Here is a 115,343-nt window from a genome sequence, read left to right as displayed (position 1 = left end):
GTGAACGACGCAGTTCGTAAGGTTGAAGAAAACAGCAAGGACAAGATGGGCGACCTGACTTCCGGTATGCCACTGCCTCCTGGTTTTAAAATGCCATTCTGAGCCATTTGCTATCTGCTGGACACGAATTTACAGTTATTAGCTCACTCAGGTTGGGCTAATAGCTGATTAAGTATTCGACTGAACGTGTCCGGAAACCTACTGGAGACTTATGTTCAGTCCTTTAATCACGGAATTGATGGATGCGTTGCGATGTTTGCCCGGCGTTGGGCCGAGATCATCGCAGCGTATGGCTTTGCACTTGCTGGAGCATGACCGGGAAGGAGCCAGTCGAATGGCTAAAGCCCTGTCTGCTGCTGTTGAAGGTGTTGGCCGTTGCAAACAGTGCCGAACCCTGTGTGAAACCGAGTTGTGTCAGATCTGTAGTCATGCCGGGCGAGATAAAACCACTCTCTGTGTGGTTGAAACACCTTCTGATGTCGTAGCTTTGGAGCAGGCTGGAGGGTTTTCTGGTCGTTACTTTGTATTGATGGGACATTTGTCGCCTATTGATGGCATAGGTCCGGATGATATCGGTATCAATGAGCTGATGGCTCGAGTATCAGAGTATCAGGTCAAGGAAGTGATTCTGGCGACCAACCCGACAGTGGAAGGCGAAGCGACGGCTCATTATATTGCCGAAGAGCTGAAAGAGCTGGGCGTTGATGCCAGTCGAATTGCTCACGGTGTACCTTTGGGTGGTGAACTGGAATACGTCGATGGTGGTACGCTGGCGCATGCTTTGGCAGGTAGAAGAAAGCTCGAACTCTAGCTGACCCTGTAAAAGTGAATGTTTCAGTGAATTAGAAAGGGCGCTCAATTGGCGCCCTTTTTTTTGGTTGTTTTTTATCAGATATCAGCCGTAAATCTGGTGAGCCAGAAGCAGCGTGATAGCGTAACCAAAAGCGTAACTGATGGTCAGCATGGGCACATACTTCAGATAGCTCACAAAGGTCAGTTCCTTAACTTTACTCATGGCTATAATGCCAGCCGCAGATCCAACCACCAGTAATGAACCACCAACGCCTACGGCATAGGTCAGACCCAGCCACTCTGGTGTGGTCAGTGCCGGGTTCGCTTTCAGTAGAGCAGCGGTTAATGGCACATTATCCAGCAATGCAGAGCCAGCGCCGGCAAAGAAGTTGGATACATTCGGGTTGTAACTGGTGTAAACACTGGTCAGCAGGTCCAGAGTGCCAATCTCTTTCAGCATGCCAACCAACAGCAGAATTCCCAGGAAGAACAGTAAGGTATCAAATTCTACCTGGCGAATGTATTCCAGGGTTCTCAGTTCTTCCTTGTTACTGCGGAACCAGTGACCGACAAGGAACATAACCGACAAGCCCGTCAGGAAGGTCAGTACCGGTGGAATGCTGAAGAAGATATTCATGACCATGGTCATGATAATGGTGGTGAAAAATATGCCGGCGATAATCAGGTCGACAGTCTGAACCTGTCGTTGCACCGGTGTTGTACTGACTTCACCTTTGGCTCCCCTTGAGAAGAGTACTGCCAGCAGCATGACACTGATGGCCGCAGGCAAAAACAGAATCAGCAGTTCGGATATCTTCAGGTGACCACTGAGGAATATCATCAGTGTGGTGACATCACCGGTAATCAGGGCGACACCGCCAGAGTTTACGGCAAAGATAATCAGTACCGCCATACGTCGGCGCATTCGCTTATTCAGCTCAAAGGTTGTCAGCAGCCCTAACGAAACAAGTGTTGCGGTGACGTTATCGCAGATCGCAGAAAGAATCAGTGAGAAAAGAGCCACCTGAATCATCAGCATCCTTACGGACACTCTTTGCGGAAACAGTTTCTGTACCAGAATCTGGATCATGCCTTTGGCATTCAGGTAGGCCACAAAGGTCATAGTCGACATCAGAAACAACCAGAGTGTGGCAATTTCCAGCAGGTTTTCATTCAGGTTGTGCTCAACGAGCTTCTCTGCTGAAGGTGTATCCGCGGCAATAAACAGGGTGATCCAGGCGATACAGCCAAAAAACAGAGTGGTTTTGGCCTTGTTGAGGTGAGTCACTTCCTCAAAGACAATGCTCAGCAAAGCCAGAATGGCCAGTGAGATTAGAAAGGCATGTAGCATCGTTCAGGTGTCCATGTGCCGGATATTATTATGAAATAGTGTTCCGGAATATTGTTGTTGATGTTCAGTATATTTAAATCAGAAAAAAGCCGACGGATTATGTCGGCTTTTTATTCAGGGCCATTAACTGGGATTAACGTTCCCAGTAGCTCTCTTCCAGAGAGTCTTCCTGCTCAGGCAGAGCTCTGGACAAGCGAGGCGAGCTTTGCGCCAGAACTTCATAACTGACACGGTTTGCGTATTTGCAGACCTGTGAAAAGGAAGAGTACGTCAGCCATGGTTTCTTGTGCTTGCTGGACGTCGGCAACACCTGGCGGTGGAAACGGTTGGCTGCCAGATCGTGCAATACGGCTGCCAGAGCACCATCACCGGCACCATTAGTGTTCTTGATCTTATCAGGTCCACCCATGTAAGGGCTGATATGAGAATACACCTTTAATGGCTCAACGCAGTCTTTTTTCAACAAGGGTCTGCTGAATTCGTAACGGTTGTAATCGGTGATGCCAGCGGAAACCAGTGGGTTATCGGTTTCTCGTGCCAGTGTTTTCTCGGTGTAACCGGAAATATAGAGACCTTCAGGGCCTGCGGTCAGTAGCACCATATCAGTCAGGTTAAGTGCAGCTTCACTGGCCAGTAGTGGGTCGCTTTGCTCAGTCAAAGCCAGAGCTTCTTCTTCATTCATTGCCACAAGGGTGACATAGTCACTGATGAACTGGCTCAGTCGCTCCCTGATGGCTGTCACCAGAGAGTAGGTACCCAGAGTCAGAAGTACGGGCACATCATGCTTTTTCGCCAGACTGGCTGCCTTGATGGTGGCTTGGTAAATAGGCAGGCTCTCATCGCCCAGCGTATAGGCGCAGAGTACCAGTGCCGAACTGCCCTTGATGATATCTTCAGAAATATATTCCGGTGACAGATTGTTCATCAGGCCTGGGCTGATACCAAAAGTACGCTCTCCATCCGGGGTGATCAGTGTGTAACAGCGACCGATTGGCCCATCTACAGGTTGAAGTTGCGTTAGGTCAACCTTGGAGCTGGTATTGCACAGGTAGCCATAAGAGTAATCACCAACACGGATGTTCTGGCTCATGACACCGAACTGAACAGATCGGTCATCCGCCAGAATGGAATAGTTGTGCAGAGTATTGCCGATGGTACCGCCGGCATACTGGTTATCGATCAGTTTCTGGAAAGAGAGGTAATGATAAAGCTGGTTGGCTGTTTCATTGTCCATCAACTGGGAAGCCGCTTTGGCCAGTCCAAAATCTGCCAGAATCGAGTCGTCTACGTGAGCGTAGATATCAACTATGTTCTGATCAATGCCGCATACATAGGTATTGGTATGCCCAAAGGTCATACTCTCGCGGTCAAAACGATTATCGGCATTAACAGGGAAGTAGTGTTTGATTTTTCTTCGGCCGGGGAACTTCATGGCGCCATCACAGAATGGTTGATTCAGATGGCCGCGGATTATTGTTCAAAACCTTTACAATTGCTATGCGTAGATATCCATTCATCTGTTAAACGTTTTTTGGTTAATACTGTCTGTAGTTTGTAGGGAGTGGTCTGTAGAAATAGCTTTGTAGAAAACTAGCTGTATAAAACGCTTGCAGTGATTTATTGCAGTGATGTTATTTAACAATCAAAGAATGTCTGTGAGACGTCGAAAAATGTAAAGGCCGGTAAAAGAAGTACCGGATTTTTATCTACTATGGTTCTGTGCCTATTACAGGCATAATGATTTAAGCCTTTATCAAGGTGTGGAATATATATGGTAATAAAGCACGTCTCATGGTTTGCCGGAATTCTGGCAACAGTGCTGTTAGGTGGGTGTACATTGACTGCAGAACGGGATCCAATGGATAAAACCAGCCAGGTGATAATTAAAAGCCCGGCGGATGACAGGGACTATCGTTATCTTACTCTTGATAATGGCTTGAAGGCTCTGTTGATCTCTGATCCGGATACCGACAAGGCGGCAGCTGCCGTAGATGTTAATGTCGGCAGTTGGCAGGATCCTGATAACCGTCTGGGATTGGCTCATTTTCTTGAACATATGCTGTTTCTGGGCAATGCCAAATACCCGGAAGTAGACAGCTACTTCAAATTCATTCGGGCCAATGGCGGCAATGCTAATGCTTATACGGCCAATACCCGGACCAATTATTTCTTTGATATTAACAGTGACCAGCTGCAACCAGCGCTGGATCAGCTGGCCCAGTTTTTTGTGTCACCCAGTCTTGATCCTGAATACGTCGAGCGTGAACGCAATGCTGTGGATTCCGAGTATAAACTCCATGCCAAGGAAGACAGTTGGCGTCTGCTGATTGCCCAGAACGCGACTTCTAATCCAGAACACCCAAAGAGCCGCTTCAATATCGGCAGCCTTGAGACGCTGGAAAATGCCGATGGTGTTTCTCTCTGGAAGGATCTGAAAACCTTTTATGACCGTTATTACGTTGCCAGTAATATTGGTGTGGTTGTTTACGGCAAAGAGTCGGTTGATACCCTTGAGCAATGGCTGAAGACCTCGTTTAAAGATGTGCCGGTTGGTGAAAAGATAGACACGGTTACTGGCAAGGCTCCTTACTCTGAAAATCAGTTAGGTGTCAGGATTAATCTGGAGCCTTTGAAAGATACTCGCATTTTGTCATTGAGCTTTCCTATGGCGAGTCAGTACCATCTCTATCGCAAAAAGCCGCTGGGCTATCTTGCCCGTATTCTCGGTTACGAAGGTGCTGGCAGCTTGCATAGCTACCTGAAACAGCGTGGACTGATTGAATCTTTAGCCGCCTATTCCAGTGATGTGCCCGATGAGTACAGTGAGTTCAATGTTCGAATGGAGCTGACTGAGTCTGGTCTGGAACAGGTGGATGATATAACCGCGATAGTGTTTGATTATCTGAACTTGATTCGTCAACAGGGTATTCAGCAGTGGATGTATGAAGAGAGCGGCAAGATTGCTGATCTGGGTTTCCGTTATCAGGAAGACTACAACCCACAGTCAACGGCTTCCGGTCTGGCCAGTCGAATTCATGATGTCCCTGCCGGTGATATTCTCAATGCCAATTACCTCTACGAAGAATTTGATCCCGAGTTGATCAATAGTTTGTTGCTGGAAATGACGCCAGGGCATCTGCGACAGACTGTCATTGCTCAGGGTTTAAGAACCAATAAAGTAGAACCTTATTTTGGTACTCACTACCGCATCAGCGGCCTGTCGTCGCAGCTGAAGAAAAGGTTGTCAGAACCACAAATGCATACGGAACTGACGATTCCCAAGCCCAATAACTTTGTTGCAACTGATCTTGAACTGCGCAAGGCTGATGTTCAGCAGGAGCCCGTTAGGCTCGTAGAAAAACCGGGCTTTACCCTCTGGAATATGACAGATAATAGTTTCCAGGTACCGAGAGCCAATATTCGAATCAAGATTTCTACTGATAAAGCCTCTGACACGGCTGAAGATATTGTTCTGTTACAGCTTTATCGTGCGCTGTTGTCACGCAGTCTCAATGAGTTTGGTTATCCTGCCCGGGAAGCGGGTCTGCATTATGGTTTGTCCAGTGGCCGTGAGGGGCTGGTGATCGCTTTATCCGGCTATCAGGATAAACAGAGCCTGTTGTTGAAGAAGATTCTTGATGCTGTCAGTAAGTTCAAACCCCGGGAAGTGGACTTTGAACAGGAACGTGACCTGCTGGCACGAAGAATTCGCAATCGTCAGTTTCAGCCCCCTTATCGTCTGGCCATGGATCTTCTGAGCCAGGAGCTGTTCCCCAGAAATCTTAATGATGATGAGATTCTGGCAGCGGCCGGTCGAGTTGATCTGCAAAAGCTGCAGGCATTTGCTGCAGATTTTTATGATGCGATTCATGTCTCCATGCTGGTTCATGGCAACTTCAGCCAGACCGAAGCAGAACAGTTGGCGGCTCTGGTTGATAGCCGTTTGCTTAACGATGGCAACAGAACGGAGGCTTTTAAGCAGTCGTTCAATGTTCTGGACGATGTTAACGAGACTATCGAGAACCAGTTTCAGCATAACGATTCTGTCTATGTCAGCTATTTCCAGCGTCCGGAAACCAGCAATAAAAGCCGAGCTATCTATTCCCTGTTAGGTCGACTGTTAGCAACGCCGTTTGCTAACCAGTTGCGGACAGAACAGCAGCTTGGCTACGTTGTTTTTGCCAGTGCCCGTCCTATTGAGCGTCATCCCGGGCTTATTTTTGTGGTTCAGTCCCCAGTCCTGGGGCCAGAGGGAATTGCAGACCGAGTCGATGATTTTCTTGAAGGGCAAGTTCAAAAGTTGAAAAAACTATCGGATAAAGAACTGGAACAGTATCGACAGGGACTGATTGGCGATCTTTTGAAAAAAGACGCCAATTTGGATGAACGGAGTGGCCGTTTCTGGCAGATATTGGATGGACGTGAGTCTGGGTTTGATTTCCAGAAGCAGATTGCTGAAGAAGTCAGAAAGGTAAAAGTGAAGGATATTCAGACCGCTCTGGATGTGATTCGGAAGGACAAAGGCCGTTTGACCATTTCCGGCCAAGGTAAGACAAAAGAGCCTGAACCTGTCTGATGCTACTTGATTGGCTGAGTTGAATCAGCAAAGCCCCTTTCTGGTGATCCAGAGAGGGGCTTTTTATTATGCGGAACACCTGTTTTGCATTCTCTTTGCTTATTTATGCGATAAAAAATAAATAAAAATCATCAAAAAACTGAGCTTTTCACTCCACGTTTGCTATTAGTTAGTGACATTTCAAAATAACAAAGTCTCACAGGAGCTCATATCTTTGTCCGTCCCTGACGCACCGTCTTCACAGCGAGCTGTTTTTTTCTGTCTCAGCCTGTTCTGCCTGATCATCATTGTTGCAGGGTTTACAGGTATGCTGCCAGAAGGTTTCAGCGGTATCTTTGCCTTCATTATGGCGTTGGGTGGGGTTCTCAACGCGCTGGGTGAAAGGCTTGGCTGGATCAGGGATTATCTTGGTGGTGGACCTATCGTTGTTATATTTGGATCCAGCCTGATGGTCGCAGGAGGCCTGATACCAGAGACCCTTTCCCACAGTGTTACTTTATTTGTTCGTGACCAAGGCTTTCTCACGCTGTTTATTTCAGCGTTGATTTCAGGAAGCCTACTGGGTATGGACAGAGATTTATTGTTGAAGTCGGCAGTCTGGTTTTTCCCGGTAATTCTTGGTGGTGTTGTCTGTGCGCTGGTCTTTGCCGGTGTAGCTGGTTTTCTGATTGGTAGCGGCTTCACAGAAGCCATCTTTTTTGTTGGTCTGCCAATTATGGGTGGCGGTATGGGAGCAGGAGCCGTTCCCCTGGCGGAGATCTTTGCCCGAGTCATTGACTCTGATGCTACTTCGGTGCTTTCCAAGATGGTGCCAGCTGTTGTGCTGGGTAACTTGTTTGCCATTATTGCTGCAGGGCTACTAGAAAAGCTGGGGAAACATAAGCCCGGACTCAGCGGTGACGGTCGGCTTATGAAAGGACAGGCCATGATTAATGGCCATTCCGATGACAATGACACGGTAGTTTGTCTGGCTCGAATGGGATCAGGCCTTTTTGTATCCACCAGTTTCTATGTTATTGGCTATTTATTGAGCCAGATTCTGCCTTTGCACCCTTATGCCTTGATGATTGCTGCTGTTGGTCTGGTCAAAGGGCTCGGCATAATGCCTGCCTACTTTGAAGAGAGTGCAGCACTCTGGGGTAACTTTATGGTGCTGGCTCTGACGCCTGCTTTGCTGGCCTGTATCGGTGTTGGTTTTACTGACCTGCAGCAGGTCGCTATGGTTATTTCCCTGCCTTATGTGTTTTTGGTCATGGCGACGGTCACAGGCGCGATTATTGGTGCTGGCACAGTAGGGCGGTTGCTTGGTTTCTACCCGATTGAAGCTTCCATTACGGCTGGTCTCTGTATGGCTAATATGGGAGGAACTGGAGATATTGCTGTTTTATCAGCAAGTCGTCGTATGAATCTTATGCCTTTTGCCCAGATTTCCTCTCGCATGGGTGGCGCCATGATTCTGCTGTTGGCGACTGCCCTGTTAGGCTTCGTCTAAAGGTCGTATTTGAACCTGCATAGACCTCACTTTATAGTGATTCAAATTAAAATAATTTTTGTGATTGTCAGCGTACATTTTTCTGGTGTACGTGGCAGATGTTGAATTCGCCGTTTGAGTGCCATGAAAAAGGGTAAGGGGTATAGGATGACTGATAAAGTCCTGTGTGAAGAGCTGAAAACTGTATCGAACCATTCTATCGGTGTACTGACGTTGAATGCCGAAAAGAGTCTGAACTCGCTTGATCAGGAGATGATTGACTGTCTGCTCGATCAACTTACCGAGTGGCAGACTGACAGTCGTATCAGCTGTATTTTTATTCAGGGTGCTGGTGACAAAGCCTTTTGCGCCGGTGGTGACGTTCGAAGCCTGAGGCAGGCTGCACTGAGTCAGGATGAAGCAACAGTAAAATGTTTTTTTGAAGCTGAGTATCAACTGGATTATCTGCTGCATACTTACCAGAAACCGGTTGTTTGCTGGGGTAATGGCATTGTCATGGGGGGGGGGCTTGGTTTGATGTTTGGGGCTGATTTCCGTATTGCTACCAATACCACCATGATGGCCATGCCTGAAATCACCATAGGCCTTTATCCGGATGTGGGCGCTTCCTGGGTGTTGAACAAAATGCCAGCCAGAATTGGTCTGTTTATGGGGCTGACCGGTTGTCGCCTTAACCCGGCCGATGCTAAATACCTTGGTTTGGCTAACCGTTTTATCGATCATGCGTTTCGGGAAAATGTCTTACAATCACTCCAGCAGGCAGACTGGCAGGGCAATGCTTACCAGATCACTCATAATGTCATTCAGCATCATGCTGATAACAGTGCAGGCTGGTTACCTTACTCAAAAATCAGGGAGCATCGGGACATTATCAGTCAGCTGATGGATCACCCTTTCCTTAAAGATGTTCTGGCTGATCTGGAGCAAGTCAGCACTGACGATGAGTGGTTGCAGAAAGCCTCAGCGACAGCACTGAAAGGGTCGCCTTTGTCCGCCGCGATCACATTTGAACAGTTACGTCGCAGTCGTCATTATTCTCTGAAAGAGGCTTTTGACAGTGAGCTTATTCTGTCCATTAACTGCACAATAAAGGGCGATGTTGCTGAAGGTGTGCGAGCACTCCTGGTCGATAAAGACCAGAAGCCTGAATGGAAATTTTCCAGTCTGGCTGAAATATCCAGCGAAACACTTGAAAGCTTTTTTGTGCTCGAAAGTTGATTCACCCTTTTCTGAAAGAGCTTTATGTGCTCAGCTTGTCAGGGCTCTTTCAGAATTGACTTTGATTTTCCGCTTCGTTTTCTGAGAGGATAAGAAATATAAGTAGCCAGGCATACGAATTCATAAACTGTTTGCCCGTCTTTGGCGGGCAAACAGTAATTTTATATTCGATTGTGTGTCTACACACTTAGCTGTTGCATAATTCATTAAACAAGGATTGTTTTTATGAGTGCCCGGCCAATATTTCTTACTGCTCTTCTTATTCTTCCCTTCAGTTTATCCGTACTGGCGTCTGACTCAATTGCGAACGACAAAAGTTGTTCTTCCGGGTTGAATCATTATGTGTCAGGAAATTACCTGGAAGCATTTTCCATTCTGAAAAAACAGGCCGACTCCGGTCTGGACTGTGCTCAACACTGGGTCGCAAGGATGTACCAGATGGGGTATGGCACGCCCATGAACCGTGAAAAATCTCTTGCTTACTATCAGCTGGCTGCTGACAAGGGTTTCCCGCAAGCAATTCTGCAATTGGAAATTCTTAAATGATTGCTGGTTAGTGAAGATATATATCTGAACATAGATTCGTGAAGTGCTGTGATTTGGCAGTACATCTGAATTCAAGACAGTTTTAAATCTACTGCCTGAGCAGTAGCTATACTTCCGTTCTCCAAGATGGCGGTAATAAAAATGTTGATATGTCAGATATGGAGTTCATGACAGCATGCTGCTGCACGACAGTCCTGATATAAAAAAGGCAGGAGTGGTCATTGGCTTGGCAACACTATTGCTGTTGCCTATGGCTCTGTTGCTCCTTCAGCCGGGAATGAACCAACAGGTTTTTACGCAGATCAATAGTGTCGATTATGGCTGGCTTACTCCTGTCTGGATATTGTTGACCAATTTTGGTGACGGCTTCTTTCTATACCCGTTGGCGATGCTGCTTTTCATTAATTCGCCCGGTAAATACTGGGTGCTGATACTGACAATGATTATCGGCGCTCTGCTATTGAATGGTGGCAAGGAACTCATTGCCAGCGCCAGACCTCTCGCTGAGCTGAATGAAGCGGTCAGGGTTCTTGGTCCCGAATTAAGAGCAAACTCCATGCCTTCCGGTCATACAGGCACCGTTTTTCTATTGGCTGGTCTGGTGTTTCTCTATGGCAGTAAGGCTTTTTCACTGCTGGTATTGATTTTTGCAGTGCTGGTAGCGATTTCAAGAGTTGTCGTGGGAGCTCACTGGCCATTGGATCTGTTACCAGGCGCCTGGCTTGGTGTTGTTTCAGCGGTTTTGGGGTCTCTGCTTGGCTCAAAAGTACAGTTATCAGGTTTAGGGCGGGGCTTGTTTTTAGTTCTGGGCTTGCTCTGCGTGCTGATGCTGCCTGTCTACGACAACGGTTATCGTGATCAACTGTATATATTACTGACTCAGTATGCGCTTGCCTGCCTGACGCTGACTCTGATTATCTGGAATCTCATTAAGTCCTGCCTGGAAGGTGACAGATTTCAAACAATGGCCTCCTGGTGCAGAGCCACATTCCAGCGTTTCATGAAGTTTGGTCTGGTGGGCGGAAGTGGTTTTGTGGTGGATCTTGGTTCCTACACATTGATCACGCTGTCAGGAGTGCCTCACCTCCAGGCCAGGGCTGCTTCGTACTGGGTTGCAGCCAGCTGGAACTGGTTCTGGAATCGCAACTACACCTTTGCTCATGTTCCCAGACAGAGCAAGTTAAGGCAGTGGCTGAAGTACCTGCTGATGTGTCTCTTCAGTTTTGTTCTGAACTGGGGCAGCTATTATCTTCTGACAACTTATATTGAATTCTTTGCGGACTACAAACGGTTAGGACTGGTTGCCGGTGTGGCTGTGGGCATGTTCTTTAATTTTACCGTGGCATCCAGTGTCATATTCACAGCCGATAATTCTAATAATGGAAGAACCCATGGCAGTCGAGAAAACAGTTTAAACCCCGACGGTTTTAAAAAAGGCGGAGAAATTTGATTTGAAAGTCGACACCATGCGCTTTATTGACCGCTATTTTGGTCAGCCAATTTGTCTGTTGTTGCAAGTTCTCTATTGGCCGGTTGACTATTTCCAGCGCCGTGCAAAACCTGTTGCCAGAAAAGTCATGTTTGTTGAACTGTCTGAAATGGGCAGTGCTGTACTAGTGGACCCTGCCATGCGCTGGCTGGAGCAACAGGATAAAGAACTTTACTTTGTCATCTTTGAGAAAAACGCCTGCAGTCTTGGTTTGTTGGGTACGGTTCCAAAGGAAAATATTTTTATTCTTAAACCAGACAGTATCTGGACATTACTGAGCAGTACGGTTCGCTTTTTACTGTGGGTTCGAAAACAAAAGATTAACACCGTAGTCGACCTTGAACTCTTTTCACGCTTTACCGCGATTCTAACCCGACTTTCCGGTGCTGAAATCAGGGCGGGGTTTCACCGGGTTCATGAAGAAGGGCTTTATCGTGGCAATTTTCTGACTCATCCGGTGATGTACAACGCTCATAAACACATTTCCAGAAACTTTATGACACTGGTGCAGGCGACTCTGTCGGCTGATCACCAGCCTTATCAGAAAGTACTGTCAGAGCAGGAGCCTGTTCTTGCCAGAGCAGCAGTCAACAAAGAGTTAAGAGAAGAGGTGATTCAGCGGCTTAAGCAATTAACGCCAGTCTATCAACCAGGTCACAGCCGTCTGGTTCTGATCAATCCTAATGCCAGTGACCTTGTCCCCCAAAGGCGCTGGCTTAGAACCAGTTATGCCGAAGTGATTAATGGCATGCTGAACCAATTTGATGATGTACTGGTTCTGATTACCGGCTCCAGGTCGGAACAGCAGGGGGCGGAAGCTCTGCGTGCCATGGTGAAGGATCAGGAACGATGCGTTAACAGCGCTGGTGCTTTCAGTTTCGAACAGCTGGTTCCGCTTTATTCAATATCAGAGATGATGCTCAGTAACGACTCTGGGCCACCGCACTTTGCTTCTGTGACTGACCTGCGAACCTATGTACTGTTCGGCCCGGAAACACCGGCCTTATATAGCTCTCTGGGGAATTCAGTGCCTATTTACGCCGGTTTGCCTTGCTCGCCCTGTGTCAGTGCGGCTAATCACAGGAAGACCAGCTGTCAGGATAATCAGTGTCTCAAACAGATTACAGCCGACCAGGTGTTGGATCTGGTGATTCCTTTTTTAGGCAGGCACTCATTGATAAAGGGCTCGGCATAAGCGTGCTCGTTATCGCTCACGGTCATTACTGAGGCTTGTGATACACTAAATTTTAATAAGATTTATTTTTTCCGACGATGAGAGTTCATGGATGAACCTGACAACACGGATTCTGCGATCACGCAAGGAGAAGCGTCTCTCTCAACAGGCTCTGGCTGACTTGATTGGTGTCTCACGAAGTGCTTTGGCGCAATGGGAAACAGAGATGAGCAGTCCCAGCCTTGAAAATCTCCGAAAAATGTCTGAATTACTGGAAGTATCATTTGAGTGGATGGCGACTGGCAGGGGTAATCAATACCTTTCCGAGCCTTCTGATACTATCTGCGATACCAAGGTTGATGACGAGATCATGCGTACCCTGAATCGTATGAACAACAAGAAGAAGCGCGCGATCCTCAATGTTATGAAGGCGATGAATTAGTCCCGAAGCCCTGGATATCTCCTCAGCTTCGGGAGCCGTTAACGACTACTTAACGCTTTCTCTCAGTTTATTCCCCGGTTTGAATTGTGGCATCTTACAGGCAGGTATATGTATTTCCTGGCCGGTCTGAGGGTTTCTGCCTTTTCTGGCGGCCCTGTCAGCAACGGAGAAGGTGCCAAATCCGATCAGTTGCACAACATCGCCTTTGGCCAGACTTTCCTGAGTGTGGTGAATAAAGGCATTGATCGCCATTTCAGCCTTGTTTTTGGAAAGGCTGGATTGCTCGGCAATCTGCTCAACAAGCTCTTTCTTGTTCATCGCCTGTCTCTGTTTCAGTCTTTTTGAATGGAAAATCCCGACGTCAGTGTCGCCGGGCACTGGTCTGAGCAGTGTCAATTGCTCAGTCGCTCACAACCCATGGATGAATCGGATTGTGATAACAGTTATCAGACCTTCTCACTCCCTGTAAGAAAGAAAAGACCACCCGAGCTGACAGGCAGAGACTCTGCAACTCATTCTGTTCATGCTTCCCTGAGAGCATTCTGTCTGGCGCGAATAATCGGCTTGAGCAGGTAACTCAGAACAGTTTTTCTGCCAGTCAGAATGTCGACACTGGTCTGCATTCCGGGAATGATTGGCAGAGACTGGGCATTGGCATCAAGGTGGCTCTTTTCGGTTCTGACTCGAACAATATAGAAGCTCTGACCGTTTTCGTCCTGAATTGAGTCCGCACTGATGTGTTCAACCTGTCCTTTCAGACTGCCATAGATGGCAAAGTCATAAGCGGTTACCTTGACGATGGCGGCAAGACCGGTCTTTAAAAAGGCAATATCTTTTGGACGAACTCTGACTTCTATCAGTAGCTGATCCTGCACCGGAACAATTTCCATCAGGTCCATTCCTGGTTGTACGACACCACCCAGAGTGTTGTGATGAATCTTCTTTACCCGGCCAATCATAGGAGATCTGACAAGGGTTCTATCCACCCTGTCTGAATGGGAAGTGATCGCTTCTTCCAGTTGCGATATACGTAGTTGGTTCTGCTTGAACTCTTCCATGGCCTGGCTGCGAAAATTAAGAGTTACTTCGCTAGCAGCCTGTTGAGCGGCCTCGAGAGCAGATCTCAGTCGTGGAATAGCGAGCTTTGCGGCTTGCACGTCGCCAGCCAGATCATTTTCCCGATGCTGCTGTCTGATCAGTTCAACTTCTGAAACAGCGCCCTGTTTATTCAATGCAGTAGTGAGCTTCAGTTCCTTGCGGGCCAGGGCAACACTTTTACCAAGAAACTCAATACGTGAACTCATCTCGTTGAGTTCCTGCTGGCTCTGTCTGATTTTTTCCTTGGCAATCTTCAATTCAGAGTTCAGAACTTCGTCCCTGTTGTTGTAGAGGTCTATCTCCCTTTCAATCTGGCTTCTAAATTGTCGTATATCTTCATTAAACTCCAGAGGCTGTCCGGAGATCTCTGCCTTTAAGCGACAGCTTGTCACCATAAGCGCCTGCAGTTCCAATTCAGCTTCCCTTTTAACCGACAGGAAACGGGTATTATCAAGGCGCAGCAAAGGCTGGTTTTGTTCAACCAGTTGACCTTCTTCCACCAGAATATCTGTGACAATACCGCCTTCCAGATTCTGAATGATCTGCACACGGCTGGATGGAATAACCTTGCCATCGCCCCGGGCAATTTCGTCGATAGCGGCGAACCCCGCCCAGACGAAAAAGACCAGTACGGTCAGACTGATCAGGTAGATCAATAGACGGCCACCACCGGTTGGCTGCATTAACAGTGCGGCGCTGGTGTCAGGCATGAAATCAAGCGACAAATGATGCTGTTGATAGGCTTTCCAGCGTTTTCTAAATTGTTTCAGTTGTTCTGAAAGTGCTTTCATTGCGTTAGCCTGCCTTTAGCCAGAGCGGCTAATACTTCGTCTTTTGGACCGTCAGCAACCAGTTTGCCCTGTTCAATCACAATGATTCGGTCGACGAGCTCCAGCATGCTGCTTTTGTAAGTCGACATAATCAGGGTTTTATTTTCCAGCAGCCCTTTGAGCTTCTCTTTGAACAGGTACTCGGAGAGACTGTCCATGGCGCTGCAGGGTTCATCAAACAGCAGTATGTCCGGGTTATTGATCAGGGCTCTGGCCAAAGCAATGGCCTGACGCTGTCCACCAGACAGGTTGCTGCCCTGTTCGGCAACGGGCATATGAAGACCTTTCGGGTGTTCGTCGGTGATAGCCGTCACGCCACTTAGTTGTGCAGCAGCCAGTACGGCTGCTTCGTCGATATGGCCAGCACCCAGAACAATGTTGTCCCAAACCGTACCGAAATAGAGCTGGGTATCCTGATGGATATAGCCAATCCGTTGTCTTAACTCCTGACTGGAAACCTGACGGGTATCGATGCCGTTGATGCGAATGGAGCCTGAATCGGGTTCGTAGAAGCGCATTAACAGTCGCTGAAGGGTGCTTTTCCCCGAGCCAATGCGTCCGATAATGCCGACTTTTTCACCGGCTTTGATGTGTAGGTTTAAGCCTGTCAGTGCAGTGGTGTGTTGTTTGGCATAAGTAAAATCAACCTGCTTGAATTCAATGGCTTTAAACTCTGCAGGTACAGGTATGGGCTTCTGACTGCTCTCCTGTTCGGTCTGCTGGTTCATTAGCTGGTCGAGGGCAAGCAGTGCCGATTTTGCCTGATAGAAGCGTGTGGATAACCCGGTTAACTGAGCTGCGGGTGAAAGGCAGCGACTGGAGAGCATAACGGCAGCGATCAGTCCTCCCAGTGACAATTGTTGAGCCGCAATCAGATATACACCGGCAACGACGGTGGCAATAGTCACCATCTGAATCACAAAGGCGGCAATACTGGCGGTTGAACTGGTCAGTAAACGACTTTTTATTTCCCATCTGGATATATGACCAATCAGGGCTTCCCAGTTCCCCTGCAGCTCTCCTTCAGCGGACTTGGCCTTGATGCTCTCTATGCCGGAAAGGGCTTCAATCAGCACCGCATTTTTACGGGCGCTGGCCTGCTGATTATTGGTAATGCAGGTTCGCAACAGTGGCTGAATGGTCAGAGAGTGAACGATCAGAATGACTATGCCCACCAATGGGATAATCGCCAAAGGGCCAGCCAGCAGAGCAATCACCAGAAGAATCAGCAGAGAGAAGGGCAGGTCTACCAGCGTGGCGATGGTTGAAGAGGTGATGAATTCCCGAATGTAGTCAAACTCCTGAATATGACGGGCAAAGGCGCCGACAGAGGCAGGTCTTTGATTCATTTTCTGCCCCAGAGCCTGTTCGAACATTTTTGCTGACAAGAGTATGTCTGAGCGTTTTCCGGCAATATCAATAAAGCGCGTTCGGGCCAGTTTTAACAGCAGGTCAAACAGGTAGGCGATCGCTGCACCTATGGCCAGAACCCACAGTGTTTCTATGGCATTGTTAGGAACTACCCGGTCATAGACGTTCATTACGAAGAGTGGACTGATTATGGCGAACAGATTAATCACCAGTGAAGCCAGTAATACGTCTCGGTAAATAGCTTTGGAGCGGAGCAGGGTGCTCCAGAACCAGTGTTTTTCCGGAAGCTTGAGAAACTGAGGTGTTCGCTGGTCAAATGTCGCCTGCTTCTTAATCAATAGGCAGTTGCCAGAGTAATCCGCTGCTAACTGTTCCAGGCTGACGACGAGCGTTGAGTCATGCTCAGGGTAATACACACTGGCACTCTTCTGCTGATGATCGAGCTTCTGAATTAAACAGGCATGATTGTTTCTGGTAATCATCACGACAGGTAGAACGTCAGGATTAAGGTGCTCCAGCTCGATGCTGTGCAGTTGTGTGCTCAGACCGGCTCTTTCACTCGCCCTGATAAACAGCGGCGGATTGAGATCGCAGTTCACCAGCGGCAGCCCTGCGGTCAGAAATTCAACCGATGTGGGGATTTCGTAATGGCGACACAGTTTTATCAGGCTGGCAATAAAGGAAGGTAAGCTGCTTTTTGCTGTCTGTTCTGTATCTGTTGAATGAGGTTGAGAGTCCATAGCCAGTAAGACCTGCCATTAATTTATTATTTTTGTTTGCAATGGCTGCCTGGAATAGTCGTATCAGTTACGTTAGTACCAAGAGCTTTAAGCAACAGGTGTGAAGAAATGTAAATATAGATATGAATTGATATAAAGCAATTTGAGTAATGATATTGAGGAAGGAGCTGGATTGAGAAAGGCGCTGGGTGTCAGGAATTAAGAAAGAAGCTAAGCACTAAAACGGTATTCTGGTGCAGGAAGGACAGGGTAAAGGTGGCTGCAGCCACTCATCGGAGAGCTGCAGCAAGAGGACTATTGTTCCAGTTCTCTTTCCAGCGGCATCATATGATGTCTGGACTGAACGGCCAGCAGATCGCATTCAATATGCCGGGTCAACTGTTCAGCGGTATTGCCCAAAGTAACCGCAGAAATGCCGGTTCTGGCATGAGTACCCATAATCAGCAGTTCAATGCCCAGCTCTTTCGCCAGAGAGGGAATCATGGTCTCAGCCGGGCTGGGACGAACATGGATATTTTCAACGCCTACGCCATAGTCATTGGCGAAAAACGCACAGTTGTCCTGATAGTGTTCCCGATCACTCTTGCCGTCCAGGTGGTTCTGGGTGGCCAGCATAACGGTAGGGTAAGCGGTTGCCATATTCAGTTTGCCGGCAAAAGGCTGGCAGGCCGCCTGGGCATTCTTCATGATCGCCATGTTAAGCAGCTGATGTTCGGCATCGTCCGGATCAGCATTGATGGTCGCCAGTATGTTTTGCTCGTTATAGGGACGGTCATGTTTGACCAGTAGCACAGGAACCCGGCTCTTTCGCATCAGAGTCCAGTCGACAGGTGTCTTCAGGGTTTTTTCCAGAAAGCTTTCTGGCTGGTGATCTTTCACGACCAGATGGCAACGCTCAGCCTGACGAACATGAATAATGGTTTCAATCACGTTACTGCGCCAGGTTTCATGACTGCTGGTTTCGATGCCATCAGCTTCGGCCAGACGACCCAGCTCAACCAGACGTTCCATGGATTCGGGCGTTGGTTTAGGGTTGGCTGCCAGAATATGCAGGCTGGAATCGGTTGCTTTGGCAATCTGAATGGCCCGGTTCAGTGCGAGATGCTGCTCTTTACGGGTGTCTACCACAGCAAGAATCCGTCTTACTCCATACATGGTCAGCTCCTTCTTTATAATTTCAGTCAGTTTGTTTTGTTGTTGAATGTTATTACTGCTTTAACTTCATCCTACTGAAAGCCGGTTGGGTTAAAGTTGATCTGGGTCAAGCCCTTTACAGGCTATGGGGGAATGACAGTTATTTTCAGAGCAGGTAAGGTAAGCGCCATAAGAAGCCTTGAGCTCTGAGAATTAACCTATTCACGTTGAGATTTTTGAATGACCGATAAAAGCCTGGCAGAGATGTTTCCCGAGCTGGTGGCCTTTTTGCCCTGCGAAACTCCGGATCAATGGATTGAAGAAGCAGCAAAGCCGGAAAATCTGGATATTATTCTGATAGACCATGCCAACAATGAACTGAAAGCCGCCAGTGCAGCTCAGTCATTGATTCTCCGTTATAAGGACGGGGTTAAGGTGACAGGCCAGAAACGTATTCCCTGTAATGTGGATCTGCTCAACAAAATGTCCCGGCTGGCTCGTGAAGAGCTGCGTCACTTCGAGCAGGTGCTGGCGATCATGACCCGTCGTAATATCGAGTACACCACGGTGAAAGCTTCCCGTTATGCCAGCAGAATGTTGAAGCATGCCAGAACCTGGGAGCCAGCCAAGCTGGTGGACACACTGATCATTGGTGCCTATATCGAAGCCCGTTCCTGTGAACGTTTTCATAAACTGGCTCCTCACCTTGATGCAGAGCTCGGCAGGTTTTACCTGTCGCTGTTGAAGTCGGAAGGAAGACACTTTAGTGACTACCTGACACTGGCGCAGGAGATCAGTGATGAACCTATTGAAGATCGAATTGCTCTCTTTGCCGAGGTTGAAAAAGAGGCTATGGAATCACCGGATGAAGAATTCCGTTTTCACAGTGGTGTTCCGGTAAAAACCTCTGAAGCAGCATAAAGAGTCAGGGATATTCTCTTAACTGATTGTGGCAACTCTCTGATAATTAAGTAGTATTACAATTGCGTACTGGTCGACCGATATGTGATAAATAGCTTATCGCTGAACGGGTTTGATCAAGGTCCTGTTCCGACTTAACCGGTCGGAACAAGTCTGTGAAGTTGTACTACTTTTTACCTTCACTAGCGTTAGCTCCTTTATCCGGGAGATAACACCTTCCTTCTTCAGAGCCCTCCCGTGACATGTCTGGTAACAGGCCATTTTTTTAAAGAGCGTTTTCAAAGCGCACTTTTAAAGAGCCGCCGTTGCCATGTTGTAATGCCACCTGAGGTAGTGTCTTTGTCTGCTAAACCGTTTTCTTTGAAGTCTTCTGACGTTGTTGCTGTTGGCTTGATGACCTTCGCCCTGTTTCTTGGCGCGGGCAATATGATTTTCCCACCGATTCTTGGCCAGCAGGCTGGCAGTGAACTGTTTCCTGCACTGGCCGGTTTTCTATTGACTGGCGTTGGTCTGCCGCTACTGGGTGTGATTGCTGCTGCCCGACTGGGTGGTGGTCTGGATCGTTTTACTCAGGATTTGCCTAAAGGCGTGGCGCTGGTAACCGGTATTATTCTTTATCTGGCCATTGGTCCTCTGTTTGCCGCACCAAGAACCGGTATCGTTGCTTACGAAATGGGTGTTGCTCCTTTTCTGAGTGAAGGTTCTAATGCGCTGAGCTATTTCAGTGTGGCTTTCTTTGCTGTAGCACTGGTTCTGGCTTTGAACCCGGGCAAGCTGATTGATTTTGTCGGAAAACTGATTACGCCGATGCTGGTTCTGGTTTTGCTGGCCATTGCTTTAGGTGTGTTCCTTTTCCCTCAGGGCGAGATTCGTGCGACGACTGATATGGCTTCGCCACTGATCAAGGGCTTTAAGGAAGGCTACCAGACCATGGACACCCTCGGTGCCCTGGTGTTTGGTATCGTGATTATCTCCAGCCTGCGCCAGCGTGGTGTCACTGATAACAAGCAGATCACTCGCTACACTATTCAGGCAGGTCTGATTGCTGCGGTTGGCCTGTGTCTGGTGTATATGACGCTGGGTTATCTGGGTGCCACCAGTATTGAGGTCGCTCCTGAGGCCACTAACGGTGCAGAAATTCTGACCGCTTATGTTTACGCCAGCTTTGGTCAGGCCGGTTTGATAGCTCTGGCACTTTGTATTGTTCTGGCTTGTCTGACTACTGCAGTTGGCCTGATGACAGCCTGTGGTGAATACTTCTCAAAGGTGATGCCTTTTGCCAGCTACCGTGTCTGGGTGATTGGCTGTACGCTGGTTAGCGCTCTGATCGCCAACGTTGGTCTGAATGAATTGCTATCTTTGACCATTCCAGCTTTGTACGCCATCTATCCGGTAGCGATTACCCTGATTCTTCTTTGTCTGGTTCGTGAACGTTTGGCTAACCCTGGCCGCACCTTTCTGATTACGCTGCTGCCGGTAGCAATCATCGGCTTGACTGATGGTCTGGTAGCAGGGCAGATAGAAGCAATTGCTCCGTTTGCATCACTGCTGGCTAAGCTGCCACTGGCTGAACATGATCTTGGCTGGATGCTGCCTGGTCTTCTGGCTTTCACTGCTGGTGTACTGACTACCGGTAAGAGCAACGAAGAGTGCTCTATAGAGACTGCAGCTGTGTGATTAAGTGAAATTGAAATAAAGTGCTGTTGAAGTAAGGTGTGTTGAAAAAAGTGCCCTGAACGTCCTCTAGCGGACCGGGGCATTTTTTTGCCTGAATACCTCTCCAGCAAAAAGCAGACCTACCGGTTAACAGTCATCTAGGCAGAGCAGGGTTAGGCCACTAAAGAAAATGCCCAGCCAGTAACACAATCAGTAAACAGGTCAGCCCCTGCCACAGGGTAGCCATAGTAAAACTGCGATAGCCTGTGGCTACATCCATTCCACCAAATTGTGTTACTACCCAGAAATAGCTGTCGTTCGCATGGGCAACCACCAGGGAGCCAGCTGCTGCGGAAAACAGTGCCAGAATTCGCCCGGTTTCTGAATCAAGCCCCAGGGCTGGCAGCATGACTTCAACCAGTGAGACCGCACTGATTAAGGCAACAGTTGTTGCTCCTTGCGCCACTTTGAATATCATGGCAATAGTGAAAGGCAGCAAGAGTCCCATATAAACAGGTAAATAACTGGCCAGCAGCTGAACATGCCCCGTTTCACTGAGTACTTCTGCGAGAGCGCCTCCGGCAGTAATAATCAGAATAATAACTGCACTGCTACTAATACTCTCTGCCAGTAACTCACTGAATGACTTGGAGCAATGACGAATCATGGGGATGGCTGCAACAACACCGATGAGTAGTGCATTGACGGGTTGCCCAATAGTTTCAAACCATTGTCCCTGGTTGTGTTGACTGGCAGTCGTAGTCATCAGTAGTAGAGGCAGAGTAATAGGAAGAAGAGCCCAGCAGTTTGAATCGAAAATATTTGTGGTGGACTCTTTCTGTTTACTGGAAGTCGGTTTCACTGAATTCGCATCGGGCAAACCACCGGCAACCAGCGACCCCCAGCCTACTGCTACCAGAGTTGCCACCAGTGCCAGAAGCATGCCTGGGATGATAATGACTCCAGGGGAGAGCCCCAGAATTACTGCGGCTGCTGCAGGGCCGGGTGTTGGGGGAACAAGAGCAGAAGTGGCATAAAGTCCGCCTGCAAGGCCGGTATTCAGGGCGATCGGATGACCTTTGCCCCGGTCAGCCAGCGACTGCCGAAGGCTACTTAATAGGATAAAGCCGGAATCACAGTAAACGGGAATAGAAACAAAATAACCCATTATTGCCAATGGCAGAACAGGGTAGCGATTACCTGCCAGAGCAATCAGTCTATCGGCCAGTGGAACTGTACCTCCGGATTGCTCAAGAATCTTGCCTAGAAGCGTTCCTGTAATAATAACCAGTGCGACATGACCAAACATTTTTCCCATGCCGGCAGCAATCATCGGGGTGATGGTTTTTACTTCAATACCGGATAAGAAAGCCAGAAGCCAGGCAGAGGTTAAAAGAACAATAAATGGAGGGAAGCGCCAGCGGCTGATTAACAACAGCATGGCTGTAAGCAGTCCGGCCATAAGGCTGCAACTGAAAATCAGGGTGCTTCCCATCATGGTTCCTCGAACAGAGAAAGGATGGGAAGTATAGAGAATTACTTGCTTGCCAAATGAGCTGCTTCGGTTTTATGCGTCTGTGATCGGAAAAGACAGTAGTTTCAAGCCGCCTTCAGCTTCGATTAATTCCCAGCCCAACTTATCCCAGTCACCCAGAACAATACGCTGACCTTTATCATCAGGAAGGTCTACATCATGTATATTTGGCCTGTGGGTATGGCCATGAACCAGTGTCTTAACACCATAGCGAATCATAAAATCACTTACAGATTCAGAGGTTACGTCCATAATCTCAAGTGATTTACCAGTCTTGGCTTTACGGCTATTTTCTCTGATTTTACGACCGAGATTTTTACGGTAACTCAACGGTGTCATTCGCAGCAAAAACATCACCAGCGGGCTGCGAATGATCTTTCGGTACTTCAGGTACTGCTTATCTTCGGTGCAGAGCAGGTCGCCATGCATCAGTAAAACCTTCTCACCATTGAGCTTAATAGTGCAGGGATCTTTCAGCCAGATGGCGCCAGTCTGTTTCAGAAACTGTTTACCAATAGCGAAGTCACGATTGCCTGGCATCAGATAGATGTTTCTACCGGAATCTGTGTACTGCTTGAGCAGGCTGGCAACATTGTGATGAAACGCTTCCATAGCGTCATCGCCGAGCCAGTACTCAAAGAAGTCACCGAGGATATAGAGATCATTAACCTTTAGAGCCTGATGCTCCATATAAGACACAAACGCCCGGAAAATATCCGGGCGCTCAGGTGTCAGATGCAGGTCAGAAATAAACGCTGCCGTCATTCAGTCACACCAGCTCAACAGACTCAATAACAACATCTTCAACCGGTACATCCTGATGGCCAGCGCGGAAAGTGGTCTTGGCGCCTTTCATCTTGTTAACCACGTCCATGCCTTCAGATACCTTACCGAATACGCAGTAGCCCCAGCCATCCGGAGTTTTGGAACTGTGGTTCAGGAAGGAGTTGTTGGAGACGTTGATGAAGAACTGGCTGGATGCAGAATGTGGATCCATAGTACGAGCCATGGCAACAGTGCCGACTTCGTTCTTCAGGCCATTGTCTGCTTCATTATCAACAGGCGCATTGCTGCTTTTCTGAACCATACCTGGCTCGAAACCGCCGCCCTGAATCATGAAACCGTCGATAATGCGGTGGAAAATAGTGCCGTCGAAATGACCGCTTTTTACATATTCGATAAAGTTGGCAACCGTTTTCGGCGCTTTCTCAGCATCCAGTTCCAGCTTGATGTCGCCAAAGTTGGTGTGCAGTACAACCATGAGGGTTCAGTCCTGTGCTTGATGAATTGCTCTGATGATAATCCAAAGCAATTTTAGGCCTATCTGCAGGCCGTGTAAAAACGATCTTATTGTATGAGGAACTAGAGACAAGTTCTACGTTCTAAGCTCAGATATCTCCCCCCTCAAAGAAAGAAGTGGTATGACACTGCCCTCAAGATTGTTTTTTTACAGTGTTTTGCTGTTATTGCCTTATGTTGCGGATGTGCAGGCGCAGAAAACGCCATCTGTTTGGTCAAAGAGTCCCGTAATCAGATATCAGTCATTTTTTCATGGGCTTGCTTTTGATTACTACCTCTCATTGGTGGTGGCAGGGGAGCATCGGGAGTTACACGAAACACTCTGTATTTCTTCATTGCCTGAAGGCACCAACTACTCTGAAGAAGCTTATGGCTGCAGTGACTTGACGGCTGAGAAGGTAAAACAGGTCTTATCAGGGACGCTTAGAGATACTGCCTCAGGAGAGAGTTCGATTCTGGCAGCGTTTGACTATGTTGGGTTTGATATGCCTGGCTATAAATTGATCATCCCTGCCCCTGACTACATCTATCAAATGCTGACGCTTATTGCCCAGTCAGGGATCACCGTAAATGAACAAAACCTTCAGATAGTTTTAAAAAGTTCGTCACATTTCCCTGAGTGCCACACTGCCTGGAATACAGAGGTGTATGACAAAGCATGGGGGGTGAAGAATCTGACGATCGGTTACAATAATCAGGGCAGCTGTTCCCGGTATTCCGTGAGTGACGACGGGAAAAATTCAATCAATGACAGCTTTCCGGTTTTGACCTGGAAGTTCTATGGACAACTTCTTATTGGTTCTATAACGGCCATCATAATGTCTCTGACGATGAAATGATTGTACGGTAACTCTTTGAATCATCGGCTTCTGTTTTACCTGATTTCCAGTAAGTGGTACTCTTCACCGTTTGAACCTATTTCTGATTTTGCCGCCTGTTTCCAAAGGCATTCAGAATCACTTCCTCTCCAAGATGCCGGTTGCAATGAGCACAACAGACACATCTACACAGACTGAATCCAGCAAACCTCTTAACTTTCTGGAACAGATCATCGAAAAGGATCTGGCTGAGGGCGTTGTCCCGTCTGTCCAGACCCGTTTCCCGCCGGAGCCTAACGGTTTCCTGCATATCGGTCACGCTACCTCTATCTGTCTGAACTTCGGTCTGGCAGAAAGGTTTAATGGCCAGTGTAACCTTCGTTTTGATGACACCAATCCGGAGAAGGAAGAGCAAGTTTATGTCGATGCCATTCAGGAAGATGTGAAATGGCTGGGCTTTAACTGGAATGGTGAAGTGCGTTACGCCTCCAGCTATTTTGACCAGTTCTACAACTGGGCGATTCATCTGATCAAGGAAGGCAAAGCCTACGTTGATCACCAGAACGCCGGGTCCATGGCGAAGAACCGTGGTGACTTCAATACCCCAGGTGTTGAGACCGAGTGCCGCAAGCGCTCTGTGGAAGAAAATCTGGCCGAGTTCGAAAAGATGCGTGCCGGTGAGTACGAAGAAGGGCAGGTAAGCCTGCGCGCCAAGATCGATCTGCAGAATTCCAATATGAATATGCGTGATCCGATTCTCTACCGTATTCGTAAGGTGCCTCATCACCAGACCGGTGATAAGTGGTGCATCTACCCAAGTTATGACTTTGCTCATGGTCAGGAAGACGCCATTGAAGGGGTGACCCACTCCATCTGTACGCTGGAATTCCAGGATCACCGTCCGCTGTACGAATGGTTTATCGAGAATCTGCCGGTACCGTCCAGGCCTCGTCAGTATGAGTTTGCCCGCACCAACATCAACTACACAGTGACCAGCAAGCGTAAGCTGAAGAAGCTGGTGGATGAGAATCTGGTTGTAGCTTGGGATGATCCACGGATGCCGACCGTTTCCGGTATGCGTCGTCGTGGTTACACGCCTTACTCCATTCGCAAGTTCTCTGATATGGTCGGTGTCAGCCGTTCCGACGGTATTGCCGATGTCTCCATGCTGGAACACGCTATTCGTGACGACCTGAACCAGAACGCAGGCCGTGCCATGGCCGTGCTGAACCCTCTCAAGGTGGTGATTACCAACCTGCCCGAAGGTGAAGTACAGGAAATGACGGCGCCAGCGCATCCGAACAAGCCGGAACTGGGCGAGCGTGTACTGCCATTCACCCGTGAACTCTACATCGACCGTGCTGACTTCAGCGAAGACAACACTATGTCTCGTAAGAAGTTCAAGCGTCTGGTGACCGACGAATACATTCGTCTGCGCAGCACTTATGTGATCAAACACGAAGAAACCATTAAAGATGACAGTGGTGAAATCGTTGAACTGCGTTGCAGCTACATTCCGGGTACAGTGGGAGAGAACCCGCCGGAAGGTGTGCGCCCTCGTGGTGTGATTCACTGGGTATCCGCCTCTGAAGGTCAGGAAGCGGAACTACGCATGTACGACCGTCTGTTTACTCATGCGGCTCCGGACAAGGGCGATGAGGACTTTATGGATCATATCAATCCTGAGTCCCTGAAAGTGCAGACCGCATGGGTTGAGCCTTCTCTGGTGAAGGCTGCTCCGGAAAGCAGTTTCCAGTTTGAACGTGAAGGTTATTTTGTTGCTGATCGTTACGATCACTCTGCTGAAAAGCCGGTCTTTAACCTGACCATTGGCCTGAAAGATACCTGGGCCAAGAAAGCATAAGACAGTAGATTAAAAATTCGATATGCAGGGTAATGAATGCTTATTCATAAAGTGTTCAGAACCCTGTCTGGAGAAAATCTCTCTATTCATTAAATTAATGGCTAAAGAGAAAAGGCCTTAATAAAAGGCTACAGGATATTGAAAGTGTTAAAGATTTATAACTCGCTGACGCGACAGAAAGAAGTCTTCAAGCCGCTGGATGAGAATCATGTGCGCATGTACGTATGCGGCATGACCGTGTACGACTTCTGTCATATTGGCCACGCCCGTACCGTGACCGCGTTCGACGTGGTGTCCCGTTATCTGCGTGCCAGGGGTTATAACCTGACCTACGTTCGTAACGTCACTGACATTGATGACAAGATCATTCGTCGTGCTGTTGAAAGCGGTGAAACCATTGATGTGCTGACGGATCGCATGATCGCAGCCATGCGTGAAGACTTCCAGCGTCTGGGTAATATCGATCCCGATCAGGAGCCTCGTGCGACTGCGCACGTTGGCGGCATGATCGAGATGATCGCCGATCTGATCGACAAAGGTTTTGCCTACGCACCGGGTAACGGTGATGTTTACTATCGCGTTCGCAAGTTCGACGGCTACGGCAAGCTGTCCGGCAAGGTTCTGGAAGAGCTGGAGTCCGGTGCCCGTATCGAAGTGGAAGAACAGAAAGAAGATCCTTTGGACTTTGTACTCTGGAAAGGCGCCAAACCAGGCGAACCAAGCTGGACGTCTCCATGGGGTGAAGGCCGCCCTGGCTGGCACATTGAATGCTCGGTGATGGGCAAATGCTGCCTGGGCGATACCTTCGATATTCACGGTGGTGGTTCTGACCTTAAGTTTCCGCACCATGAAAACGAGATTGCCCAGAGTGAAGCGGCTAACGGCGCAACCTTTGTAAATACCTGGATGCATTCCGGTGCGATTCGCATTGATAACGTCAAGATGTCCAAGAGCCTGGGTAACTTCTTCACTATCCGTGAAGTGCTGAACAGTTACGATGATGAAGTGGTTCGCTACTTCCTGATTTCCAGTCAGTACCGCAGCCCGGTGAACTATTCCGAAGAGAGCCTGAAAGAAGCCGGTGTGCGTCTGGAACGTCTTTATACCGCTCTGAAAGAGTTGTCTCTGGACGGTGTTGAGACTGCTGCAGGCACAGCCTTTGAAGATAAGTTCATGGCGGCCATGGACGATGACTTCAATACGCCGGAAGCTCTGGCATCTCTGTTCGAACTGGTTCGTGAACTGAACAAGGTTCGCAGCGAAGACGAACAGAAGGCTCTGCCTCTGGCGGCTTTGCTGGTAAAACTGGGCGGCATTCTGGGTATTCTCCAGCGCAGCCCAGAAGAGTTTCTGAAGAGTGGCTCTGATGTTGACGACACCTGGATCGAAGAGATGATTCAGAAACGTAAAGACGCCAAGAAGGCGAAAGACTTTGCCGAGTCTGACCGTATTCGTGATGAATTGGCGGCGCAGGGTATTATTCTTCAGGATTCCCGTGAAGGGACTACCTGGCGCATTGAGCGCTGAGTAATCCCTCTGATTCTGCAGGCGAAAGCCTGCAGAACTCTTCTATTATTTAAACCTTCCCATGCCCAAAGTATTTGGAAATGTGAGCAGCCAATGGTCTCGCTATTTTCAATGGGCATACCTTCTGTCTTTTCTGATTTCACCTGATATTTCTAAATACAATCAGATAGTTACAGTGAATAGTTGCAGTGAATAGATACTGTAATAAGTTGTCGGCGTTTCTCCAGGTGTGAACGACGTAGCTTGATCTCTCTATGAGAGAGCACTAAATGAGTGAACACTATGAGTTTTTCTGATCTCGGCCTTTCTGAAGCCATTCTCAAAGCGGTCGAGCAAAAAGGGTACACCACGCCTTCACCTATTCAGCAGCAGGCTATTCCTGCTGTGCTGTCTGGTAAAGATGTTATGGCTGCAGCCCAGACCGGTACCGGTAAAACAGCAGGTTTTACCCTGCCGTTGCTGGAAAGGTTGAGCACTGGCCCGAAAGTAGGTACCAATGAAGTGAGGGCGTTGGTGTTGACGCCAACCCGCGAGCTGGCTGCACAGGTGCAGGAGAGTGTTGAAACCTACGGCCGTCATTTGCCACTGCGCTCCAATGTGGTGTTCGGTGGTGTAAAAATTAATCCGCAGATGCAGAAGCTGCGTCGCGGTACTGACATTCTGGTGGCAACACCGGGTCGTCTGCTGGATCTGTATCAACAGAATGCTGTTCGTTTCCGTCAGCTGGAAGTGCTGGTGCTGGATGAAGCGGATCGTATGCTGGATATGGGCTTTATCCACGATATCCGCCGAATTTTGAAGTTGATTCCAACCAATCGTCAGAATCTGATGTTTTCCGCTACCTTCTCCGATGATATTCGTGCGCTGGCCAAAACCATTGTTCACGATCCGGTGGAAGTGTCTGTAACGCCACCTAACTCAACGGTAAAAGCCGTTAGGCAGTGGCTGCACATTGTTGATAAATCCAGCAAAACCAAAGTCTTGATCAAACTGATCAAAGACAACAAGTGGCATCAGGTGTTGGTGTTCAGTCGTACCAAACATGGCGCCAATCGTATTACCAAGATGCTGGAAAGTGCTGGTATTAAAGCCGCTGCTATTCATGGCAATAAAAGTCAGGGTGCCAGAACCCGGGCTCTGGCCGAGTTCAAGAGTGGTGAGATTCAGGCGCTGATTGCGACGGATATTGCTGCCCGTGGTCTTGATATTGATCAGCTGCCGCAGGTGGTTAACTTTGATCTGCCGAATGTGCCGGAAGATTACGTTCACCGTATTGGTCGTACTGGCCGTGCAGGCGCTACCGGTCAGGCTGTATCTCTGGTGTCAGCCGATGAAGCTAAGCAGCTGAAAGATATTGAAAACCTGATTCAGAAGCAAATCGATCGCGAGCCTATTGAGGGTTATGAGGCTATTCACGGTGTTGAAGACACTGTGTTGAGAAAGCCAAAAGCCAAAAAACCGAAGAAGCCTAGAAAACCGCAGGAGCGTAGAGAGGGTGGCGAGCGTCCTGCCAGAAGTCCTCGCAGAAGCAATAAGCCGACCTATAAAGGCTCTGGTGAGAAAGGAGTAGAGCGTTCGCCTGCGTCCAGAAAACCGGCGAGCAGTAAACCGAGAAGAAAGCCTGCACAGGGCAATAAAACTTCCTGATATTATTCGTTCTATAGGCGATCTTGTTTTAGAAGGTCGCTTATTTCCTGCCTGTAAATGGAAAAGCCATCTGGAGAATGTTTGGTATTCTACCTGTATTTGCCTAATTTCCTGTTTGAACCGTCCTTGTTACAGAGTGGATTACTGTCTAGCCTGTGCTCAGGATATTTCTCTGGTTAAAATCAGTACTGCCTATGAAGGCTTCTATAAAAAGAATTGCTTGCATGGTTTTCGCTTTTTCAGCGGCTCTCTGGCAGCCACAGGTATGGGCTGGCTGTCTGGACTCTGTATTTGAGTTGCCATCGGGTTCTTATCAGCAGGCTCTGGAAAGCAAATGCTTTGGAAATCGGGAGTCGGCTGAAGGATTGACCGATGGATTGACTGAAAGGGTGATAGAATGTATCAGCAGCCTTGCCAGCTATGATGTCGATAATGATGTTCTGAGACTATCGAATGATTTTGCACAGATCCCGTTAGGTGATCAAAGCATAGGGAATCTGCCCGTCGTTTTGAATCGGGCATGTTACTGGGTTCAAAAGGGTTTTGATATTGTTTTCGCTGATGGGGAAGACTCTCCGGAATCCAGGAAAATATCAACAACAGTCATTCATTCCGGTTTATTACTGAAGCCTGCGGAAGAGTCGTACTGGCCGTTGCTATCAGAGTTAGTGAATGGGGCGAATTACCCTCAAAGAGCTGGATGGATGAAAAGGGATAGCTCTGAACTGGACTCGCTACGTAAAAATTGTAAAAACATCAGTCCGCATTACCTCGATCATAGCCTTTCTGCAACCTGCCCGGATGGAGAGGAGGGGCTGCCTCTGGTGCTGAGAAACGCAGCAGCGTGTATGCGCTCTGGTTTGGATATAGTATTAGCAAGTAATGGTTTGTACTGTCTGGATGTGGAAGGGAATCTTGGTACGGCGCTGGCGATCAATATTAATGAAATACGATCGAGTGATGATCGATTGTTCAATATCGATATTGAGTTAGGTGAGCTGATTTCTGATCATAGTATTTCAGATGCAGAACTGACTAAAGTGTTGTCAGCTATCAGGCGTTACATGGCCAATCAGGGATATGAAAAATATATAAAATTGCTGGAAAGGGTGGGCGGAGGCAGAGTTTATTTTGTCGAGCAGTTCTTCAATCGATTGATAACGAGTCGACTTTTACCATTGACCTCTGTGGAGCATCTCCTGATAGGGGGAGTGGTTAGAGAAATCAGAGCGGCGGGTGGATTTTTACCAGTCTATGGCAATACGGGTGCCAATTTATGTGCGCTTGCCATGCTTGATGGCATTTTGTTCAGAAATGAAATATTGCAATGCAGAAGGTCTGAGAATAAGCAGTTACAGACTTTGATGCAGTGAGATGGAATGAGTATTTATCAGGTCGGCATGATGGAAAGGTGAGGCAGTATGTAAAAAAAGCACACTGCCCGTTTCGTTATGATTAATGCAGGTGCTCAGCCGCGTAAAGCGTATTCTCAAGCAGGGTTGCTACTGTCATCGGCCCAACACCACCTGGAACAGGAGTGATCCAGCCGGCTTTTTCAGTGGCTTTATCAAACTCGATATCACCACACAGACGACCATCGTCCATACGGTTGATGCCAACATCAATAACGATGGCGCCTTCTTTCACCCAGTCGCCCTTAACAATGCCAGGCTTGCCGACAGCAACCACCAGAATTTCGGCCTGAGACACAACCTTGTCCAGATCATGGGTAAAGCGGTGGCAGGTCGTTGTAGTGCAGCCGGCAAGCAGGAGTTCCATGGTCATCGGGCGGCCGACAATATTTGAAGCGCCAACAATAACGGCATTTTTGCCACGAACTGGCTGGCCGGTGCTTTCCAGTAATGTCATGACACCCTTTGGTGTGCAGGGACGAAGAACCGGAACTCGCTGAACCAGACGGCCAATGTTGTAAGGGTGGAAACCGTCCACATCCTTATCCGGGCGAATACGTTCAATCACCAGATCAGTATTAATGTGGTCGGGCAGGGGCAGCTGAACCAGGATGCCGTCGATGGCCGGATCGTCGTTAAGCTGGTCAATCAGTTCCAGCAGATCCTGTTCGCTGGTGGCGGCAGGCAGGTCGTGGGAAACTGAATGAAAGCCAACACGCTCACAGTCTCTTCTTTTATTACCTACGTAAACCTGTGAGGCGGGATCATCACCAATCAGAATGACGGCCAGGCCGGGCACTCTTAATCCCTGCTGCACTCTTTCCTTAACGCGTTCAGCAATAGTGTCTTTTAATTCTGCGGCGATCGCTTTGCCGTCGATGATGCTTGCGGTCATGTTCGTGGTGGATGCCTGTTGGTATGACAAGCCCTGTATTCTACCAGTGAAATGTCCTGAATATGACGCTGCATCGTTAATTTCCTGCAAAACTTTTTATTGGATTGATCGTATTGGATTGATCAGGGTGTAGTCAGAGTGGAACGTGTGTGTTAGATTTAGCTCCGTTCTGAAACGCCGCCGGTGATTTCATCCGAACCTTGCTAGTTAAATAGCATTAATTCATACCGCTAAGGTGCTGAATTAAAACGACTGTTGACGGTCGCTAAGGTTCTGGGTAATATTCGCCGCGCTGCTCGACAGGGCAGTACGCAAGTAACGGGGTATAGCGCAGTCTGGTAGCGCGCCTGCTTTGGGAGCAGGATGTCGGGAGTTCGAATCTCTCTACCCCGACCACTTTTAGGCATTGCTTTTCAGGTTGAAATCGTTAAGCATTGTTTTAGCTCGGTAAGATAGCTGAGTTCTCGCTGAGAGTTTGGTTCTTATAGAGTTATGCGCTCGTAGCTCAGTTGGATAGAGCAACGGCCTTCTAAGCCGTGGGTCGCAGGTTCGAATCCTGCCGGGCGTGCCATAAGCTTTTTGATGGCTTGTGATGATTTAAAAATTTGCTGGTGGGCGTAGCTCAGTTGGTAGAGCCCCGGATTGTGATTCCGGTGGTCGTGGGTTCGAACCCCATCGTCCACCCCAGTTTAAAAACAGACTAAGGTCTGGAAAAGATTTGATTTGAAAAAATCGAATCGCAAAGTGTTAGAGCAGCATCAGTAAAGTGCTGTAAGCGGATGTGGTGGAATTGGTAGACACGCTGGTTTTAGGTACCAGTGTCGCAAGACGTGAGAGTTCGAGTCTCTCCATCCGCACCAGAACTGAACGGGGATAAGCTTGCTTATCCCCGTTTTTGTATGTGAAAAAAGTATGTGAAAAAAGTGTTGGAAAAAAATTGTCCGGAGAAAGCAGAGGTACCTTGGTAACCTTTCACCGGTGCAGTTTTGAATTCCCTGACAAAGTAACCTGGCTGAAAGTGTCGGTCTGAAAGAGTCACTAGTCCGTTGCAGCATTGCTACTGCTTGAAGCGTTCAATTAAGGCGGTAGTAATAAAGTGCGTGAGAGGGGCGTCTTCCAGTGCCACTGATTAAAGTGCATCCCATAGGTACATTTGCTAATCTATGCGCTTTTATTCAATACGTTCAGCTACTCGGTTTTATTGAGGAACGCAAATGCAAGTTTCTGTTGAAACGACTTCCAGTCTGGAACGTCGCCTGACAATTTCTATCCCTGCTGACCAGATCGAAGGCGAGATCGCCAAGCGTCTGCAGAACATGTCTCGTAACGTACGTCTGGACGGTTTCCGCCCAGGTAAAGTACCTATGAAAGTGGTTAAGCGCCGCTACGGTGCTGGTGCACGCCAGGAAGTTCTGGGCGAGCAAATGCAGCAGGCTTTCATTGAAGCTGTAACCCAGGAAAAACTGAACCCGGCGGGTGCTCCACGCGTTGAGCCTAAGACCGACGAAGATGGCAAGGATTTCGAATTCATCGCTATCATCGAAATCTACCCGGAAATCGAACTGAACGATTTCTCTGGCGTAGAAGTTGAGCGTCCGGTTGCTGAAGTTAAAGACGAAGACATCAACGAAATGATCGACACTCTGCGTCAGCAGAGCAAGACGTTCGAAGACGTTGAGCGCGCTGCTGAAAACGGTGACCAGATCGTATTCGATTACGTTGGTTCCTTTGCTTCAGGAGAGAAGGCTGGCGAAGAGTTTGAAGGCGGCAAGGCTGAGAACTCTACTCTGGAACTGGGTTCCGGTCGTATGATTCCAGGCTTCGAAGACGGTCTGGTTGGCGTTTCCGCTGGCGAAGAAAAGACTCTGGAACTGACTTTCCCGGAAGACTATCAAGCTGAAGAGCTGAAAGGTCAGGCGGTTGAGTTTGCCTGCAAGGTACATAAAGTACAGGCAGCGTCTCTGGCTGAACTGAACGACGAATTCTTCGAGCGCTTCGGTGTCACTGAAGGTGGTGAAGACGCGTTCCGCGTTGAAGTTCGCAAGAACATGGAACGTGAGCTGCGTCAGGCTGTTAAAACCAAGGTTAAGAACCAGGTAATGGACGGCATTCTGACCGGCCATGAATTTGCTGTACCTTCTCCGCTGGTTGCTCAGGAAATCGATCGCATGCGTGAGCAGGCTGTTCAGCAGTTCGGTGGTGCTCAGGGTGGTTTCGATCCTAAGCAGCTGCCAGCTGAACTGTTCCAGAAAGATGCTGAAAAGCGTGTAGCTCTGGGTCTGCTGGTTGGCGAGATCGTTAAGCAGAAAGAAGTGAAAGTTGACGACGATCGTGTACGTGCGATGGTTGAAGAAATGGCTTCCGCTTACCAGGAACCACAACAGGTTATTGACTGGTACTACAGCAACGACGAACAGCTGTCCCAGATCAAGTATGTTGTTCTGGAAGAGCAGGTAGTGGATACTATTCTTGACGCGGCCAAGGTTTCTGAAACCGAGTGCAGCTATCAGGACGCTATCAAGCCAGCTGCTCCAGCTGAAGAAGCGGCTGCTGAAGAAGCCGCTGCTGAGTAAGCAGAGCAGACCTGAGGCAACAGCGTCGTCTAAGGTTTTGGTCGGCACGGCCGTTTAAAAAGCCCTGAATGCCGCTAAAACTGCGACACGTTATGCGACCCGCTTTATGCGGGTCGTTCCTCTTCGACTTGGCAAGGAGTTTAGACAGGACATGTCCAGACTGATTGAAACGCAATCCGTAGCCATCACCAATTCCGGCCTGGTGCCTATTGTTGTTGAGCAGTCCGCCCGCGGCGAGCGTTCTTACGACATTTACTCTCGTCTGCTCAAGGAACGGGTAATCTTCCTGGTAGGTCAGGTTGAAGACCATATGGCCAATCTGGTCGTAGCCCAGCTGCTGTTCCTCGAGTCCGAGAATCCGGATAAAGACATTCATCTTTATATCAATTCTCCAGGTGGTTCAGTAACCGCAGGTATGTCGATTTACGACACCATGCAGTTTATCAAGCCTGACGTTTCCACTATGTGTATTGGCCAGGCGTGCAGCATGGGTTCTTTGCTGCTGGCTGCTGGCGCTAACGGTAAACGTTACGCACTGCCACACTCACGGGTAATGATTCACCAGCCTCTTGGTGGTTTCCAGGGACAGGCGTCTGATATCGCCATTCATGCCCAGGAAATCCTGACCATTAAGGAACGTCTGAACAATATTCTGGCGCACCATACGGGTCAGCCAATGGAGATTGTTGAGAAAGACACCGACCGTGATAATTTCATGAGTGCGGAACAGGCTATGGAGTATGGTCTGATCGACAAGGTACTGAGCAGTCGCGTACCGACTGACAAGTAACCTGTCAGGCTATTCCGAAAACAGGTATCTGGGTTGCATCATCGAATATGCCATTGTTTTTAACCCGCTGCAGGCGGACAAAAACACAGTATTTCGAAAGTTCGGGTGCTTTAACAGGCGAATCTGATTCGGTAGATTTGCCTGTTTTTCGTAAAAATCTCCAGCTAACCACTTGAAAATACGCCCCAATGCCTGCATCTTGTTTTTTATGACAGGTGTTGTTCCTACAACAGGGTAATCGAATGACCGACGAAACAAGCGGCAAGGGTGAAGAAAACGGCAAGCTGCTGTATTGCTCTTTCTGCGGCAAGAGTCAGCATGAGGTTCGCAAGCTCATCGCCGGCCCTTCCGTTTTCATCTGTGATGAGTGCGTTGATCTTTGCAACGACATCATCCGTGAAGAAATTCAGGACAGCGAAACCGAGACTTCCTCCGACAAGTTGCCGACGCCACGGGAAATAAAGGATATTCTCGACGAATACGTAATCGGTCAACCGCGCGCTAAAAAAGTGTTGTCGGTGGCTGTTTACAACCACTACAAGCGTCTTCGTTTCGGTGACAAGAAAAAAGACGAAGTCGAGCTGGGCAAGAGCAACATCATGTTGTTGGGTCCAACCGGTAGCGGTAAGACATTGCTGGCTGAAACACTGGCCAGACTGCTGAATGTACCTTTCACTATTGCTGACGCCACAACACTGACCGAAGCCGGTTATGTGGGTGAAGACGTAGAAAACATCATTCAGAAACTGTTGCAGAAATGCGACTACGACGTAGAAAAGGCCCAGATGGGTATTGTCTACATCGATGAGATCGACAAGATTTCCAGAAAGTCCGACAATCCATCCATCACCCGCGATGTTTCCGGTGAAGGTGTTCAGCAGGCACTGCTGAAACTGATTGAAGGTACTGTTGCTTCTGTTCCTCCTCAGGGTGGCCGTAAGCATCCGCAGCAGGAATTCCTGCAGGTAGACACCTCCAACATTCTGTTTATCTGTGGTGGTGCGTTTGCCGGTCTTGATAAGGTGATTCACGATCGTACCGACAAGTCCGGTATTGGTTTCTCTGCGGTAGTGAAGAGCAGCGACGACAAGAAAGATCTGGGTGAAACCCTTAAAGTGGTTGAGCCGGAAGATCTGGTGAAATTCGGTCTGATTCCGGAATTCATTGGTCGTCTGCCTGTGATCGCGACTCTGGAAGAGCTGGACGAAGAAGCTCTGGTGCAGATTCTGACCGAGCCAAAGAACGCCCTGACCAAACAGTACAGCAAGCTGTTTGAGATGGAAGAAGTGGAAGTTGATTTCCGCGATGAGGCTCTGCGTGCTGTGGCCAAGAAAGCTATGGAACGTAAAACCGGTGCCCGTGGTCTGCGCTCCATTCTCGAAGGTGTACTGCTGGACAGCATGTACGACATTCCTTCCGAGAAGACCGTCTCCAAGGTGGTTATCGATGCGTCTGTAATCGAAGGTAAATCAGAACCTCTGATGATCTACGAAAACACAGAAACGCAGAAAGCGGCTTCTGACGACGGTTGATAAGACTTTTGTGAAAGCGCTTTATGAAAAACCCGATCCAATTGTGATCGGGTTTTTTTATGAGAATTTTTTGTCGCTGTCCGATACCTTTGTCTCAGATAAAAAGTAAATATGAAATGCAGTTCGTCTATTGGAACAAGTGTTTTATGCGGAAGTGGCCTATAAATGGAGCCAGTTATAATTCAGGAGTTCTGAATGAAACGCTGGTTTTTAATACTATCCCTGATACTGCTTTCGGGAAATTTGCAGGCCATCACCCAAAAAGACCTTAAGAATCTCAAAGGGTATGGATTTTCTGTGTTAGGTAGTGCCTATGTACCGCTATATCAGGCCTCATTTCGGCAGAAGTTTGGTCAACTGCGATTCAGTTATACGGAAGCAGGCACTAAAACAAATTGCTTGTCTTCAGGCGCTTCGGGCTTGAGTCGGATAGCTCATCTGTTGGGAAACGTTGATCTTTTAGAGACCGTATTTACGGCTGAAGAAATTGCTGCTGCGGTATTGTTGCTGCAACTGCCGGATGTGACGGAAAGTGTCACTATAGGCAATTCACTGGTTGCTCCATTAGCTGTAAATATTACAGATGGAGTCCTTACGTTAACAGGTTCAGGCCAACTACAAGCAGAGGGGCACGCTCAAGTAGCAGTAACATTAACATTAAGCCGTAGTGAAGACTCTTCATTCGAAAATAGTGTCCAGTTTGTTCAGGTTAATATCAATATGTCTTCTAATGGCATACAGTTATTTAGCATAACGTTTAATATCCAATCAAATGGATCTGAACAGTTAGAAATTGACACTGAACATGAAGAAAGATACGGCAGGGACGGCTCTGATAAAGACGGGGCTGGTAGTGGATGTTCTGGCTGTCTGCCATTTGCCTGTATAGCGGCTCTTATGTTCAGGTCGGCCAGGTCACATTAAAAACTTGTCGTATCACGTTTTAAATCAGGCTAATCTGCAGGTATTTGTTTTATTCAGTAACCTGCTGCCTTGCAGGTTCAGTCGATAAATGCTGAGATGACAACTATTTGATTAATGAGTAGTTGTCGCTTATGAATGAGCCACAAACAGTCAGACAGGCGCTGGAGCATTTCAATCATGAATTTGTATCAGCATGGCAAATGAAGCATGGCAGTTTGCCTTCTGTGGAACATGATTCAGACTGGCCTTCACCCTGTGAACAGAAAGAAGTGTCAGATAGTGAGTTTGTCAGCTGGAAGCCTGTAGAGTCTCTAAAAGCCTTGGACTTCAGTAATATCGAGTCAGCCCTGAGCGTTAACATTCATCCTGATATCCAATCATATTACACCAGTTTTTTCTCAGCTAATCTTCCTGCTCAAACCAGTGATGGTCAATTGGAATTGCTGTTCGCCTGGAGTCCTGAAGATTTTGAGCGATTGCAGGAAAATATTCTGGGTCATATCTGGATGAAGCGAAAGCTGAAACAGCCCGAAACCGTCTTCTTCGCTGTAACTGATAATGACGATGTCAACCTGGTCATTATCAATGAGACCGGTGAGGTCTGGGCAGAGAAAGTCGGTAAGAAACCACATCGGAAAATTGCAGACAGTCTGGTCGTTTTTTTGCAGTCTATTGAACCAGTCGTATAACATTGAAAAATGTTAAACTATTAACTTTGTTGTCTTGCCTTGTCTCCTTGAGTGATAGGTGGAAATGCCGTGATATAAGTCAACCGCATTACGCATTTTCATTCTTCTTTATAGGTAAAATTGTATAGAGCGCTGGTGATTAAGTATTGATACATGCATTTATGTTGCGCTTTTACTCGTAAATATAAAACATGTATCAATATTGACCTGACCGAATAAATAATAAGCTCCACAGCAAATAACCAAATTATTCGGATAACTGCTGTATGCAAAAGCAACGCATAGTTGTCATCGGAAACGGTATGGTGGGGCACCGTTTTCTGGAAGAGCTGGTCGCAAAGGCTGGCTCTGACCAATATGAAATCACAGTCTTCTGTGAGGAATCCAAAGTCGCCTATGACCGGGTTCATCTAAGCTCCTACTTCTCCCATCATACGGTTGAAGAGCTGTCTCTGGTAAAGCCGGGTTTCTACGAAAAGAACAATATTCAATTACTGCTAGGCGAAGCCGCCAGCATTATCAATCCTGAAGAAAAGATTGTTTCCTCCAAAACCGGTCGTATGGTTGCCTACGACAAGCTGGTTTTTGCTACCGGTTCTTTTTCGTTTGTCCCTCCTATTAAAGGTTACGAAGGCACTGACACCTTTGTTTATCGGACTATTGATGATCTTGACGCTATTGAAAAATGCGCCCGTAACAGCAAAAGCGGTGTCGTAATCGGTGGTGGTCTACTGGGTCTGGAAGCAGCTGGTGCACTAAAAGCACTGGGTGTTGAAACCCACGTTATTGAACGTGCACCAATGCTGATGGCAGAACAGCTGGATCAGCAGGGCGGCAATATGCTGACCCGTAAGATTGAAAGTCTCGGTGTTAAGGTTCACAGCGGCAAAAACACGCTGGAAATCACTGACGGTGAGCAGGCCCGCAAACGTCTGGTGTTTGATAATGATGAAACGCTGGAAGTGGACTTCATCGTCTTCTCTACCGGTATTCGTCCGAGAGATCGTCTGGCTCGTCTGAGTGGCCTGGAGATCGGTGAACGTGGCGGTATCGTGATCAACGACCAGTGTCTGACTTCCAACCCGGATGTCTTTGCCATTGGTGAGTGTGCGCTCTGGAATAACCAGGTGTTTGGTTTGGTCGCTCCGGGCTACAAGATGGCCAAAATTACGGCTGAACGTATTGTCACTGGCGACAGTGCCGAGTTCACCGGTTCTGATATGAGTGCCAAGCTGAAACTGCTCGGTGTCGATGTCGGTGGTATCGGTGATGCCCATGGTCGTACAAAAGGCGCACAGTCCTACGTTTACCAGAATGAGCCGGAACAGGTTTATAAGAAACTGGTGGTTTCTGAAGACGGTAAACGACTGCTCGGTGCTGTGCTGGTCGGTGATACCAGTGATTTTGATAACCTGTTGCAACTGAAGCTCAACAACATTGATCTGCCGGAAAGTCCGGAAGGCCTGATCCTGCCGAATACCGGTGGCGACAGTTCAGTCGGTGTTGGTGTTGACGCTCTGCCGGATACGGCAACCATCTGCTCCTGCTTTGACATCAGTAAACAACAGATTGCTGAAGCCGTGCAGGCCGGCCATACCGATATGGCGGCTATCAAGGCTGAAACCGGAGCCGGCACAGGTTGTGGCGGTTGTGTCCAGCTGGTAGGGCAGGTGTTGAATGCCGAACTGCTGGCACTGGGTGTTGAAGTCAAGAACAACCTCTGTGACCACTTCGAATACAGCCGTCAGGAACTGTTCCACATTATTCAGGTGGAAAAGATTCGTACCTTTGACGAGCTGCTGGCCAAGCACGGTTCCGGTCATGGCTGTGAAGTCTGCAAGCCTGTGGTTGGTTCTATTCTTTCCAGCTGCTGGAATGAATACATCCTCGAAGAGTCCCATGCCAAACTGCACGACACCAATGATGTTTTCCTCGGTAATATGCAGAAAGACGGCACTTACTCCGTTATTCCAAGAATGCCGGGCGGTGAAGTAACACCTGAAGGCCTGATGGCTGTTGCAAAAGTTGCCAGAGATTACAGTCTCTACACCAAAGTCACCGGCGCACAGCGTATTGGTCTGTTTGGTGCGCACAAGAGCGACCTTCCCGAGATCTGGCGTCAGCTGATCGAAGCCGGCTTTGAAACCGGTCAGGCTTACGCAAAAGCCTTGCGTATGGCCAAGACCTGTGTCGGTTCCACCTGGTGCCGCTACGGTGTCGCTGACAGTGTCGGTCTGGGTGTAGAGCTGGAACATCGTTACAAAGGTTTCCGGACGCCACACAAGATGAAGTTTGGTGTCTCTGGCTGTACCCGCGAATGTGCTGAAGCACAGGGTAAGGACATTGGCATTATCGCTACCGATAAAGGCTGGAACTTATATGTTTCCGGTAACGGCGGCATGCGTCCTCGTCACGGCGATCTGCTGGCCAGCGACCTCGATAAGGAAGCTCTGGTTCGTACCATTGATCGTTTCCTGATGTTCTACATTCGCACGGCTGACAAACTGCAGCGAACCTCTGTCTGGATGGAGAGTCTCGAAGGCGGCGTGGACTATGTTCGCGAAGTGGTGATGAACGACAGCCTTGGTCTGTGTAAGAGCATGGATAAAGAGATGCAGAGCCTGGTTGACAGCTATCAGTGTGAGTGGAAAACCACGCTGGATCGCGAAGCTCAGCTCAAGCGCTTCAATCACTTTATCAACAGTGACCAGCAGGATGAAAATGTCCAGTTTGTTGCTGCTCGTGATCAGCACCGTCCTGCGACTTCCGTAGAACGCATTGCCATGACACCTGTAGAAGCCTGAGGAGAGCATCATGAAGTGGACAACGATCTGTGATCTGACTGATATCTTTCCGGGCACCGGCGTGTGTGCTCTGCATAAAGGTGAGCATGTTGCTCTGTTCAGACCTCTGGCTGACGAGACTGTGTACGCTGTTTCCAACATTGACCCGTTTGCTGATGCCAGCGTGATGTCACGAGGCATTACCGGAGAAAAGAACGGCGCTTTTTATGTCGCTTCACCATTGTTAAAACAGCGTTATCTGCTGGCTTCCGGTGAGTGCATGGATGATGAAAATGCTGCTCTGAAAACTTACAAAGTCAGAGTGCACGACCAAAAGATTCAACTGGCCTGATTCGTTCTGGCAGAAAAATGGGTGAGTCGCCTTGTGAACGGCTTACCCATCAGTTTGACAACAATTAATAATTTCATACTAACGGCATGGGCTGAATGCCCATTAATGGATGACTCTGATGTTTGCCGACACCATCACTAAATGTTCTAACACCGCTCGTCGTATCGTTGACCTTGCTGACAAGGATAAAGGTGCTTTCTGGATCAGCTCTGCCATGGCTGGCGCTTATGTAGGTCTGGGTATTATTCTGATCTTTACTCTCGGTAATGCCCTGATGGGTAGCCCGGTTAAAGGTCTGGTTATGGGCGCTACTTTCGGTATTGCCTTGACGCTGGTGATTATTGCCGGTGCCGAGTTGTTCACCGGACATACGATGTTTCTTACCTTTGGCGTGAAGAGTCGTGCAATTACCACGGGCGATATGTTGAAGGTGCTGCCACAGACCTGGCTGGGTAACCTGATCGGTTCCATCGCGGTCGCCGGTTTCTTTGCACTGGCCGGTGGTGGAAAACTGCTGGGCTTTGATTCCAGTCTCCTGCACAAGGTAGCTCTGGCTAAAGCCAGTGGTGCGCCAATGATTCTGTTCTGGAAAGCGGTGTTGTGTAACTGGCTGGTGTGTCTGGCCATCTGGATGGCTCAGAAGACCGAAGGTTCTGCCAAGTTTATTGCCATCTGGTGGTGTCTGCTGGCGTTTATCGCTTCCGGTTACGAACACTCCATCGCTAACATGACTGTATTTGCTTTGAGCTGGTTCGGTCAGCACAGCAATGAACTGACCATGGCCGGCATTGGTAACAACCTGCTATGGGTGTCTCTGGGTAACACATTCAGTGGTGTTGTTCTGATGGGACTGGGCTACTGGTACTCCACGCCAGCAGTGCAGCGTCCTGTTGTAACAGAGCAGGCTGAAGAAATGAAGCTGGCTCAGGCTTAATTACTTCTGATCTATTTCTCACCGTACAGCGCTTTGTTGTACGGTGAGTTTCCTTTCACAAGCCTCATAACCAACACTTCCTCTCCCGCTCGTACAAAAATCAATTTCTGATATAAAGCTAATTCGATATGGCAGGTCATTTTCCAGAGGCTATTAATTAATATCTAATCCCTGTGCAGGTAGATGCTGTCTATGTTCAGTCCGGTGAGAGCCTTGGGTGCCTGTCTGTTAATGTTCTGTAGCCTGATTTTTTCTGGCTTATTACTTGCAGAATCGGGCGATAGTTCGGAAACGACTCAGGAGCAGCTATTGATTCTCTCTGAACAGTTGAATCAGGTTCTTCAAAACCTGCCGGATGCAAATAAAGCCCAGCAATACAGAAACGGTAATGTCATAAATGTTGAGCTTTGTTTCAACAGCAATCAACACCTGGGCATTATCGACAAATCGGTTACACCTGAAAGCTGCCTTGTTTATATCGATGATGCCGGGCTTAACAGGGATCCGGATTTTAACCGTACGGATAATCAAAGGATCAAGAGCCTTCTTGAGAGTCAGTCATTGCTCGAAGCAGGCAGTGTTGATAGCAACTGGTCAGTTTCAGAAGCTTCAGCCTGCTATATATTGAACAGTTTGAGAGGTAATCCAGTATTAAATATCTGCATTAAGAGAAAGTCTGTCGATTCAAATAACGGATATACTAACTCCCGAGATGAGTGGCCATACAGTTGGGAAGCCCCTTTTTTGATGACGGTATGTGGTGTCATTGCTGTAGCTGCATTAATCGCTATTCCTATAATCTGTTTTCTGAAACAGAGGTGTAAACCACTCTGATTTCTATGCCTTATATTTTTCCAAATAAAAAAAGCCCTCTGAATGAGAGGGCTTTATCAGCCGTACGCGTGCTTAGCTGATTGCTACAGGTACAGTGTTCTTTAGCATGTAAGCTAACGTCCCTTGTATCTGTTCAGCGCCTAGTCTCAGGAACTTGACCTGTTTAAGAGCTCCGTCTCTTTGGTGAACCAGCATAGAGTTAACATCTTCTAACCCTTTGACTTGAACTTTGAGAACATTATTGTCATCTTTCAGCCCGCCGATTTCATCATTAGCTTTCAGGAGTTTTTCCTTCCTCACATAGTTCTTGCTGTCAGCCCATCTCATGCATGGACGATTCAGAACCTGCTTTTGAATGAAGTTTCCACAGGTGCGAGCGATAGAGTTTCTGGCAAAATTCAGTGCCGAGATAGTTTTGCCTAAAAATTTACCGATCGTACTTGTCTTAAATGCTTCCAGCTTATTCTGGAACCACGTTGGTTGTGACGCTGCAATTGGTGTCGACATAGTAACCCCCTTTTGGTTTCCTTTTTGTGTGCCTGACTATCATTCACTTTCAAAGAGGAAGAATCACTAACAGTGCTGTAAGCAGCAATAACAGAGTGCTTTGTCAAAGTGTTTTAAGGGGGGCAGCCACGATTAATGGCTGTATATAAACCCGCCATACATGTATTTGGTAGCTTCAGCACCCAGTATCAACACCTTACTGCCTTGCTTGAGCTTACCGGAACGCACCAATCGATCAAAACTGACCCAGATAGCTGCAGAGCCCAGATTGCCCAGCCATTTGGCGTCATTCACTATTTTCGCCGGATCGATATCAAGGGCCTGTCCCAGCAGCTGGTCGATATGGCCGTTGGCCTGATGGGGAATGAAATAGTCAAAGTCATCGAGTTCAAACCCCATTTCCTGAACGGTTTCCAGTCCCTTCAGAAACAGCTCCGGGCCACTCTCCCTGACGGCCTTTGGGTCATGAATAAAGGCGGGCAGGCCTTTTTCACACCATGCCTGTTGTGACCCACCGCCCTGCAGATAAAACCCCGGTGCTTTATTGATACCGATATGACCGCTGAAACAGTGGCTGATGATGCTTCTTTCGGAACCGTCATCAGGTCCGACCAGCGCCGCGCCGGAACCGTCGCCCATCTGGACATAATTCACCAGCTGGTGGGTATCGATAAATTCCGGATTGATATCAAAGTACACCGAGCCGGTTTCGGTGCCGTTGAGAATGATTGGCTTGCCTTTCGGATTACTGTCCATCATTGCCTGTGCAATCTGCAGAGCATTGGCAAAACCGGTGCAGGCCTGGCGAAGCTCCATATAAGGGGCAGTCAACGGCATTCGTTCGGCTATCCATGCGGCACTGGAAGGCAACAAAGTATGGGGTGAAGAGGTGTGTGAAATTAAATAGCCAAGATCATCGGGCTGAAATTCTCCCAGCGCCTGTTTGATGGCTGTCACTGAAAGGTCCGGTGCATCTACCACGGGTTTCGATAAAGCTCGGTCCAGTCTTCGGGTAAGAAAGCGTTCTTCTATACCGAGGTGTTTGAGAATAATGCCTGCCTTTCTGGTCAGACGAGCACCGCAGCTTTGTTCAAGGTGGTTCAACAAGGTGTCATTATCGACGGCTTCACCGGGAAAGCTGGAACCTGTTCCCAGCAGTTTAAGGCGGCCTTTGGCAATATGAGCGGTCATGGGCTGATTTCCCTGTCGTACGTCTTGGTAGTGGATAGTTGTGTAATAAATGGCTTTGTAATAGACAGTTTTGTAATGCGTTGAAACAAAGCGTTGGCATCAATATCCAGAGCATGCAGGCTGGCGGTTTCAGTTTTCAATAACTCAACCAGCTGATTGTGAATGGATGGCGCTGTGCATTGAATCTGGTCACTGGCCAGAAACTGAGCGTGCTGTCTGGCAATAGCCACGTGTCTGGCCTCATCCCGCATGATGGCACTGAAGATTTCACTGATCGGGTGCTGATGGATAGCCTTGTTCAGTGCCGAAAGAATCAGGCAGACAGAGGCATCCAGCTGGCTGATTTGCCAGAAATGACTGGCCAGGCTGGTGGACTGACGATCAATCCGTGCATAAAAAAGGCGTGAGCGTTTACGAATACGATCAACATCGTCAGGCTGTGGAAGCAGTGATTGAAGCTTTTGTAGCACCTGTTCATGGACAAACTCATCAGCTTCAATCTGCATCAAAGCCTTATAACACTCTTCTTCACCCTTATTAGCCAGTCTGGCTGCTTCACGGTGAAAAACAAACATCGCAGACTGCTCACCGCAGAGCAACATAGGCACCAGCCGTGCCAGCGCTATTTGCTGTTGTTCACTGAGTGTTGAGATATCAGGAAAGTTTCGGTTCAGCAGATTCTGCAGCAGATGATTCTGATGGGGAATAAAGGCACTGTCAGGTAAGTCAAAGCAGTGTATCGGTTTTTTATGTTTGTGTGAGGATCTTACTGCTCCACCCTGCTGGCTGTTATCCGCCATGGAATATTCTCATTAAATCCAATTTAAAGTTATTTACGTATATTGATAACAAATGGATTCAAAAAGGCAAAGATGATGATTTTTCAGCATTCTATACGCAGGGCATTTGTCGTAGGTCTTCTTATGCTTTCGGGCTTTCTTATCAGTGGTTGTGCAGCCCGTTTGCAGGATAAACCTGTCTATCAGCAGTCAGGACTGGCACTGGAAGGCTATGATTCCGTTGCTTACTTTCGACAGGGAAGGGCAGTGATGGGTGCAAAACAGCACTCAACGCACTGGAAAAATGCGGATTGGTACTTTTCCTCTGCAGAAAATCTGAAACGTTTTCAGGCGGACCCTGAAAAATATGCGCCTCAATACGGTGGCTACTGTGCTTATGCCATGAGTTATGGTCTGGTTGTGAACAGTGATCCCGAGGCTTTCCATATCGACAATGGCCGTTTATATCTCAACTACAGCAAGTCAGTAAGAGCTAAATGGTTGAAGAATCATAAGCAATATATTTTCGAAGCGGATGCCAACTGGCAGGCCATTGAAGAAAAATAAATGTTTTTCGGAGCAAATTCGGTGAGAAAAACTTTTCCTCGGGGCATTTTTTTCATAGCTTTATAGAAGGGCTTCAGAACAGCTTCATTGAGAAGGATTTCATGAGCATAGCAATTGGTGACCAGTTACCGGACGTTAACATCTTTGAATACGTTGCTGAGGGTGATGAGACAGAAGGGATTAAGGTCTGGCGTCTTCCTGATCTGGTGTACAAAAAGAAAGTATTGATTGTTGGTTTGATCGGTGTGTTCACTCCGGTCTGTACCAACAGTCATATTCCAGGTTATGTGGAGGCTTATGATCACTTTCACAGGGCGGGTATTGACGAAATCTGGTGCATCTCGGTAAACGACCCTTTTGTGATGGCCGCTTTTGCCAGAGACACCGGCTGTGGTGATAAAATTCGTATGTTGAGTGATGGTTCTGGTGAGCTGGCTGATCATATGGGCATGACCCTTGATCTTTCCGACCGGGGAATGGGTGTTCGCTCTGACCGCTTTGCCATGATTGCTGATAACGGTCTGGTGGTTGACCTGCTTCGGGAAGACCCGGGCTGTTTTTGCTACACCGACGCTTCCACCATGCTGGAGCGTCTGGAAGGTGTGCTTCAGCAGAACTGATTGTTAGCGCACTCTACGGTTGAACCTGCTTAAAGATATGATCATAGTTGCTGACCAGTTCTTCCTGCTCGGCTTTTTCTTTCTCCATCGCCAGATCCGGTAACACCAGCTCGGAAACATCCAGCAGATTACTGACAATATTGCTCAACAAGTCCGGTGTTGAAGACTCCGCTGTCAGCCGGTAAGAGAGAATGATTCGCTCGGCAATAGAGTCCCAGCCGAGAATGCCACCACGGGTTTCCAGTCCATAGGCGTTCAGTTTCATGGCTGTTTCCAGTCGTTTTCGACGAATTTCGCCCCTGCCTATTTCACAAAGTTCAATAATAATAAACAGGTCATCGCAGTAAGCAGGCGCTTCCACAGTGACAGGCAGATTACTGTTATAGACAAAACTGCAGGTTCTACCGGTTTCGTCCAGAGCTTCTTCCGTTATACCGTTGTCCTGCATCCAGCTGTTCAGTAGTTCCAGTCCTGTCATGTTTGTCTCCATTTATTTCGTCTGAGGTTTTATCATCGATCAAAGACAGTGGTTCTTGTTCAGGATGGCTGAATTACGGTCTGAACATTCGTTTCTGATATTGACTGACACAGGCCAGTGTACGCCTTCTGCTCTCCGGCAAATTCTGGTTGTGCTGAAACCACTCTTTTTTCACGGCAGGTGGTTGAGAGATGCTCTTGCCAGATTGAGTTTTTTGATCAGGCTTCAGTTTTTCAACCAGCCACGCCGTACCTGCTTTTACTTTTTTGGCCAGCGTCGTCAATCCGACAACATGGGACAGCGTTGCCGCTGTTTGCCTGAGCTGTAAGCCCTTGAATTTAACCTTGTCCTGAAAAAGTACGTCCCTGAGTGTTTTGATCGCTACAGGCTCGGGGGCAAGCTGCAGTTTTTTGATGGTATTTTCGGTCAGACCAAAGGTACGAAGAAACTCGACACTTTCTTTTAATTCCTTGCCACTGGATTCCCGTAGCCGTTTTAGAAACGCTTTTTCCGCAATACCTATGTTGCTGTCGGCCATGGAAGTCAGCGCATCTTTGGATAATATCTGCTTTCCGGCCTGTTCTCTGGACTGGTTCAGTTTGCGATTGTGCCAGGCACTGAACAGCGATGAGCCGACACAGACCCCCGCACCTACTGCTCCGGTTGCAATATAGGCCGCAGGAGCGCCAATGCCGGTGGAGGTCAGTCCGATGGAGACAGCGGTGCCTGCGAGATTAACAGCGGTGTTGGCGAGGTTTTTTCGAGCATTAATACTTCGCTCCTGTTTGATATGTTTGGCCAGAGACGTCAGTAAAGGGTCTTTAGTCGCAGCCTTTGCTTTCGCCAGATTGTTCAAAGCGCTGATCTGGGAAGCGGTTTTAATGCCTGCGTTGATAGTACTGATAGCGGACAGTGCTATGCCCAGCCCCGGTAACATACGGGCTGTCACCTTGCAGGCAGAAACCACCAGACCCGAGTTGACCAGTTCGGCACCTTGTTGAGCAATACCTGCGACTTCAGTCAGCCTGTCCAGGGTGACCTGAGCAACGCTGCGAGCATTGTCCGAACGGGTGCCAGATAATAATTTTTTGGCTCTGTGAGTGTTTTCATCGTTATTGGTAGCAAATGATCGTGATTCCGGATCATAGCCACTTAATAACTGCTGTGTTGTTACCCTGCTGTGGTGTGAACGAGCATCCTTCACGACTTGCAGCAGGCTACTGCCAGCCGATTTGAAGAAGGTCAGGGCATCTATTACGACGCTGATGCCGACGAAGGCTTTCAGTGAGCGGTGGAAACCTTCGTTAGGAATCGAGTAGTGGCCGGTTTTTATCTCATGTCCCATGCAGGCCATTCTCATGCCCAGTAAGGCCAGTGACGATGCCTTCTGGGCACTGTAGTTAATCTGACCTGCAACAACACCGGCCTTTTCCAGTCGGCTACTGCCTTGCTTGAAGTGCAGCTGGTTGCTGCCAAAGATAACATGGTTGAGAAAGTTTCCGGCTTTACGTGCGGGTTCTGCCAGAGACAGGCCCTGTTTACCCTCCGGTTTTACCGGTGTGTGGTAATGCAGTGTTGCCTGTTGGCGTTGACTGGTTGCCAGGCCGGGATGATTCAGCTGGTCGTAGAAAACCTGACGGCGATTAAGTCGAGTAGCGCCAGCGATATCCATGTTGCTAAGCCCACTCCAGAGTTAACTGTTGGATAGCCCAGTCCAGAGACTTAATAAGTGAGTCAGGTTCCTCATTCAGTTTTAATGCTGCCTGAAAAGCAATCCCTGTACTGTGACGTACCAGTACAATGGCTGCGTCAATGCTGTCAGTAAGGGTCTTGAGACTGGTCACTGTATCCAGTTGCAGTAACAGTTCCTTTCCGGTTGAAGTCAGTGTCACTGGTGTCAGGTGTGGGGCAAGAGCCAGGGTGAAAAGATCGAATAGTTCCGCATTTTCTATATCTTTTATATCCATGGAGACAGAGATGTTAAGCAACAACTGTTGTCGGGTTTCCGGCTGTACAAATATTTCTGCGGATATTTTTCCTGCCAGCCTGAAGGCAATCCGGCTGGCAGGCTCGGATAAATAAACGGGTTTCAGTTTCAGTTTTTTTAGGTGATTAAAGACCACTGTCAGCTGAGGTGTGCTCATGCCGTCACCTCGGTGTACAGGTCCTCGGCGAGATAGTCAGCCATCAGTCTGGCGTCTGTTACAGAAGGCGCTGATTTACAGATTCTGGTGACCGTATTGATCAGGGGCAGGGCGAGCAACTGAACCTTGTCGTAGAAAACCTGAAAATGACAGAGGCTGTCCTTACTGTATAACTGGCTCTGGCGCAAAATCAGCTTTCGGCTATCGAGATCCAGAAGCAGGCTGAACTGGGGAATAACGGTTGAAAGCTGGTTAATAAAAGCCGCCAGTGCAGGAAGGCTTTCAATATCGCTGAGAGTGGTATCGATGACGGCAGTACAGGTGATAATCAGGCTCTGGCCATCGCTCACTCCTGAAGAGAGAGTACAGTAACAGGGCATGCTCATATGGGGGCGCAGTTGCAGCCGGGTACCCAGCACAATGCCATGATCGGTCTGACTGATAACCGAAGCCTTAAGACCCAGTTTTTTTAAACTGAGTCCAAGGTGTTTGCCGTGAAGAAGCAGTAGTCGCCTGGCATCCATGCCTGATCGCTATCCCTGAATCAATGCAGAAGTACAGCCACTGTCTATTTCTTATCCATTCCTAACTGTTCTACAAAAGCTATCGGACATCAAGTTGTAGACGACAGTGCAATGAATACTGACTGGCTGTTGTCTACTCCTTTATCGCAGCTTCAGAGCTGAGCAGGTGCATCAAACGTGCAGCCAGTTTTGCCGTACGTTGATCAATATCATGGTTGGGGTTGTACTCGGCAATATCCACCAGGCTGATCTTGCCACTGTTTCTGATCAGTTCGAGCAAAGGTTCGATGATCTCGATACCGACACCCCGTGAAGCCGGTGCGCTGACGCCGGGAGCCTGACTGGCTGGAAAAACATCGAGGTCGATGGTCAGGTAGATATGATCCATCTGATCGATATAGCAACCCAGCTCTTCTCTTATCTGTTCCATGCGTTCATAGGTCATCTCCCGGTCGGTGTGATAGATCACACCCAGATCATTGGCCCTTTTGAACAGAGCTTCGGTATTGCTGCAATCACTGACACCGAGACAGAAATAATGAAAGGGAATGCCTGTTTGCTGGCAGTGCTGGTGGATTTGCCAGAAAGGAGTGCCAGAGCTGGGACCCTGTTCCGGCTGACGAAGATCAAAGTGAGCATCAAAGTTAATAATGCCGATTTTAATATCGCGATTGTCGGTCACCGTTTTTGCCGCTGAATTGGCCAGTCCCAGAAAGCTGCCCCAGGCAATTTCATGACCACCACCCAGACCGGCAGGCAGGCAACCAGAGTCCAGTAACTCCGTGATTCTGTTGGCATAGTCTCTGTAAGCGGTTTCAAGATCCAGGCCAACGCAGTTGATATTGCCGGCATCCCAGGCCGGTTGTTTTCTGTTCCACGGTAAAGGGGCGAGTGCTTTTCGAATCAGGTTGGGAGATTTCGCTGCGCCAGGTCTGCCTTTATTGCGTCTGACGCCTTCATCAGATGCGAAGCCAATCAGCGCAACGCCACCTTGTGATGTATTTTCTGTGTAGGGTTGTACTTGTTGATGCCAGCGAAGAGCTAGTTCCTGATGTTCTTCCTGATCGACTCTTCCTTGCCAGAGGGTTTCTGCTTCCATGGGTAAATCACTTTTTATTATTTGACCATTTGCCATGACCAGTACCGGATTATTACCCGCCATATTGGCAGTCAGAGCACTTGGGTGAGAGACCGGCCAGAGCGCCAGTGAGGCTTTCATTCCGGTTTTGATCATCCCAAGCTGCTGTTGCATACCCAGAGCTTTTGCAGCGTTTCGTGTCACACCTGCCAGAGACTCTGAAGGCGTAAGGCCAAAGAGTGTACAGCCCATATTCATCATCAGTCGTAAAGATGCCAGAGGAGAAGTGCCAGGGTTTAAATCTGTGGCAAGAGCGATAGGCACTCCGGCTTTTTTCAGAGCATCAACAGGAGGCAGTTTTGTTTCCCTGAGATAGTAAAAAGCCCCCGGCAAAAGGGTGGCAACCGTGGCTCTGTTTTTCAGGGATGCTATGCCCTGTTCACTCAGGTATTCGAGGTGATCAACAGACAGGGCACTGTACGATGCTGCCAGTTCACTGCCGCCTGAATCAGACAGTTGTTCTGCATGCAGCTTAACGGCGAGTCCCAGCTCTCTGGCCTTACGGAATACTTTCTCTGTCTGTTCGAGATTGAAGGCAATCTTTTCGCAGAATACATCAACTGCATCGGCCAGCTTTTCCTTAGCAACTACGGGCAGCATCTGCTCACAGACCAGGTCGATATAGTCATCAGCCCTGTCTTTATAGTCAGGCGGCAGTGCGTGAGCGCCAAGGAAAGTACGTTGAATATCAACAGGGTATTGCTCAGCGAGCAGATCAATAGCTCGGAGAATCTTTAATTCGGATTCCAGATCAAGGCCGTAACCGGATTTAATTTCTACGGCCGTAACCCCTTCATTGATCAGTGCTTCCAGTCTGGGGCGAGCGAGCGAGACCAGTTCTTCAACACTGGCACTGTGAGTGGCTTTTACCGTTGAAAGAATACCGCCGCCCTGTTTGGCGATGGTTTCATAGCTGACGCCCTCCAGTCGTTGCTCAAACTCCTGAGAGCGGTCACCGGCATAAACAAGATGAGTATGGGGGTCGATCAAGCCCGGTGTCAGCCAGTAGTTATGACCATTCAGTCGTCTTTTAAACTGAAAGCTCTCAGGCAGATCCGTTTGCTTTCCTGTCCAGATAATCTCTCCCTGATCAACCACCACGGCACCATCGGTAATGACTCCGTAACGGTTGTCTTCCAGTTTCTGCTCCGGGTTCATGGTGGCCAGATGAACATTACTGATCAGCAGTTCATAACGAGGCTGAGCATGGCTGTCTTCTTTAGACGCTTCTTTTTTAAGTGCTGTAGATGTTGTCATGATGAGATCAACCCCGAGGTGTTGGGATTTTTTTAGTTAGATATTGATCTTTCTTTTAATTGTATATACAACTATATACATCTTGAGAATAACTACAAGAAGATCAGTAGGCTAGCTATAAAAGGTGATTTATAAACAATATGACCGTTCCAGTTTATAAACGTATCAAACAGCATATCTTCAGTCATATCGAACAGGGGCAGTGGCCTTCAGGCAGTCGTGTGCCTTCGGAAAATAAACTCTGTGAAGAGTTCTCTGTCAGCCGCATGACCGCACGAAAAGCACTGGAAGAACTGACTCGTGAAGGAGTGCTGGTACGCAGTCAGGGGCTGGGAACATTTGTTGCCGAAGCTAAACCACAGTCCTCTTTTCTGGAAGTCAGAAACATTGCTGATGAGATTCATGAGCGGGGCAATCAGCACAGTGCCCGTGTTGACATACTTGAAATAAGGCTGGCTGGAGCCGAACAGTCCCTGGCTCTGGAGGTGACCGAGAACTCGGAACTGTTCTATTCAGAAATCATTCATTTTGAAAATGGTCAGCCGGTTCAACGGGAAGAGCGTTATGTAAACCCGAGACAGGCACCGGATTATCTTGATCAGAATTTCACCCAAACGACACCGAATGCTTATTTAAATCGTGTTGCCAGCCTGACGGAAGCTACGCATGTGGTAGAAGCTGTTCTGCCTGATACCCGAATAGCCAGCTCTCTGGCAATAGCAACGAATCAACCTTGCCTGAAGATTACTCGACGCAGCTGGTGTCGTAAGGGTGTCGTTAGCATGGCCAGACTCTATCACCCGGGTGACCGTTACCGACTGGGCGGTCATCTGAGTTTCTAATATCTAAGCATCTAACATCTGACAGACAACGAATCGAATACTCAGTAAAAAAATAAATCGAAGAGGTAAACGATGACGACAGACAACCGGTTTGACCCTGAACGCATTATCCGTGCGCCAAGAGGTACCGAGCTGAACACCTGCAACTGGCAGGTGGAAGCACCGTTGCGCATGTTAATGAACAACCTTGACCCGGAAGTAGCCGAGCATCCGGCTGGTCTGGTGGTTTACGGTGGTATTGGCCGTGCAGCCAGAGACTGGGACTGTTATGACCAGATTGTCAGTACCTTGAAACGATTGAAAGAAGATGAAACCCTGCTGGTTCAGTCGGGCAAGCCTGTAGGGGTATTCAGAACCCATACTGCCGCACCCCGTGTACTGATCGCTAACTCCAATATTGTTCCCCACTGGGGGCACTGGGATCATTTCCATGAGCTGGATAAGAAAGGCCTGATGATGTACGGCCAGATGACAGCCGGGTCATGGATCTATATCGGTTCACAGGGGATTGTCCAAGGGACTTATGAAACCTTTGTCGCCATGGCCAGACAGCATTTCAATGGCGATGCTGCCGGGAAGTGGATTCTTACTGGTGGCCTGGGTGGTATGGGCGGCGCGCAACCACTGGCAGCGACCATGGCCGGTTTTTCGATGATCGCTTGTGAAGTGGATGAGAGTCGAATCGACTTCCGTTTGAAAACCCGTTATGTCGATAAAAAAGCGACAACGCTCGACCAGGCACTGGCGATGATTGAGCAGGCAGAGAAAGAGGGTAAGCCTGTCTCTGTCGGTCTGCTGGCCAATGCTGCTGATGTTTTCCCTGAACTGGTGAAACGTAATATCACGCCTGATGTAGTGACCGATCAGACCTCTGCCCATGATCCGTTAAATGGTTACCTGCCTTTGGGCTGGTCCATGGAGCAGGCCGCTGAACGACGCAAGACGGATGAAGCGGGTGTCGCCAAGGCGGCAAAACAGAGTATGGCTGTGCAGGTACAGGCGATGCTTGATCTGCAGAAAAACGGTGCGGCTACGGTCGACTATGGCAACAATATTCGCCAGATGGCTCAGGATGAGGGGGTTGAAAATGCCTTCGATTTTCCGGGCTTTGTACCTGCCTATATTCGCCCCCTGTTCTGCCAGGGCATCGGGCCATTCCGCTGGGCGGCACTGTCCGGTGATCCTGAAGATATCTACAAAACCGATCAGAAGGTTAAGGAACTGATTCCTGATGATCCACATCTTCATAACTGGTTGAATATGGCCAGAGAGCGCATCGAGTTTCAGGGTTTGCCCGCTCGTATCTGCTGGGTGGGTTTGAAAGACCGCGCTCGTCTCGCTCAGGCCTTTAATGAAATGGTTGCCAGTGGTGAACTGAAAGCGCCGGTGGTGATCGGTCGTGACCATCTTGATTCCGGCTCTGTCGCCAGTCCCAACCGTGAAACCGAAGGCATGATGGACGGCAGTGATGCGGTATCCGACTGGCCATTACTTAATGCCATGCTGAATACGGCTTCCGGCGCTACCTGGGTCAGTCTGCATCATGGCGGTGGTGTCGGCATTGGCTACAGTCAGCACGCAGGTGTCGTGATTGTTGCCGATGGCAGTGACGATGCTCAGGAAAAACTCGGACGGGTACTCTGGAATGACCCGGCTACCGGGGTTATGCGACACGCTGATGCGGGTTATGACATTGCCCGGGAGTGCGCCAGTGACAGTGGTCTCGATCTGCCAATGGTTAAGGGGAGCTGAGCTATGGGGAAAACCATGAAAAATCTGCTCATCAATCCTGGTCGTCTGACTCTGCAGGAATTGAGACTGATCGCTCGTCAACCGGTCAAACTCAGTTTGAATGAAGACTGCTTTCCGGCCATAAAGGCCAGTGTTGAATGTGTTAACAAGGTGATTCGTGAGAACCGTGTTGTCTATGGCATTAATACAGGGTTCGGTCTGTTAGCCAGTACACGAATTGCTGATAAGGATCTGGAAACCCTGCAGCGCAGTATTGTGCTTTCCCATTCAACCGGTGTCGGTCAATTCATGGACGACAGTGCTGTACGATTGATGATGGTACTGAAAATAAATAGCCTGGCTCGTGGTCTTTCCGGTGTTCGACTGGAACTGATTGAAGCACTGATCAGTCTGGTTAACCATCAGGTCTACCCCTGTGTGCCCGAAAAAGGTTCAGTGGGCGCCAGTGGTGATCTCTCGCCATTGGCGCATATGAGTTGTGTGTTGCTGGGTGAAGGGCTGGCCAGGATCAATGGTGAAGTACTGCCAGCTACGGAAGCATTGGCCAGGGCAGGGTTGAAACCCATTAGTCTTTGTCCTAAAGAAGGCCTGGCACTGCTGAATGGTACTCAGGCGTCTACTGCATTTGCCCTTCAGGGACTGTTTGGCTCTGAAGACCTTTTTGCAGCAACTGTCGTTACCGGTTCGCTGTCAGTTGAAGCGGCAATGGGCAGTCGAAGCCCGTTCGATGCCCGTATTCATCAGGCTCGAGGTCTACCTGGGCAGATAGATGTGGCAGCGGTTTACAGAGGTCTTCTCGATCACAGTGGTATTGAACAGGCCCATGTAAACTGCGACAAAGTGCAAGACCCTTACTCCTTGCGTTGTCAGCCTCAGGTCATGGGTGCCTGTCTCGAACAATTAAGACATGCGGCCAGAATTCTGGAAATCGAAGCCAATGCCGTGTCGGATAATCCGCTGGTCTTTGCTGATCAGGACGAGATTATCTCCGGCGGTAACTTCCATGCCGAGCCTGTTGGTATGGCGGCAGAAGCGATAGCCTTGGCCACTGCCGAAATCGGCGCTATCAGTGAACGACGGGTGGCTCTGCTGGTGGACCAACACCTCAGTGGTCTACCACCCTTTCTGGTAGAAAACAGCGGCATTAACTCGGGCTTTATGATTGCTCATAATACCGCCGCAGCTTTGGCCAGTGAAAACCGTTGCATGACACACCCTTCGGTGGCAGACAGTCTGCCAACGTCGGCTAATCAGGAAGATCATGTTTCCATGGCCACCTATGGTGCTCGCAGACTGCGGGAAATGAACGCTAACACTGCCGCTATTGTCGGTATTGAGTTATTGGCGGCTGCTCAGGGTGTTGATTTGCGAAAGCCTTATAAAACGTCGGCCAGCTTGCAGCAAGTATTGAAAGCCGTTCGAGTCAGAGTGCCATTCTATGATCAGGATCGCTATTTTGCACCGGACATTGAACGGGCTACCGAGCTTGTAACCAGCGGAGAGTTCAATAACCTTATTGACTCTCAGCTTTTGCCCAGCTTCTGATAGGATTAAGTGGTTCGGCCTGGGGAGTGTTCCAATGGGTCACATGGCTCATTGAGAGCGCCCTCGCTGAAGCTGACTACTTTTTTACATCAGACAGGTAAGGGTATGGCTCAGTTAGATTTGAAAACCCGGTTAGAGCTGAAAGTTCCGCCATTGCTGGTCGTGCTGATCGCCATGGCTCTGATGTATGGCATTGCCCATTCATCTTTTACTCTGCCCATGGGGCTATCGGGTACAGTCTTGAGCTGGAGTCTGGTTATTGCCTTTGCTGGCACCGGGCTTGGTCTGATGCTGATGGGGGTTGTGTCTTTCAAACGAGCCAGTACCACCCCCAGCCCCATAAACCCTGAACAGGCAAGCAGTCTGGTTCGGTCTGGTCTTTACCGTTACACACGAAACCCAATGTACCTGGGCATGTTGCTGTTGCTGACAGCCTGGGGAGTTTATCTTGATAGTTGGCTTTGCCTGGTGGTACTGCCTGCTTTTGTTGCTTATATAGGTCGTTTTCAGATCGCACCGGAGGAAAGGGCTCTTTTTAAGCTGTTTGGTAATGACTACAGGATGTATAAGGAAGAGGTGAACAGGTGGTTTGGTTATAAAAACATGAGTTAACTTTTCTATAAAGGAACTTTTAATACGTATCCGGCTCTACAGTTGCATATTTTTAATTCATTGCAGTCAGACCCTGTGGTTTGAGCCTGACTGATGTCAATGACTATGGAGACTGTGGACATGCGTAAGACACTTCCTGTTCTGGCTTTATTGTCAGTCTTTTGCGGGACTACTTTGGCTGGTCTGGCCGATGATTTTCAGGACACCTTTGTAGGCAATGATGATTCGCAAAAGGTTCAGATTCCTGATGTAGTACTTAAAGGCTGGCAAGGCATCAAGCATGCTCCTGAACAGGCAGTAGCCTTGCACGGTTATACTCAACAGGCAGCGAAGGTGCTGGTTGCTGAGGCAGAGCTACAGCTATCAGTCAGGATCAGGCTTCACCTTGAAGAAATACTGCAGAATAATTATCACGCTCTCTATAGCCAGTTTGATTTAATTCTGAATGCAGTCAGTTCAGAGAACTGGCAGGATCCGGTATTCGCAGAGCCAATGTCATTTGATGCCTTGCTGGTCGCTTATATCGAGAAAAAAATAGCCAAGGAGTACTTTCTTGATCTCTATGGTTTTGTCGAGATGGTCTATGATCAGCGCCCTGGTGGCTATCTTAATGGGACAGTAATAGAGCGTTTCAGACCGGACAGTTCTAGTGATAAAAGAATCCGTCACTGGAAAAAAAGGGTGAATGATGACTATTCAGGGGTCAAACCCAAATACCTGCGAAAAGCTCTTGGCCTGACACCTGATCACCAGAAGTACTTTACCCGTATAACCTGGTCTGACAAACCTTATTTCTTGACAGAGGATACTTCATTCTATGAGGAGAAGGTTAAACAGGAGAAGCGTTTAAAATTTGATTATCGGTATCTAAGGGTACTGAGTCGTGAAGCACCTATAGCGGGCGTGATTGAAGAAGATCGATCGAGTATGGTTTTTTCACCGTTCGGGTTGATGGATAGCTATCGTCGTGTTGCATCGACCTTACCCGAGAATGAACGGGTATCCATTGTTCCTACTTTAGGGGCACATGGTATGAGCGATGTACGAGTAATGAGAGGTAATCTTCAGCACCCGTTACAGTTGTTTCATCCGCTGGCCAATAACCTGCTCACCCCCCATGAGCTGTTCTCCGGAACACTGGCGGGAAGGCATGATTACTTCCATATTATGATCCTGTCCTTTATGCCTGCAGGCATTCAGCAAGCCTTCTATAAGGTTCATGATATTGATCAGGAGCTGGTTGCAGCTGTAAATCCTGCGGGCACTCCTGCGAGTCTTGCCGTGAATCTCGCTCAATATGACCCGGCATTTCTCAGAGGTATGAAGCTTATATCCGGACAGCACGCGGATGACGATGTGGAGCTGACAAAAATTTTCGAACGTCTTGTCACGCTGTCTGAGCGTGATGGATTGTTTGCTAATGGCCTTCAGTCCCACACTGAATACCACAATTCCTCTGATGATGAGATTAGTGACAGAGCCCTGGACCTGCCTTTTGATGACATGGTTCGTCGTTACCAGGTAGGTAAAGGCGTTGATTTCTACACGAGATATAAAGATATCATTTTTCCAACCAGCCAAACCTACTTTGGATACTTAAGATTCAACTATCAGCTGTACAGGTCTTTTAGAAACATGGGGCAGGCAGGCGGTGATAAAAACTTTCATACGGGTGCTAATGCTATGGGCCTAATGAGTTATCTGGTGAGATTAGCGAACATTCACAACGCCAGCTGTACATTGCCAAACGACCCAGGAATGGCGCTTTCAGAATATTATCTGGCTATTGAATGCACCAATGACGGTTCAGATGCAAAGGATTTTAATGAAGCCCTTGAAGATACAGAGAACGAATTTCTTGAGAGCCAGTTACAGGAAAAAAGTATCAAAGAACGGAAAGAACACCCGGATGCAGAAGGTATCATTCGACTACTGAGGTTTTGGGCAGAGTTTTCCCAGACCGAACAAGCTGCTTCCGGTCAATAAAACTCAGGGTTGAACGAATAATCCGACGCTATCAGCTCTCCGGGGTTATTCGTTCAACCAGAAAACAGGCAATCAGTGCTGTAATGGCGAACCCCGTCAGGAAAATAACCGGCATGGCCATATAGCCAAGGGTATACCAGATAATGGTTTCCAAAGTACTCATGGCAGTCTCCTGTTACCAGTTAGCAACACCTGACATATCAGGCAGGTGGTGAGCAATCCCTTTATGACAGTCTATACAGGTCATCTTTCCTGATGCAAGTGCTGTGCTGTGCATCTGGGCCGCTCGTTTGGACTGGACCGAAAAGTCCATATAATCAAAATTGTGGCAGTTACGGCACTCTCTGGAGTCATTTGCTTTCATTCGTGCCCACTCTCTTTCTGCCATGTTTTTACGGTGTTCAAGAAACTTTGCCCGGGTGTCTATATAACCGGTGAGTTTCCCCCACACTTCTTTACTGGCCTGAACCTTACGGACAATTTTATGGGTCCATTCATGGGGAACGTGGCAGTCCGGACAACTGGCTCGAACGCCTGAACGGTTACTGTAGTGAATGGTCGTTTTCATTTCTTCAAAAACGTTGTCTTTCATTTCATGGCAACCAGTACAGAATGCTTCGGTATTACTGGCTTCCATCAAGGTATTAAAGCCACCCCAGAAAACGATGCCAGCCGTAAAACCGAAGGCCAGAATTAACCAGAGGGCAATGGCTGCTGGCCGCGACAGAAGCTGCCAGTAGCGCTTCAGGAAATTTGGGATTGGCAGCTTCATGGTGTTTTCAAACTCTCAACAGGTTCAAACGTATTGGGCACCAGGGGCTTGGCATTGATCTGGGGGACATGGCACTGGGTACAGAAATAGCGGGATGGTGACACATCGGCCAGAACCCTGCCGTCGCGGTCACGGAAGTGGGAAATTCCGATTCGGGTCGCGCCTGAGCTGATGGCGTTATCCCATGAATGACAGTGCAGGCAGCGGTTGTCATTGGCGGTGATTTTATAGCCTCGAATGGAGTGAGGAATCAGTGGCGGCTGGCCAACATAGTTCAGATCCAGCAGCTCTCTTTCTTTTGGGAACTTTTTCAGTGCCGGTGCTTTTTTCTCTTCTGAAAGAGGGGCCGGTCCGCGTAGAGACTCGACAGGCTTATCGTTACCTGCAGCAATGGCGAACTGTGGCAGCAGATAATGACAAAGCACAACAGCAGTTAGTGCAAAAAGAAACCAGCGTTTTAAATGACACAACTTCATGGGTTCAACCTCAATGTCATCGTCGTATGAATAGGGTTTATGCAACCTTCTCTATTCGCACCGGACACTTTTTGTAATCAGTCTGCTTTGATAACGGGTCGGTGGCATCCAGAATCAGTTTGTTGACCAGTTCGGTTGCGTCAAAGAATGGTATAAAGGTGAAGCCTCTGTGCATGGTATTCCTGCCACGGGTTTCGACCCGGGTTCGAATTTCTCCTCGCGGTGAAATGACCATGGCTTCTTCACCCCGCCGGAGACCTCGTTCCCGCGCATCATCAGGGTGCATGAAGATCACTGCATCAGGGAAAGCTTTATAAAGTTCAGGGACTCGCTGGGTCATGGAGCCTGAATGCCAGTGCTCAAGAACCCGGCCTGTGCAGAGCCACAGATCGAATTCATCATCAGGTACTTCCGGCGGTGGTTCATAGGGCAGGGCGAACAGCCAGGCTTTACCGTCAGCCTTGCCATAAAATTCGAACTCGCTGCCGTCACGAACATAGGGGTCGCTGTCCTCATGAAAGCGACGCAGGGTTTCACGACCATTGACGACTGGCCAGCGCAACCCCCGGACAGTGTGATAAACGTCGAACGGCGCCAGATCGTGGGCTTTGCCCCGACCAAAGGTTGCGTACTCTTCGAACAGGCCTTTCTGAACATAAAAGCCAAACTGTTTTGACTCAAAGTTGTTCTTGTCCGGATTGGTCTGGTCAAGAGGGAAGCGATTAACGTTACCGTTGCGATACAGTACATCAAATAACGTTTTACCCCGAACTTCCGGTTTCTTTTTAATCAGTTCTTCCGGCCAGACTTCTTCAACCTTGAAGTACTTGGAAAACTCCATCAGCTGCCAGAGATCACTTCGGGCTTCAGCCGGTGCATCGACCTGCTGGTACCAGAACTGGGTTCGACGTTCAGCATTGCCATAGGCACCTTCTTTTTCTACCCACATAGCAGTGGGGAGTATCAGGTCGGCAACGGAAGTGGACACGGTTGGATATGGGTCGGAAACAACAATAAAGTTGTCAGGATTTTTGTAACCGGGCAGGGTTTCCTCGTTCAGATTAGGTGCAGTCTGGACGTTGTTGTTGCACATGACCCAGTAGGCGTTGATCTTGCCTTTTTTCAGCATACGATCCTGAAGCACTGCGTGATAACCGGGTTTGGCAGGAATTGTACCGGACGGAAGTTTCCATATTTTTTCAGCCTTGGCTCGATGCTTGGGGTTTGTTACGACCATGTCTGCGGGAAGTCGATGGCTGAAAGTGCCGACTTCTCGTGCGGTACCACAGGCTGAAGGCTGGCCGGTCAGAGAGAATGGGCTGTTACCGGGCTGTGATATCTTACCGGTCAGCAGGTGCATGTTATAAAGAATGTTGTTCATCCAGACGCCACGGGTGTGCTGATTAACCCCCATGGTCCAGAGTGACATCACCTTGGTGTCCGGGTCGGCGTAAAGTTCTGCCAACTCCAGCAATGATTTCTTGCTGACACCAGACAGCTTACTGACTTTTTCCAGCGTGTAGTCACTGACGAAGGTAGCAAAGTCTTCAAACTTTATTTCCTTGGAGCTGCCATCATTCGGGTGCGCTGCTTTCATTTGTAGTGGGCTGGTATCGGGAAGGCCGTAACCAATATCGGTAGCGCCCATACGAAAGCGAGTATGTTTGGCAATGAACTCCTTGTTCACACGGTTGGTAGAAATAATGTGGTGGCAAATAAAGTTACCGATGGCCAGGTCTGTTTGTGGTTCAAAAATAATCGGCAGGTGAGCGAGGTCACAGGACCGGTGTTTATAGGTACTGAGAACAGAAACACGAACATGGTCAAACGCTAGCACCCGGGCAGCAATACGGCTCCAGAGCACCGGATGGCATTCCGCCATATTGGAACCCCAAAGCACAAAGTGGTCGGCATTTTCAAAATCATCGTAACAGCCCATAGGTTCATCGATGCCGAAGGTGCGCATAAAACCACCGACGGCAGAGGCCATGCAATGTCGGGCATTGGGATCAATATTGTTGGAGCGCAGACCGGCTTTCATGAATTTGGATGCAGCGTACCCTTCCCAGACGGTCCATTGCCCTGAGCCAAACATACCAACAGCCGTCGGGCCTTTCTCTTTCAGGGTTTTCTTGAATTTCCTGGCCATGATCTCAAAGGCGGTGTCCCAACTGACCGGTGTAAACTGACCATTCTTATCGTATTTGCCATTTTTCATTCGTAATAAGGGGGTGGTCAGGCGGTCAGAGCCGTACATGATCTTTGACAGGAAGTAGCCCTTGATGCAGTTCAAACCACGGTTTACCGGCGAATCCGGATCAGCCTGAGTTGCGACGACACGACCGTCTCTGACGCCTACAAGGACACTACAGCCTGTGCCACAGAACCGGCAGGGAGCTTTGTCCCAGTCGATATTCTGTTTGCCGGTTTTGGCCAGCACTTGTGTCGAGGGCGTGACGCTCAGGCCTGCAGCACTTGCGGCAGCAGCAGCGGCAGAGGATTTCAGAAATGTACGGCGGCTGTTATTCATGGCAATGACTCGGTTCGGCTACTACTCGGTTCGGCTATAACTCGGCTAGCTATGGCTGTCAGCAGCCAGGACATCAGATATGGGTTCTGTGTGACTGTAGGCCAGAGAAAGATCAACGACGCCGGGCAGGTTTCGAACGACCTCAATCTGGTCAGTGATTCGACAGCCACCCGGCAGTTCTTCAAGGGTTACGGCAAAACGACCATTGTCACTGCTGTTGTATATATCCAGCCCGTCAATGGTTTGCAGCCGAGCGTAGAGCTGCTGATAATCTTCAGATTTTGAAAGTAGAACCAGGCCACAGACAGTGTATTCTGTACTGTCAGTACTGCCTTCAGTGAAACTGTCAGGAAGCCTCATGGAATATCCTTTTGTACTCTGGTTGATGGTTCCGGACTGATAGTTCTGAGGCTGATGGTTCTGCCTGACAGCTGAAGCTGAGAGCATCAGCGGGACATACCTGATAACAGGCGCCACAACCACTGCATAACTCCTGGTTCAGGCTGGGTGTGCTGATGCCGGTTACAGAAAATTCAGTTGTTATTGCCTTAACTTCACACATATCAACACAGCTCTGGCAGGCAATACCCGACAGTGTCAGGCATTTTTCACTGATACTGGCTTTAAGTGCCCAGGGAGCTGGTTGACTGACGAGAGCCTGGGAAGGGCAGACATCGAGACACTGTCGGCAGAAAGTGCATTCGCCGGAACTGAAATCAACTTCAGGAAATCCGGAGGAGTGCCTGAACAGTATTTCGCTGGGGCAGACGTCGATACAGCGATCACATTGGCTGCACTTTTCAAGAAACTGTTCGGTGGCTAACGACCAGGGTGGATAAACAGGTTGGCTGTACTGACAGTCAAACTTACCACTCAGCAGGGCTCTGCGTGCAGGGCTGCTCAGGCTACCAGACATGACAACCTCTTAAAAAATTGAGTGAAGTATTGAAAAATGATCAGAGTAAAACTAAATCAAGGTGGTGATAAATTGCTGGCAGTCAGTATAGATGGCTACCGGCAATTTACCTGAAGGTTTTTATTTTTTTGCTGGAACTTGAGGGATGAGAAGATCTTATCAGGCAGGTTCAAACAGATGCAGCACCTGTTCGCTGCAGGCAAAACGTTTTACACCGTATTCCCGGTCAAACAGGACAACAAAGTTGTTGTCGTTCACCTCAATGACCTTACCTTCACCAAAAATGCTATGCCTTAGTCGTGAATTTTCCTGCCAGGGCATGGAGGATTCATTACTGTTAAAGAGTACACTTCTGGCAGCGCGGTAGCCGGGATCCTGATTCTTCGCTTTTGCCTGTCGCTGTTTTGCCAGTATTTCCTTTCTGGATGGAGCGCTGGCTGCAACCTGACCATGGACAGGGCTGAGGCTATCCAGATAGCGACGGGACTGTTGTGTGAGACCGTGTTCAGCAAGGTACAGTTGAAGCGGCTCGATACTGTCCGTATTGAGCTTTTCAGCCAGGGTTTTACTGTGGTCGAGTTGCATTTCTTTTAGAAAACGGCTGACTGTCTGACGATTACTGTTATTCCAGTTATGGCTGCCAGGCTCCAGATTTCCGGGACAGCTGAACAGAAACAGCTGCTTGCGGGCACGGGTCATGGCCACATAAAGCAGGCGACGTTCTGATTCTATATCGGTGATCGAGGCACTGAGAGAATCGCTGCGTTCAAAGGGCCAGTAACGAGCGGTTAACCCGGGGATCATGACGGCGGGCCATTCCAGACCTTTTGCCCTGTGGCAGGAGCTGATGGTCAGTTGTGCGCGGTTTTTACTCTGCTTCCCCTGTTTTTTCCGATCTCTCAACTGCCGGATCAGTTCTATGGCTTCCCCCGATGATCTGGCAGAACCGCGTAGCCATTGCAGAAAACCATCCAGTGCCAATAGTTGTTCTTCGGTACGTTGTTCATTCAGGCTCATGGATTGAAGGCTTTCCTTCAGCTCGGCACTCCTTATGTAATCCTGTAGCAATTCGGCGGGTGGCTTCTTCTGCCCCTGAAGTTCAAGGTTGTGAAGAATTTTTGCACGGTTATAGAGTTTTTTACGCTGGTAATCACTGATGCCCCGTATCAGTTCAATACTGTTGGCCATGACTTTGCCAATATCCTGCCCATGCATTTGAATAGCGGCAATAAGTTCATTAATGATCTGGGTTTTGATCCCCAGATGAGGCAGCGTGAACAGTTGATAGAGTCGTTTTGCCCGACCATCAACATCAAGAAACTGAAATTGCCCCGAAGAAAGTTCAAGTGCAGCAATCAGTGAAACAATTTCCGGTCGTTCGAACAGGGAAGGGCCTTCATTATGGTATTGAATACCTTCTGACAGCAGAGCCAGTTCCAGAGGGACAGCTTGAGCCCAGACCCTGACCAGTATGGCAAAAGGGTCGGACGTTGAGGACAGCTGATTTCTTATGGCAACCAGTAATACCTTCGTTTCATCCTGATCAGACTGTATCAGCTCAATGTCCGATGGTGTGTTATTTTCGTGAGCAAGACAGATGACGTCTTTTCTATCCTTGTTTCTGGCAATCAGGTGGCTGGCCGCCAGGGCGATGCTGTGACCATAACGAAAGGTATGGGGTATGGTCAGCTGTTCAACGAGGCCGGTACTCGTGAAATCCTGTTCAAAGTACTGGAGAATATTGTTGATATTGGCTCCGGCGAATTCATAAATGGTTTGATCAGGATCGCCCACTGCAATCACACGGGCTCTCTCGCCAGCAATTATTCGTGTCAGGTGGTGTTGCAGGGTTGATGTGTCCTGATACTCATCCACGACGATAAACTGCATTTTATTGCTGACTTTGGTCAGGTGCTCAGGATGTTGCATCAACAGCTTCACCGTGTCGTAAAGCATATCGGTGAAAGTGATACGACGATTATCCAGTCGCCACTGTTCAAACTCATGGAACAGCGTAATGAAAAACTTCAGACTATCGGGGTAATCACTATCTGCGAGCACAATATCAGGTTCATTCAGGCTGGACTTAACCTGTTCGATAAAACTGATGGCTGCTTCAATATAGCGAGCCGTGTCTGATTTTATTTTTTCCTGCAGAGAGTCAGGCGCCAGTTTCAGTATCAGTTCCCTGATTTTTAATTCGATCTCTTTATCAGACATCGGGTTGTAGTCAAAGCCGCCTCGAACACCCCACTGTTCCAGCTTCTTTAACAATCTCAAGCCGGTAGAGTGGTAGGTTCTGATTTCAGGAACAGGCAGGGAGTTCAGGGGGTGGTTCTGCCCGTTGAACGTCTGGGTTGTCAGCTTTTGCAGCTTGGCGGTAAAGTCCAGTTGCGCGGACTTGTTGAACATCATCACCATCACACGGCGAGGGTCGCTACCCATAGCGAGAAGATTCAGGATCAGATGAGCAAGAGTCGTCGTTTTTCCTGAGCCGGCTACGGCAATACAGAGGGCGTGATTGTCGCAATGTCGGGCAACTTTCAGCTGGTGATCAGTCAGATCCATGGATTTCAGAACAGTTTTTTTGACAGAAAGGTGATTATTTTAACAATTTTGAAATTTTTTTTTCTTGGTAATATTGATCTTTTTTGCCTGAAAAAGCGTCATTTGTCGTAGGTAAATAAGGTAAAGAATTAGTTGGAAATGTGAATAAATATGTGGACAACTGTTCGGCTCTGTCAGTCTATATTTTGATCGCCAAATGATGTAATAATAGTCTGGAAACATTGTGTTACCTGACTAAAATCTTCGATAGAGCTTGTTTTTGCTGGCTCTTGACCTGATCTTTACAGAAAATGAGCTTTATGCAGTTTTGCTGACAGAACAGGTATAATTGCCTACTAAAACAACAATTGTCCCAGATCAAAAAAAGTATACTTTGTGGTCAAATGTGCGGTAATTACCTTCTTTGAAAATTAAATTGCATAAGTATAATGCGCTTCGAAATCAATTTTTAGGTGATGAAATCCATGTCCATTCTTATGAGTCTGGTCGGAGTCGCTGCCCTGCTGGGTATCGCGTTCCTGCTGTCTGACAATCGCAAAGCGATTAACTTGCGTACTGTTGGTGGTGCTTTTGCCATTCAGGCTGCTGTCTGTGCATTTGTAATCTACTTTCCTGCCGGTCAGGAAGTTCTGCAGGCCATGACCAATGTCGTAAACAACATTATGTCAAGCGCTCAGAAAGGTATGGGCTTCCTGTTTGGTGGTCTGGCCACTTTCCAGATTGGCTTCATCTTTGCTGTTAACGTTCTGACCGTTATCATCTTCTTTGCTTCCCTGGTATCTGTTCTGTACTACCTGGGTATCATGCAGTTTGTTGTAAAAATTCTGGGTGGCGCTCTGCAGAAAGCACTGGGCACCAGCCGTACAGAATCCCTGTCTGCTGCTGGTAACGTGTTCCTGGGTCAAACTGAAGCACCGCTATTGGTTAAACCCTACATTGCCCGCATGACCAACTCCGAACTGTTTGCCGTAATGGTAGGTGGTCTGGCTTCCGTTGCCGGTGCGGTAATGGTGGGTTACGCGTCCATGGGCGTTGAGTTGAAGTTCCTGATCGCGGCAAGTTTCATGGCTGCACCAGGCGGCCTGCTGATGGCTAAAATGATCAAGCCTGAAACTGAAACACCAGACGACAGCGGTGACGTTGAAGAAGCTGAAGAAGACAAGCCTGCCAACATTCTGGACGCGGCTGCTCAAGGTGCTGCTAACGGTATGAAACTGGCTGCCATGATCGGTGCCATGCTGCTGGCCTTCATCTCCCTGATCGCCATGTGTAACGAGCTGCTGTCCTGGGTTGGTAGCTTCTTCAGCTACCCTGAACTGAGCCTTGAGCTGATCTTGGGTTATGTATTCTCTCCTCTGGCCTTCCTTATCGGTATTCCATGGAGCGAAGCTCTGGCTGCCGGTTCCCTGCTGGGTCAGAAGGTTGTAGTTAACGAATTCATCGCATTCGGTAACTTGGCTAACCACATTGACGCTGCCAAAGCTGCTGAAGCTGGTGTTCTGCACCTGTCCGAGCACACTCAGGCCATCATGACCTTCGCACTGTGTGGCTTCGCTAACCTGTCCTCCATCGCTATCCTGCTGGGTGGTCTGGGTTCTCTGGCTCCTAGCCGTCGTCAGGACATTGCCCGCTTCGGTATGAAAGCCGTAGCTGCTGGTACTCTGTCTAACCTGATGAGTGCTACTCTGGCTGGCCTGTTTATCTCTCTGGCTGCCATGTAATAAAGCCCTGCTTTCAGGTGCTTTTTTACAGATAAAAGGGCGAGTCTTTGACTCGCCCTTTTTGTATTTATAATGTCGATTTACCTTCCTTTGCTTCCTTATCATCTATATTCCTTCAGTCGTCACTATTTGAAGGATTCCTCAAAATGGCTGAAGTCCTCATAGCCATGGTCACTGGCCTGATGGTCGGACTATTGTTCAGTGCACTAAAACTACCCATTCCTGCGCCGCCGGTACTGCCCGGTGTTATGGGTATCGTTGGTGTTTATCTGGGCAGTATTGCCTATCACGAGATCATTAAATATTTTCACTGAGCATTTATTCAGGCTCCTGTGGCTCTCCTTAGGTTCTACTAAAGGTGCATCCTGAAAGTAAAAAAGCGAAGGTAAAGAGCCTGGAGGTGACTTGCCGGGTAAGAGCGTTTATCTTGATTATGAGCAGACTCTAGAGCTGATAGCATGAGGAAGCATTAGTGGAAAGGATGGTACAGGGAAGAGAGCAGGAGGCCGGGTGGTTAATTGTACTGTCTGTATTGATCGTCCACTGGTGGATGGCACCGCTGGTGGAACTGGGAGTTGATGAAGCGCATTATGCACTGTATGCGTTGTATCCGGCGCTCAGCTATTTTGACCACCCTCCTATGGTTGGCTGGTTGCAGATACTGGTTCAACCCTTTGGCTATAACGAGTTTACCCTTCGACTGATCCCTTCCTTGTTGCTGGCTCTGTCTTCCTGGTTAGGATGGCGTGTCGCCATGCAGCTGTTTCCTGATGGACATCAAGCCCGCGGGCTGGTTGCCATTATTTTGATTAACACCGCCCCAATGCTGCAGATTATGGGATGGGGGCTGGTGCCCGATCTGCCTTTAATGGTTTTAGCTCTATTGTCGGTCGAGCTGATTTACAAAATTCACCGGTTTAATTATCTCAGGCATTGGCTGTTATTGGGGTTAGTGTTTGGTTTGGCCGGTCTCAGCAAATATACGGCGGTATTTTTGCCTTTGGGTTTGCTGCTGTTTATGTTCCATTTTCATGGTCTGCAATGGTTGAAACAGTTAGCTCCCTGGTTGGCCGGGCTGATTGCATTCATCGTGATTACTCCGGTACTGATATGGAATGCTCAGCATGATTGGGTGTCTTTTAGTTATCAGCTGGACAGAGGTGTTGGGCTCGATGAGTGGAGCCTTAAGGAAGCTCTTCTCATGCAGCTGGCGCAAGCTGCGATATACTCATTCCTAGCTTATGTTGCGATGATTGGTGCAACCTTTGTGGTATTAAGGGACAGAGAAAATGCCACCAAAAATATCGGACACTGGCTGATTGTCTATTGTGCCTGGCCTGCGATGCTGGTGATCAGTTGGTCGGCAGGGCGAGACACTATATTGCCCAACTGGCCTGCTATGTGCTGGGCCTTGTTTGCCCCCTTGTCAGCAAACTGGATTAGTGACAACTGGAATAAGGTCTGGGTGAAAGTGACAGCGTTTGCCTCTACGTTTTTTTCATTGTTCTTCATTTTATTTGTTTTCTGGGTATTGGCCTTCAAACCACTGTCCAGAGTGCCTTTCATGGCAGAAGCATTGAGAGACTTTACTGGCTGGCAGCAGGCGGCAGAAAGAGCTGTTGAGTTAAAACGTCAATGGCAGAGCGAAATCAATCAGCCGGTCACACTGATGTCAGGAAACTGGTCACGAGCCAGTCGTCTGGCCTGGTATGCTTTCCCGGAGCCATTACAGTTACTGTCTGACAGAACAACCCAGTTTGATTTTTGGACAAAAAGTCCGGATAAGAACAGCAAGGGAATTCTGGTTTTGGATAATCATGACATTCCAGAAAGTGGTTATATCCAAAAAGAAGGTTTTGATTGTTTACTGGTAGAGGAATCAACCGCCGTAGTGGATAAGGTTGAAGTTAATAGTTTCCAGTTCCTCCGGTGTCAGTGGGCAGGGCAATAGAGGAATGATTGAGATATACAGCAGGCTGAAAGACTCAGTCTGCTGTTGAGCATATATCGAGTTATGATTTAGATATCAACCACATCAAAAGGCACTTGAGGATTTACATCCGCTTCGTAATCAATGCCTTCGATACCAAAACCAAACAGTTTCAGAAACTCTTCCTTGTACTCACGGTAGTCCGTCAGTTCAGCAAGGTTTTCATTCGTCAGCTGTGGCCAGATAGCCTGACAGTGCTTCTGAATGTCTTCACGCAGCTCCAGGTCATCCAGACGCAGGCGGTTCTGGTCGTCAGTTTCTGGTGCTGAGCCGTCAGTCTTGTAGAGACGATCACGGAACATACGGTTGATCTGCTCGATACAGCCTTCATGTACGCCTTCTTCACGCATTTTCTTGAAGGCCATGGCGATGTACAGAGGCATCACAGGAATGGCGGAGCTGGCCTGAGTCACAACACTTTTCAGTACCGCGATGTTGGCAGAGCCATTGATGGCTTTCATCTGGCTGTCGATAGCGTGAGCCGCGCGATCCAGATCCTTCTTGGCTTCACCCAGAGCGCCGTTCCAGTAAATTGGCCAGGTGATTTCAGTACCTATGTAGCTGTAGGCAACGGACTTGCAGCCTTCAGCGAGAACACCGGCTTCACTCAGGGCAGACATCCACAGTTCCCAATCCTGACCGCCCATTACGGTGACGGTGGCATCCACTTCTTCCTGAGTAGCAGGTTCAACAGTAGCTTCGAACAGAGTGTCCTTGTTGGTGTCTACGGCAGTAGCTGTGTAGGTGTCACCCATTGGCTTCAATACAGAGCGAATTACTTCACCGTTTTCTGGCATCTTGCGAACCGGAGACGCCAGTGAGTAAACGACCATATCAATCTGACCGAGATCCTGCTTGATCAGGTCAATGGTTTTTGCACGGGCTTCATTACTGAAGGCATCGCCGTTCAGACTCTTTGCGTACAGACCGGCTTCGTGTGCCAGCTTGTCAAAGGAAGCGGCGTTATGCCAGCCTGCGGTGCCCGGCTTCTTTTCAGAGGCAGGCTTTTCGAAGAAAACACCAATGGTGGCAGCGCCGGAACCGAAAGCTGCAGTGATTCTGGAAGCCAGCCCGTAACCACTGGAAGAACCAATGATCAGTACCTTCTTTGGACCGTCGGTGATTTCACCCTGAGCCTGAGTAACGGCAATCTGCTCTCTGACGTTCTGCTCACAGCCATCCGGGTGAGTGGTAGTGCAGATAAATCCGCGAATCCTTGGCTTGATGATCATCTTTCGCTCCAGATGGAAACAGGTGGCGGGCAAGGCCTGGGAGCCTGTCGGACTTACCACTAACCTACTGCGAAAAAGCCGGATTTGGCCATTTTTTATGATCCTTTTCGTTGAATAGCTCGCTATTCGCTTCAAATGATCATAAAAACTGTCTCAAACCGGACTTTTTCTCGCTACGGTCGGCTAAGTCCGACAGGCTCCTAGAGAAGACCTTTGAACCCGAAAAATATAATCGCAAAGCTTATGCAAAAACGGCTGCGGTATAAAGCGGTCAGGGTAGTGAATCAGTAAGTATATTGATACGAAATGTTATTGGTTCAGATAAAACAGCTTGCCACGGACGCTGCGTTTGAAGTCGGATGGACTCAGGTGGAAGTGTTTTTGAAACAGCCGACTGAAATGAATTGGATCGGTATAGCCGATCTGGGTGCTGATCTCCCGAATGGTCAGGTCTGTGGTTCTGAGCAATTCTGTTGCCATATTCAGCCGCAGTTTTTGAACGTAGCCTATTGGTGTCATCGCTGTCGCTTCACGAAAACGCCGGCTGAGCGTTCGCTGGGTAAGGCCGGTGATTTCGATCATTCGAGTGAGTGATACATCTTCCTGATAGCTCTGCTGTAACCATTCCTGTAATTGAATAATGGTTTCGTCCCTGTGGACACTGGCCTGCTCAGAGGTATAGAGAATCTGCTCCAGTGGCCGGCGTATCTCGTGAGAAAACTGCTGCTCTACTTTATGAGCGACTCTCTCGCCCATAGCCAGACCGATCAGATGCACCATCAGGTCGGCACCGGAATTGACACTGCCGGCACAGAAAATACGGTCGGAACGGGTAATCAGATGGTGGGGTTTGAAATCAACATTCGGGTACTCCTGCTTCAGACGATCAAGAAAGTACCAGTGTGTTGCTGCAGGCTGGCCTTCAAGCAGGCCCGCCTCTGCCATAAAGGTAACGCCCGTACCAATCACACAGAAGGTTGCTCCCTGTTCATACTGGTTTTTCAGCCATTGAATAAAGGCCGGGGATTTTTTCGCCACGGGTAACGGGTTTCGCCAGAGCCCGGGTACGACCACCAGATCAGCTGTTCCGGAGTCTTCGAAGGTAAGCTCCGGGCATAGTGATATGCCACCAGTCGCTTTGACTGTTCCCAGCGTTTCTGAACAAAGTTTTGTTTCGACGGTGTTTCGGGTGCCATTAAGTCTGCTGTAGGTCATGCCAGCCTGAATCATTTCCAGTGGCAAACTGATACTGGTGGTCAGCATATGATCCAGCAAAGGGATCAATACTCGATGAATGGGCAGGCTTTGAGGCAAAACAGGTGTACCTATTAAAGGGTTGTTTAGAGGATTGTTGAGTGAACATTAATCAGTGTTGATGGTTATGAAATGTTACTTTGGCTATAAAGTACACCTTAATGGCTAAAATATACAGTTCGCTTTGTGACAGCGAGATTACACTAGCCCCATCACAATTTATTAAGCGCTAGTTATTAAGTGCTAAGACTAGTTATTGATCACGGCAGCCATGGACATTGAACAAACGTTTTGCATAAGCGCATCAAGCAGAAATGTTTTAACAAGCGCCATTGGTTTTTTCATGCCGTTTACTAGCTGAATTTGGAGTAGCTTAATCTTGTCACGTCTACCTGTAATTGTTGCTCAGGGCGGTATCAGCCCGGCAGGCCGAACCTCCGGATTCCATGGCTATCATCGTCTGGTGTTCGATCAGTTAAGCCAGCAGAAACAGAAAGAAACACTGGCAGCACTGGCCCAGATTCGAGGGCTGGATGCTTCTGCTTCGGCTAATGAAATTCTGGCTGGCAGTCTGGTACGAAAACTGGAAGGCAACCTGTTTGATAATAATGCACTGGATTATAATCACCCGCTGAAAGCCGGAGAAGGCTCCGAGCTGATCCTGCCTAAACGCAGGCTGCCATCTCCTATGCCTGCTGGCTGGGAGGTGGAAGAACTGGCTGATGGTAAACATATTCGTGTGACCTTCAGCGACACTCAGCCATTGATGCTGCCATCGACCCGTGCCGGTATTGTTAATGCGGCAGGACAGCTGCCTACCGGCTTTAAGCCGGATGAACTGTATCAATCCCGTCACCACCCAAGATCCCTTGCTATGACGGTTTTCGGTGCTTCTGATGCCATGCAGTCGTCCGGTCTGGACTGGCTGGGTCTGAAAGATCAGCTGGCACCGGAAGAAATTGCCGTTTACGCCGGCAGTGCCATGAGCCAGCTGGATTACAACGGCTATGGCGGCATGATGAAAGCACGCCTGATGGGTAAGCGGGTTACTTCCAAGCAATGTCCGTTGGGCTTTGCGGAAATGTCCGCTGACTTTATCAATGCTTACATTCTTGGTTCGCTGGGTAACACCGGTACCTCGATGGGAGCTTGCGCGACCCTGCTTTATAACCTGCAAATGGCCGTGAATGATATCCGCAGCGGCAAGCGTCGACTGGTTATTGTTGGTAACAGTGAAGCGCCTATCACACCGGAAATTATGGATGGCTACAGCACCATGGGTGCTCTGGCTACAGATGATGCTCTGCGAAAGCTGGAAGGGTTGGCTACCGGTGAAAATCCGGAGTGGCGTCGTGCCTGTCGTCCTTTTGCGGATAATGCTGGCTTCACCATTGCCGAATCTTCCCAGTACTTTGTCTTGATGGATGATGAGCTGGCGATGGCCAGTGGTGCCTCTATCCTCGGCTCTGTGGCTGATGTGTTCGTCAATGCGGATGGTTATAAGAAGTCTATTTCTGCGCCGGGTGCTGGTAATTACCTGACCGTAGCCAGAGCAGCTGCTCTGGGTCGAGCCATTCTGGGTGAAGAATCACTGCGTCAGCGCAGCTTTGTTCAGGCTCACGGTACCGGTACGCCACAGAATCGGGTTACTGAGTCCCATATCCTGAATGAGACCGCCAAAGTCTTTGGTATGGACAGCTGGTCCATAGCTGCCGTGAAAAGCTATGTCGGTCACTCCATTGGTGTGGCGGCGGGTGATCAGCTGATGTCGACACTGGGTGTCTGGCACAGCGGCCTGATTCCGGGTATTCGTACCATTGATGGTATTGCTGATGATGTTCATCACAGTCACCTGAATATCCTGCAGCAGCATCAGGAAGTAACCGGTGCCATGGATATGTCGCTGATCAATGCCAAAGGCTTTGGCGGTAATAACGCGACAGCTCTGGTGATGAGTCCGGATGTGACCGAGAAACTGCTGTCAGCCAAGCACGGTAAGCAGGCTATGACCGGCTGGAAGCAGCAGGCTGAGCAGGTTGAAGCCAGGCAACAGGCTCATGAGCAACTTCAGGTCAGTGGTGATGCTTCTCCTATCTATCAGTTTGGTGAAGGTGTTCTGAACGAAGAGCATCTGGAATTTACCGATAAGGCTTTGAAAGTACCCGGATTCGGCAAGGCTGTTAATCTGGATGCAAGCAATCCTTTCTGGGAAATAGATTAAATATCAATAGCTTGACGGGCTGATCTTATTCAGCCTGTCAGGTTCCCCTTTTTGTTAGCACGCCTGACAGCCCTGTTATGCAGTTTCCTCGCTCCCCTCAGTAAACTCCCTGTAAATCAAATAAAACGATAAAGACAAGGAGTGTCACATGAACGGGATTAAACCATCATTCAATGCCTACATCCCTCCGGTTCACTACAAATCAGGTGATCTGAGTGTTCCTGAAACCGGGATGAGTAACTTTCGACATGTTTATCAACTGTCTCCGGCGGAAGTCCGCTCCCAGTTTAAATTCAGTAAAATGAACAAACTGGGTAAAGCGATCAAGAGTTTTGGTACTGGCTTTAAGAGTGGTGCCAAAAAAGGGTTGGTCGGTGGCGCAGCCGTTGGTGCTGCGTTTGCAACGGTGGCTGCAGTCATCGGTGCCTTGAGTTTTCCGCCATCGGCACTGGCCATTGGTGTGTCAATTGGTCTCGGTGCGCTGAAGTTTGGTATTGCGGGAGCAGTCATTCTTGGGCTTGGTAATGGTGTTCGCAAATTTGTGTCGACAGCGTTCCATCAATTCAGGGCCTCTCCTGAAAAGCTGATGGCTGAAGAAGCAGCCAAAGGGCGCAAGATAGTTGATACTCTGGTCAAGAAGGCTATGAGTGGTAAGCAGCTGACCAAGAAAGAAACTCAGAACCTTGAATATTATCAGCTCTGGGTACCCGCCTGGCAGAAGTCGTCTAATTTCTTAACGGACTATCCGAAGTGTAATGACGTTGAACAGGGCCAACCATCTTATGACCAAACCACGCCGCTTTGTGACTTACCGGGCGATATTGAAGCCGAAACAGCTGCAATAAAAGCTCAGGAAGCTAAAACCGGGCAACCTGTTGAGCCCGAAGTCGAAAAGCCTGGTGAAGAGGAAGAAATGGTAACTGCAACGATGGTTATTAATGAGAATGAAGATTGATAGAGAGTCGGACAATCAAAAAGGGATCCAGCAGGATCCCTTTTCAGTTTATAGCTTACGCCGAGGCACTACTCGAATAAGTCCTACTCGAATAGCAAGGTTCTGGTTTTATAGCTGTTATCAGGGTTTCTGAAAACCGGTATGCCATCGAAGGTTTCAACAACCGCTACCGTTAGATGATTTGCTCCAAATTCAGCCAGTAACAAAGTACTGTACTCTGACGCGCCACTTCTGAAAATTGGTATGGATTGACTGCCGTTATTGACGGAGCCAACAAAACCGTTCTGCTCATGCAAATGACCTGAAAATATGGCGACTACATTTCTTTCGGAAATAGCGGCTCGAAAAGCCAGGCTGTACAAGTCTGCGCCGGAGTCGTGCATATTTAATACGATCCGCTGACCGGCGTTGTGTGCGATTTCGAGATCAGACCTCAGCCATTCGTAGGAGTCACTGACATTGACGTCGGAGTAGGTGTATCCGGGGTAATTATGCAACTGAACAAAGTGATAGTTGCCAATATCCCATGAGTAGGCAAGGCTGCTTTCGTTAAAACCGGTAATGCTTTGATCAGGGAAATTAGGAGCCAGATCACAACTCACCAGTTTCTTAATATAATGGGCAGCATTTCTTGCACAACCATTGGCCTTATAGGGTAGATATTCGGCATTTCTCTGCCACCAACAGTCATTTTTATTATTGGCGTAATCGTGGTTTCCCAGTCCGGGGTAGAAATCCAGCTTAAGATTGTGAGGGTTCAGTGGGTCGGCGTCATTCCGGTGATAGAACGACATATATTTTTCTACCTGCCAGGAATGCCAGAAAGCGGTGAGGTCGCCATTAACCACCACGCCCTGTGGGTCCGGTATAGGCTGGTCTCTTCGACTGGCGGGAATGTTACTGGTATCGGGCCAGGTTCCGGTAATTGTCTCGTTACGTTCACTAAAGCGAATATTAACCATATTGTTCATAGATTGAATCTGATCGGCAATCAAACCTGCACTTTTCTCTTTAACGCACTCTTCACTACTGCAGGCCGAGTCGTGTGCACCACGCCACCAGGGGTATTGCGGATCAGATGAAAAAATCAGAGTAAAGGGAGAGCTGTTATCGCCCGGAGTAATGGGTTTTCTGATATTAGAGCTAGAACAGGTACTGGGTAGAGCCGTTTTTCGGGTCTGCAATGCCGGCACTTTGGTGTCCAGTCCGAGAAAACCACCGGAGCAGGCAAGGCTATCCCAACTGTAGCCTTTAGGGCAGGCACCACGACAGGTTGGGCCATTATCAAAGAAACCTTCCGGGCAGGGTTGATAGCAGACCTGATCCTGATAAATCATGCCACTGGGGCAGGTAGTGATCACCTCGGCTTTGACAGGTGCGGACAGAGATAGGGCTGTGCCTGACAGGATAAGAAGCAGACTGACAATGATTGTATTCATGAGCCGTTCCTGGCATTGATTCCTTTTAGCTGCTTCGGCGTTATAGGCCACAGTTTTAATAACTGGGCTCTTAGCCTGCTTTATTCATGTCATTGTTTATAAGAGCAGTACCTATAAAGACACTGTGTATAGAGAGAATGTTTATAGAGAGAAAGTAAGCAAGAGTAGGCTCTATTGATTTTTTCAGGCTAACTGGTCATTCTGAATCGCATTGCTTTTTTACTGTGAATATTGATTCACGCATGGCTGATTATGAGAGGTTTACTATGGACAGGGTGTTGAGTAAAGGCAGTCAGCAAGCCTTGATAGCGGTAGTAGTACTGTCGGGCAGTATGGCGCAGGCTTCGTCTACCGGTTTGGTTAATCTGAAGGAAGCTCAGAGCAGTCAGCTATCTATCTATAGCAACAGAGCCTTGGTCAATCAGGTCTTTGAAAATTCGCTGAACGACAAAGGACAGGTCACTCTAACGGGCATCAGTAAACTCTGGCAACAGAACAGTATTGAGATGGAACTCAATATGGCTGGTAAATGGCAGTCGCCTGACAGCCTTACCTGGAAACAGGGTGGACTCGAGCGAGAACGCCTATACCATAGTTTGGTAGGTAAGCAGGTTGAACTGATCGGCGGCGGTTTGAATGTCTCGGTACAGGGAACTCTGATTTCTTACGACGGAGGACTTGGTCTGGTACAGGGCACCAATGGCAGACAGTATCTGATTGACTGGAGTGATCCTCAGGGCATCAGGCTGGCAGCACGAGAAGAGTCCTATCTGGCAGGCGATTTTCAGCCCAGCCTTAGCGCCAGTTTTAACGAAGCGTCAAAAGCAGATTCGCTGAGACTTTCCTATATCACATCCGGTCTCAGATACAGTAACCAGTATCGTATGACGATTAACAGCAATAAATCAGCAAGAATGGAACTGACTTCACTGCTGTTTAATGACAGTGCCATTGATTACAGTAATTCCAGTATCTATCTGGTGTCGGGTGATACCGGACAGTCATCGTTTAACAACCGGTTCGCAGGCGAAGTGATGGCGATGAAGAGCAGCGCCGATGTTATGCCTGAACGTAAGGGGGAAATGCTGGTAACTGCAATGCCGTCGGGAACGACCCTGAAACCTCACTCTATGGAGCAGGTTTCTCTCTATAAAAATGATCAGCTGAAGGTAGAGAAAATCTATCAACACAGTTTCTATGGTCGTTCATACCGGGGGGGGCAGGAGCAGAAAGAAAAACCTTCGCTCAGCTATCGTTTCACCGCTGAAAGGGATTTCCCGGAAGGCAGTGTCAGAATTTATAACAAAGCTGATTCCGGAGCTCTGTTGATTACCGGTGAAAGCTATCTTCCCCGTACTATTAAAGGTGACCCGGTAGTTATTCCGGTAGGACAGGCATTGGCTGTTCGTTTAACAAAGAAGCTGCTGAGTCAGAAACAAGGCTACGGAAAGATGACCAGCGACTGGCAGATTACGGTTGAGAACGACAATAAGGAAGCGGTCAAACTATTGCTGGTGGACGGAGACTATTCGCTGAGTGACATCAGTGACATCGAAGGTGCTGTGAAGGAGAGTCATAACACTTTGCTGGTAACGATTCCTGCAGGATCTTCGAAAACGGTTAGTTTTGAGACAAGTTACTCCAAGTAAATAATAAAGAGCAGCCGGATATAAGTTCCGGCTCCTTGATATAGCAGTTTACTGTTCTTTGCAGGAATGCTGGTAAATATAAGAGTTGTCGGAGAGTGCCTGGCGATAATCACCTGCTCCCCATGGTGGGGTTCCTGTTCTCTGTTCTGGAGCTATGTCTTTATATTGAGTCATCTCTTTAATACTTGGAAGATCTTTTGATGTTGTAGCCGACGTTTTATTTTCTGCATGAATAGTTAAATCCAGAGTGTAAGGCATGACCTGTTTTTTGATGTCTGTGTAACGAGCGACATCAACAGTGGCAGTTATTTTAAGTTCATTTTCCGACACCTGCATCGCTTCGCTGCTGGTCTTCAGCTCATCAATGTAGACTCGGTAAGAGCAGTGAGGGTTAAATGCTTCAGCACTGTTTATATCAATTTCTACACCTTCATGAGCCAGAGCCAGGCAACTGAACATGAGTATTGCTGGTAATATACGGTTTACTTGCTTCATGGTTACACCTGCTTTCTTTTGTTAGGTGAAAAGATAGACTGCTATTCTCGACTTAGGTTCCGATAAATATGGCTAGATTTAACTCCATCGTGATACTCACTGGGGCTGGTATCTCGGCGGAATCCGGTATTCAGACTTTTCGAGCCAGCGATGGCCTCTGGGAGAATCACCCGGTTGAAGAAGTGGCTACTCCGGAAGGCTATTCAAGAAACCCCAGGCTTGTGCAGTCTTTCTACAATGCCCGCCGTAAGCAACTGCCGGAAGTGACCTTCAATTCAGCCCATAAAGCACTGGCTGATTTTGAAGAAAGTTTCGAGGGTGACTTTTTGTTGATTACCCAAAATGTTGATGATCTGCATGAAAGAGCAGGCAGCAACAACCTTATTCATATGCACGGTGAGTTGTTGAAAGCACGCTGTCAGGATTCGGAACAGGTGTTTCAATGGCAGGAGGATCTGTCGGTCGAAACACCATGCCCTTGCTGCGGTATTGAGGGTAATCTAAGACCCCATATTGTCTGGTTCGGTGAAATGCCTCTGGAAATGGACAGAATTTATGATGCCCTTGCTGAATGTGACCTGTTTATAGCCATAGGGACGTCCGGTAATGTCTATCCGGCCGCCGGATTCTTCGGTGAGGCCAGTGCTGCTAGTGCTCATACCGTTGAGATCAACCTTGACCCGGGCAGTAATGCTTCCCGTTTTGATCAAGTTATTAATGGCTCGGCAACAACCTGTGTTCCTGCCTTTCTGAACTCACTGAAGAGATAGTTGTCTACCTGAGACTGCTAACTCTCAGGGTTTTGCTTTGTCGAAAGAACGCATGGATCCTTTCAGTGCCCGTGAAAGCTACGGCACTAACCCGGTGGCGAAACAGGATCAGCAGGCTGGTGCAAAAGACAGCCTTCTGATCATGGTGAACTACCTGATTAATCCCGGAACGATTCTGACCTCAGCGATGGCCGTCGCTGATGGACTGTCCGTCTATGAAGTAATACTGGTACAAGGCTCAGGTGTCATGCTGAGCATGGTATTGTTTCTACTGCTGGGACGTATTGGTGTCGACTATGGCATTACTGGGCAGATGGCCTGTAGGGTCAGCCTCGGGTACAGGGGAGGGCGTTATTTAACTTCACCGCTCAGAGTCATATGTTCTATCTACTGGTTTGCGTTTCAGACAGTTGCTGGTGGGCTGGCCATTCAGGCGGTACTTGACTGGTTTGGCTTCAGTGTCGATCTTATTCCTGTTTCATTGTTATTCGCCTGCTTGCAGGTGCTGGTGGCTGTATTGGGTTATAGCTGGCTCAGGAACGTCTTTGCCTGGGCTTTTCCCATCAAAATTTTCTGCATTGTTTATCTGCTCTGTTCACTGATGCAAACATCCGGATGGCGGCTGCCAGAACCTGAGTTTCAGTTTGATGCTCACTGGCTGCTGTTAATCAGCTGGTTCAATGGCGTTTTCGTCAGCATGCTGACGATGATGACCGATGCCGCTGATTTTACCCGCTATCAATATTCACTGAAAAGACTCTGGTCAGGGGCGCTTGCAGGCTCTGCATTGGGAGTAGGTGTGGGGGCATTCACAGGTGCTTACGCTATTTATATAACAGGCGGCTCGGTAAACGAGTTGTTTCAGAATATTCTGTCTATGCTGGCCAGCCCTATAGCGGCTGCAGCCTTATTGCTCCTGATTGTTTTTGACAACTGGACCATCAATATCATTAATCTTTATAGCGGTGGTTTGTCGTTTAATCATGTAATGGAGCAGTGGTCCAGAGCGCGGTGCACGTTGTTGATTAGTCTGGCTGCGATCCTACTTAGCTGCTTTCCTGCAGTCGTAAACAATTATCTTGATAATGTGACTCGACTGGCATGGCTGTTTCCAGCCATTACCGGTGTGATGCTGGCCGACCTGGTCAGCAGATGCTGGCAGGTGGATGTAGAAGAACTGTATGAACCCAATGGTGTATACAGCTACAACAAGGGTTTTCGTGCCCGTGCATTGATTATAATTTTTGTCTCAGGTATTTCTTACAGTTTGATGCCGGCTGACTGGCCAACACCGTTGATAATGGTGTTCGGCTCATTTCTATTAATGATATTATCCAATCATATATAGTATGTTTTCAAACCGTTAAACTAGTCTTTCCCAATTCGCAGATTTTCTAAAAACAAGATAATGCGGGCTCCAAAGCAAGCTTTGGAGCCACAGTTAATCGCTGCGCTCGTGAAAAATGAGGATTATCGATTCGACGTCAGGGTTTTCATCGCCTGTTCCAGACCTTTCACGGTCAGAGGAAACATTCTGTCTTCGATCTGTTCCAGAACAATCTCGGTGGACTGGGTATAGTGCCAGCTGTTCTGTTCAACAGGGTTTAGCCAGACACACTGATCAAAGTGCTCGAGCAGCCGTTGCATCCAGACATGACCAGCTTCCTGATTCCAGTGCTCAACACTGCCTCCGGCAGAGGTGATTTCATAGGGGGACATGGCAGCATCACCGACAAAGATCACCTTATAGTCTTTGCCAAAACGATGAATAAGGTCCCAGGTCTGGGTCAGTTCACTGTGACGACGATAGTTGTTTTGCCAGAGATGCTCATAGACATAGTTATGGAAGTAGAAGAACTCCATATGTTTGAACTCTGAACGAGCCGCCGAGAACAGTTCTTCACAGATACGAATATGCATATCCATGGAACCGCCGACGTCCATAAACAAAAGAACCTTTACCGAGTTACGTCGTTCCGGCACCAGCTTGATATCCAGCAAACCTTTGCTGGCGGTGGACTGAATGGTGTCGTCCAGATCAAGTTCTTCAGCTGCACCCTGACGGGCAAACTTGCGAAGACGTCTGAGTGCCATTTTCATGTTTCGTGAACCCAGACGTTCATCATCGTCCAGGTTCTGAAACTCTCTTTTATCCCAGACTTTGGCCGCACTGCGGTTACGGCCTTCTTTCTGACCAATGCGAACGCCCATGGGGTTTTCGCCATAAGCGCCGAAAGGAGAGGTACCGCCAGTGCCTATCCATTTATTACCGCCAGCGTGACGCTTTTTCTGTTCTTCCAACCGTTTCTTCAGAGTTTCCATCAACTCTTCAAGGTTGCCGAGGGCCTTCAGTTTCTCCCGCTCTTCATCGGTCAGCTGTTTAATAAACTCCGAGCGAAGCCATTCTTCAGGAATAGCAGCTTCCAGAAGGTCCTCGACGGAATCCATACCTTTGAAAAAGGCCTGACAGGCGCGGTCAAAGCGGTCGTAATGGCGCTCATCCTTGACCAGTACCGCTCTCGCTAGCTGATAAAAGGCTTCATTATCCGCAACCACCACATGCTGTTTCATAGCATTCAGCAGATCAAGATATTCTCTAGTGCTGGCAGGCACGCCAAAGGCTCTGACGGTGTCCAGAAAACTGGTCAGCATAACAGCCTCCGTTAACGTCGGGTCATAAAGGCAAGACGTTCCAGCAGCTGAATATCCTGCTCGTTTTTCACCATGGCACCGTAAAGAGGAGGGATGGCACTGCGGCTGTCGTTGCTTTGCAGAATGTCCGCTGGAATATCGTCGGAGTTCAGCAGCTTCAACCAGTCAATCAGTTCAGACGTTGATGGCTTTTTCTTAAGCCCGGGAATATCACGCAGCTCAAAGAACATCTGCATGGCTTCTGATACCAGTTCCTGTCGCAGGTTCGGATAGTGAACATCGACGATCTCTTTCATTGTTGTCGGGTCAGGGAAGCGGATGTAGTGGAAGAAGCAGCGACGCAGAAAAGCATCGGGCAGCTCTTTTTCATTGTTACTGGTGATGATAATAATCGGGCGGTGTTTTGCTTTTACCTGCTTCTGGGTTTCGTAAACATAGAACTCCATTTTATCGAGTTCCTGTAACAGGTCGTTGGGAAATTCGATATCAGCCTTATCGATTTCATCAATCAGCAGTACCACTTGCTCATCGGCTTCAAAGGCTTCCCAGAGTTTGCCTTTGACAATGTAATTGCCGATGTCATGAACCCGGTCATCACCCAGTTGTGAATCTCTCAGTCGCGATACTGCATCGTATTCGTAAAGTCCCTGCTGGGCTTTGGTTGTGGATTTTACGTTCCACTGCAGCAGTTTTTTGCCCAGTGATTCAGCCACCTGTTCGGCCAGCATGGTTTTCCCAGTTCCGGGTTCACCTTTTATCAGCAGTGGACGTTGCAGGGTAATAGCGGCATTTACGGCAGTTTTCAGCTCATCGGTGGCGATGTAGCTGCGGGTAGAGTCGAATTTCATGGTCAGTCTTTATTGTTGTTTTTGCTGTAGTGGCTTTTGCTCGTCGGAGCACTTTACCTCAGACAGCTGCTTTCTGGAATATGGCAAAACAGTCTATCTCATCCACTTGTTAACATTTTTAGTTTCTCGGCTTAGCAGCTTTGAACTTTCTGGTCTAGTTTTTCTCTCTACTATTGTATTCAGATTTATATAAGTGAATCACGACTCATATTAATTTTATGGGTCTGAGTTGTGAGAAATTAGTAACCATTTTAATAAGAAAAGTTTCAAGAGGGCATGGCTGTGAACAGACGTACCTATGATCAGTTATCCGAGCAACTGATTAGCCTGAACGACTGGCAGAGGCTCATAAATCATCATTTATCCAGAACTCTCAGAAGCACCGAGAGCATTACTGAGCTGAGTACGCTGTTAGAAAGGTACTATAGTTCTGATCTTAACCTTGTTCATGCCTATTCCATTGCCTTTGATTTCTATACCGGTTTGAAGGCTTTTAAGAATCAGTATCCCAGAACCAGCCAACGAATTGATCCAATTCTTTCCAGTCTGGAGTCAGGCCTTGCCGGGGTTTGGACTGATGTTCCTAATGAATTGGATATCGTTGTTCCAGACCATACGGACACGGCTCTCACGGCCATGGTTGAAGTTTGGAGAAAGCTTAATCCGGAAAAATCCCTGCGTATATGGAATAACCAGGAAGGCCGCCTTGCCATCGAATTAAGAAACGCTATCAAGAATAAAGTTGATACGGCTTCCAGTGCAGCGGCCAGTGAATTCGTTGAAGATTATATCGAAAGTTACAGTCATCGATTAATTCTCAATCAGAATCAGGCCTACCGAAAAATTCAGGGGTTGCAGGTTCAGGGACGTTCTTTTAACGATGCCGTTACCGATGTTCTGATTCAGGATTATGGCTATACCAGCAGTCAGCTTTCAACGCTTCTGACGGCACATCAGAACTCCCTGACTTCATGGATAGCCAGCTTGAATCTTGCTGGCGATACTGCCATCTCGGTTATGGATATTGAGCAGTTATGGACAGTTGAAACGACAGCACTTAAAAATCGTTATTATCAGGAGCTGGGTCTCAGGCAGAACGAAGAATCTGCAGCGGATCTGGTACGTACGCAATTGCTGGCAAGTCATAATGGCTGGCTGATTACCTCATGGCAGTTGCCTGGTGTTCGTACAGAACTGGTTGATCAGGTACTGACTGAGTTTGACCGGGTACTTGATCCGGACGGCTCTGGCAGTGGTTCTGCAGCCACTGACACAGAGATCAGTGGCTCTGGCAGCGAAACAGTCTATCAGAATGACGTGCAGCAACGACCTTTCTATTCCCGGTCGTTTATTGAGCTACTCATAACAGAGCTGGCGCTGACAGAAGCTCTTGGCAGCAGTCAGGTCATCGAGCTGCAGCAGCGCTATTTGCCGGTGGCTGTCGAAAGAAGCAGGCAGAGCCACCAGCTACTGATCGATACGGTTCAGAATCAATTTTCAAATTTATCCAGCTGGCGTGATGTTTTTGTTTCACTCAGTGGCTCAAAATCAATTCCGGGTATTCCTGCAACCAATTTTGTTGATGGCCAACTTGAACCAGGTGTGCTGGCTCGCAATCAGGCGTCCGGTTTCACTGATCTGGTCAAGACAGAAATCGAACGACGATATCGCTTTATAGATGATACCGGGATTAACAGGCTGTCATCACTTGAGTTGGTTGAGGCCCGGGAACCTTCGCTGGTCAATAGCTTATCGCAGCAACAAAGTGGATTATCCCAGCTGGCTCTGAGTCATTATCGTCTGGAAGGAATTGCTCCGGAGTCTTTGGCAACTCCCTGGCTGACCGGACCGGAAATGCTAAGTCAGCTACTGGTTGCCAATGATCTGGCTACACCATTGATCAGTCCGGACAATGAGATGAGGACGTCTTATCTCCGTGGTAGCGGAATGACCAATGGCCGCCTGCCGATTCAGAATCATGTTGTTTCTGACAGCATTGCTGAACAGTCAGCTGAAAAGATACAGCTGGTATCTCTGGACAGTGAACCGCCTAGTCGCGAGGTCAGTGATTTCTATCTGGCCTACTACGGTTCGCGCTGCGGACACGATGCAGTGACAATCGCCTCTGAATCAGGCTCGGAGTCGGGCTCAGGGAACGGCGAACTGCTCGGTTCTGGAGATAACAATCGCTATATCATAAGTCAGTTGATAACAGCAGATGCTTTCTCCACTGGTGTCAGTACTGACCTTGTTTTGATTGGCCAGTTTGACCAGTCACTGGACGGTGAGGTTTATTTTGCCGGACATAGTTACCAGAATTTATCGGCCCTTTTAGCTCAGGTACTCAATAGTCGTGACACCCTCAATGCCATTACACTGGTTGACCATAGTGGCCTGATCATAGAGGGAGAGGCGGTTGCTGATTTCTCCAATAGTTTTCTCCGCCTCTTACAGCAATCCGGTGGCACACAGAATCAGCTGACTGTGTCTACAACGCTTGCTGCCAGGGATGTTACTGGCCGGGTATGGACACGGTCTTTAAGTGCAGATTCTATTGGCAGTCACTGGAGTCAGTCAGCTGATCAGAACGATCACCAGTTTGAATTACGGGTTGACCAGAGTGGCGAAAATATCATTGTTCAATCCAGTGCTTCGGTAACCGAACGGTTTGAGCCACTGGATGTGTCTGAAAGCTATCACAGACGGTTTAGCCGACAGATTCTGGACAGTTATTTCCAGTCGCTGGAAGCAGCCGGTGTAGAAGTGGGTGATGATTACTTCGCTTATCGTACCGAGCAACTGGGACGCTTTCAGGTACGTCTGCAATTTGATGTTAACTTCGACCTCAGTGCTACCAGCAGTCTGCTGACACCTGAGACAGTCAGTCATGTCATTGCTGCCACCAGGGCTGCAATGACAAGGTTGAATAATACTGAACTGACAACGTACAGCAGTCAGCTGCCTGAAGACATCTCCATACTGGTGTCAGCATCTGAAGACTTCCAGCAAGATGTAACAATTACTGACAGGGGCGCAACGCTGTTGCTTAACCCTGTTCGGCCTGATGCGGGAAGTACCGCCAGCAGTCTTGCTGAAAGTCAGGCAAGAGCAAGTGGTGCAACGCCTGCAACGTATATCGAAACCAGTATTCTTAGCCTTGCCGGTCGATTACTGAATGCCCAGCTAAACCCTTCAGAATACTGGCAGGAACTTTATAGCCTCAGGTGGCAGTCGCATCTTGCAGAACTGACAGGTAACGAGTGCTCTGAAGCAACCGAATATGTTCATCCTGGCAGGCCAGGTGTGCTGCCAGAACAAGCTGTTTCACCAGGATCGATAGTCAACAAACTCGACTTTTTTGCGGATACGTTTGCAGCCAAAGCCGCAGGATTACCCGTCAGTATTGAAGCAAATCAGGCCTGGCAGCGAATAGCTGACGGCAGGGAGCAGCGTAGAAACAATCTTCTAAATCGAGTTGAAAATTATCCTGCAGTCTCGTTACGTGCGGCTCATTATACGGATCAGGGCTACTTTCAGTCGATATTGACTCGTCTGCAGCTGAGAAGCTTCAGGCATATCAGTGACATCACTACGGCTCAGGACACTTATCAGTTACCACCACAGGCGGATCAGTTTGAATCCATGGTGGTTCGAACACCGGGTGATCAGCCTGGCGAATACAATGTCCTGCAGGTAGTCACCACTGAAGACCGAACGGCTGTTTTTGATATCAACACCAGTGAGTTACTGGAATCTTTCTCGACCGACGATATACGACAACTGGATGTTAACAGGCTGCGCTGTAAGCGTGGTGGTGACTCCTGTTCATTAGGAGGAGCCAGTACTGCTCGCTCACCGGAATCTCTGGTGGGGGAGTTAACCTGGGGTGATGCGGCTATAAAGGCTTCGGGTATTCCTGAGGACGTCGCCCGTGCATGGAGTGTTACCGCTCAGCGTGAGAGAGCGGTTATCGCCATCCGGCCGGTTAACCAGGATGCCGCCGACCTGCTTGATCTCGGACTGGGTGATGGCATTGAGTTCGCCACTAAAGGGTTGGGTGTTAAAGGTAAATCTTCAGACTGGGGTCTTCAGTCAGGCCTGATTCCTTTTGATGCAGAACTTTCCAAGAAAGTGGGTAAACCTGTTGACGTTACTGCAGGTAATAACAATAACCGTGGCGCAGTAGATAAAGGCACGGCTCTGGCCGTTCAGATGGAAGTCAGCCTGGATGCTGTTCGGCGTCGTATTCAGCAACATAAGCTGAACGATAACCTTCACTTTGATGACAATGATAGCGCCTGGTACGTCACCGGTAGAAAAGCAGTTAATGGTGCTGATGTCGAATTCGAATATCGCCTGACCGCTTCGGATCGTCCATCACTGTTTAATGTTGAATACCGAAGCACAGAGTACAGTCGAACCCATACAGATTTTTCCGAGTATCGCCCACTCAGGGTTATGGCTGAGCAGGAAGCAGGCACCACAAAATACCTGACTGCAGATGCTGACCTTTTTGGTCTGTTCAAGAAAAGTATTGATGTTGCAATCAGGAGTCCGGCCGGTGCTGAAAAACTGCCACTGTCTTATACCCGCAGTACATCGAAACGACAGGGTGGAATCGATTTCCCCAGTTTTGCAGAGCTCAGATGGCGTGCCGCCATTGATAAGGTCATGGTGGGGCTGGGTCAGGCGCAAAGACGTAAGTTTGACCCTGAACTGGGTCGTACTATTGACTATCAAAAGACCATCAGTGACCGCCTGAATGCCGATGCACTTGCACTGGGCAGACCCAAGCTGGTGCAGCACGGCATTGAACAGGACAACCTTAACTATCCGGAACTGGACGACAAAATACTGTTCATTGACAGTGAAGGCCGGATTTTTCAGAGTCAGGATTTCCAGCAGGCGCTGGATGTCATCAAATATTATGATGTGGCAGAAGGGTTCCTGACTTATGTCAACCGAAGCTACAGCCATGAAGGTGAACAGGTTACACCTGATTTTGCTGCGGCACGTAAAAAACGCTTGCTGAACAACGCCGAGATAGTGGTAAAGCGCCGTTATGATCCGGAACGAGCCGTCGAGTTTGCCCGACAGAATACGGAAGCGACATTTAACTCGATACCTGCCAGACGCCCGACCCAGATAGTGTCACGGTCGCCTCTCACTACCCTCGATAATGGTCTGCATTACAGTGATTATGATATCCGGGGTCGCTACACCGTCGTAGATAACAGTGACTCCACCTTAAGGATTGTGGTTGTTCCTGAAAGTGAATATCGCTCAAGCACTCTGAAACGTGTGGAGATAGTCATTGATCTGGCTGATTACGATCAGGCGCTTGCAGCAGGTCATATTGGCAGAAATCAGCTTCAGGAAGACATCAGCCGGGTTACTGAGCTGTTCACGACTGACAACCGCTTTAACGATAATGTTGTTGGCTTTTTGGGACGAGCCTATGGGTCTGACGGTGCAAAACTAAGCACTGATGGCCTGCCCATTGAAATTCAGCTGAAACCGGACAGTGCCCTTCACACAAGTCAGGTGTCTGTTAAAACCGGAACTGATGACCAGCGTTTCATCCGTCTGGAGCTGGGCCTGCAGGATGTCACGCCGAAAGTCGACCTTGATGATGTTGATCAGCGTTCAGTGCTCCCGTCTGAAAGTGTGGAAAACGTCTTTGATTCGTTATACGGGGTTGCTCAGTTAAAGAGTCTGACCCAGAGTGATACGCCCGATGCGGTAGTGAATGCTGCAAGAGATATCTGGCCGACGGCAGAAACCATTATTCAGCTTGGCGATTCCATCGGACTTAATCAGTCTCTTAACCGAGCTGTAGTTCCGGGAAGTCAGGACGGTATTTATCGTCAGCTTATTGATGCCAGTGCCAGTGATCTTGGCTTAAGACCTGGCACGCAGAATGACTACTTATCTGCCTTGCAGTTCCTTGAGGTCCAGGGTGAAGGTTCGGTCAGAGCAGCATTAACGGATGCTTTTGATCACCTGCGCAATAATCCTGAGATCAGTGCAGAGAACTTCGTCAAAGGCATACTGGACTACCACAGTAATCTGGAAGGTTGGGATAATCAGAGTAACTTCCGGGCGGCTATTGGCGAAGAGAACCTGCGGCTGTTGTTGCAGGGTGACCTCAATGGCGTTGATGGTGAATTGCGTCAGGATCTGGCTGATCTGAACCAGCGTTATGAATCTGACCAGAGATCAGTCAGGGGTAATGACGGTGCCGCTGAAGTTATATTTGATAGCAATAATCAGGCTCACTTTGCACTGGATCCCTCCGAAGCAGGGGGCGCGCTTCCGGATACCGTTCGCATTGAAGTCGTAATTCAGGACGGTAATAACCGACAGACACTGGTCATTACACCGGAAGATATTTCTGCAACACCTTACCAGATTATTACCAGTGCCGATGATCCGACTCATCGTTATCTGGTGGTTCAGGACAGTTCCGGTGACAACCAGTTTGTAGTAAGACGAATCAACGCTCAGGATGATGTCTACACCCATCTGGGTGAGCTGGTTGGCAGCAATAGAGGGCTTGATGGCCTGATTCCTGACGTGCAAACCCAGCACCGTTTTGTAGAGCAGGATGATCGACTTTATGTTATTGAGTCTACTCGCAGGGACAACAGGGTAGTCACGCTTGAAGACGGTTTTACTCTGCGTCAGGACAATATCGATTTCTATGTTCGTGAAGTCCTTACTTACAATATGTTCGCAAGTGACGCAGAACTTGGCTCAGAGTTTCGGTTAAATCTTTCTGAAAGTGCGCGAATGGTTAATGTGCTTGAAGATGCTAATGGGCGCTTTTTCCAGGTTTATGATGACGCCGATGGCAACTTCTCGACAGTGGAACTGAACCCGGCGAAAGATACAAAACCACTGACTTTTGAGAGTACCGCCGAAAAAACAAGCTACCAGTTCGTTGTTGAGGGTGAGCGCCTTTATCATGTACAGGCCACGCTCGATGCAGAAGGGGGGCGGTATCGTGTTCAGGAAGTTACTACAGGTTCTGTTCATGGTGTGCTGGATCGGGTGTCTTCTGAACTTGGGCGTGTATCTGAGCTGACTTTATCAGACTCTGTTCGTCTGGTTGAAGTGGTTACCCAGATAGGGCAACCAGCCAAGGAAGTATTAGGGGACGTTACAGGCTCAAAGTCCGGGCTGAGAGTTATCGGTGATGATGGTCTGCTCAGTCCTCAATCACAGAGTATTTCCCGGCAACAGAAACATGAATTTATCCGGCAGGGTGACCATACCTATTACAATCTGGGCCCTGTTCCAGGTCAATCTGATGCTTATCAAGTGCTGGAAGTTGATTCTGTAGAGCAGGGTGTGGATTCGGTCTACAGAAGCGATCAGCCGGAAAGTGGACAAAGGGTTTTAAGAGTAACGCCTGCTGCTAATGATTACGGGGTACTGGAAAATCCGGCCGACAACAGTCGGGTACCGGTGACGGATAACCCTTATGCGGTACTGACTGATGAAACGCCTGGTCAGCGTATACAGCAGGTTATTGAAAACACATCGAATGACTATGCGGTGCTGGATGTTCCGGATTCTGATACGGTTTCTGCCCAGCTGATGCCAAGAAGAAACTCGGAAGCATCGGACATCAGTCGCTCAGTAGTTGCCTTTGATAATCAGGACCCTGCTACCACCAGAAATACTGATTATGCTGTCACCTTTGATGCACCGGAAGCTGTCCGTGCAGAAAGAGCGGTCAGTCTGGCAGATTCCGTCACTGCTGCTGGTATTGACAGTGTGGTGTCTCTGGCGAGAACCACCGTAGAGACAGTTCGCCCTGCTGTCCCTGCCAGTGTTGCTGAATTTAAAGGCCTGCTGGTCACTCTGTCACCTGCTGAATATGGTGGCACCGGCGACGCAAGAGTTGCTGTGTATGTCAGTCCCGAGTATTACCAGGCCAATGGTGGTGAGTATGCCGCGGGCATAGATCTGGTTCGGAGCACATTAAGTTCTTTTGTTCCTGACTTATCGGTGCCTGAGCAGCAACGTACGACAGGAGCCAGCCAGGGCGGAGATTATCTCAGAGCTCTGCAGAACCCCGATATTGATGGCAGAATTCCCAGTATCGGAGACCTGATCAGCTCAGGTACCCTCACGTCTACAAGCTTGAGAACTGGCCAAACTGCCGACTTTGCCCCTGTTCCAGATACGGTTCGTCAGCTGATAGTCCTTGCTCCGGAAGCCAATGTATCCCGTCCGGTTGCTATTGGAACCGGCGCTTCTGCCAGCCCCAGCGTGTTAAATGTCGACCCGAGTCACTACAGCCGTTTAAACAATATAGATGCACTTTCCGAAGCATCTGTCCTTATGACTCAGCTTGCTGAAAGTGCTCACCAGATGTCACCGCCTCAGAGCGCAGACAGTCAGGTGTTTAATATTGAGAGCACAGAACAATCGATCAGGCAGCAGATCTCTCTTCCGCCGATTCTCAGTTCGGATACTCTTGGCAGTGTCGCTACAGATCCAACTCCGGGTCGAATTGGTTTTGAGCAGGAAATTCATCATCTCAGCCCGGAAGCACCATTACGGGAAATTCTGGCCAAAACACCAAATGCCAGTGTTAGAAGCTACCCTCTCTTGTCAATGACCGTTGATGGTGTCGAAGGACACCGCGTTATTGAGCTGATTTCTGCACCACTGACAACCGATGGTTACAACAATACTCGGGGTTATTTTGTTGCCAGAGAGATACTGGACACAGTGCTTGATGAGATATCCACCAGCAAAAAATCGACAGTGCGAGAGGTGGTTGATACTTACAATTCCCGTCTTGAACGAAAGGTAGGAGTAGAGGCCGCCAATACATTCAAGCTGGACGTCGCAGGTGATTATGGCGCTACACCAATCAACTATCTGCAGCGATCAGTTGACGTGTTTGGCGAAAGGAAAGCCGCTCAAACCAATATTTCTCTGGATTATGATGCTATTGGTAACCCGCTTTCAGGAATAGACTCACTGTTTGTGGACGGCGATGGTGTTCATGGAGACCTGTTCAGAAGTGCACAATTCAGTGCTTCTTCACTGTCCACGGATATATCAACGGATGCTTCGCCTGCAGTTCGGTCATTACTGACGGAGTTTTTGTTTAAATCGGTACTGGATGCAACCACACCGGATTTCAAGATATCCAAGCATGATGTGGTTAGTCAGCTCAGAGTCGGTACCGCCGATGGTATTGCCACAATTATCAGCAATACTGACGCCGCACAGCTGAAAGCGTATGTGGATAGTGTCGGCACCGAAAGGTTTACGACGCAGGTCCGGGACAGCCTTAATGATATCGGCCGTACTGTGTACGGTGACAATTATACCGAACACTTGAGTGTCGATGCTGATGCCCTGGCCGTCAGAGTATCGAACCAGTTTGGTGACCTGCTTGATTATCGAGTTAACCATGGTCGTACTGTAATTCCTAATACCGACGGAAACAGCTATTTCTCTCTACCCGGAGATCAGGAAACTCAGCGTAAAATTTTCGAACTTGATGTTATTAATGCACCGTCAAGAATTCCTGTTGTTGAAAACAACGGTCATTACTTTGTTGTTGCAGAAGTTCGTAAGGGACGGCATGTAATCAACCAGTTGCGGTCATCGTCTCCTAATGATCTGGGAGCAACCGGATCGATAAAGCTCTTCCAGAACCCTGAACTTCTGGGTACCGATTCCGACGTCAATAGAGCGTTTATGGATGCGCTCCTGAACGCTCACTCTGATGCTTATGACTCTCATAAACCATGGTTGAGTGAGCAAGCAGGCAAGGCCGTTAACAGTCTGAATGTAGAGCAGAGAACCAGCCTTGAAACGACGGTATCCCAGTACCAGAGTCATTTCTCTGAAGAAATTGGCATCAATCGACAGGCTATTGTTGATGCTCTTGAGCCTGTTTCACTGGTTCTGGTGAATAAGCGGCTGCAGGATATAGCCACAGAACTACAAAATAACCGCCAGCCGTCAGCCCAGGAAACACGACGTCTTAATCAATTACTGGAGTTGTTGCCAGCTGACACGGAACACCGCGTGATGTTGTCCGATGGTCGGCAGTTGACGGTAGAGCTTGATCAGACGCAGAGTAACCGCCGAACCCGACTGACAGGTACGGACAACTCAAGACTGGTCATAGGCGTCAGGGATGATCTGGACTTCAGGGACTCAGGCAGTGGCTATCGTCGTATAACTGATCAGGGCAGTAATCCAGGCTTCCGTCTGGAGATCGGCACCGAACAGATTCGTACAAGGTTGCCCGAAACAAACCTTATTGTTGATATCGACAGTTATCTGAGAGCCCAGAATACCGGTTCCCAGCGTACCAATGCGGTTCAGTCGGACATCAATTTCTTTGGTGAACTCTCGAACAGGGGAAGCATTGGCGGTAAGAGCCGACAATTCAACCTTCAGCTTGAGCAACTGGGTTTGGAAGCGTCCGCTCAACCGAACCGGGTTATTGATATTGTTATTGATGCTGAGCTGAACCTGAACCAGAGCCGGCTTGATTTTCCGGATGCCAGCGACGGTAAACTGCTCGTTAGAGTGGGCACTAAAGATTTAGCCAGTACCGCTGTTGAGATCAGCAGCCAGAGGATATCAGAACTTTACGGTGCAGCTTTCGTCAGCTCTTTTGATCAGGACAGTGGTGCTATTGCACGAGGGTTAGCGCAAAGCACATTCCGGGTGGGTGATACCGAGTTGCGTCTGGGACAGCATATTGGCTTTGATGAAAGCTTCAATATGGTCAGGCTGCCTGACAATACGGATACACTTTATCACTCTCTGGCCAGTTCCGGTCGTCACAACATTCAGATTGTCGAAGGCAACAGTCAGTCCGACTTTATTACAGCGCTTAAATCACTGCATGAAGCTGGCGGTGATACCCTGAATCAGGCTGTATCCAGAGCCAATAACTGGCTCAGCGCTCATCCCGATGATGCGGCTGGCTCGACCTTTACTCAGGCTTTGCTTAAGGCTACAAAAGATCTGCCTGCAGGCAACACACGACAGGCTTTCCGTTCAGAACTGCCAAGAGATGTCATTCAGGATTTACGCAACCGTGTTGATGTCAGTGATACACAGTTGATACTGGAGCTGGACCGTCTGGGCGCACAGATAGGCCGTGACCAGCGTTCAGTTAATGGCGATGACGGCCTTGCCCGTGTCGTGGCCGATGATTCAGGTTCGCCTTTCAGGGTTTTTGATCCTTCTGAGGTAGACGCTCTCCTGCCCATGCGACAGCGGGCTAATGCTGTTGTAGAAAAACCGGGGACAGGTGACGCCTCTTCAAGACGTTTTATGGTGACAGAGGGTGGTGAGAACCTGAATCTTACCGGTTACCAGATCCTCAGAAACTCACAGGATGGCCCACAACTGGCCTTCAGACCGAGAATTCCTGCTCGTTGTGCGAGACAGGTGGATGGTTGCAGTACCAGAAACAGCGCAGTCCTGAATGAGGATATTGATGTTTCAGCCACTCTGGAATCTGAAGTCGATCAGGCCAGTCGTACGGTTCAGGCACTGCCTGATAATACCATTGAAGAAGTCGACTTTAACCGTAGGGGGGGCAACCTTTATTTACTGGAGCTTAATGAAGCCGGAGATATAACCGGGCAGAGAAGGGTGACCAGCAATCGTCCGCGGGATGCCCTGTCAGCAACGCCACAACTCGGCGCTGTTGAGCCTTATACCCCTGAGGCAGGAGACAGTCATGTAACGGTACTCAAAAAAACCGCTACCGGTGAACTTTACCAATCTCTTGATCTTTCCAGTGACGGTAATACTCATCGAGGCTGGCCACTGGGTGACGGTGATTTATTGCCTGATGCGGGACCTACTGCTGAACGACATAATATTGTTTCCCAGCAGGATGGCAGCCGTCGGATTCTGGGAATAGAAGTACGCTCTGATGGTGGTGCTGGCAGTGTTGACACTCGTGTTGTTGTTGCTAATGAGGGTTCTGCTGTCAGTGATATGGTCAATGTTGCTGATGTCTCTGCAAGAGCGATAGAAGCACCGGCCATTTCAAAAGGCCTGCTCTACAGCAATCAGGTTTATCCGGAGATTCAGTATTACGTATCGCCGGAGTATCAGAGCCGAGTACCTGATTATGAAGCGCGGTTGTCTGACCTCAATACTGTTCTATCTGCATCCTTTATAAACGAGCTGGGTGAAACAACAGCTGATACCTTCAGAGACAATACCCCATCATCACGACCTGCGAGTATTGATGACCTTGTTAGTTCAGGCACGATCAGAACAACTGATAATGCTCACCTTCGTATAGACGATGAAACTCGACTTCTGTTGGTACTCGATACCCCGGATAACTTACCAGCATCAACTACTTCTCGACTCCCATCCGCATGGAGTGATGCGGATGCTGTTGTCAGGGGGCAGGGTTCATTCAGTACGGTTCATGTTGACCCGGGTTTTAATGGGCCAAGGCCTAACTATGAGCAGATTGATGGTTTTCTGAGTCGTTCGACAGACTTCCTGCGTCAGGTGTATCAGGCCAGTGAACAGGTCAGTGGTGAATACAGGGTCATTACTGAGAAGCAGATAAAAAGTATACAGAATGATTTCAGAGGTGACCTCGGGTTACCGGAGCTCAGCTATGAGGCTGCGCCGGATGTTCCGGTTCCTGAGCAGGATGCGACTCCACAGCGCATTGGTTTTGAAGAAGAGTTTTATGCCTTTAAAGTCGAGGATGCCAGTGGTAACAGCCGTTATGACGCTAATGCACCTCGGGAAGTCTTAGCTAGAACCGGCACGACTGATGCCGGTGTCAGTCGACTGGCCTTGACGGTTGATCAGGGTTTTGTTGGTCAGACCCGGCTTGAAGTTGTTTATGGCCCTCAGCAAAGCGACAACTATCATCAGGGCTCGGGTACAACACCTCCCGAGTTCTATCAGGCCAGAGACATTCTGGTAGAAACACTGGGTGAAATACCGGACCTCGAAACAGGATCGCGGGTTCAGCAGGTTGCCGATAGTTTTAATGCCAAGCTAGAACAACGGATGGGTGATGCCGGGCAACCTTATAGATTGACAGATGTGGTATTGCCTGACTATACACTGGCACCTTCTGTTATTGGCTTAAGTCCTAATGAGCGAGCCGTGCAAACCAATATCGCTATTGAGTTTAAGCGGATTGGCGATGTGTTTTCTGGCATCGATCAGCTGGCAGGCACCAGCGCAGTGCAACGGTCGCTGGTTAAACAGTCACAAATAGAAGGTAACCGTCTTGCAGGGCTGGTGACCAGTGCCCCCAGCGCTGAAATCAAATCTTTGATGACCATGGTCGTGTTGCAGGAATTGATGCACAGTCAGTTCCCCGGCGGCAGGGCAGATAAAACCAAACTGGACAGCCTGTTACGAGCAGGATCGGCCGATGCAGTCGCTTCTGTGCTCAGTGATACGGATATCAGAACGCTTAAGACCTATGTAGACAGTTCGCTCGATACACCGAATTCAGGCTTCAGAGCTGAACTGAACCGATCTATTGATACTGCTTCCAGAGAAGTCTTCAATAAACCGGCGGCTGAAAAACTGGATCTTTCCCTGACCAGTGAAAGGGTGACCGGTACTTTTGAAAGCACGCTTTCAGCACGTTTTGATCGGGTTCAGGATTCATCTATTTCAGACTCGAAGTTCAGATTAGGTGAGAGTGGTCGTAACTCTGATTTCATCTCGATACTGCCTGACAGTGAAATAGTTGCTCTGACCGGAGCCATCAATGAACCTTCCAGAAGACCGGTTTACACCAACAGCAGTGGTAGTGAAAGCTTCGTCATTCTAGAAGTCCGTCGAACGTTTAACGACTTTAACGGCATATTAACCAATACCCCGGAAGCAACCGGTGAGAATGGTCGCATCAGGTTGATGCAAGGTACAGAAGGACCTGGTGTGAATGCTGATGTGACCCGAGCCTGGGTTAACAACGTTCAGCAATCCTTGCAGACAGAGAATACCGGTGTCAGAGCAGAAATCAGACAACAGTTAAATACGTCGCTGGATGCATTAACTTCATCACAACTGGAATCAGTCAGTAAGACCTTTGCCGAGCAGGCGACGTTGAAAGTCAGCGCCACCAGCAATGATGTCCAGAGAGCAGCGGTTGTCAGCAGTAACCAGCAGCTGTCCGACAGTATTTCCCAGCGCCGTTTGCCTGTTTTACTGCAGGAAATAGCAGCAGGGCATCCCCTGTCTGAAGCCAGCCAGAGAGAACTGGGTGGCCTGCTTGGAAGTATTGGCGATGATGCCCGCTTTGAATTCGGTACAGGTTCTGACAGGGTTACTGTACAGCTGAGAAATGATGTTGGTTTTGATGCGTCTTTCTCATTGCGCCAGGAAAACCGTATTGTTATTGGTGTCGGAGACAATGACGGTGATGGTTGGGCTGCACAGGTTCGAGGTAGAGCCACTGAAAAACTGTCGTCTTATTTGCTGAATCCGGCGGGTTGTGAAGGCAACCTTTGTTCTGTTGATCTGATTTCCCTTCGTCCACGGATAGACGGCAGTGATATTCTGCCGGCAAAAGGTCGTTTGTCCGTTAACGGCTTGCTGGACCGTATTCTGACTTTCCAGTCAATCTCTCTTGATCTTGCTGAAATTGGTGAAACAGGTCTGTCCAGACAGATTAATCAGCAGGTGCTGCGGTCATTGACTGCCTTTGATGCCCAGAATTTCGATGCAGCCAATGATTTTCTGGATATTGATCTGACGGTTCTTAACGATCGACTGAGTGACGTAAGAAGGCAGTTTCCGGAACTTCATGAAGTGCCTTCGGATGACAGTTCTGACTTGTCCAGAACCATTGCGCAGCTCGATCAAATAGGGGCTGAGCTGGATGCATCACTCAGCAATGATGATTTCATTACTGCTCTGGACAGGGCGGTTGATGAGTCACCGCTGCCTGATTTTGATGAAGATGCCATTGGCTTCAAACTCAGTGATTATATTGACCAGAGTAATCCCCGGCATGTATTGCAGCAGGATATTGTTGACCAGTTTGAACTTCGTCGGTCGACGGTTGTACCTGAGGATATAGCCAGTAATGGAGCACTGCAGAAAAGTATCCTCGATACTCTGGTATCAGAAGCTTTGGCTTTGCCAGAACAGCGCAGAACGCCTCAGCAATTGCTGGATGACTCCATACGCCGACTCAAGGCAGTAGACCCGGATGTTGCGGTAGATTTGGACGTCATTCGTGATGCACTGAATAATAACGCCGAATTCAGAACGGTTCTTGATGATATAAGTACAGCGTCGTTCAAAGACAGTTTTAATACCAATGTGCCTGCGCCGAAGATTTCCAGAAGTTACTGGAATACCCGGGGTATAAGAAAAATTATTAGCCGCATTGATAACAGCTTTTATATGCAGAAGCTGGGTCTGGCGATTGATAACAAATACGTGTCTGGCATCAAGTCCATTGTTGGTGGTGCGCAGCTGGCTTATGGTGCTTACTCCACTATTAAGGGCGCTATGGATCTGGCCGGAGGCTTTGATCAGCTGGATACGGAAAGCAAGATCTTTGCCATTGCCGGCATGAGCTTTGGTGGTGCAGGGATTATTGTCGGTACAGCGGGTATTGCGACCTCTGTTGCGGCAAAAGTAGTCCCCAAAATAGTCACCAAAGCAACAGTAAAAGGGATTATCTCGTCAACCAGAGCTGTGGCAGTCAGTGCCAAAGTGACGACCTACGCTGTTCGCTTTGCCAGCATGGGTGGTAACCTGGTATCGATTGGTGCGGGTACTTACGCCATTATCTCAACGTCCAGAGATCTGGATAATGCCCTGAGACATGGTAATGATGCGCAGGTAGCTTTCCATACCGCTAACCTGGTGCTTGATGCCCTGGGTCTGGCACTGGATGGTATCAGTTTCGTACTGGATACAACCCAGATTCTGGCACCCATCGGTGCCCTGGTCGATGTTATTGCTACGGTGATATCGCTGGTGCAGCTGGTGATGTCTTTCTTTGTACCGGCAGCCAATGCGTCACAGAATTTTGAGACGGTGCTTGGTTCATCTGAATTCCGTGAAAGCTTCAATAGTATCGTCAGTGATTTCAACGATCAGGGATATCGGGTTGTCCGGTATGTTATTGACGCCCTGAGTCTTGGGGTTGATAACCCTTATCAGGATGATCTGCTGAATATTTTCCAGGTGCTTGAAAGCCTTTATGAGGAAGGTAACAGAGGTCTGGCACTGCTGGATCTGACTTCTTTTGACAGAGTTGTGGCCGGAACTCGTGGCGATGACTACATCAGGTTGAGTGGCGTTGCTGATCAGAATGTAATTCTGGGTGAAGGTGATGATATTGCTTTTCTTGGCCCTGGTGCGGACAGAGCCAGTGCCGGATTTGGTAATGATGCCGTGTACGGTGAAGGTGGGGTTGATAACCTAGCAGGCGACGATGGTCGTGACATTATCGATGACGGTTTTGATGCCGGTGCAATACGAACCGGAGCGGGTAACGACTTTGGGCACCCGGGTACCGGTGCCATTCTGGCCGATGGTCAGGGCGGAACAGGCGACACACTGGTGCTGCCTACTCTGGATCTTGATGCCAATGATTTGAGTAAAACAGGTAATTTTACTGCAGCCTTCAGAGACAGACCATTTCTTGAAGTTGATCTTGCCGCTGGCCAGGTAAATAATCTGCTGCGGGAAAACCTGCGAAGCCAGTCATACAATGACAATGAACACTTCAGCATACCTATCAGCAACCATACCGGGACTCCGCGTGCAGCAGATTATTACCCTAAAGGTCTGTTTGCTAATGTTATAGAGCTTGAATACACCCACAAAAACACTGACCGAACCTACAGCATTCGCCAGGGTAACCCGGAAACCTTCTCTTATTCGTCCGTCCGGGATATCTGGCAGCAAGCCGGTACTGAAGGGTACATACGACAGTCGCTTAACTACTTCCTGACGGCTGATTTTGATGAGATACAGCAGAATTACCTGCTTAACAGGGATGATATTCAGGATCGTACAGTACCTGCTGATATCAATCTGGTGCCTTATGAGTCGCTGAGAGAGTTCAGTGACACTAATAATGAACAAGGGCAAAGGGTTTATGGCTCCGGTATTCGGGATATGTTTGAAGCCTTCAAGCAGTTGACCTGGAATCGAGAAACCACCTATCGTCTGGGCCATGCGGCCATTGGTGTAGGAACCCGTGGTAGAAACTGGGGGGATGCCAGCAGGTGGCCTGGCAGGGGCACAGAGCGAGAAACCATAATTCAACGGGTGGGCACAGCTGACTGTCCAATCCACCTGAGTTGTTCTGACGAATATTTAGCGGTTCAGGATGTATTGCTGCGCAATGATTACTGGGTGGGTGACCTGTACGCCATCAGCCCCTTGCAGCAGGTTGAATACACCGATCACCATAACAACATTCGTGTAACCGGTGACAGCGCCAAACTGGTCTTTATCAGTACCGCCTGTGATGCCAGCAATGACTGTAGTCCATCTGTTGAGCCTGATTATCTGGGCGGCAACAAGCCGGTCATGATGGTCTTTGATGTCAATCAACTGGCAACTCTGGGCGATCGTGGCTCGGAGTTGTCCCGTGTTTTCTCTGTCATTCTTGATCAGCTTCGTACTCAAGGCTCGATTCAAAATTTTGAAAATGTCGATGCTGCTCAGAACTCGAATGTCGTGAAGGGAGATCGTCATCCAAATACTCTTACCGGGCAGGGCGGTACAGGTCGGTTTGAAGGCAGGGAAGGTGCGGATAGTCTCATTAGCAACAGTGATGAGGGACAGAGCTTCTTTGGCGGTCCGGATAATGATTTTATACAACCAGGTTTGGGTAATAACCTGATTGATGGTGGTGAGGATAATGATACTGCCAGCTTCAAAAATCTGAAGAGTGGCATCACCATTGATATGCGGAACAGGGACCTGTCGCTCGGCAATGTATACAACAATGTAGAGTCGGTGATTGGTACCAGGTTTGATGATGTATTCCACGGTAATGACGAGAACAACCGTTTCAAGGGACTGACGGGGTTTGATCAGGCTTATGGGTATGGTGGCAGTGATACTTTTGTTATCACTCCGGGCAGAAAACTTTTCGACGGTGGTGATGACTTTGACTGGGTGATCAATGATGAAGCCCCGGTTTATGATATGTACCTGCATCTACCTAACCAGCCTGATGCGATGGCACAGAGTGCCCGTTGGAAGCCGTACAGCATAAACCTGCAGAACCAGAGTATTGATCTGCATGCCTCTTATGATTACAACGGGATTCAGCATACAGCGGCACTTTACACGATTACGCTGCAGGTTGATGGCCGGACAGAGAAGCGATATATCGCTCCAACGACTCGTTTCCAGCTGCGTGTACCAACACTCTACAATGACCTCACAGATGGTACCCGGGCTATCTACAGTCAGGGTAATGAACACACGCTGAGAAGTGACTCCACCAAATTCCAGTTGCCTTATCGGGTTTCACGTTACGACGTATTCAACTGGCAGGATGAAGCCAAGACCAGCTGGAGTCTATCGGATCTGTTTTTGAATACTTCAGTGGGTCACAAGGTCGTTGAGCTGATGTCTGTTGAAGTTAAAGTCTTTGACCGAAACAGTCGTCAGGAACTGTATGACCTGAAGCCTATGGAGTTTGACCGGCTGTTGCCGGATAAGATCATGGATCTGAGTTCGATTAATGACGATGGCAGTGTATTCACCAATATTGAAGGGATTCAGGGAACTGATGCCACCGAAACCTTCTATGGCACCGATGATAATAATACCTTTGTGTTAGGCGGTGGTTCGGATGATGTATTCACAGGACCTGGACGTAACAGGGTTATCTCTGGTCCGGGCAACTTCGAAACTGGCCGTGGCAAACATATTATCGGTCATGATGGCAGCTACAACATTGTTGATTACAGCAGGCATACGAGCACTGTTCGTTATCGCATTGATACCAGCTCTGCTCAGCCAGTGCCGATCGCTGATCGTTATGACTTGATCTCAGTGAATGCGGATTTGAAGAATGATGTCATTCTTCACACCTGGGAGCTACGCGACAGTGATGGTGCAACCCGGATTACGTTTACTGACCATGTGCCAAATGTTCACGGTGTCTCGGCCCCTGACACGGTAGATTTTGTTGTCAAGGGTGATGCGAGCAACAATGAAATCAGCTACGGCGGTGGTGGCAGAGCCAAAATCCGAACTTACCGGGGTTCGGACTCAGTCACTATTACGGGTGAACTGACGGCAGATCTCGATATAGATCTTGGCTCTGGTCTTGATACCGTTAATTTTGCCGGTACAACGACTCAAAACTACAGCTCAATTGGTATTACCTACGACATGCGCGGTACTTCTGCGCGGCAGCTCTGGACACCTATTTCCTGGCTTATTCCTGTTGATCGACAAGGCCCGGCATTCAGATTAGCTAACGCGGAGAATTTCATTGGTACGTCTCGTCACGATACCGTGACAGGCACCAATGGCAAAAACTTTATCAATGGCGTCAGCGGACTGGATCAGATCCGAACTCTGGCTGGTGATGACTGGGTTCAGATGGGGTTGAGTCGCAGGGAGTTCATAGGCGGACATTATCTGGAAGCCTATCTGCCCGATCCTGCCTTTGGATCTTATGCGGACGGTGGTGATGATACCGATACCATCGACTTCAGTCTTTTAACCAGAGAAACGCCTTTTACCAGCATGCCAAACCTGACTGGCCTGCTTATTCAGCTTGAAGATACTGAGCGACCTGCTGCAGGTTCTTCTGCCAGAAAAGGCAGCGCCCGTTATTTATTCAATGGTGCGTCTACGGGTGAAATCCATACTCGCTTTGATAACTTTGAAAATATCAGCGGCTCACCGTTTAATGATGACATCAGAGGCGCAGTGGGTGTTTACAGTGTTCTTCGAGGCGATGAAGGCAACGATATATTGCGCCCTAAATGGATTGTCAGAGCCAACGGCGTGATTGATGGAGGGCTGACAATTGGTGGTCCAGGACGAGATATTCATCTGGGCAACCGCGGTAAGGACACCCTGATTGCAGATCAGGATGCGGATTATCTGGCCGGTGGTGACAACCGTGATACTTACTGGATAAAAGAAGCGGCAGCAGGCTCTGAAATTCATGATGCAGATTTCGGTAATACCCTGATTCTTGAAGGCGCTGGATTTACCAAAGACTCCCTTGAATTTACCCTTTCAGATGACTTTATGACACTGTCGATCAGTCATAAAGAGATCGTTATTGTCACCATCGACCTGACCCATATTCCGAAGATTATTCGTGCTGATGGCAGTATGAATACATTGCATTTTGTTGAAAATCTGTCAGCTCGATTTACCCAGATTAAAATACTGGATACTTCGCAGCCACAGCCACAGCCACCAGCGGCACCCATACCAACCGCTTCCGGCAATGGCAGCGGGAGTCGCGACTATGACTATGAAAGCAGTGGTGACAGTAGCGATGCCACAGAAGCACCTACCTATGGCCCAATAACAGAACCTGAACATTTCAGGCGTCGTTTTCAGGAGGTGGCAAATTCTGGTAGTGGTTCTGGCAGTGGCTCGGGTAGCGGTTCAGGCCAGGGACAGCAACATCTGCCTGAATATGTGCTGAACAGAAATCAGGTTGCAGAACACCTGAAAAGGAAGCTGAGGTTTGGTAGCGATATTCGTCAGGATAATGCTCGAACCTATTATGGCCATGGCCCTCAGGAACTGACAGCTGGAGCCGGTAAGGATCACTTGATCAGGCTCTGTGGCGCTGACGGTCAGGACGGTGTTGACAATACCGTGGTGCTTGATGGCGGCACCGAGAATGACTATTTCAGAACCTATTGCGGCAAGACTTACTTCATTCCCGGAGACGGTAATAACCGTGCGTTCACTGACAGTAACAGTCAGGTCATTCTCGATCTGAGGAACTCTCAAGGTCATTTTAATAAACTGACAGTGTTTAATGTCTCCTTCGATGAAGCAAGAGCCACTCTGGCTTATGCGGGCGTACCCATTCTGCCCGCGACGACAGAAGGCAGCCTGTTCAATGACGCCAGTGGTTCAGGTTCAGGCAGTGGATCGGGCAGTGGGTTAGAAGAGCAACCCCTTCAAACCGTAGCGGTATTGGAAGCTGGAGCCCAACAGGTTAATGGTCGCCATCAGCGCATGGCTATTCAGGCGACCGGAACCCAAATACCAGCTCGACTTTACTTAAATAGAGCACTCAATCCTGATGCACTGACACTGATGGCCTGGTATCAGCGTGATGCTTCAAGCCCTGCGCCTGGTGCACTGGTGGAGTTATCCAGTGATGACAACAGTGCCCGTATTTCGATATCTGCAACTGGATCCCATGCTCAGGATCTTTACGTGGAAATACGGGATGGTATTAGCGTTGTCAACGCCATTACTTTCAGTGATTTTAATGACAGCAATGACTGGGCACACTTCGCTGTTACCTTAAACCAGAGCACATTGACACTCTTTAAAGATGGTCAGCCATTTGGGAGTGCACGGGAAATCACCCCTGTGGGTGCTCATGAATGGACCAATAACTTTATAGGTTCCAGCAGTACCCCGAATCGTGCGACATTTAAAGGTTTGATTCAGGATGTTGGTGTCTTTGATGAGACACTGGACAGCAAACTGATAGAGATAAGTTATTCAAATGAGCTGGCTGCTGAAGGTATCAGGAGACTGACAAGTACCGAAGCACCTGACTTCTATGTGGATATTGTCGGAGGCATGCCGGACGCACTTTTCTTTGGTGATGGTCGTATCGTCAGCGGCAGGGGTACTATCAGTCGATATATGTCAGATCTGATCAGGACAGAAACAACCTCTGTTTCACCACGACGCCTCGATCTCTCGTCCAATAATGTCAACATGTCCAGAGGATTGGGAACACTTGTTCTAGACAGCAGCTGTCGTACTTATGGGCAAATACTGCTTAATGACGGCTTTATTCAGGATAACCTGATAGCTCAGCGTCGAGGTGAGGATCTCTACCTTCATTTCTCACCCTACGACAAGAATGTCACCAATACCCGTTGGTCTGAAATGACTGACCATATGATCATCAAGGACTACTACACCGGCCAACAGCCGGTCTGGATTGAAGTGGATGGCGCTGAATTCACCCGGGCTGAAATTGAGCGTCGTGTGCAGGCATTTCCTGACACAATTGACTGGATAACCCGGGAAAACCTGTTCGATGTACGCTTTATTGCCGATGGTGATGATCTGCTGGTGTATTCACAATACCTGGTGAACTTGTCGGAAGTCAGTCTCAAGGAAATTCACGATCTTAAAATTGAGAATTACTTCCTGAACCCCGTCGACATGCGAGTCAAACTGATCAACGATGAGTTGCTGCGGGGGCTGGATGATGTAACTGATGAGGCTGGCTCAGGCTTCGTACCTGAAATTCCCGAGGTGACGCTTGATAATCGTGTTGTGCAGAAAATTGCACTGGCCGCCTCTGATCGTCTGGAAGAGTTTATTGACAGCGGTTCTTATCGTCTTGATCTTTCTGATCCGGATGCTGCTGTCAGTGCAGAAAGAATATCTATTTACGAACTCAATGCTGCCAGAGTATTTGATCTGATTGGCTACCAGGACAGTACACGGCCGGAGGATCCGGATGAATCACTGACGACGACGGCTGATCAGGAACCGGAAACAACTACAACACCAGTGACCGTGGATCAACCCGCAACAACTCAATCCGCGACAACTCAACCTGCAACAGATCAGACGGCAACAACCGGGACTGCAACAGGCGTAACGACCGCACCAGAAACTGATCAAACTACAGGTCAACCGTCGGAGTCTTCCGGCGGTGGTTCAGGTGAGTCCGGATCTGGTCACAGTCCCGATGAGCAACCGTCTACTGAAATTCCTACTATCGAGCCATCCGTTCGACCTTCACTGGCGTTGTCGTATAAACCGCTGGTGCTGGTTGGTTCGAATGGCAACGATCAGGAACTGCAGGCAGCTGACTATATTATTACTCTCGCCATGAAGGGCGATAACACCATTGTTCTTCAGGATGATGATTCAGAGCCTGCAGCAGCGACAACCACTGAAACAGTTTCAACTGTGCCGACACCGAGCAACCCGACTCCTGCTCCTGCTCCTTCTTCTGAAGACGGTTCCGGGATAGTAGAAATGGATCTGGTTTCAATTCCGGTTTCTGACAGCAGTCGGCTGATTGATGGTGGCCCTGGCTTAAATGATCGATTAATGCTTGATGGTTCAGGAAGTGTTGCGGTTGATCTCAATAATCAACAGGTTGTGATAGGCGACCATCAGTGGTCATTCCTGAATACCGAGATTATTGTGCTGAACAGTCCCTCAGGTGGGCAACTGTCTGGTACTTCCCAAGCGGATGAAATAGAAGTTTTGCAGGGCAGTGTCAGGTTGGACATGAACGCTGGCAATGATATCTCCAGATTTTACGGCCAGAGTCTGGTGACTTATCAGCTGTCGCTGAATGATGGTCAGGACACCATTGTTTTGGAATCTGATTCAGGCAGGCCTGGTCAGCAGCTTAATACGTTGATACTACCTGATACAGCCAGAAATGATGGCTGGTCACTGGATGTGACTCACCCTTTACCCTTCTTTGAAACGCCAAGACTCGAGAACGGTGAAGTATCAAGATATGCCTATAGCGATGCTACGTTACCGGGCAAGGTTAAGCTCTATGGTCGCACCACCCTGACAGCGGATCGTTTTGGTAATCCAGACCAGGCCATGTTGTTAACGGACCCTTATCAGGGCGGTTACTTACCAGCGGTTGAATCCGGTGGCGCGATGACTCTGAGTGCATGGGTGCGCAAAAACGATTACAACCACGGCATTGTCTGGGATTTCAGTGACAGTGGCAGCAGAGATGCGATTCGACTCTATTTTGCGAATGTTTATCGCAACCAGGGTATTCCAGCCTGGGAGGAATATGAACGTCGACTGACCGAAGACGAAGATTTTATCCGCTTTGCCATTCGCAATGAACGAGGTGACTGGAGCCAGATTGATACTCTATATCGAGCAGAGCCCGGGGAATTACGCCATCTTGCTGTGACCGTAGATGATACTGGTTACATGAAACTGTATCAGAATGGTGAAATGACCCATGAAACCCAAGGTGTGGTACCTGTTGTTAAAGTCAGGCGCTACAACTATCTGGGTTACTCAGCTTCAAGCATCTACTACAACAGGCTTAGTGGAAGCATTGAGTCACCTGTGATTGAGCGAAGGGCTTTGACTGATGATGAAGTCAGGGAGTTGTACACTCTGTCCACAGCTACGGTTTCACACCTGAGGCTTGAGGATCAAGAGACCGGGATGGTTATAAAAAATGGATTTCCTCAGATAATCACCTTTTCTGACAGTAGTGACATTCCTGTTGCAGATTTAGTACCGAGTATCAGGGATTCGTATTCGCCTGCCGAGTATACAGAGCCACCCACAATCCCTGACAGTGCATACGAGGGGCCTCAGCGTAGAAGACGGTCAACGGAGGAAAATTTAGCTGCAGATACGTATTTTACTGCGGGTGACGGGGTCATGCTACTTGAGGTTCAAGATGTCAAGAGACTGAAGATTACTGCCTGTAGACAGGATGTTTATTTTAATCAACAGGGTAATGATCTGATCGTTGCACTCATTAACAATATCGAATTATTCAGGCAGGACAGCAGGAAGTGGCTGGATGCAGTACCGGACTGGTTGCGTATAGTCGATTACAGCATTTCTGAGTCCAGAGTGATTGTTGACCTCAGGGAAGTCAATTGTGGTGAAAGTGATCAACATATTACCGAACCTGTTCGAGAGTTAACGGAAATGGATATTGCGCTTGAAGTACAGGGTTATCCAGCCCTTCCTCAGCGCTTATTCCGAACCTGGCTGGACGATACCCGAATGATCAGGCAAGGCAGTGATCTGGTTATTTATATCAGTGCCGTCAACATGGATCCTCATGTTTCTCTGGAAGAAACATGGCGGGAGGTGATTACTGATTACTTCTCTGGCGCTGGCACCGAACGACTTATCTTCAAACGCAGTCACCGACCCGAAAAAAGCAGTACAGAATCACCAGGGGCAAATAGACGACATATCAGTCTATCAAGACAGCAGGTGAGTGACCTCTGTCAGTTCACAGAAATGCGATGGCAGCATTTATCAAACACCAAAGATTCACCGATTGAGCTGTTGAAAGTTCATGAAGCCTTTGCTGTGACAGGTGGCTATGGCCATCAACCTGCTTCAAGCAAACATTTCCCGGGACCCAAACTGGGAACGGGTGCTGCTGACCGTTTTGCCAATATTACTTCAGGCGATTTTGTATCCTTTGATGGCGATGACCGGTTTGAAATCCAGCCTGGACGCGAACATTACGGGTTGTCTGGCATTATTCATGCTGGCCGTGGCAGTGACACGTTGTCCTATAGACAGTCACAGGGGACAGCCGTTGTTATTGATATGGAGGCCAATAATCTTACGGTAAATAATCACGTTAAATGGTTATTTGAAAGTATCGAAAACCTGGAGTGGCAATCAGACAATGAGTTCACTGAACCAGATCATCAGAAAACGACAGCTACTGTAAAAATTGCATCCGCTACGGAAACCATCAAAGAAGTGGGTAAAGTCGATAGCGAATACCTGGTTGACGTAGCTGCAGGAACTGTTCGTATCGATGACCAGGCCGGTGATGATGTACTGGTTCTGTTGGATGACGCAGATCTCAATGGTATTCATATTGAAGTTCGTGAAGGGCAGCGACATATCTCTTTGTATAAGGGACGTTGTTCTGTTGTCGATGTCCAGAGCAGTCTGGAATCGATCCAGATCAATAATGTTAAGCACTCTCTGGCACTATTGACTCAGGAAATGGCCAGTTTCAGGAGCGGTGAATCCGATGGCATTCAACCAACCCAGCAGAATGTCGCGACCGTGAATAACCATCAGTCGCTGGCATCCACAGCAAGCTATTTTGGAGGTCAGCGATGAAATTCCTGAATGAATTTAAATCTCGTCGGAGCTCCCTGGTTCTGGCAGTTGCTGCCGTTCTATCGTCAATGACGGGCTATGCTTTGCCATTACCTGAATGGCGATTTGAGTCGGCCATTAATGCCGAATCTCTGGGTATTCCCGGCACACTGTTAAGAAAAGTCGACAATATGGCTCTCTGCCACCAAAGGAGTGTTGATTACCTGTTTCTGGCGGCCAAAGAGAGCGGTGCAATACTGGTATTGAGAAGTGGCCGGGACACCTCTGAATGGTCTCTGCATCAAGTATTTGTTGGGAGTCGTTCCTACGGCTCTACTGACGACAGTCGTTACAGAGTCAATCATATAGATTTGTTGAGTTCGCCAACGGGTATAGAGCTGGCTGAAGACTGCAGTCGTTTTATGGTCACTAATAGTGACTCGACCGGCAGGCATTCGAATACACTGTTATTTACTCAGGCATTGGGTGAGTCAGTGTTCTGGAGCCTGTCTCCTTCATTGGTGGATCAGTCGGTTATTGAGGATACAGGGCCTCATCGTAAAATTGCTGACCTTAGCGGACCTGAAGGGTTGGCTGTTGATTTTCAAACAGGTCAGGCAGTGGTTGGAGCCTTTGCGAGTTCTTCTTTGCATCTGCTGAATATTAACAGTACATCCGAGGGTCAGATTACTTCACTGCAAAGGCCCTTCACTTTTGCATTTCAAAACGCCGAAACGGCAGGACTGAATGGCATCAATAGAGTCGTTAAAGCGGATCAACATATTTATACCTTCAGCCCATTGTCAGGTCGTATTCAGCATTATCAATTAAATGATCAACGCCTCGCCTATACCAATAGTTATACTGCTCGCAGCCAGTCGTTGCAGAGGCCTGTAGCTGTCGAGTGGACAGGAGTGTTAAACAGACAGTTACTGGTAGCAGATAGAGACCTTCAATCGGTTGTCATTTTTAATCAAAGAGAAAATGGCAGCGTGGAAGAAGCTCAGGTGGTCTCCGACATTGATCGTCCTGTGGATATGGTGCTGTCGCACAATAAACAGTCGGCTTACCTGATTACGGATAGTGCCCCCTATATCAGAGGCCTGGCTGCAAACAGCGAAAAACACTGGCTAAAACAGTCTGCAGGTGTTTTAGGTATTACAGACCTTGGGCTTTATACCGAACTACCAAGATCAGTTGAGCTGAGCAGGCAAGGTGGAACACTGGTGATTGCCGGCAGAAGAAATGACGCAATGGACGATACCCTAGTGTTTTACAGCCGGATTGTTGATGTTATGGATGAAGGAGATAGCCCTGAAGATAAACACTCACCAAGCTATGTAAACCCTTCGTATTATATAGTGCCACTTTCGATATTAACGATTGTCGGGATGACAGTAGTTGGCAGTATCGTTGAATACAAAAAAGGCTGTATAAATTCAAACTTCTGTGGGTCTCATAGAGGATTGTTACAGATAAATAACCTGAATATTAAATACTCACCTTAACGATATTGTGAGCAGTCCCTTAGCGCTCGTTAAGAGACTCGTCTTTATAACGTCTCAGTGGTGACAAAAAGTAATTCAGCACAGAGCGGTGTCCGGTATTGATTTCAGCAGTAACGGTCATCCCGGGCTGAACGCTTTTCAAGGTTCCATGAATATTCAGTTGGCTTGATTTCAGACTGACTCTGACAGGGTAGGTTAACTGGCCTTCATTACCTGTGGCAGCATCGCGGGAAATGTGAGAAACCGTTCCTTTAAGCTGGCCAAAATAGGTATAGGGAAAACTTTCGATTTTAACATCGACCTTCTGTCCTTCTTGAATAAAGCCAATGTCCTTGTTCAGGACCTGAGCTTCAACTTCAAACGCAGTATCATCGGGAACAATTTTCAGTAGAGCCTGTGCGGGTTCAACAACACCGCCAATGGTTGTTACAACTAACTGCTGCACGGTACCGGAAACAGGCGCACGGAGATAAAAACCAAGATCCCTTTCCTGTGCTTTACGAAGAATCAGTTCACCAACGCGTTTTTTCTGTAACTCATCTTTCAGCTCTTTCCTGTGCTGCTTGAAGAACTCTTCGCGGTGGCTCGCCAGATCACTGGTAGCAGCTGCGAGATTGGCATCGGCTTCTTTCAATTGCTCCTGTTCAACTGCCAGTTGCTGTTCTGTTTCAATGCTTTGCTCTTTAGCCTTTAGCCATTCCAGTTTTGAGGCGTGACCTTTCTCATAGAGCTTTAATACACCTTGCTCCAATTCTTTATGCACGGGTGCTTTTTTCTGCAGTTTAATAATGGATGCCTGTACTGCACTTTTTGCCGCCTGCTTTTGATCGACCAGTTTGGCAAGGTGGTGATGTGTTCGCTGAAAGTGATTGTACTCATTCGCCAGAATCTGTTTCTGGCTCTCCAGTTGTTCCACGGCCGAAAAATCACCTATGACCTCGAGCTTGTGAAGATGCGGTTCTGACCCTGTTAACACTGCATCAAGAAGTACAGTGAGCCGCTGGCTGTTTAATTCTGAACCGAGTAGTTCATCCTGTACCTGATGGACATCCACTTCAGTGGCTGTCGGATCAATAGTCAGCAATAAATCTCCCTCTTGAACATGCTGACCGTCGTGCACATGAATGGCTTTTACCTTGCCTATCTCTAGAGCCTGAATGGTTTTAACCTTACCAACAGGAATAATAACACCTTCGGCAATGGCCTCGGTTTCCATGTTGCTGAGCCCGCCCCAGAGTAGAGCAACAGGGATGATGGCAACCAGAATTCCAATGGTGATTCGAGCTAAAGGGGAGGGTGGACTCTCAATGATTTCGATGCTGGCCGGTAAGAACTCCAGTTCATCTTTATGCCGATGTATGGCTGGGGTGCTCTTTTCCTGTTCTTTGGATGCTTTCCAGAGCTCGGTAAGTTTCTTAATTCCTTCAAACATTGTTGTTGTCTCCGCCAGACTGCAGTTTCCAGAGTGAGGCGTAACGGCCATCGGTTTTGATCAGTTCATCATGATTGCCTTGTTCCACCAGTATGCCTTTATCGAGCACGGCAATAGTGTCGCAGTTACGAATAGCAGACAGTCGGTGGGCAATGACCAATACTGTTCGCCCTTTGCAGATACTTTTCATGTTCTGTTGAATAATGCGTTCAGACTCATAATCCAGAGCTGAAGTCGCTTCATCAAATATCAGAATGCGTGGGTTGGTTAGAATGGCTCGGGCGATTGCAACGCGCTGACACTGTCCGCCAGACAGGCCAATGCCTCGTTCGCCCAGCTCAGTGTTGTAACCGTGAGGCAGTTCCAGAATAAACTCATGAGCACCAGCCAGTTTTGCAGCCTCTATGACTTCATCCATGGACGCTGAAGGTTTAGCCAGTGCAATATTTTCGTGAACCGTTCGGTTAAACAGTACATTCTCCTGCATAACAACACCGATCTGTCGTCTCAGCCAGGCAGGGTCGAGCAGGGTCAGGTCGTTGCCATCGATATATACACGGCCCTGTTCAGGAATATAAAGACGTTGAATCAACTTCATGAGTGTCGATTTCCCGGAACCTGAAAGCCCGGCGACGCCTATTGTCTGACCTGCAGGAATATGAAGATTTAACTGGCGAAGTGCTTCAGGACGGTCTGGCGCATAGCGAAAGCTGACCTGACGAAACTCAATGTCACCCTCAATGGCTGGTAAAGCAGGGCGATTTAAACCTTGCTGAGGTTCAGTACGGGTATTTAACAGATCTCCAAGCTTTTCCATAGACACGCGAAATTGCAGAAATTCCTGCCAGAGTTGAGCCAGCCTCAGAATAGGCGCAGCCACCTGACCGGAAAACATATTAAAGGCAATCAATTCACCTACGGTCATATTGCCGTCAATAACCTGCATGGCACCCATCCACATCAGCAACATGGTGACAAACTTGCTGACCAACTGTACAGACTGGCCGCCATAGATGCCGAGAATACTGCTGCGATAGGTTGCTTTCACATAAGCAGATAGTTGCTCTTCCCAGCGCTGTTTGATTCTGGGTTCAACCGCCATGGTCTTCAGGGTTTCTATGCCGCTCAGGGATTCGGTTAAGAATGACTGTGAGGCAGCACCGCGTTGAAAGCGCTCTTCGGTTCGACGGCGTATTTCCGGTGTGACCAGCACCGAAATCAACACATAGAAAGGAATAGAGGCAATCACCACCCAGGTCAGGGTCGGTGAGTAGAGGAACATCACACCAAAGAAGACAAAGCTGAACAGGATATCGAGCAATACGGTTAAGGTGTTGCCCGTTAGAAAGGCCCTGATGTTTTCCAGTTCCCGAACGCGCTGAACGATCTGGCCTACAGGACGAGACTGAAAGAAGGATAAGGGCAGTTTCATCAAGTGATCAAAGAGATTGCAGCCCAGTTCAATATCCATCTTGCTGGTTGTGTGGGTGAACAGATAAGAGCGAAGACCTTCAAGGGTGACTTCAAAAAGAATAATGAGGAACAGCCCCGCAGCCAGCACATCCAGTGTCATTAAGGCGTGGTGAACCAGCACCTTGTCCATGACCACCTGAAAGACGATAGGGGTCAGTAGCGCAAAGATTTGCAAGGCAAGTGAGGCGAGCAGGATTTCCCTGAGAACCTTGCGGTATTTAACAATAACCGGAATAAACCAGGACAGATCAAAACGACGTTTGTCCCCAACCATGGATGACCGGTGAGTCATAAGAATGGCGTGCCCCTGCCAGAGTTGCCACAGCTCACCCAAAGGTATCTTGACGGGACGTTCACCGACTTTTTGAACCAGAGCAAAATCGTCCTGTACGGCAGCAATAATGAAGTATTCGTCTCTTTCTTCATCCCGTGCAATCAAGGGATAAGTGTATTTGGCCAGACGGGCTGGTTTGATTTTTACTTGCCGGGCTTTAACCCCGAGCTGCTTGGCGGCTCTGAGCATGGCAATAGTGTTCAGGCGGCCGTCTGTATCTGCAAATTCATGCCAGATGGCTTGTGGGTCAACGGTCTGTTCCAGGTATTGCAACATTAATACCAGGCAATAAAGGCCACTGTCTGGGGTAGGCTGGTTCATGGGCTGATGGTCGGTCATTGGGACGATGTATTTGAGACAGCAAAAGGAGTGTAAAATTCAAATTTATTTATATGAATAAATATTCATCTTATAGCATGAAGGCATTCAACGGAGAGTGAGTTGAGGGCTTTTATAGAACTGTATCGATGCGAAGAGTAATAATCAGTACTGTTAACAAGTATCAACATATTTGTTAACAGTACTGATTATCTTTTCTTTGTTACTTTAATGATGTTTGTTTTTATAGAATGCTTTTTCTTGAATTTTGAATGTGCGCTTGTTTAATTATGATCTTCATTGTTGTTAAATTGTAAACAAGTTAAATAATGACTCAGGTCAATTACAGGCTTTTGTTAAAAGGCGTAACTTACAACCATCAACTGATTTCAAGTCGTCATCTTGATCATCAATCAAGAGGCTTATTATTAATTAATGGATTGCGAGTAAGATTATGTCTGCAATGAAATTCTTTATGCCTCAGGTTAACCAGATGGGTAGTGGCTGTCTGGAAGAAGCAATCATTGATATCTGCAAGCTGGGATACAAAAAAGCCCTGATTGTGACTGAC

General features: G+C 48.4%; 76 protein-coding genes and 4 tRNA genes (2 of these 80 only partly in view). 47 read left to right on the top strand and 33 right to left on the bottom strand.

What is annotated here, in order from left to right:
* A protein-coding gene (locus EOPP23_RS17710; RefSeq protein ID WP_153767336.1) for a YbaB/EbfC family nucleoid-associated protein crosses the window boundary here: on the top strand, positions 1-102 show its end. It extends 231 nt beyond the left edge of the window; the window shows 102 of its 333 coding nt (coding positions 232-333); its start codon lies off the left edge, out of view; its stop codon occupies positions 100-102.
* Positions 103-211: 109 nt separating this feature from the next.
* Positions 212-811: a recombination mediator RecR gene (gene recR / locus EOPP23_RS17705; RefSeq protein WP_153767335.1), complete on the top strand. Its 600-nt coding sequence runs from the start codon at positions 212-214 to the stop codon at positions 809-811.
* An 84-nt stretch (positions 812-895) separates the two neighbouring features.
* Here recR and nhaD read toward each other — a convergent pair whose 3' ends face one another.
* A complete protein-coding gene (gene nhaD / locus EOPP23_RS17700; RefSeq protein WP_153767334.1) occupies positions 896-2,143 on the bottom strand; it encodes a sodium:proton antiporter NhaD in 1,248 nt (415 codons plus the stop codon).
* 133 nt (positions 2,144-2,276) lie between these two features.
* Positions 2,277-3,575 (bottom strand): inosine/guanosine kinase, encoded by a 1,299-nt coding sequence (locus EOPP23_RS17695; RefSeq protein ID WP_153767333.1) that lies wholly within the window; start codon positions 3,573-3,575, stop codon positions 2,277-2,279.
* 339 nt (positions 3,576-3,914) lie between these two features.
* On the opposite strand from EOPP23_RS17695, the gene EOPP23_RS17690 reads away from it, so the two are divergent.
* The 7 genes from EOPP23_RS17690 to EOPP23_RS17660 all read left to right on the top strand — a co-directional run bounded on the left by EOPP23_RS17690 (position 3,915) and on the right by EOPP23_RS17660 (position 13,080).
* On the top strand, positions 3,915-6,719 hold the full coding sequence (locus EOPP23_RS17690) for an insulinase family protein (protein ID WP_153767332.1): 2,805 nt from the start codon (positions 3,915-3,917) through the stop codon (positions 6,717-6,719).
* A 214-nt stretch (positions 6,720-6,933) separates the two neighbouring features.
* On the top strand, positions 6,934-8,211 hold the full coding sequence (locus EOPP23_RS17685; RefSeq protein WP_228550773.1) for a 2-hydroxycarboxylate transporter family protein: 1,278 nt from the start codon (positions 6,934-6,936) through the stop codon (positions 8,209-8,211).
* A gap of 147 nt (positions 8,212-8,358) precedes the next feature.
* Positions 8,359-9,429, top strand: coding sequence for an enoyl-CoA hydratase/isomerase family protein (locus EOPP23_RS17680; protein WP_153767331.1), 1,071 nt, complete (start codon positions 8,359-8,361; stop codon positions 9,427-9,429).
* Positions 9,430-9,654: 225 nt separating this feature from the next.
* Positions 9,655-9,975 (top strand): tetratricopeptide repeat protein, encoded by a 321-nt coding sequence (locus tag EOPP23_RS17675; protein ID WP_153767330.1) that lies wholly within the window; start codon positions 9,655-9,657, stop codon positions 9,973-9,975.
* Positions 9,976-10,150: 175 nt separating this feature from the next.
* Positions 10,151-11,425 (top strand): GtrA family protein, encoded by a 1,275-nt coding sequence (locus tag EOPP23_RS17670; protein ID WP_153767329.1) that lies wholly within the window; start codon positions 10,151-10,153, stop codon positions 11,423-11,425.
* A 1-nt stretch (position 11,426) separates the two neighbouring features.
* Complete coding sequence (locus tag EOPP23_RS17665; RefSeq protein ID WP_153767328.1) at positions 11,427-12,659, top strand: glycosyltransferase family 9 protein; 1,233 nt, start codon at positions 11,427-11,429, stop codon at positions 12,657-12,659.
* Between the two features lie 91 nt (positions 12,660-12,750).
* Complete coding sequence (locus EOPP23_RS17660; RefSeq protein ID WP_153767327.1) at positions 12,751-13,080, top strand: helix-turn-helix transcriptional regulator; 330 nt, start codon at positions 12,751-12,753, stop codon at positions 13,078-13,080.
* A 45-nt stretch (positions 13,081-13,125) separates the two neighbouring features.
* Here EOPP23_RS17660 and EOPP23_RS17655 read toward each other — a convergent pair whose 3' ends face one another.
* From EOPP23_RS17655 to EOPP23_RS17640, 4 genes are all read right to left on the bottom strand, one after another.
* Positions 13,126-13,416, bottom strand: coding sequence for an HU family DNA-binding protein (locus tag EOPP23_RS17655; RefSeq protein WP_255471742.1), 291 nt, complete (start codon positions 13,414-13,416; stop codon positions 13,126-13,128).
* A 185-nt stretch (positions 13,417-13,601) separates the two neighbouring features.
* Positions 13,602-14,969, bottom strand: a complete 1,368-nt coding sequence (locus EOPP23_RS17650) for an HlyD family type I secretion periplasmic adaptor subunit (RefSeq protein WP_153767325.1) — start codon at positions 14,967-14,969, stop codon at positions 13,602-13,604.
* Positions 14,966-17,119 (bottom strand): type I secretion system permease/ATPase, encoded by a 2,154-nt coding sequence (locus EOPP23_RS17645; protein ID WP_153767324.1) that lies wholly within the window; start codon positions 17,117-17,119, stop codon positions 14,966-14,968. Before EOPP23_RS17645 ends, EOPP23_RS17650 begins: the two co-directional genes overlap by 4 nt.
* Before the next feature lie 294 nt (positions 17,120-17,413).
* The gene (locus EOPP23_RS17640; protein WP_153767323.1) at positions 17,414-18,274 is read right to left on the bottom strand and encodes a universal stress protein; all 861 of its coding nucleotides are present in this window, start codon (positions 18,272-18,274) and stop codon (positions 17,414-17,416) included.
* A 219-nt stretch (positions 18,275-18,493) separates the two neighbouring features.
* Here EOPP23_RS17640 and EOPP23_RS17635 point away from each other — a divergent pair, with 219 nt between their 5' ends.
* Entirely contained in the window at positions 18,494-19,174 is a 681-nt protein-coding gene (locus EOPP23_RS17635) for a tRNA-(ms[2]io[6]A)-hydroxylase (RefSeq protein WP_153767322.1), read from the top strand.
* A gap of 339 nt (positions 19,175-19,513) precedes the next feature.
* Entirely contained in the window at positions 19,514-20,851 is a 1,338-nt protein-coding gene (gene brnQ / locus EOPP23_RS17630) for a branched-chain amino acid transport system II carrier protein (protein ID WP_228550771.1), read from the top strand.
* A gap of 160 nt (positions 20,852-21,011) precedes the next feature.
* On the opposite strand, the gene EOPP23_RS17625 is transcribed toward brnQ, so the two are convergent.
* From EOPP23_RS17625 to EOPP23_RS17615, 3 genes are all read right to left on the bottom strand, one after another.
* Complete coding sequence (locus tag EOPP23_RS17625) at positions 21,012-22,328, bottom strand: GntP family permease (protein WP_153767321.1); 1,317 nt, start codon at positions 22,326-22,328, stop codon at positions 21,012-21,014.
* Between the two features lie 69 nt (positions 22,329-22,397).
* On the bottom strand, positions 22,398-23,129 hold the full coding sequence (locus tag EOPP23_RS17620; RefSeq protein ID WP_153767320.1) for a UDP-2,3-diacylglucosamine diphosphatase: 732 nt from the start codon (positions 23,127-23,129) through the stop codon (positions 22,398-22,400).
* 4 nt (positions 23,130-23,133) lie between these two features.
* Complete coding sequence (locus tag EOPP23_RS17615; protein ID WP_153767319.1) at positions 23,134-23,625, bottom strand: peptidylprolyl isomerase; 492 nt, start codon at positions 23,623-23,625, stop codon at positions 23,134-23,136.
* 160 nt (positions 23,626-23,785) lie between these two features.
* Between EOPP23_RS17615 and EOPP23_RS17610 the strand changes: the two genes are divergently transcribed.
* From EOPP23_RS17610 to EOPP23_RS17590, 5 genes are all read left to right on the top strand, one after another.
* Positions 23,786-24,502 carry a hypothetical protein gene (locus EOPP23_RS17610; protein WP_153767318.1) on the top strand — a complete coding sequence of 239 codons (717 nt, stop codon included), beginning with the start codon at positions 23,786-23,788 and terminating at the stop codon, positions 24,500-24,502.
* A 145-nt stretch (positions 24,503-24,647) separates the two neighbouring features.
* Positions 24,648-26,345, top strand: a complete 1,698-nt coding sequence (locus EOPP23_RS17605; RefSeq protein ID WP_153767317.1) for a glutamine--tRNA ligase/YqeY domain fusion protein — start codon at positions 24,648-24,650, stop codon at positions 26,343-26,345.
* A 144-nt stretch (positions 26,346-26,489) separates the two neighbouring features.
* The gene (gene cysS / locus EOPP23_RS17600; RefSeq protein ID WP_370514806.1) at positions 26,490-27,872 is read left to right on the top strand and encodes a cysteine--tRNA ligase; all 1,383 of its coding nucleotides are present in this window, start codon (positions 26,490-26,492) and stop codon (positions 27,870-27,872) included.
* Positions 27,873-28,154: 282 nt separating this feature from the next.
* Positions 28,155-29,519, top strand: a complete 1,365-nt coding sequence (locus tag EOPP23_RS17595) for a DEAD/DEAH box helicase (protein WP_153767315.1) — start codon at positions 28,155-28,157, stop codon at positions 29,517-29,519.
* Positions 29,520-29,884: 365 nt separating this feature from the next.
* Positions 29,885-30,892 carry a hypothetical protein gene (locus EOPP23_RS17590; RefSeq protein WP_153767314.1) on the top strand — a complete coding sequence of 336 codons (1,008 nt, stop codon included), beginning with the start codon at positions 29,885-29,887 and terminating at the stop codon, positions 30,890-30,892.
* Between the two features lie 82 nt (positions 30,893-30,974).
* Here the strand turns inward: EOPP23_RS17590 and folD are convergent, their stop codons facing one another.
* A complete protein-coding gene (gene folD / locus EOPP23_RS17585) occupies positions 30,975-31,826 on the bottom strand; it encodes a bifunctional methylenetetrahydrofolate dehydrogenase/methenyltetrahydrofolate cyclohydrolase FolD (RefSeq protein WP_153767313.1) in 852 nt (283 codons plus the stop codon).
* Positions 31,827-32,145: 319 nt separating this feature from the next.
* Between folD and EOPP23_RS17580 the strand changes: the two genes are divergently transcribed.
* From EOPP23_RS17580 to EOPP23_RS17520, 13 genes are all read left to right on the top strand, one after another.
* A tRNA-Pro gene (locus EOPP23_RS17580) sits at positions 32,146-32,222 on the top strand.
* 98 nt (positions 32,223-32,320) lie between these two features.
* Positions 32,321-32,397, top strand: a tRNA-Arg gene (locus EOPP23_RS17575).
* Between the two features lie 40 nt (positions 32,398-32,437).
* A tRNA-His gene (locus EOPP23_RS17570) sits at positions 32,438-32,513 on the top strand.
* 88 nt (positions 32,514-32,601) lie between these two features.
* Positions 32,602-32,686, top strand: a tRNA-Leu gene (locus EOPP23_RS17565).
* A 354-nt stretch (positions 32,687-33,040) separates the two neighbouring features.
* Entirely contained in the window at positions 33,041-34,399 is a 1,359-nt protein-coding gene (tig, locus tag EOPP23_RS17560; RefSeq protein ID WP_153767312.1) for a trigger factor, read from the top strand.
* A gap of 151 nt (positions 34,400-34,550) precedes the next feature.
* Positions 34,551-35,189: an ATP-dependent Clp endopeptidase proteolytic subunit ClpP gene (clpP, locus tag EOPP23_RS17555; RefSeq protein WP_153767311.1), complete on the top strand. Its 639-nt coding sequence runs from the start codon at positions 34,551-34,553 to the stop codon at positions 35,187-35,189.
* Positions 35,190-35,431: 242 nt separating this feature from the next.
* Positions 35,432-36,721 carry an ATP-dependent Clp protease ATP-binding subunit ClpX gene (clpX, locus tag EOPP23_RS17550; protein ID WP_153767310.1) on the top strand — a complete coding sequence of 430 codons (1,290 nt, stop codon included), beginning with the start codon at positions 35,432-35,434 and terminating at the stop codon, positions 36,719-36,721.
* Positions 36,722-36,916: 195 nt separating this feature from the next.
* Entirely contained in the window at positions 36,917-37,645 is a 729-nt protein-coding gene (locus EOPP23_RS17545; RefSeq protein ID WP_153767309.1) for a hypothetical protein, read from the top strand.
* Positions 37,646-37,776: 131 nt separating this feature from the next.
* Entirely contained in the window at positions 37,777-38,334 is a 558-nt protein-coding gene (syd, locus tag EOPP23_RS17540; RefSeq protein ID WP_153767308.1) for a SecY-interacting protein, read from the top strand.
* A gap of 266 nt (positions 38,335-38,600) precedes the next feature.
* The gene (gene nirB / locus EOPP23_RS17535; RefSeq protein ID WP_153767307.1) at positions 38,601-41,138 is read left to right on the top strand and encodes a nitrite reductase large subunit NirB; all 2,538 of its coding nucleotides are present in this window, start codon (positions 38,601-38,603) and stop codon (positions 41,136-41,138) included.
* Positions 41,139-41,148: 10 nt separating this feature from the next.
* Positions 41,149-41,469, top strand: coding sequence for a nitrite reductase small subunit NirD (gene nirD, locus EOPP23_RS17530; RefSeq protein ID WP_153767306.1), 321 nt, complete (start codon positions 41,149-41,151; stop codon positions 41,467-41,469).
* 118 nt (positions 41,470-41,587) lie between these two features.
* Complete coding sequence (nirC, locus tag EOPP23_RS17525; RefSeq protein ID WP_153767305.1) at positions 41,588-42,403, top strand: nitrite transporter NirC; 816 nt, start codon at positions 41,588-41,590, stop codon at positions 42,401-42,403.
* A gap of 192 nt (positions 42,404-42,595) precedes the next feature.
* Complete coding sequence (locus EOPP23_RS17520) at positions 42,596-43,237, top strand: hypothetical protein (RefSeq protein WP_153767304.1); 642 nt, start codon at positions 42,596-42,598, stop codon at positions 43,235-43,237.
* 72 nt (positions 43,238-43,309) lie between these two features.
* Here the strand turns inward: EOPP23_RS17520 and EOPP23_RS17515 are convergent, their stop codons facing one another.
* The 3 genes from EOPP23_RS17515 to EOPP23_RS17505 all read right to left on the bottom strand — a co-directional run bounded on the left by EOPP23_RS17515 (position 43,310) and on the right by EOPP23_RS17505 (position 45,735).
* Entirely contained in the window at positions 43,310-43,744 is a 435-nt protein-coding gene (locus tag EOPP23_RS17515) for a hypothetical protein (RefSeq protein ID WP_153767303.1), read from the bottom strand.
* Between the two features lie 132 nt (positions 43,745-43,876).
* Complete coding sequence (locus tag EOPP23_RS17510) at positions 43,877-44,935, bottom strand: 3-oxoacyl-ACP synthase III family protein (protein ID WP_153767302.1); 1,059 nt, start codon at positions 44,933-44,935, stop codon at positions 43,877-43,879.
* Positions 44,932-45,735, bottom strand: coding sequence for a hypothetical protein (locus EOPP23_RS17505; protein ID WP_153767301.1), 804 nt, complete (start codon positions 45,733-45,735; stop codon positions 44,932-44,934). Before EOPP23_RS17505 ends, EOPP23_RS17510 begins: the two co-directional genes overlap by 4 nt.
* A 123-nt stretch (positions 45,736-45,858) precedes the next feature.
* On the opposite strand from EOPP23_RS17505, the gene EOPP23_RS17500 reads away from it, so the two are divergent.
* The gene (locus tag EOPP23_RS17500; protein ID WP_153767300.1) at positions 45,859-46,281 is read left to right on the top strand and encodes a YHS domain-containing (seleno)protein; all 423 of its coding nucleotides are present in this window, start codon (positions 45,859-45,861) and stop codon (positions 46,279-46,281) included.
* 101 nt (positions 46,282-46,382) lie between these two features.
* On the top strand, positions 46,383-46,901 hold the full coding sequence (locus EOPP23_RS17495) for a peroxiredoxin (protein ID WP_153767299.1): 519 nt from the start codon (positions 46,383-46,385) through the stop codon (positions 46,899-46,901).
* Positions 46,902-46,914: 13 nt separating this feature from the next.
* Here EOPP23_RS17495 and EOPP23_RS17490 read toward each other — a convergent pair whose 3' ends face one another.
* The 5 genes from EOPP23_RS17490 to hutI form a co-directional block, all read right to left on the bottom strand.
* Complete coding sequence (locus EOPP23_RS17490) at positions 46,915-47,379, bottom strand: CesT family type III secretion system chaperone (RefSeq protein WP_194842664.1); 465 nt, start codon at positions 47,377-47,379, stop codon at positions 46,915-46,917.
* A 73-nt stretch (positions 47,380-47,452) separates the two neighbouring features.
* Positions 47,453-49,051 carry a hypothetical protein gene (locus EOPP23_RS17485; protein ID WP_153767297.1) on the bottom strand — a complete coding sequence of 533 codons (1,599 nt, stop codon included), beginning with the start codon at positions 49,049-49,051 and terminating at the stop codon, positions 47,453-47,455.
* A 4-nt stretch (positions 49,052-49,055) separates the two neighbouring features.
* Complete coding sequence (locus EOPP23_RS17480; RefSeq protein ID WP_153767296.1) at positions 49,056-49,523, bottom strand: hypothetical protein; 468 nt, start codon at positions 49,521-49,523, stop codon at positions 49,056-49,058.
* The gene (locus EOPP23_RS17475; protein ID WP_153767295.1) at positions 49,520-50,047 is read right to left on the bottom strand and encodes a hypothetical protein; all 528 of its coding nucleotides are present in this window, start codon (positions 50,045-50,047) and stop codon (positions 49,520-49,522) included. Before EOPP23_RS17475 ends, EOPP23_RS17480 begins: the two co-directional genes overlap by 4 nt.
* 133 nt (positions 50,048-50,180) lie before the next feature.
* Positions 50,181-52,442 (bottom strand): imidazolonepropionase, encoded by a 2,262-nt coding sequence (gene hutI, locus EOPP23_RS21365; RefSeq protein WP_194842663.1) that lies wholly within the window; start codon positions 52,440-52,442, stop codon positions 50,181-50,183.
* A 140-nt stretch (positions 52,443-52,582) separates the two neighbouring features.
* Here hutI and hutC point away from each other — a divergent pair, with 140 nt between their 5' ends.
* The 5 genes from hutC to EOPP23_RS17445 all read left to right on the top strand — a co-directional run bounded on the left by hutC (position 52,583) and on the right by EOPP23_RS17445 (position 59,179).
* Positions 52,583-53,284 carry a histidine utilization repressor gene (gene hutC / locus EOPP23_RS17465; RefSeq protein ID WP_153767294.1) on the top strand — a complete coding sequence of 234 codons (702 nt, stop codon included), beginning with the start codon at positions 52,583-52,585 and terminating at the stop codon, positions 53,282-53,284.
* 72 nt (positions 53,285-53,356) lie between these two features.
* Positions 53,357-55,036, top strand: coding sequence for a urocanate hydratase (gene hutU, locus EOPP23_RS17460; RefSeq protein ID WP_153767293.1), 1,680 nt, complete (start codon positions 53,357-53,359; stop codon positions 55,034-55,036).
* Between the two features lie 15 nt (positions 55,037-55,051).
* Entirely contained in the window at positions 55,052-56,581 is a 1,530-nt protein-coding gene (gene hutH, locus EOPP23_RS17455) for a histidine ammonia-lyase (RefSeq protein WP_153767292.1), read from the top strand.
* A 105-nt stretch (positions 56,582-56,686) separates the two neighbouring features.
* Positions 56,687-57,193, top strand: a complete 507-nt coding sequence (locus EOPP23_RS17450) for an isoprenylcysteine carboxylmethyltransferase family protein (RefSeq protein WP_153767291.1) — start codon at positions 56,687-56,689, stop codon at positions 57,191-57,193.
* 120 nt (positions 57,194-57,313) lie between these two features.
* The gene (locus tag EOPP23_RS17445; protein WP_153767290.1) at positions 57,314-59,179 is read left to right on the top strand and encodes a hypothetical protein; all 1,866 of its coding nucleotides are present in this window, start codon (positions 57,314-57,316) and stop codon (positions 59,177-59,179) included.
* Between the two features lie 31 nt (positions 59,180-59,210).
* On the opposite strand, the gene EOPP23_RS17440 is transcribed toward EOPP23_RS17445, so the two are convergent.
* The 7 genes from EOPP23_RS17440 to EOPP23_RS17410 all read right to left on the bottom strand — a co-directional run bounded on the left by EOPP23_RS17440 (position 59,211) and on the right by EOPP23_RS17410 (position 66,441).
* Positions 59,211-59,342, bottom strand: coding sequence for a TIGR02808 family protein (locus EOPP23_RS17440; protein WP_153767289.1), 132 nt, complete (start codon positions 59,340-59,342; stop codon positions 59,211-59,213).
* Between the two features lie 12 nt (positions 59,343-59,354).
* Positions 59,355-59,951 (bottom strand): cytochrome c3 family protein, encoded by a 597-nt coding sequence (locus EOPP23_RS17435; protein WP_153767288.1) that lies wholly within the window; start codon positions 59,949-59,951, stop codon positions 59,355-59,357.
* Positions 59,948-60,427 carry a nitrate reductase cytochrome c-type subunit gene (locus EOPP23_RS17430; protein ID WP_153767287.1) on the bottom strand — a complete coding sequence of 160 codons (480 nt, stop codon included), beginning with the start codon at positions 60,425-60,427 and terminating at the stop codon, positions 59,948-59,950. The genes EOPP23_RS17435 and EOPP23_RS17430 overlap by 4 nt, the downstream gene beginning before the upstream one ends.
* 37 nt (positions 60,428-60,464) lie before the next feature.
* Positions 60,465-62,957: a nitrate reductase catalytic subunit NapA gene (gene napA / locus EOPP23_RS17425; RefSeq protein ID WP_153767286.1), complete on the bottom strand. Its 2,493-nt coding sequence runs from the start codon at positions 62,955-62,957 to the stop codon at positions 60,465-60,467.
* 45 nt (positions 62,958-63,002) lie between these two features.
* On the bottom strand, positions 63,003-63,317 hold the full coding sequence (locus EOPP23_RS17420; RefSeq protein WP_194842662.1) for a chaperone NapD: 315 nt from the start codon (positions 63,315-63,317) through the stop codon (positions 63,003-63,005).
* Positions 63,304-63,873, bottom strand: coding sequence for a ferredoxin-type protein NapF (napF, locus tag EOPP23_RS17415; protein WP_153767284.1), 570 nt, complete (start codon positions 63,871-63,873; stop codon positions 63,304-63,306). Before napF ends, EOPP23_RS17420 begins: the two co-directional genes overlap by 14 nt.
* Before the next feature lie 159 nt (positions 63,874-64,032).
* A complete protein-coding gene (locus EOPP23_RS17410; protein WP_153767283.1) occupies positions 64,033-66,441 on the bottom strand; it encodes an ATP-dependent helicase in 2,409 nt (802 codons plus the stop codon).
* 464 nt (positions 66,442-66,905) lie between these two features.
* Between EOPP23_RS17410 and EOPP23_RS17405 the strand changes: the two genes are divergently transcribed.
* The 3 genes from EOPP23_RS17405 (at position 66,906) to EOPP23_RS17395 (ending at position 70,113) form a co-directional block, all read left to right on the top strand.
* Positions 66,906-68,162 (top strand): NupC/NupG family nucleoside CNT transporter, encoded by a 1,257-nt coding sequence (locus tag EOPP23_RS17405; protein WP_153767282.1) that lies wholly within the window; start codon positions 66,906-66,908, stop codon positions 68,160-68,162.
* A 146-nt stretch (positions 68,163-68,308) separates the two neighbouring features.
* Positions 68,309-68,476, top strand: a complete 168-nt coding sequence (locus tag EOPP23_RS17400) for a XapX domain-containing protein (protein WP_153767281.1) — start codon at positions 68,309-68,311, stop codon at positions 68,474-68,476.
* 167 nt (positions 68,477-68,643) lie between these two features.
* Positions 68,644-70,113 carry a glycosyltransferase family 39 protein gene (locus EOPP23_RS17395; RefSeq protein WP_228550788.1) on the top strand — a complete coding sequence of 490 codons (1,470 nt, stop codon included), beginning with the start codon at positions 68,644-68,646 and terminating at the stop codon, positions 70,111-70,113.
* 68 nt (positions 70,114-70,181) lie between these two features.
* On the opposite strand, the gene fabV is transcribed toward EOPP23_RS17395, so the two are convergent.
* Positions 70,182-71,384 (bottom strand): enoyl-ACP reductase FabV, encoded by a 1,203-nt coding sequence (gene fabV / locus EOPP23_RS17390; protein WP_153767279.1) that lies wholly within the window; start codon positions 71,382-71,384, stop codon positions 70,182-70,184.
* 309 nt (positions 71,385-71,693) lie between these two features.
* On the bottom strand, positions 71,694-72,698 hold the full coding sequence (locus EOPP23_RS17385; protein ID WP_153767278.1) for a GlxA family transcriptional regulator: 1,005 nt from the start codon (positions 72,696-72,698) through the stop codon (positions 71,694-71,696).
* Between the two features lie 319 nt (positions 72,699-73,017).
* Here EOPP23_RS17385 and EOPP23_RS17380 point away from each other — a divergent pair, with 319 nt between their 5' ends.
* Entirely contained in the window at positions 73,018-74,859 is a 1,842-nt protein-coding gene (locus EOPP23_RS17380) for a beta-ketoacyl synthase (RefSeq protein ID WP_153767277.1), read from the top strand.
* Between the two features lie 148 nt (positions 74,860-75,007).
* Positions 75,008-75,814, top strand: a complete 807-nt coding sequence (locus EOPP23_RS17375) for a hypothetical protein (RefSeq protein ID WP_153767276.1) — start codon at positions 75,008-75,010, stop codon at positions 75,812-75,814.
* An 83-nt stretch (positions 75,815-75,897) separates the two neighbouring features.
* Here EOPP23_RS17375 and EOPP23_RS17370 read toward each other — a convergent pair whose 3' ends face one another.
* Positions 75,898-77,253: a metallophosphoesterase gene (locus tag EOPP23_RS17370; protein ID WP_153767275.1), complete on the bottom strand. Its 1,356-nt coding sequence runs from the start codon at positions 77,251-77,253 to the stop codon at positions 75,898-75,900.
* 266 nt (positions 77,254-77,519) lie between these two features.
* Between EOPP23_RS17370 and EOPP23_RS17365 the strand changes: the two genes are divergently transcribed.
* Positions 77,520-78,902, top strand: a complete 1,383-nt coding sequence (locus EOPP23_RS17365; RefSeq protein ID WP_153767274.1) for a hypothetical protein — start codon at positions 77,520-77,522, stop codon at positions 78,900-78,902.
* A gap of 48 nt (positions 78,903-78,950) precedes the next feature.
* On the opposite strand, the gene EOPP23_RS17360 is transcribed toward EOPP23_RS17365, so the two are convergent.
* Positions 78,951-79,397, bottom strand: a complete 447-nt coding sequence (locus EOPP23_RS17360) for a hypothetical protein (protein WP_153767273.1) — start codon at positions 79,395-79,397, stop codon at positions 78,951-78,953.
* A gap of 68 nt (positions 79,398-79,465) precedes the next feature.
* Here EOPP23_RS17360 and cobB point away from each other — a divergent pair, with 68 nt between their 5' ends.
* Both cobB and EOPP23_RS17350 read left to right on the top strand, forming a co-directional pair.
* Positions 79,466-80,167: a Sir2 family NAD+-dependent deacetylase gene (cobB, locus tag EOPP23_RS17355; protein WP_153767272.1), complete on the top strand. Its 702-nt coding sequence runs from the start codon at positions 79,466-79,468 to the stop codon at positions 80,165-80,167.
* Between the two features lie 37 nt (positions 80,168-80,204).
* Positions 80,205-81,515 carry a cytosine permease gene (locus EOPP23_RS17350; RefSeq protein WP_153767271.1) on the top strand — a complete coding sequence of 437 codons (1,311 nt, stop codon included), beginning with the start codon at positions 80,205-80,207 and terminating at the stop codon, positions 81,513-81,515.
* Positions 81,516-81,637: 122 nt separating this feature from the next.
* Here the strand turns inward: EOPP23_RS17350 and EOPP23_RS17345 are convergent, their stop codons facing one another.
* Positions 81,638-82,819 carry a VWA domain-containing protein gene (locus tag EOPP23_RS17345; protein ID WP_153767270.1) on the bottom strand — a complete coding sequence of 394 codons (1,182 nt, stop codon included), beginning with the start codon at positions 82,817-82,819 and terminating at the stop codon, positions 81,638-81,640.
* Positions 82,820-82,830: 11 nt separating this feature from the next.
* Positions 82,831-83,667 carry a MoxR family ATPase gene (locus EOPP23_RS17340; protein ID WP_153767269.1) on the bottom strand — a complete coding sequence of 279 codons (837 nt, stop codon included), beginning with the start codon at positions 83,665-83,667 and terminating at the stop codon, positions 82,831-82,833.
* A 282-nt stretch (positions 83,668-83,949) separates the two neighbouring features.
* Here EOPP23_RS17340 and EOPP23_RS17335 point away from each other — a divergent pair, with 282 nt between their 5' ends.
* Entirely contained in the window at positions 83,950-109,728 is a 25,779-nt protein-coding gene (locus EOPP23_RS17335; protein ID WP_194842661.1) for a LamG-like jellyroll fold domain-containing protein, read from the top strand.
* Complete coding sequence (locus EOPP23_RS17330; protein ID WP_153767267.1) at positions 109,725-111,215, top strand: hypothetical protein; 1,491 nt, start codon at positions 109,725-109,727, stop codon at positions 111,213-111,215. Before EOPP23_RS17335 ends, EOPP23_RS17330 begins: the two co-directional genes overlap by 4 nt.
* Positions 111,216-111,234: 19 nt before the next feature.
* Here EOPP23_RS17330 and EOPP23_RS17325 read toward each other — a convergent pair whose 3' ends face one another.
* Together EOPP23_RS17325 and EOPP23_RS17320 are read right to left on the bottom strand one after the other, a co-directional pair.
* On the bottom strand, positions 111,235-112,647 hold the full coding sequence (locus EOPP23_RS17325) for an HlyD family type I secretion periplasmic adaptor subunit (RefSeq protein ID WP_194842660.1): 1,413 nt from the start codon (positions 112,645-112,647) through the stop codon (positions 111,235-111,237).
* The gene (locus EOPP23_RS17320; RefSeq protein ID WP_228550770.1) at positions 112,640-114,775 is read right to left on the bottom strand and encodes a type I secretion system permease/ATPase; all 2,136 of its coding nucleotides are present in this window, start codon (positions 114,773-114,775) and stop codon (positions 112,640-112,642) included. The genes EOPP23_RS17325 and EOPP23_RS17320 overlap by 8 nt, the downstream gene beginning before the upstream one ends.
* A 451-nt stretch (positions 114,776-115,226) precedes the next feature.
* Here EOPP23_RS17320 and yiaY point away from each other — a divergent pair, with 451 nt between their 5' ends.
* Positions 115,227-115,343: the beginning of an L-threonine dehydrogenase gene (gene yiaY / locus EOPP23_RS17315; RefSeq protein WP_153767264.1), read on the top strand. The gene runs 1,035 nt beyond the window's last position; only the first 117 of its 1,152 coding nucleotides appear in the window; its start codon is at positions 115,227-115,229; its stop codon lies beyond the right edge, outside the window.

It is taken from the genome of Endozoicomonas sp. OPT23 (assembly GCF_009653635.1).
Lineage (GTDB): Bacteria > Pseudomonadota > Gammaproteobacteria > Pseudomonadales > Endozoicomonadaceae > Endozoicomonas_A.
The sequence above is the reverse complement of the archived record's forward strand: the minus strand, read 5'-3'. Positions and strand labels throughout refer to the sequence as shown.

Coding starts and splice junctions, on each gene's coding strand:
- recR (WP_153767335.1), top strand. CDS start 212: ATGTTCAGTCCTTTAATCACGGAATTGATGGATGCGTTGCGATGTTTG.
- nhaD (WP_153767334.1), bottom strand. CDS start 2,143: ATGCTACATGCCTTTCTAATCTCACTGGCCATTCTGGCTTTGCTGAGC.
- EOPP23_RS17695 (WP_153767333.1), bottom strand. CDS start 3,575: ATGAAGTTCCCCGGCCGAAGAAAAATCAAACACTACTTCCCTGTTAAT.
- EOPP23_RS17690 (WP_153767332.1), top strand. CDS start 3,915: ATGGTAATAAAGCACGTCTCATGGTTTGCCGGAATTCTGGCAACAGTG.
- EOPP23_RS17680 (WP_153767331.1), top strand. CDS start 8,359: ATGACTGATAAAGTCCTGTGTGAAGAGCTGAAAACTGTATCGAACCAT.
- EOPP23_RS17675 (WP_153767330.1), top strand. CDS start 9,655: ATGAGTGCCCGGCCAATATTTCTTACTGCTCTTCTTATTCTTCCCTTC.
- EOPP23_RS17670 (WP_153767329.1), top strand. CDS start 10,151: ATGCTGCTGCACGACAGTCCTGATATAAAAAAGGCAGGAGTGGTCATT.
- EOPP23_RS17660 (WP_153767327.1), top strand. CDS start 12,751: ATGAACCTGACAACACGGATTCTGCGATCACGCAAGGAGAAGCGTCTC.
- EOPP23_RS17650 (WP_153767325.1), bottom strand. CDS start 14,969: ATGAAAGCACTTTCAGAACAACTGAAACAATTTAGAAAACGCTGGAAA.
- EOPP23_RS17645 (WP_153767324.1), bottom strand. CDS start 17,119: ATGGACTCTCAACCTCATTCAACAGATACAGAACAGACAGCAAAAAGC.
- EOPP23_RS17640 (WP_153767323.1), bottom strand. CDS start 18,274: ATGTATGGAGTAAGACGGATTCTTGCTGTGGTAGACACCCGTAAAGAG.
- EOPP23_RS17635 (WP_153767322.1), top strand. CDS start 18,494: ATGACCGATAAAAGCCTGGCAGAGATGTTTCCCGAGCTGGTGGCCTTT.
- EOPP23_RS17625 (WP_153767321.1), bottom strand. CDS start 22,328: ATGATGGGAAGCACCCTGATTTTCAGTTGCAGCCTTATGGCCGGACTG.
- EOPP23_RS17620 (WP_153767320.1), bottom strand. CDS start 23,129: ATGACGGCAGCGTTTATTTCTGACCTGCATCTGACACCTGAGCGCCCG.
- EOPP23_RS17615 (WP_153767319.1), bottom strand. CDS start 23,625: ATGGTTGTACTGCACACCAACTTTGGCGACATCAAGCTGGAACTGGAT.
- EOPP23_RS17610 (WP_153767318.1), top strand. CDS start 23,786: ATGACACTGCCCTCAAGATTGTTTTTTTACAGTGTTTTGCTGTTATTG.
- EOPP23_RS17605 (WP_153767317.1), top strand. CDS start 24,648: ATGAGCACAACAGACACATCTACACAGACTGAATCCAGCAAACCTCTT.
- EOPP23_RS17595 (WP_153767315.1), top strand. CDS start 28,155: ATGAGTTTTTCTGATCTCGGCCTTTCTGAAGCCATTCTCAAAGCGGTC.
- folD (WP_153767313.1), bottom strand. CDS start 31,826: ATGACCGCAAGCATCATCGACGGCAAAGCGATCGCCGCAGAATTAAAA.
- tig (WP_153767312.1), top strand. CDS start 33,041: ATGCAAGTTTCTGTTGAAACGACTTCCAGTCTGGAACGTCGCCTGACA.
- clpP (WP_153767311.1), top strand. CDS start 34,551: ATGTCCAGACTGATTGAAACGCAATCCGTAGCCATCACCAATTCCGGC.
- clpX (WP_153767310.1), top strand. CDS start 35,432: ATGACCGACGAAACAAGCGGCAAGGGTGAAGAAAACGGCAAGCTGCTG.
- EOPP23_RS17545 (WP_153767309.1), top strand. CDS start 36,917: ATGAAACGCTGGTTTTTAATACTATCCCTGATACTGCTTTCGGGAAAT.
- syd (WP_153767308.1), top strand. CDS start 37,777: ATGAATGAGCCACAAACAGTCAGACAGGCGCTGGAGCATTTCAATCAT.
- nirB (WP_153767307.1), top strand. CDS start 38,601: ATGCAAAAGCAACGCATAGTTGTCATCGGAAACGGTATGGTGGGGCAC.
- nirD (WP_153767306.1), top strand. CDS start 41,149: ATGAAGTGGACAACGATCTGTGATCTGACTGATATCTTTCCGGGCACC.
- nirC (WP_153767305.1), top strand. CDS start 41,588: ATGTTTGCCGACACCATCACTAAATGTTCTAACACCGCTCGTCGTATC.
- EOPP23_RS17520 (WP_153767304.1), top strand. CDS start 42,596: ATGTTCAGTCCGGTGAGAGCCTTGGGTGCCTGTCTGTTAATGTTCTGT.
- EOPP23_RS17515 (WP_153767303.1), bottom strand. CDS start 43,744: ATGTCGACACCAATTGCAGCGTCACAACCAACGTGGTTCCAGAATAAG.
- EOPP23_RS17510 (WP_153767302.1), bottom strand. CDS start 44,935: ATGACCGCTCATATTGCCAAAGGCCGCCTTAAACTGCTGGGAACAGGT.
- EOPP23_RS17505 (WP_153767301.1), bottom strand. CDS start 45,735: ATGGCGGATAACAGCCAGCAGGGTGGAGCAGTAAGATCCTCACACAAA.
- EOPP23_RS17500 (WP_153767300.1), top strand. CDS start 45,859: ATGCTTTCGGGCTTTCTTATCAGTGGTTGTGCAGCCCGTTTGCAGGAT.
- EOPP23_RS17495 (WP_153767299.1), top strand. CDS start 46,383: ATGAGCATAGCAATTGGTGACCAGTTACCGGACGTTAACATCTTTGAA.
- EOPP23_RS17490 (WP_194842664.1), bottom strand. CDS start 47,379: ATGACAGGACTGGAACTACTGAACAGCTGGATGCAGGACAACGGTATA.
- EOPP23_RS17485 (WP_153767297.1), bottom strand. CDS start 49,051: ATGGATATCGCTGGCGCTACTCGACTTAATCGCCGTCAGGTTTTCTAC.
- EOPP23_RS17480 (WP_153767296.1), bottom strand. CDS start 49,523: ATGAGCACACCTCAGCTGACAGTGGTCTTTAATCACCTAAAAAAACTG.
- EOPP23_RS17475 (WP_153767295.1), bottom strand. CDS start 50,047: ATGGATGCCAGGCGACTACTGCTTCTTCACGGCAAACACCTTGGACTC.
- hutI (WP_194842663.1), bottom strand. CDS start 52,442: ATGACAACATCTACAGCACTTAAAAAAGAAGCGTCTAAAGAAGACAGC.
- hutC (WP_153767294.1), top strand. CDS start 52,583: ATGACCGTTCCAGTTTATAAACGTATCAAACAGCATATCTTCAGTCAT.
- hutU (WP_153767293.1), top strand. CDS start 53,357: ATGACGACAGACAACCGGTTTGACCCTGAACGCATTATCCGTGCGCCA.
- hutH (WP_153767292.1), top strand. CDS start 55,052: ATGAAAAATCTGCTCATCAATCCTGGTCGTCTGACTCTGCAGGAATTG.
- EOPP23_RS17450 (WP_153767291.1), top strand. CDS start 56,687: ATGGCTCAGTTAGATTTGAAAACCCGGTTAGAGCTGAAAGTTCCGCCA.
- EOPP23_RS17445 (WP_153767290.1), top strand. CDS start 57,314: ATGCGTAAGACACTTCCTGTTCTGGCTTTATTGTCAGTCTTTTGCGGG.
- EOPP23_RS17440 (WP_153767289.1), bottom strand. CDS start 59,342: ATGAGTACTTTGGAAACCATTATCTGGTATACCCTTGGCTATATGGCC.
- EOPP23_RS17435 (WP_153767288.1), bottom strand. CDS start 59,951: ATGAAGCTGCCAATCCCAAATTTCCTGAAGCGCTACTGGCAGCTTCTG.
- EOPP23_RS17430 (WP_153767287.1), bottom strand. CDS start 60,427: ATGAAGTTGTGTCATTTAAAACGCTGGTTTCTTTTTGCACTAACTGCT.
- napA (WP_153767286.1), bottom strand. CDS start 62,957: ATGAATAACAGCCGCCGTACATTTCTGAAATCCTCTGCCGCTGCTGCT.
- EOPP23_RS17420 (WP_194842662.1), bottom strand. CDS start 63,317: ATGAGGCTTCCTGACAGTTTCACTGAAGGCAGTACTGACAGTACAGAA.
- napF (WP_153767284.1), bottom strand. CDS start 63,873: ATGTCTGGTAGCCTGAGCAGCCCTGCACGCAGAGCCCTGCTGAGTGGT.
- EOPP23_RS17410 (WP_153767283.1), bottom strand. CDS start 66,441: ATGGATCTGACTGATCACCAGCTGAAAGTTGCCCGACATTGCGACAAT.
- EOPP23_RS17405 (WP_153767282.1), top strand. CDS start 66,906: ATGTCCATTCTTATGAGTCTGGTCGGAGTCGCTGCCCTGCTGGGTATC.
- EOPP23_RS17400 (WP_153767281.1), top strand. CDS start 68,309: ATGGCTGAAGTCCTCATAGCCATGGTCACTGGCCTGATGGTCGGACTA.
- EOPP23_RS17395 (WP_228550788.1), top strand. CDS start 68,644: ATGGTACAGGGAAGAGAGCAGGAGGCCGGGTGGTTAATTGTACTGTCT.
- fabV (WP_153767279.1), bottom strand. CDS start 71,384: ATGATCATCAAGCCAAGGATTCGCGGATTTATCTGCACTACCACTCAC.
- EOPP23_RS17375 (WP_153767276.1), top strand. CDS start 75,008: ATGAACGGGATTAAACCATCATTCAATGCCTACATCCCTCCGGTTCAC.
- EOPP23_RS17370 (WP_153767275.1), bottom strand. CDS start 77,253: ATGAATACAATCATTGTCAGTCTGCTTCTTATCCTGTCAGGCACAGCC.
- EOPP23_RS17365 (WP_153767274.1), top strand. CDS start 77,520: ATGGACAGGGTGTTGAGTAAAGGCAGTCAGCAAGCCTTGATAGCGGTA.
- EOPP23_RS17360 (WP_153767273.1), bottom strand. CDS start 79,397: ATGAAGCAAGTAAACCGTATATTACCAGCAATACTCATGTTCAGTTGC.
- cobB (WP_153767272.1), top strand. CDS start 79,466: ATGGCTAGATTTAACTCCATCGTGATACTCACTGGGGCTGGTATCTCG.
- EOPP23_RS17345 (WP_153767270.1), bottom strand. CDS start 82,819: ATGCTGACCAGTTTTCTGGACACCGTCAGAGCCTTTGGCGTGCCTGCC.
- EOPP23_RS17340 (WP_153767269.1), bottom strand. CDS start 83,667: ATGAAATTCGACTCTACCCGCAGCTACATCGCCACCGATGAGCTGAAA.
- EOPP23_RS17330 (WP_153767267.1), top strand. CDS start 109,725: ATGAAATTCCTGAATGAATTTAAATCTCGTCGGAGCTCCCTGGTTCTG.
- EOPP23_RS17325 (WP_194842660.1), bottom strand. CDS start 112,647: ATGTTTGAAGGAATTAAGAAACTTACCGAGCTCTGGAAAGCATCCAAA.
- EOPP23_RS17320 (WP_228550770.1), bottom strand. CDS start 114,775: ATGAACCAGCCTACCCCAGACAGTGGCCTTTATTGCCTGGTATTAATG.